Source organism: Grimontia kaedaensis (genome assembly GCF_023746615.1).
GTDB classification, from domain to species: domain Bacteria; phylum Pseudomonadota; class Gammaproteobacteria; order Enterobacterales; family Vibrionaceae; genus Enterovibrio; species Enterovibrio kaedaensis.
On sequence record NZ_CP082275.1, the window covers coordinates 2014159 to 2129501 of the forward strand.

At 49.7% G+C, this 115343-nt stretch carries 66 protein-coding genes and 1 pseudogene (2 of these 67 only partly in view); 32 read left to right on the forward strand and 35 right to left on the reverse strand.

Annotated features, from left to right (window positions below; genetic code table 11):
* A protein-coding gene (locus K6Q96_RS09325) for a DCC1-like thiol-disulfide oxidoreductase family protein (RefSeq protein WP_251875206.1) crosses the window boundary here: on the forward strand, positions 1–331 show its final stretch. Its footprint begins 1475 nt before the window's first position; 331 of the gene's 1806 nt are visible here — the last part of the coding sequence; its start codon lies off the left edge, out of view; its stop codon occupies positions 329–331.
* 128 nt (positions 332–459) lie between these two features.
* Here K6Q96_RS09325 and K6Q96_RS09330 read toward each other — a convergent pair whose 3' ends face one another.
* Positions 460–1050: an outer membrane beta-barrel protein gene (locus K6Q96_RS09330; protein WP_251875208.1), complete on the reverse strand. Its 591-nt coding sequence runs from the start codon at positions 1048–1050 to the stop codon at positions 460–462.
* A gap of 157 nt (positions 1051–1207) precedes the next feature.
* Positions 1208–11437 (reverse strand): hypothetical protein, encoded by a 10230-nt coding sequence (locus K6Q96_RS09335; protein WP_251875210.1) that lies wholly within the window; start codon positions 11435–11437, stop codon positions 1208–1210.
* A 909-nt stretch (positions 11438–12346) separates the two neighbouring features.
* Between K6Q96_RS09335 and K6Q96_RS09340 the strand changes: the two genes are divergently transcribed.
* A complete protein-coding gene (locus tag K6Q96_RS09340; RefSeq protein ID WP_251875212.1) occupies positions 12347–13225 on the forward strand; it encodes an urea carboxylase-associated family protein in 879 nt (292 codons plus the stop codon).
* Here the strand turns inward: K6Q96_RS09340 and K6Q96_RS09345 are convergent, their stop codons facing one another.
* Positions 13226–13561, reverse strand: a complete 336-nt coding sequence (locus K6Q96_RS09345; protein ID WP_251875214.1) for a TraR/DksA family transcriptional regulator — start codon at positions 13559–13561, stop codon at positions 13226–13228.
* A gap of 360 nt (positions 13562–13921) precedes the next feature.
* Between K6Q96_RS09345 and K6Q96_RS09350 the strand changes: the two genes are divergently transcribed.
* The 11 genes from K6Q96_RS09350 (at position 13922) to K6Q96_RS09400 (ending at position 63649) form a co-directional block, all read left to right on the forward strand.
* Positions 13922–16111 (forward strand): lipoxygenase family protein, encoded by a 2190-nt coding sequence (locus K6Q96_RS09350; RefSeq protein WP_251875216.1) that lies wholly within the window; start codon positions 13922–13924, stop codon positions 16109–16111.
* 12 nt (positions 16112–16123) lie between these two features.
* A complete protein-coding gene (locus tag K6Q96_RS09355) occupies positions 16124–16495 on the forward strand; it encodes a DUF1002 domain-containing protein (protein ID WP_251875218.1) in 372 nt (123 codons plus the stop codon).
* Positions 16496–16734: 239 nt separating this feature from the next.
* Positions 16735–17136 carry a hypothetical protein gene (locus K6Q96_RS09360; RefSeq protein ID WP_251875220.1) on the forward strand — a complete coding sequence of 134 codons (402 nt, stop codon included), beginning with the start codon at positions 16735–16737 and terminating at the stop codon, positions 17134–17136.
* A 259-nt stretch (positions 17137–17395) separates the two neighbouring features.
* A complete protein-coding gene (locus tag K6Q96_RS09365) occupies positions 17396–37216 on the forward strand; it encodes an Ig-like domain-containing protein (protein WP_251875222.1) in 19821 nt (6606 codons plus the stop codon).
* Positions 37217–37569: 353 nt separating this feature from the next.
* Positions 37570–54570, forward strand: coding sequence for an SPM autocatalytic domain-containing protein (locus K6Q96_RS09370; protein WP_251875224.1), 17001 nt, complete (start codon positions 37570–37572; stop codon positions 54568–54570).
* 17 nt (positions 54571–54587) lie between these two features.
* Positions 54588–56780: a type I secretion system permease/ATPase gene (locus tag K6Q96_RS09375; RefSeq protein ID WP_251875226.1), complete on the forward strand. Its 2193-nt coding sequence runs from the start codon at positions 54588–54590 to the stop codon at positions 56778–56780.
* On the forward strand, positions 56773–58155 hold the full coding sequence (locus K6Q96_RS09380) for an HlyD family type I secretion periplasmic adaptor subunit (protein ID WP_251875228.1): 1383 nt from the start codon (positions 56773–56775) through the stop codon (positions 58153–58155). Before K6Q96_RS09375 ends, K6Q96_RS09380 begins: the two co-directional genes overlap by 8 nt.
* Positions 58156–58174: 19 nt before the next feature.
* Entirely contained in the window at positions 58175–59521 is a 1347-nt protein-coding gene (locus K6Q96_RS09385) for a TolC family outer membrane protein (protein ID WP_251875230.1), read from the forward strand.
* A 9-nt stretch (positions 59522–59530) separates the two neighbouring features.
* Positions 59531–60130 (forward strand): OmpA family protein, encoded by a 600-nt coding sequence (locus K6Q96_RS09390; protein WP_251875231.1) that lies wholly within the window; start codon positions 59531–59533, stop codon positions 60128–60130.
* A 61-nt stretch (positions 60131–60191) separates the two neighbouring features.
* Positions 60192–62141 (forward strand): bifunctional diguanylate cyclase/phosphodiesterase, encoded by a 1950-nt coding sequence (locus K6Q96_RS09395; RefSeq protein ID WP_251875233.1) that lies wholly within the window; start codon positions 60192–60194, stop codon positions 62139–62141.
* A 242-nt stretch (positions 62142–62383) separates the two neighbouring features.
* Entirely contained in the window at positions 62384–63649 is a 1266-nt protein-coding gene (locus K6Q96_RS09400) for an outer membrane protein transport protein (protein WP_251875235.1), read from the forward strand.
* Between the two features lie 194 nt (positions 63650–63843).
* Here K6Q96_RS09400 and K6Q96_RS09405 read toward each other — a convergent pair whose 3' ends face one another.
* The 4 genes from K6Q96_RS09405 to K6Q96_RS09420 all read right to left on the reverse strand — a co-directional run bounded on the left by K6Q96_RS09405 (position 63844) and on the right by K6Q96_RS09420 (position 68768).
* A complete protein-coding gene (locus K6Q96_RS09405; RefSeq protein ID WP_251875237.1) occupies positions 63844–65415 on the reverse strand; it encodes an AMP-binding protein in 1572 nt (523 codons plus the stop codon).
* A 70-nt stretch (positions 65416–65485) separates the two neighbouring features.
* A complete protein-coding gene (locus tag K6Q96_RS09410) occupies positions 65486–66946 on the reverse strand; it encodes a coniferyl aldehyde dehydrogenase (protein ID WP_251875239.1) in 1461 nt (486 codons plus the stop codon).
* A gap of 217 nt (positions 66947–67163) precedes the next feature.
* Complete coding sequence (locus K6Q96_RS09415) at positions 67164–68222, reverse strand: AraC family transcriptional regulator (protein ID WP_251875241.1); 1059 nt, start codon at positions 68220–68222, stop codon at positions 67164–67166.
* Between the two features lie 330 nt (positions 68223–68552).
* On the reverse strand, positions 68553–68768 hold the full coding sequence (locus K6Q96_RS09420) for a hypothetical protein (protein ID WP_251875243.1): 216 nt from the start codon (positions 68766–68768) through the stop codon (positions 68553–68555).
* A 318-nt stretch (positions 68769–69086) separates the two neighbouring features.
* Here K6Q96_RS09420 and K6Q96_RS09425 point away from each other — a divergent pair, with 318 nt between their 5' ends.
* A complete protein-coding gene (locus K6Q96_RS09425; protein WP_251875245.1) occupies positions 69087–70352 on the forward strand; it encodes an acyl-homoserine-lactone synthase in 1266 nt (421 codons plus the stop codon).
* Positions 70345–73272, forward strand: coding sequence for an ATP-binding response regulator (locus K6Q96_RS09430; protein WP_251875247.1), 2928 nt, complete (start codon positions 70345–70347; stop codon positions 73270–73272). The genes K6Q96_RS09425 and K6Q96_RS09430 overlap by 8 nt, the downstream gene beginning before the upstream one ends.
* A gap of 72 nt (positions 73273–73344) precedes the next feature.
* Here K6Q96_RS09430 and K6Q96_RS09435 read toward each other — a convergent pair whose 3' ends face one another.
* From K6Q96_RS09435 to K6Q96_RS24865, 3 genes are read right to left on the reverse strand one after another with little or no spacing between them, the layout of a single operon-like run.
* On the reverse strand, positions 73345–74637 hold the full coding sequence (locus K6Q96_RS09435) for a TRAP transporter large permease (protein WP_251875249.1): 1293 nt from the start codon (positions 74635–74637) through the stop codon (positions 73345–73347).
* On the reverse strand, positions 74634–75137 hold the full coding sequence (locus K6Q96_RS09440; RefSeq protein ID WP_002541909.1) for a TRAP transporter small permease: 504 nt from the start codon (positions 75135–75137) through the stop codon (positions 74634–74636). The genes K6Q96_RS09435 and K6Q96_RS09440 overlap by 4 nt, the downstream gene beginning before the upstream one ends.
* An 11-nt stretch (positions 75138–75148) precedes the next feature.
* Positions 75149–75277, reverse strand: coding sequence for a hypothetical protein (locus tag K6Q96_RS24865; protein WP_002541910.1), 129 nt, complete (start codon positions 75275–75277; stop codon positions 75149–75151).
* 301 nt (positions 75278–75578) lie between these two features.
* Here K6Q96_RS24865 and K6Q96_RS09445 point away from each other — a divergent pair, with 301 nt between their 5' ends.
* The 4 genes from K6Q96_RS09445 to K6Q96_RS09460 are packed head-to-tail and all read left to right on the forward strand — an operon-like array spanning position 75579 to position 79659.
* A complete protein-coding gene (locus tag K6Q96_RS09445) occupies positions 75579–76229 on the forward strand; it encodes a GntR family transcriptional regulator (RefSeq protein ID WP_251875251.1) in 651 nt (216 codons plus the stop codon).
* Positions 76230–76270: 41 nt separating this feature from the next.
* A complete protein-coding gene (locus tag K6Q96_RS09450; RefSeq protein WP_251875253.1) occupies positions 76271–77335 on the forward strand; it encodes a Gfo/Idh/MocA family protein in 1065 nt (354 codons plus the stop codon).
* An 11-nt stretch (positions 77336–77346) separates the two neighbouring features.
* Entirely contained in the window at positions 77347–77802 is a 456-nt protein-coding gene (gene aroQ, locus K6Q96_RS09455; protein WP_002541915.1) for a type II 3-dehydroquinate dehydratase, read from the forward strand.
* A 3-nt stretch (positions 77803–77805) separates the two neighbouring features.
* The gene (locus K6Q96_RS09460) at positions 77806–79659 is read left to right on the forward strand and encodes a bifunctional sugar phosphate isomerase/epimerase/4-hydroxyphenylpyruvate dioxygenase family protein (protein ID WP_251875255.1); all 1854 of its coding nucleotides are present in this window, start codon (positions 77806–77808) and stop codon (positions 79657–79659) included.
* A gap of 63 nt (positions 79660–79722) precedes the next feature.
* Here the strand turns inward: K6Q96_RS09460 and K6Q96_RS09465 are convergent, their stop codons facing one another.
* From K6Q96_RS09465 to K6Q96_RS09490, 6 genes and pseudogenes are all read right to left on the reverse strand, one after another.
* Entirely contained in the window at positions 79723–80730 is a 1008-nt protein-coding gene (locus K6Q96_RS09465; RefSeq protein WP_251875257.1) for a CobW family GTP-binding protein, read from the reverse strand.
* Positions 80720–81280 (reverse strand): LbetaH domain-containing protein, encoded by a 561-nt coding sequence (locus tag K6Q96_RS09470; RefSeq protein WP_046303277.1) that lies wholly within the window; start codon positions 81278–81280, stop codon positions 80720–80722. The genes K6Q96_RS09465 and K6Q96_RS09470 overlap by 11 nt, the downstream gene beginning before the upstream one ends.
* Positions 81281–81324: 44 nt before the next feature.
* The gene (locus tag K6Q96_RS09475) at positions 81325–82659 is read right to left on the reverse strand and encodes a dihydroorotase (RefSeq protein WP_251875259.1); all 1335 of its coding nucleotides are present in this window, start codon (positions 82657–82659) and stop codon (positions 81325–81327) included.
* A 105-nt stretch (positions 82660–82764) separates the two neighbouring features.
* Positions 82765–83217 (reverse strand): Fur family transcriptional regulator, encoded by a 453-nt coding sequence (locus K6Q96_RS09480; protein ID WP_251875261.1) that lies wholly within the window; start codon positions 83215–83217, stop codon positions 82765–82767.
* A gap of 247 nt (positions 83218–83464) precedes the next feature.
* Positions 83465–83786, reverse strand: a pseudogene (locus K6Q96_RS09485) (tRNA-binding protein).
* 142 nt (positions 83787–83928) lie between these two features.
* Positions 83929–84306, reverse strand: coding sequence for a VOC family protein (locus K6Q96_RS09490; RefSeq protein ID WP_251875263.1), 378 nt, complete (start codon positions 84304–84306; stop codon positions 83929–83931).
* Between the two features lie 452 nt (positions 84307–84758).
* On the opposite strand from K6Q96_RS09490, the gene K6Q96_RS25040 reads away from it, so the two are divergent.
* The gene (locus K6Q96_RS25040; protein WP_491899749.1) at positions 84759–84848 is read left to right on the forward strand and encodes a hypothetical protein; all 90 of its coding nucleotides are present in this window, start codon (positions 84759–84761) and stop codon (positions 84846–84848) included.
* Between the two features lie 626 nt (positions 84849–85474).
* Here the strand turns inward: K6Q96_RS25040 and K6Q96_RS09495 are convergent.
* The 9 genes from K6Q96_RS09495 to K6Q96_RS09540 form a co-directional block, all read right to left on the reverse strand.
* A complete protein-coding gene (locus K6Q96_RS09495) occupies positions 85475–86029 on the reverse strand; it encodes a nucleoside/nucleotide kinase family protein (protein ID WP_251875265.1) in 555 nt (184 codons plus the stop codon).
* Between the two features lie 297 nt (positions 86030–86326).
* Complete coding sequence (locus K6Q96_RS09500) at positions 86327–86932, reverse strand: tetratricopeptide repeat protein (protein ID WP_251875267.1); 606 nt, start codon at positions 86930–86932, stop codon at positions 86327–86329.
* A 113-nt stretch (positions 86933–87045) separates the two neighbouring features.
* Positions 87046–87606: a histidine phosphatase family protein gene (locus tag K6Q96_RS09505; protein WP_251875269.1), complete on the reverse strand. Its 561-nt coding sequence runs from the start codon at positions 87604–87606 to the stop codon at positions 87046–87048.
* A gap of 207 nt (positions 87607–87813) precedes the next feature.
* Complete coding sequence (locus K6Q96_RS09515) at positions 87814–88029, reverse strand: DUF6434 domain-containing protein (RefSeq protein ID WP_038891727.1); 216 nt, start codon at positions 88027–88029, stop codon at positions 87814–87816.
* Positions 88030–88141: 112 nt separating this feature from the next.
* Entirely contained in the window at positions 88142–88588 is a 447-nt protein-coding gene (locus tag K6Q96_RS09520) for a hypothetical protein (RefSeq protein ID WP_251875271.1), read from the reverse strand.
* A 147-nt stretch (positions 88589–88735) separates the two neighbouring features.
* Positions 88736–89910, reverse strand: a protein-coding gene (locus tag K6Q96_RS09525) for an IS3 family transposase (RefSeq protein WP_251875273.1) whose coding sequence is annotated in 2 segments (ribosomal slippage) — positions 88736–89622 and positions 89622–89910 — 1176 coding nt in all. Because the reading frame shifts where the segments join, the coding sequence is not laid out codon by codon here.
* 74 nt (positions 89911–89984) lie between these two features.
* Positions 89985–90470 (reverse strand): GNAT family N-acetyltransferase, encoded by a 486-nt coding sequence (locus K6Q96_RS09530; RefSeq protein ID WP_181136667.1) that lies wholly within the window; start codon positions 90468–90470, stop codon positions 89985–89987.
* Positions 90471–90622: 152 nt separating this feature from the next.
* On the reverse strand, positions 90623–90892 hold the full coding sequence (locus K6Q96_RS09535) for a hypothetical protein (RefSeq protein WP_251875275.1): 270 nt from the start codon (positions 90890–90892) through the stop codon (positions 90623–90625).
* Positions 90893–91025: 133 nt separating this feature from the next.
* Positions 91026–91364: a hypothetical protein gene (locus tag K6Q96_RS09540; protein ID WP_251875277.1), complete on the reverse strand. Its 339-nt coding sequence runs from the start codon at positions 91362–91364 to the stop codon at positions 91026–91028.
* A 944-nt stretch (positions 91365–92308) separates the two neighbouring features.
* Here K6Q96_RS09540 and K6Q96_RS09545 point away from each other — a divergent pair.
* Together K6Q96_RS09545 and modF are read left to right on the forward strand one after the other, a co-directional pair.
* Positions 92309–92494, forward strand: a complete 186-nt coding sequence (locus K6Q96_RS09545; protein ID WP_251875279.1) for a hypothetical protein — start codon at positions 92309–92311, stop codon at positions 92492–92494.
* Between the two features lie 178 nt (positions 92495–92672).
* Positions 92673–94124, forward strand: a complete 1452-nt coding sequence (gene modF / locus K6Q96_RS09550; protein WP_251875281.1) for a molybdate ABC transporter ATP-binding protein ModF — start codon at positions 92673–92675, stop codon at positions 94122–94124.
* Positions 94125–94187: 63 nt separating this feature from the next.
* Here modF and K6Q96_RS09555 read toward each other — a convergent pair whose 3' ends face one another.
* The 9 genes from K6Q96_RS09555 to K6Q96_RS09595 all read right to left on the reverse strand — a co-directional run bounded on the left by K6Q96_RS09555 (position 94188) and on the right by K6Q96_RS09595 (position 101731).
* Positions 94188–94526 carry a hypothetical protein gene (locus K6Q96_RS09555; protein WP_251875283.1) on the reverse strand — a complete coding sequence of 113 codons (339 nt, stop codon included), beginning with the start codon at positions 94524–94526 and terminating at the stop codon, positions 94188–94190.
* Positions 94527–94645: 119 nt separating this feature from the next.
* Positions 94646–95656 carry an aldo/keto reductase gene (locus K6Q96_RS09560; RefSeq protein WP_251875285.1) on the reverse strand — a complete coding sequence of 337 codons (1011 nt, stop codon included), beginning with the start codon at positions 95654–95656 and terminating at the stop codon, positions 94646–94648.
* 45 nt (positions 95657–95701) lie between these two features.
* Complete coding sequence (locus K6Q96_RS09565; RefSeq protein ID WP_251875287.1) at positions 95702–96646, reverse strand: Gfo/Idh/MocA family oxidoreductase; 945 nt, start codon at positions 96644–96646, stop codon at positions 95702–95704.
* A 3-nt stretch (positions 96647–96649) separates the two neighbouring features.
* Complete coding sequence (locus tag K6Q96_RS09570) at positions 96650–97528, reverse strand: class III extradiol dioxygenase subunit beta (protein ID WP_251875289.1); 879 nt, start codon at positions 97526–97528, stop codon at positions 96650–96652.
* On the reverse strand, positions 97521–97958 hold the full coding sequence (ligA, locus tag K6Q96_RS09575; protein WP_251875291.1) for a protocatechuate 4,5-dioxygenase subunit alpha: 438 nt from the start codon (positions 97956–97958) through the stop codon (positions 97521–97523). Before ligA ends, K6Q96_RS09570 begins: the two co-directional genes overlap by 8 nt.
* A gap of 13 nt (positions 97959–97971) precedes the next feature.
* Complete coding sequence (locus K6Q96_RS09580) at positions 97972–99021, reverse strand: amidohydrolase family protein (protein WP_251875293.1); 1050 nt, start codon at positions 99019–99021, stop codon at positions 97972–97974.
* Positions 99018–99728 carry a 4-carboxy-4-hydroxy-2-oxoadipate aldolase/oxaloacetate decarboxylase gene (locus K6Q96_RS09585; protein ID WP_289623560.1) on the reverse strand — a complete coding sequence of 237 codons (711 nt, stop codon included), beginning with the start codon at positions 99726–99728 and terminating at the stop codon, positions 99018–99020. The genes K6Q96_RS09580 and K6Q96_RS09585 overlap by 4 nt, the downstream gene beginning before the upstream one ends.
* 39 nt (positions 99729–99767) lie before the next feature.
* Positions 99768–100640, reverse strand: a complete 873-nt coding sequence (locus K6Q96_RS09590; protein ID WP_251875295.1) for an amidohydrolase family protein — start codon at positions 100638–100640, stop codon at positions 99768–99770.
* 29 nt (positions 100641–100669) lie between these two features.
* Entirely contained in the window at positions 100670–101731 is a 1062-nt protein-coding gene (locus K6Q96_RS09595) for a 4-oxalomesaconate tautomerase (RefSeq protein ID WP_251875296.1), read from the reverse strand.
* 119 nt (positions 101732–101850) lie between these two features.
* Here K6Q96_RS09595 and K6Q96_RS09600 point away from each other — a divergent pair, with 119 nt between their 5' ends.
* The 6 genes from K6Q96_RS09600 (at position 101851) to K6Q96_RS09625 (ending at position 108354) form a co-directional block, all read left to right on the forward strand.
* Positions 101851–102738: a helix-turn-helix domain-containing protein gene (locus K6Q96_RS09600; RefSeq protein WP_251875297.1), complete on the forward strand. Its 888-nt coding sequence runs from the start codon at positions 101851–101853 to the stop codon at positions 102736–102738.
* A gap of 380 nt (positions 102739–103118) precedes the next feature.
* Positions 103119–104063, forward strand: a complete 945-nt coding sequence (locus K6Q96_RS09605; RefSeq protein WP_434802166.1) for a sialic acid TRAP transporter substrate-binding protein SiaP — start codon at positions 103119–103121, stop codon at positions 104061–104063.
* 176 nt (positions 104064–104239) lie between these two features.
* Positions 104240–105397 carry a Gfo/Idh/MocA family protein gene (locus K6Q96_RS09610; RefSeq protein WP_251875299.1) on the forward strand — a complete coding sequence of 386 codons (1158 nt, stop codon included), beginning with the start codon at positions 104240–104242 and terminating at the stop codon, positions 105395–105397.
* A gap of 5 nt (positions 105398–105402) precedes the next feature.
* Positions 105403–106059 carry a hypothetical protein gene (locus tag K6Q96_RS09615; protein ID WP_251875300.1) on the forward strand — a complete coding sequence of 219 codons (657 nt, stop codon included), beginning with the start codon at positions 105403–105405 and terminating at the stop codon, positions 106057–106059.
* 33 nt (positions 106060–106092) lie between these two features.
* A complete protein-coding gene (locus K6Q96_RS09620) occupies positions 106093–107286 on the forward strand; it encodes a Gfo/Idh/MocA family protein (protein WP_251875301.1) in 1194 nt (397 codons plus the stop codon).
* 45 nt (positions 107287–107331) lie between these two features.
* Positions 107332–108354 carry a LacI family DNA-binding transcriptional regulator gene (locus K6Q96_RS09625; RefSeq protein WP_251875302.1) on the forward strand — a complete coding sequence of 341 codons (1023 nt, stop codon included), beginning with the start codon at positions 107332–107334 and terminating at the stop codon, positions 108352–108354.
* Positions 108355–108370: 16 nt separating this feature from the next.
* Here K6Q96_RS09625 and K6Q96_RS09630 read toward each other — a convergent pair whose 3' ends face one another.
* Entirely contained in the window at positions 108371–109423 is a 1053-nt protein-coding gene (locus K6Q96_RS09630) for a helix-turn-helix transcriptional regulator (protein ID WP_251875303.1), read from the reverse strand.
* A gap of 541 nt (positions 109424–109964) precedes the next feature.
* Here K6Q96_RS09630 and K6Q96_RS09635 point away from each other — a divergent pair.
* The 4 genes from K6Q96_RS09635 to K6Q96_RS09650 all read left to right on the forward strand — a co-directional run.
* Complete coding sequence (locus tag K6Q96_RS09635) at positions 109965–110618, forward strand: winged helix-turn-helix domain-containing protein (protein WP_251875305.1); 654 nt, start codon at positions 109965–109967, stop codon at positions 110616–110618.
* Positions 110584–110889: a hypothetical protein gene (locus K6Q96_RS09640; protein ID WP_251875307.1), complete on the forward strand. Its 306-nt coding sequence runs from the start codon at positions 110584–110586 to the stop codon at positions 110887–110889. The genes K6Q96_RS09635 and K6Q96_RS09640 overlap by 35 nt, the downstream gene beginning before the upstream one ends.
* 237 nt (positions 110890–111126) lie before the next feature.
* Positions 111127–111456 carry a hypothetical protein gene (locus K6Q96_RS09645; protein WP_251875309.1) on the forward strand — a complete coding sequence of 110 codons (330 nt, stop codon included), beginning with the start codon at positions 111127–111129 and terminating at the stop codon, positions 111454–111456.
* 644 nt (positions 111457–112100) lie between these two features.
* Positions 112101–115343, forward strand: the beginning of a protein-coding gene (locus K6Q96_RS09650) for a S8 family serine peptidase (protein ID WP_251875311.1). Its footprint extends 6933 nt past the window's final position; only the first 3243 of its 10176 coding nucleotides appear in the window; the start codon lies at positions 112101–112103; its stop codon lies beyond the right edge, outside the window.

Genomic DNA, 115343 nt, shown 5'->3' on the forward strand with positions numbered 1-115343 from the left:
CGGTGGTGAGATTGTAGATGTGTACCGTATGACTTTTGATGAACCGATACGCACATACCCGAAACTCTTATCTGCGGATTTCAAAAATTATCGGTGGCGGAAATACTTAGGAAGAATCTCCTCAACCAAAAACACCAAGGTTCTATCAGGATATGGTAACTACCTATGTCGACAATGGAATAAAGGCCCTCATGTCCCCAAAGACAAACAGCTCGCCATTTTTACCATAGAATTCGAGCGTCTGAAAAACATGCCAAACTACCAAAAACGTGTTCCATCAACGATTTCAGTATGGACTCACTGGTGTTTTAAAGAGTTTGCTGTTAAATGAGCAATAAAAATTATGATAGAGGGAGCTACATAACACGGCTCCCTCTTTTTCAATGGTATAAACATATGCTTTTCCAAAACAATCCACGGTGATGTTCAACCACCGTTCAGAAAAGCATAAGCCTCTGTTTAATCGACATAAAAATAGTCCATACCAACCATGAGAGCATGGCTGTCGTACTTGTCTGTTTTATTGTCGCCAATATCGTCGATAAACTGGTAGCCCACGCTAAGGTTTATGTTAGGTTCAAGCTTGTACTGAAGACCAACTTCAGTGAGAAATGAAAACCCATTAGCGTTGAGGTCGGGTCGACCAACCTGCTTTTTTTCCATGTCCCAGTAAGCCACTCCCATCTGACCATAAACAGTAAAGTCGTTTTCTAGATCCCACCCATAGCGCAAAGCCGCTTTTGCAATATTTGTATTCACTTTTACGCCAGTTGCTTTAGCATCCAACTCCCCATGAAATTGATACCCTAGCTGCACGCTCCACTGAGGCCTAAACTGAATCCCCCCACTCATTTCAAAAATACCACTCTTTGGGTCACTACTATTATATGCACCATCATCAGCCACTTGATAACCACCATTAATACCAAAAAAATAGTTAGGGTATTGTAATGTGAGCTTGCTCATTTCTTCTGCCAAAGACCCATGGGATAGCAAATATAAACTTAGGGCAGAAAATACCTTAATAGAACTCTTTGTTTTAATGTTCATTATTTATCTCCTTAAAGAGATTTCAAACCAAGAATGAAATACATTAATTTAGCGCTATAAATATGAAAGGAGCCCTCATACCTCATCAATCAAGCATGGACGAATTGAAAGATAAAGTAGAGGGCTCGCTTGTTCTATAATTTGACCAATTTAATTTCTAATAGAGATAGACTTCTCCAGATCTAAATCCTGTACTAGAAGAGCCTTCATCAGGAGCGCCAACAATGACATTGTTATTATCTGACACATCAACAGAGTAACCGAAGTGTTCACCCGCAACAGACCTTGGTGCTTTCAAGTAAGCGCCTTGCGACCATTCAATACCATCAAAATTGAAGAGGTACGCTGCGCCCGACTCGCGTGCAGACACATTTGGCGTACTATTAATACCTGCGCTACTGGAATTCTCTAGCCATGCACCAACAATGAGCGATGTTCCATTCGGTGACATTGAAACACTATTACCAAACCACATGGTGCTGTGAATAGTCGATGCTTTAACGTAAGCCTGTTGAGACCAAGAGTCACCGTTGCGTTGGAACACATAGGCTGCGCCTGAATCGGTGAGTGAGTTGTTTGGTGTACTGTTAATCCCTGTTGTGCTGGAATCTTCGTACATAGCACCAACAGCCAACGTGTTTCCATCAGCAGAAAGGCTCACTGAAGTACCAAATTGATCACCGCCACCGGTATTGGAAGCCTTCACATAAGCCTGTTGCGCCCAACTTCCATCACTGTTTTCAAATACATAGGCTGCACCAGAGTTTGTCGAGGCATTGTTTGGCGTAGTATTGATACCGGTTGTACTGGAACTTTCTCCAACCGCACCGACCGCAAGGGTATTGCCATCTCCGGACATCGTAACCGATTCCCCGAATTTATCTAAGCTTCCTGGGTTAGAGGCTTTGATATATAGCTCCTGAGCCCAGGCACTACCGTTAAAACTGAACAGATATGCGGCGCCAGCCCAGCGACCTAAGGAGTTGTTTGAGATACTGTTGATTCCGGTAGTGCTTGAGTCTTCTCCCGGCGCGCCGATGAGAACCTTATTGCCATCCGATGACACCGCAACACTTCGGCCAAATCTATCATCAAAACCAGCATTGTCGGCTTTCAAGTAACGCTGAAATACCCATGCATCATTCTCGAAACGGTACACATAGGCGGCTCCCGAACTACCCAAATCGTTGTTATAACAGCAAGAGGAAGCAGTCGTATTACTTCCGTCTTCCTGTGGAGCGCCGACGACCAATGTATTGCCGTCTTCAGATAATGCCACTGCCCAGCCATAAAAATCATTTGCGTCGATATTGGGCGATGTAAGCAGTTCCTCTTGTTGCCATAAGCCATCTGTAAAGCGGAAGATATAAGCAGCACCTCGTGCGGTATTTTTATAAGGCGCGCCTGCAGCAAACACTGTACCATCGCGTGACATTGATACCGAGTAGCCAAACTCTGCAGATTGACTTGGATCTGAAGCTTTAATGCTGGCGATCAAATCATTTGCATCGGTTGAAGACAAAGAGAGCAAGTTAGACGACGCAGACCCTACGCTGTTTGTTGAGATAATAAAGAACTCTGAAGATAGCGCGGAAAGAGCCCCCGTCATACCAACCGTTAGCTCCAGCGCCCCATCCGTTGTACCTAATGGTTCGCAGTCGTTATCAAAGTCTTCATTTTGACGGCAAACAGTGTATCCCGTGGCCAGCTCAGACTTTTCCCATGCAAGCGAAACAGGGAAAGTAAGCGTCTCGGACGAACCTGATTCCACAGTCAGAAGGTTAAAAGACTCAGGGGGTTGTGGGTTGAGGTATTGGTCAATAGCTGCCTGAGACCCACCGATAGTAATAACAATATCTGTCGTCGTTACACCATCAGACGCCGTCACTTCAATGACATCCTGTACAACAGTCTCTTCAGTGAAATCAGCCACCGCTGTATCATTCACCGTATATGTCCAAGTACCGTTGACAATCACCAAAGAACCGAAGTTGCCCTCATAAGGCCCTGTGCCATCGAACGTTACCGTGGAGTTGTCTGAGTCAACGTCTGTCACGCCAATATTGCCTGAGGCATCAAAGGAGGTCATCGTAGCGCCCAGCTCGGTATAAGTGAGTGTCGGGGTTTCTGACGAACCAGATAATGCACTTGCGGAAGTACCTTTAACAAATGAACCCGACACTGGCACTATAAATGCCGCGTATTCATTATTTTCACTCCAACGATAAGGTGTTCTTCCGTTACCGTCCAAGTCTACAGAAACTTTTGCAACAGTCACAACTCGACCAGAGAAGCTGTACTTCCCTGTGCTCCAGACCATATAGGAATAGGTTTTGCCATCAATGATAACTCGCTGAGTATCATCACCCTCATATGTGTAAGAGTCTTGGGAAGATACGAAGCCACCTCGGTCGACCGTTGAATCATTATCGATAAACTGCAGGGTTGTTCCATCGGTGAGGATATTAATGCCATTAAAGCCACTACCGATAATCGAATAGTCATCACCTCGCCTCCATCCTCTCACCTCATAGAGGTCGCCCTCAAAGCCTTGATCGAGGAACAAGTTTATCTGAGCTGATGTATCTCCTGTCGCTACCGGCGCGTCATCAGAACCAACAATCGTGATAACAATCCGTTGGGATTTTCCGTCCGTCGCTTTAACAGTGAATGTATCTTCTACCTTCTGGCCTTCAGCCAGAGCCTGAACCAGAGTGCTGTTATTGTTCAGGGTATATGTCCATCGATCCTCATTAAGGTTATACCAAGCACCGTCTTCGAGTAAGAATGTGCCATAAGTACCATCCACACTCTCGTATACCAACGAAGGAGAATCTGTAGAGTCAGGATCTGACACTGAGATCTTCCCTGTCACGGTCGATGATTCGCCGGGATCACGCTCAGTGACTTGACCTGAAAAATCTCCTGATATGACCGAGTTGCTTGCCAGGAATGCATCAATCGCATCTTGAGACCCACCGATAGTAATAACAATATCTGTCGTCGTTACACCATCAGACGCCGTCACTTCAATGACATCCTGCACAACAGTGTCTTCAGTGAAATCAGCCACCGCTGTATCATTCACGGTATATGTCCAAGTACCGTTGACAATCACCAAAGAACCGAAGTTACCCTCATAAGGCCCTGTGCCATCGAACGTTACCGAGGAGTTGTCTGAGTCAACGTCTGTCACGCCAATACTGCCTGAGGCATCAAAGGAGGTCATCGTAGCGCCCAGCTCGGTATAAGTGAGTGTCGGGGTTTCTGACGAACCAGATAATGCACTTGCGGAAGTACCTTTAACAAATGAACCCGACACTGGCACTATAAATGCCGCGTATTCATTATTTTCACTCCAACGATAAGGTGTTCTTCCGTTACCGTCCAAGTCGACAGAAACTTTTGCAACAGTCACAACTCGACCAGAGAAGCTGTACTTCCCTGTGCTCCAGACCATATAGGAATAGGTTTTGCCATCAATGATAACTCGCTGAGTATCATCACCCTCATATGTGTAAGAGTCTGGAGAATATTCGAAGCCACCGCGGTTGACCGTTGAATCATTATCGATAAACTGCAGGGTTGTTCCATCGGTGAGGATATTAATGCCATTAAAGCCACTACCAATAATCGAATAGTCATCACCTCTCCTCCATCCTCTCACCTCATAGAGATCACCCTCAAACCCTGAGTCTCTCCACAAGTTTATGGTGCCGTTATCATCTCCAGAGATAACGGGCTCATCGTCGGTACCTGTAATCTCTATCACAACAGTTAATTTGCTGTTATCGCTCGCGATGATATCTATCTCGTCCTTGACGATTTCATCTTTGTAGAGTGCCTGGACCTTCGATTGGTCTAGTGTGTATGTCCATACACCATCGACAAGTGCCAATGAGCCATAGGTACCTGACCTATCTTGGTTAGCGAATAGTTGAGAATCCTCTTCATTCAACTCTCCACTGGTTTTCACTTGATCACCAGGATCTCCCTCGTTTACTGAGCCAGTCAGGACACTTGGTGTTGTGCCACCACCGTCTGTGGTGCCGCCGTCTGTCGTACCTGTCGTTGAACCGTCGGTCGTACCTGTAGTGCTGCCATCCGTACCGCCGGTAGTCGAACCGTCCGTCGTACCTGTGGTTGAGCCGTCAGTACCGCCCGTAGTCGAGCCATCGGTGCCACCCGTGGTCGAACCGTCTGTCGAACCTGTGGTGGTGCCGTCGGTGCCGCCAGTCGTTGAACCGTCTGTCGTACCTGTGGTCGAGCCATCAGTACCGCCAGTTGTTGAACCGTCTGTCGTACCTGTGGTGCTGCCGTCAGTGCCGCCCGTGGTCGAACCATCGGTGGTACCTGTGGTGCTGCCGTCGGTGCCGCCGGTGGTTGAACCATCGGTGGTGCCCGTGGTGGTGCCATCCGTACCGCCGGTGGTTGAACCGTCTGTCGTACCTGTTGTTGAACCGTCGGTCGTACCTGTAGTGGTGCCATCAGTACCGCCAGTTGTTGAACCGTCCGTCGTACCTGTGGTTGAGCCGTCGGTGCCGCCCGTGGTTGAACCGTCCGTCGTACCCGTCGTTGAGCCGTCAGTGCCGCCCGTGGTCGAGCCATCGGTGGTACCTGTGGTGGTGCCATCCGTACCGCCGGTGGTTGAACCGTCTGTCGTACCCGTCGTTGAACCGTCAGTGGTACCTGTGGTGCTGCCATCAGTACCGCCGGTGGTCGAACCGTCAGTGGTACCTGTGGTCGAGCCATCAGTACCGCCAGTTGTTGAACCGTCCGTCGTACCTGTGGTTGAGCCGTCGGTACCGCCCGTAGTCGAGCCGTCTGTGCCGCCGGTGGTTGAACCGTCGGTCGTACCTGTAGTCGAGCCGTCAGTGCCGCCCGTGGTCGAACCGTCTGTCGTACCTGTGGTGCTGCCGTCAGTGCCGCCCGTGGTCGAGCCGTCGGTCGTACCTGTAGTGGTGCCATCCGTACCGCCGGTGGTCGAACCGTCCGTCGTACCTGTAGTGGTGCCGTCAGTACCGCCCGTAGTCGAACCATCGGTGGTACCTGTGGTGCTGCCGTCAGTGGTACCTGTCGTTGAGCCGTCTGTGCCGCCGGTGGTCGAACCGTCCGTCGTACCTGTCGTCGAGCCGTCGGTACCGCCCGTAGTCGAACCGTCCGTCGTACCCGTCGTTGAGCCGTCAGTGCCGCCGGTGGTTGAACCGTCAGTGGTACCTGTAGTCGAGCCGTCGGTACCGCCCGTAGTTGAACCGTCGGTGGTACCAGTAGTCGAGCCGTCGGTACCACCAGTTGTTGAACCATCGGTGGTGCCCGTGGTGGTGCCATCCGTACCGCCGGTGGTAGAACCGTCGGTCGTACCCGTGGTGGTGCCATCCGTACCGCCGGTGGTCGAACCGTCCGTGGTACCTGTAGTCGAGCCGTCGGTACCACCAGTTGTTGAGCCGTCTGTGCCGCCGGTTGTTGAACCGTCAGTGCCGCCCGTAGTCGAACCGTCTGTAGTACCTGAGGTGGTGCCGTCAGTACCGCCGGTGGTCGAACCGTCCGTGGTACCTGTAGTCGAGCCGTCGGTGCCGCCCGTAGTCGAACCGTCCGTCGTACCTGTAGTGGTGCCGTCAGTACCGCCCGTAGTCGAACCATCGGTGGTACCTGTGGTGCTGCCATCAGTACCGCCAGTCGTTGAACCGTCTGTCGTACCAGTGGTTGAGCCGTCAGTACCGCCCGTAGTCGAGCCATCGGTGGTACCTGTGGTGCTGCCATCAGTACCGCCGGTGGTCGAACCGTCTGTCGTGCCCGTGGTAGTGCCGTCAGTACCGCCGGTGGTCGAACCGTCCGTGGTACCCGTAGTCGAGCCGTCCGTCGTACCTGTAGTGGTGCCGTCAGTGCCGCCCGTAGTCGAACCATCGGTGGTACCTGTGGTGCTGCCGTCAGTGGTACCTGTCGTTGAGCCGTCAGTGCCGCCGGTGGTTGAACCGTCGGTCGTACCCGTCGTTGAACCGTCGGTACTGCCCGTAGTCGAACCGTCGGTCGTACCCGTGGTGGCGCCATCCGTGCCACCGGTGGTCGAACCGTCTGTCGTACCTGTGGTGCTGCCGTCAGTAGTACCTGTAGTTGAGCCGTCGGTACCGCCCGTAGTTGATCCGTCGGTAGTACCCGTAGTCGAGCCATCGGTGGTACCTGTGGTGCTGCCATCAGTGCCGCCAGTGGTCGAACCGTCCGTCGTACCTGTCGTCGAGCCGTCAGTACCGCCTGTAGTCGATCCGTCGGTGCCGCCCGTAGTCGAACCGTCCGTCGTACCAGTAGTCGAGCCGTCGGTACCACCAGTTGTTGAACCATCGGTGGTGCCCGTGGTTGAACCGTCTGTAGTACCTGTTGTTGAACCGTCAGTGGTACCTGTGGTCGATCCGTCGGTGCCGCCGGTAGTCGAGCCATCGGTGGTACCTGTGGTGGTGCCGTCAGTACCGCCGGTGGTCGAACCGTCCGTCGTACCTGTAGTCGAGCCATCGGTGGTACCTGTGGTTGAACCATCGGTGGTGCCCGTAGTGCTGCCATCCGTACCGCCGGTAGTCGAACCGTCCGTCGTACCTGTGGTTGAGCCGTCGGTGCCGCCGGTGGTTGAGCCGTCGGTGCCGCCGGTGGTTGAACCGTCAGTGGTACCTGTAGTCGAGCCGTCGGTGCCGCCGGTGGTTGAACCATCAGTGGTGCCCGTAGTTGAACCGTCCGTCGTACCCGTCGTTGAGCCGTCAGTGCCGCCCGTAGTCGAACCGTCTGTAGTACCCGTGGTGGTTCCGTCAGTACCGCCCGTGGTCGAACCATCGGTGGTACCTGTGGTGCTGCCGTCAGTACCGCCCGTAGTCGAACCGTCCGTGGTACCTGTGGTGCTGCCGTCCGTCGTACCTGTCGTTGACCCGTCGGTACCGCCCGTAGTCGAGCCGTCGGTGCCACCGGTTGTTGAACCGTCAGTGCCGCCCGTAGTCGAACCGTCTGTAGTACCTGTGGTGGTGCCGTCAGTACCGCCGGTGGTCGAACCATCGGTGGTACCTGTGGTGCTGCCGTCGGTGCCGCCGGTGGTTGAACCATCGGTGGTGCCCGTGGTGCTGCCGTCAGTACCGCCGGTGGTCGAACCGTCCGTGGTACCTGTCGTTGAACCGTCAGTACCGCCGGTGGTTGAACCGTCGGTCGTACCCGTGGTAGTGCCGTCAGTACCGCCGGTGGTCGAACCATCGGTGGTACCCGTCGTAGAGCCGTCAGTACCGCCCGTAGTCGAACCGTCCGTCGTACCCGTTGTTGAGCCGTCAGTGCCGCCCGTAGTCGAACCGTCTGTAGTACCCGTGGTGGTTCCGTCAGTACCGCCAGTCGTTGAACCATCGGTGGTACCTGTGGTTGAGCCGTCAGTACCGCCCGTAGTTGAACCGTCGGTCGTACCCGTCGTTGAGCCGTCTGTGCCGCCGGTGGTTGAACCGTCGGTCGTACCTGTAGTGCTGCCGTCAGTACCGCCGGTGGTCGAACCGTCCGTCGTACCTGTGGTGCTGCCATCAGTACCGCCGGTAGTCGAACCGTCCGTCGTACCTGTAGTCGATCCGTCGGTCGTACCCGTCGTTGAACCGTCAGTACCGCCGGTGGTTGAACCGTCCGTCGTACCAGTGGTCGAGCCGTCAGTACCGCCAGTTGTTGAACCGTCTGTCGTGCCTGTCGTTGAGCCGTCTGTACCGCCCGTAGTCGAACCGTCCGTCGTACCTGTGGTGCTGCCATCAGTACCGCCAGTCGTTGAACCGTCAGTGGTACCTGTCGTTGAGCCGTCAGTGCCGCCCGTAGTCGAACCGTCCGTCGTACCTGTCGTTGAGCCGTCCGTACCGCCGGTGGTTGAACCATCGGTGGTGCCCGTGGTGGTGCCATCCGTACCGCCCGTGGTTGAACCATCGGTGGTGCCCGTGGTGGTGCCATCCGTACCGCCCGTAGTCGAACCATCGGTGGTACCTGTAGTACTGCCGTCAGTGCCGCCCGTAGTCGAACCGTCCGTCGTACCTGTCGTTGAGCCGTCAGTACCGCCCGTGGTCGAACCGTCGGTCGTACCCGTGGTGCTGCCATCCGTACCGCCGGTGGTTGAACCATCGGTGGTGCCCGTGGTAGTGCCGTCAGTACCGCCGGTGGTCGAACCGTCCGTGGTACCTGTAGTGCTGCCGTCAGTACCGCCCGTAGTCGAACCGTCGGTCGTACCCGTCGTTGAGCCGTCAGTGCCGCCCGTAGTAGTACCGTCCGTCGTACCCGTCGTTGAGCCGTCAGTACCGCCGGTGGTTGAACCGTCGGTCGTACCTGTAGTGCTGCCGTCAGTACCGCCGGTGGTCGAACCGTCAGTGGTACCTGTGGTGCTGCCATCCGTACCGCCGGTAGTCGAACCGTCTGTCGTACCCGTCGTTGAGCCGTCAGTGCCGCCGGTGGTCGAACCGTCGGTGGTACCCGTCGTTGAGCCGTCAGTACCGCCCGTGGTTGAACCATCGGTGGTGCCCGTGGTGGTGCCATCCGTACCGCCCGTGGTCGAACCGTCGGTGGTACCCGTCGTTGAGCCGTCAGTGCCGCCGGTGGTCGAACCGTCTGTCGTACCTGTCGTTGACCCGTCGGTACCGCCCGTAGTCGAACCATCGGTCGTACCTGTGGTGCTACCGTCAGTACCGCCGGTAGTCGAACCGTCAGTCGTACCTGTGGTGCTACCGTCAGTACCACCGGTGGTCGAACCATCAGTGGTACCTGTGGTTGAGCCGTCAGTACCGCCCGTAGTCGAGCCATCAGTGGTACCCGTGGTGGTGCCATCCGTACCGCCGGTGGTCGAACCGTCAGTGGTACCTGTTGTTGAGCCGTCGGTACCGCCCGTGGTTGAACCGTCGGTGGTACCTGTGGTTGAGCCGTCAGTACCGCCCGTAGTCGAGCCATCAGTGGTACCCGTGGTGGTGCCATCCGTACCGCCGGTGGTCGAACCGTCAGTGGTACCTGTGGTTGAGCCGTCGGTACCGCCCGTGGTTGAACCGTCGGTGGTACCTGTCGTTGAGCCGTCGGTACCGCCCGTAGTTGAACCGTCGGTGGTACCTGTCGTTGAGCCGTCAGTACCGCCCGTAGTCGAGCCATCGGTAGTACCTGTGGTGCTGCCATCAGTACCGCCAGTGGTCGATCCGTCGGTCGTACCTGTGGTGCTACCGTCAGTACCGCCAGTTGTTGAACCGTCTGTCGTACCTGTGGTGCTGCCGTCAGTGCCGCCCGTAGTCGAACCGTCCGTCGTACCTGTAGTCGAGCCGTCGGTGCTGCCGTCGGTCGTACCCGTGGTGGTGCCATCCGTGCCGCCGGTGGTTGAACCGTCGGTCGTACCTGTAGTGCTGCCGTCAGTACCGCCCGTAGTCGAGCCATCGGTAGTACCTGTGGTGCTGCCATCCGTACCGCCGGTGGTCGAACCGTCGGTCGTACCTGTAGTGCTGCCGTCAGTACCGCCGGTGGTCGAACCGTCCGTGGTACCTGTAGTGCTGCCGTCAGTACCGCCTGTAGTCGAACCATCGGTGGTACCTGTAGTCGATCCGTCGGTGCCACCGGTTGTTGAACCGTCTGTAGTACCCGTCGTTGAGCCGTCAGTACCGCCCGTAGTCGAACCATCGGTGGTACCTGTGGTGCTGCCGTCAGTACCGCCCGTAGTTGAACCGTCGGTCGTACCCGTGGTGGTGCCATCCGTACCACCGGTAGTCGAACCGTCCGTCGTACCCGTCGTTGAGCCGTCGGTACCGCCCGTGGTCGAACCGTCAGTGGTACCTGTGGTGCTGCCATCAGTTCCGCCCGTAGTCGAACCATCCGTGGTACCTGTGGTTGAGCCGTCAGTGCCGCCCGTAGTCGAACCGTCGGTCGTACCTGTGGTGCTGCCGTCAGTACCGCCCGTGGTCGAGCCATCCGTCGTACCTGTGGTAGTGCCGTCAGTGGTACCTGTGGTGCTGCCATCAGTACCGCCAGTGGTCGGACCGTCAGTGGTACCTGTCGTTGAGCCGTCGGTACCGCCGGTGGTTGAACCATCGGTGGTGCCCGTGGTGCTGCCATCCGTACCGCCGGTAGTCGAACCGTCCGTGATACCTGTGGTTGAGCCGTCTGTAGTAACGCCAGGGCCGCCATTCGGTGGGTTTACGCCATCGGTTGAACCATCATCCCCTGAGCCATCTGTTTTTCCATCTGTCGAGCCGCTATCGGTTATGCCGCTGTCTGTCGAACCACCATCAGTTGAGCCAGTCTCTGTGCCGGGATCAGTAATTTCGCTATCAGGGGTGTTTGCGCCAAAGGCGTTATCGCCTGAGTCACAGCCAACTACCAGCAGAACCGAGATTAATATTGCTAATTTGGTTCTGAGCTTGAATCCACGCATGTCATTTGCTCCCAGCAAATTATTGTAAGCACCGAATCGGAGAACTAAGTGTGTGAAAATTTGGTATAAATTAATGCACTTCGACAAACAGATTCATATGACCTCTGTGTTCGAAAACCTTTTAACCCTTAAAAATCATCTCTTTTGCCATCAGGCGATTCTGAGTAAAGAAATAGCGGCCAGAAGGAGATAAAAAAACACACCAGACACATTGAATATATAAGTAACAGCGAATATGCAAACTTGAATAGGGATGATATTTTTCTATCAAATTGTTTGATTTTTCATTTTTTAATAATGTTATCAATTAGATTTTTACTAACTCTAAACTCATGCTTAACTAGTTCTTTTATGGTACTTAAAACATTAGATTCCGTGTTGTTATACGGATCAATATCACATTAATGCATTTTATATACATCTAATTACTTGCTGTTTTTAGCATATATTTTCATCACCTTATGATTTTATTGATCTTTCAAAGGGCTCATGTACAAATTTAAATAGGTATCTATCTAAATTACATTAGGACTAGTTTTTAAATTAGTAATCTCTATATAAGTGAAAAAATAAAAAAAATAAATACAAGATTCGACGAACAGAAAATTCATCAAAATATAATCATGGCCAGCATTTAAAACTAGCCATTGCTGACAGATAAACTAGTCAATTAATCGGGGCTGATTAAACAGGCGTTATATAAAAAGTGCAGGAAACCTTGAGATAAAGACTAAGAATAAAAGCTATCAAAATTAAGGCGATCGCATGTATTATATGAAACTCTTATTCCCCCAATCAAAATAATGGGATTAAATTAACTTACGCATTTATTAACTTTCTCTGCTGTTACCTTATGGTTCTATACTGCTCCCTACGGATTGATGTTGACTGTTTGTCAGGAGTAACAAAATGGATGATCCCAAGTCACCTCTATGCAGCGCTAACACTAATCCAATCAAAATTCCTGATAATGCTGCACAGTTGAGAGCCTCATCTCCCGTTATATGTTACCAAACTGATTCTCTTCCTTTTTTCGACAAAACTTTCTATAAATCAGTCAGATCAGTATCTGTCAGGATGCTGCTGTTTGACATACCGCCTCGACAGGCACGATGCTTTACTGTGCCCGCAGGCAGCTTCTCTCGCATATCCTGTTTACGCGGATCTCAGGTTGGGGATTTGAATATATGGCAGCGAGACAATTTGAGTGAGCGCTTTTTCAGTGGAAAAACACGACAGCTACATGCTACTCACTTAACCACAGGTGACAGACTTTGGAGCAATATGCCTTACCTGCGCCCAATAGCTACAATCACCGATGATTCACTGCAATGGTATGGCTGGGATGATGACGGTGCTGGTGTGCACAACGTGATTGGCACACGATGCGATCCCTACACTCATCACATTCTTCATAGCGAAAGTTACCATCAATGCTGCCATTCTAATCTTACCAAAGCACTTGCAGACAAACTCGGTGTTAGCCAGAGAGAAGCAGAACAGCATGTTCATGATGTGCTGAATGTGTTCATGTGCACAGGTTTTACGAAAGATACACATCAGTATTTTATGAAGACGAGCCCTGCCATAAAGGGGGATTATATTGAGTTCTTTGCAGAAACGGATTTGCTTGGGGCATTGTCGGCCTGTCCAGGTGGAGATTGCGGCACGACTCACTCTAGTGACGAAGCAGAATGCCACCCGCTGACCTTACAGGTGTTTACAGCACCTGCTGGAAGTTTGAAGGATTGGGCACCGTTCCAGCCCAGCGAGTATCGCCCTAGTTAGCTAGCGCGCTTCTTGCCCTTCCTGACAGCCAACACAGTATCTGACTTCCGGTTTAATTGCTAAACGGGCATCGGGGATATCCACACCACACTCTTCGCAAAAGCCGTACTCTTCGTCTTCCAAACGCTGCAGTGCGGCATTGACCTCCAGTAACTGGCTTTGAAAATACCTAAAGTTTGATTTGGCCATTTCGTTTTGCTGAATCGCATCAATTCGCGCTACCCGACCGATGCAAGACTGGTCTAGAGCGACAGGATCCGCTTGATCTTTCAACAAATCCAGCTCCTCCAGAATATAGGTTCTCAGGTTTTCTAGTCTTGCTTGATGTTCTGTCATACCACTTCCTTGAAGCAGAATTCAAACGTTTAAATTTTAACCACACTAACAGAAAACAAAGGCTCCAAACAAACTGCTGGGTCATGTCGACCGTCGTAAACAATCTCATATGGACTGACCGGAGAATTGTCCAATCGCTCTCCCTTTGTGTTTTTAAAGACAACTCTTCTACGTGTTGGGATAACAGATTTTCCCTTTGTCACTGATAGAGTCTCATTGTTCCTTTAACAAATGCGCAACATCAAGCCTTGATTCATACAGACGACATGTTGCCCTGAACTATCGCACTTTTCTCTAAATCAGTATGGGTTTGGACGTGTTCAAAAAAGAGCACATCTGCAAGAAATAAAGGAGTAAACAATGAGCGATAAAAAAATCGAAGAACTACAGTCATTACTGAACGTTCCTGATCCCAATGCCACGGCTGCTGCGAGTGATGTTAGAGCACGTTCGCTTTTCTCAGGCGGACACTGTCATAAAGGTACTGGCCTTCTGGCAGATATTCTCAATGCCGTCCCACCCGGTGGCTTGGGTGGCAATGAACTAGAATCTGCGCCTTATCCTCCTGTATCCCTGCCACAGTATGACTTCAACACCTCCGCTCAACGCGCTTACGCATTAGTGAAAGCAAAGAAAGAAAACACGTTTGAATACCTGAAATTACCTGGTGCCGTTGTTCACGGAAATGTTCGCTGCGAAGACGTCGCTAATGCCAACGAGTGGAGACACAGAGGCGGTTTGGAAGAGCCGGAATATAACTTTGGTGTTGATGACGCCGACCCTGACTTCACTGGTGTGCGTCTCTTTGAAGGGACTGTCGCTTATCTGGAAAAACATTTTTGGACCATCGTACTTTCACCAGACATCGCCGCGAAATTCATTAACCTGCTAACCGTGATTTACAGCGAGCTTGCAGATGGCAGACCTGACCGGATTACCTTTGAGATCATGGATCCCATCCTGCTCACCTTCCCGCACAGAAAATGTAACACGATCGAAGAGTTGGATTTCTACCCTACCTTCTGTACCGATCACCCTAAATACAATGAACGCATTAAGCAGTGGCCAAAAGCGCCTTACGAAAATGACTTCCGTTCTGATGATCTTATCGGTTGGCTGGTGACTGCCGCCCCAACACCAGTGTTCAATTACTTCAAGCCTTACACCCAGCACATGAGCAAATTCCCTGTCACCAATGATCACTTCAGACGTGTTCAGGGATTCGAGAGTGATAATCTCGACCAAGCCATGGCAGAAGGTCGCCTCTTCATTCTCGATTTCGCCGACTTTCATGATGAAACTGTTGCCAAGCGCAATCTCGATAACTTCGGTGCGCGCCTGCATGCAGGTATTTGCCTATTCGCCATTCCTGTCAATGGTACCGTACTCAAAACCATCGCCATTCAGCCAACCCAAACCCCACAACCTGGCGGTTATTGGAATGACATCGGTTGGTTCTTCCTAGGCATGTTCGGCTATGGCGACCAGAAGCACCCACCTTCAAAAATCATCACAGCTGGTGACAACTACTGGGCGTGGCAGATGGCCAAGAACTGTATCACTACCATGACTTCAATGGCGGGCGTTATCGACCACCTTTCCACCCACGTTTACCTTGGCCCTATTCCGGTAGCGTATTTCCGTAACATCAGCGAGTATCACCCACTGCGCCCATTGCTGGATACCCACCTGATGGCACTGGTCACCAACAACCACATCGGCATCTTCGAAGAAGTGGGTACCAGTGGATTACCAAACGGTGAAGGTTACGAATACACCTATGGCAACCCTTACAATGGCTTGCTCACAGGTGCTATTCAGCGACTGTCTGGCTTCAGCAGCACAACCTTTGTTAACTCGACACTAAGAAGAAAGAATCATTACCACTTCTTCGAACACAGCACGCCGATAGACCGAATGGCTGACCCTATTCTTGCCCAGCTTGATGAATACCCGCAGCATGATGACAACGGACTGGCTCCGATCATCAATGAGTGGGTTGATGGTTACCTGCGCCTGTACTACCACTCAGATCAGGATGTCATCGACGATACAGAGCTTCAGGGCTTCCTCTACGAGACAACGCATTATGGCAACGTCAGAGGCTTCCCAGATCATGCTGATACGCTGGAAGAACTGATTGATATCGTGTCACGGATTATTTACTGGATGTCTGTGAATCACGCATTCGGCAGTTTGGTTTCCTTCATGAAACTCGGCGCGCTGGGTGTATACCGTGATCACCCTATCGACCCTCACTTCGGCTACACCGAGCGCGATTGGTTGAATATCTGTCCGCCGATGAATGTAGGTGCTGGCTTGTTTATGTTTTCCCGCATCTTTACCGATTTACCGGAAGACTGGCACCGCTCACTCGGTAAATACCCTAAAGGACAGTTCAAGCACGACCCAAATGTCTACCCATTGCTTGATATGTTCCAGCAACAACTGCAGTCGCTGGATGACGAGATCCGCGAGAAGAATTCTCGCCGTCGCTGGGCATATGATTTGAGAATGCCTTCCACTATCACTGTCAGCCCTTGGAACTAAAGGAGCATACCCATGGATAAGTTTGATCCTTCACGCCGCGATTCAATGCGCAAAATGATCATTGCTGGTGGCGCATGTGTGGCGTTGTCTCAAGTAAAACTTTGGAATCAGCCACAAAAAGCACTCACAGGGCCAAAAGTCGACGATAAAGAGATAAAAGCCGCAGGTGAAGAACTCGCGCTCACCACACAGGAGCAAGATGTGTTCGCCGTGATCAAGAAAAATCTGATGCGCTCTAAGAACGTAACGGACGAGCAAATCGGCGACTTCTCAAGGCGCATTGTGGCTGCCAGCCCAGAGGGTACAGACTTCAAGCAAGTCTTTTCTGGCTTGCAGAATGAATTCCACCTGATGGAACATTTCATTCGCTATATACATGCTTAACTGAAGCCAGTTACGTTTTGTCGGGTTGTTGCAGCGACAGCCCGGCCTTTTTAACCAGCACCTCATTCAGTCGAATTCCCTTCCTGATTCACACAAATCTCAGCACTGGTTCGCTCGGATAGTGGTATGGCACGTTATGACAAGCTTAACGACTTCCCCTTTTATAAGATCCCCAAATATTCACCGAAGCGCTATCTGTGCGACAACATCGAATGGTTACTCCAAAAGGGGAGATGTCAGTGGAACAACACGTCGATATCAACTTAAGCCGCGTTGACGAAATGCGAAAAAACATGATCATCAACCGAACCTGTGCCGTCATTACACAGGCCAATGATAGAGGAAATCCAAGAGAAACATATGGATTACAATCCTCTGTCCGCCAAGGTGTGCCTGTTGATGAAACTGAAATCCGTACTATAGCGAAAAAGTTGTCGCTAAATCTGCAGGAACAAGATCTGTTTGTCGTGATTAAGCGCAATCTTGTTCACTCAAAAAAAGTTAAAGACGGACAAATCTCCGCCTTTGCCAGACACGTTGTCTTTTACTGTGATGGACAAACAGATATCTATCACTCGTTAAAAGGCATTGAGCAGCAGATGCAAGTCATGGATCTATTCATTCAGTACATCCACGTTTAGGTTCTCTCCTGAAAACGCGGTATTTCCTACACCACCCCCTGCAGCCGAACAAACGAATACCTTAAGCTTTAAGGCAAAATTCCCAACTTTCCCACGTCCACATCCGCTTGTTTCAGCACCTCTATATTTTTTATGGTATTTCACACCCTTAATTAAGCATTTTCGAGCCACAACTACTATTTTTAATAAATCTATCATTTGTGAACTATGTGTATCACAAGCGATTATTTAATATCTAAATCGTTTTGGGTGTGGATCAATGGGGCAAGTTAAAGTACCGAACAATGCGGAAGTTCTTTTTATCAGTGGATCTGCTTCATTAGATCGAGAGGGAGGAAAGCAAGCACTAAAGCTTGGTACACAGCTCCACTCTGGAGACACAATCGATGTTGCGGAAGATACGCTCATTGAGTTTCAGGGTGACGACGGGAGTTTATTTGCATTTGTAGGTAGCGAAATTGACAGTTTTACAGATTTGGCCAGTAATCAGAACCTTACTGATGAGCTTAAAGACCAGATCAAATCAATTGTTGATGCAATTTCGCTTGGCCAAGACCCAACTTTAAATGAAGAGAACGCTACTGCTGCGGGCACAACGCTCTTAAGCTCTGGCTCTAGTGGTTTTTTTGTCCTTTCCCGATCGGCCAGCGAAACGATCGCGACCGCAGGTTTTGATACAGATTCATATATTGACTCCACCTTCAGCGGTAATTTGCAAGAGAAAGAAACTGAATCTTTTTTCAGTTCGCCAACAATTAGTCTCGACGTCGATACCCTAACCAACGACAACACACCCACTATTTCCGGCCAAACAAACTTACCGCCAGGTACTGTCGTTCAGTTAACTATCACTGACTCTCTTGGAAGTACTCAAACGTTAACTCCAACCGTCACAGAGGATGGTACCTTTAGCATAGAAGTCCCCACCCCATTACCTGACGGTTCTTTTTCCGTCACCGCAACCTTTACCGACAACCAAGGTAATAGTATATCCGCTACCGCCAACGGTATTCTGGATACCCTCGCGCCTGGTCAAGGGACAGGTCCAAATGGATCCGATGAATCACCTTTGGTTGAGATACCTCAAGCCTCGGGCGGTATCGGTGAAGAAGAAGTCACCGACGGTGTAGAAGTATTGGTTACCCCACCAACGGGAACAGAACCGGGCGACACCATTACCGTGACTGTCACCCAACCGGACGGTTCAACGACGGACGTGACCACCACGGTCCCTGACGGCTGGACCGGCGGCAGTTCAGTCTCTGTCGTGGTTTCTCCTGAAGATTTGGGCGGCAGCGATGGCTCTCTGCCGGATGAAGGTGATTACACCATCACCACCACAGTCACAGACAATGCCGGTAACACCTCTTCACCGAGTGAAACCATTACCGTCAATGTGGACACCACTGCACCAGGTGAAGGAACAGGTGCAGGCGGCGCTAACGAACTGCCGCTGGTTGAAGTTCCTGAAGCCTCCGGCGGTATCGGTGAAAGTGAACTCACCGACGGCGTAGAAGTATTAGTGACCCCACCAACGGGCACTGAACCCGGCGATACAGTGACTGTCACTGTCACCCAACCTGATGGCTCTACCTCGGAGGTCACCACCACCGTACCTGATAGCTGGACAGACGGCAGTGCCGTCTCTGTCGTGGTGTCTCCGGAAGATTTAGGCGGCGCTGGCGGTACCCTGCCGGATGAAGGCGATTACACCCTCACCACCACAATCACAGACAGTGCCGGTAATACCTCTTCACCGAGTGAATCCATTACCGTCAATGTGGACACCACGGCACCGGGTGAAGGAACCGGTGCAGGTGGCGCCAACAAACTGCCGCTGGTTGAGGTGCCTGAAGCCTCCGGCGGTATTGGTGAAAATGAACTTACCGACGGTGTAGAAGTATTGGTCACCCCACCGACGGGAACAGAACCGGGCGACACCATTACCGTGACTGTCACCCAACCGGACGGTTCAACGACTGACGTGACCACCACGGTCCCTGATGGCTGGACCGGCGGCAGTTCAGTCTCTGTCGTGGTTTCTCCTGAAGACTTGGGCGGAAGCAATGGCTCTCTGCCGAATGAAGGTGATTACACCATTACCTCCACCGTCACAGACAGCGCAGGTAATACCTCTTCACCGAGTGAGTCCATCGATATCATCATTGATACCACCGCACCGGGTGAAGGCACCGGTCCCAACGGCACCGATGAACTGCCGCTGGTTGAAGTGCCTGAAGCCTCAGGCGGCATCGGTGAAGAAGAAATCACCGACGGTGTAGAAGTGCTGGTTACGCCACCAACGGGCACAGAGCCGGGCGACACCATTACCGTCACGGTTACCCAACCGGACGGTTCAAGCACAGACGTAACCACCACGGTCCCTGACGGCTGGACCGGCGGCACCAGTGTGCCTGTCACTGTCTCACCGGAAGAGTTGGGTGGCGAGAACGGCGAGCTGCCGGACGAAGGTGATTACACCATCACCACCACCGTCACTGACAGCGCAGGTAATACCTCTTCACCGAGTGAGTCCATCGAGATCACCATTGATACTTCGGCACCGGGTGAAGGCACCGGCCCCAATGGCAACGATGAGCTGCCGCTGGTTGAAGTGCCAGAAGCCTCCGGTGGCGTCGGGGAAAGTGAACTCACCGATGGCGTGGAAGTACTGGTCACCCCACCGACCGGCACTGAGCCCGGCGATACCATCACTGTCACGGTTACCCAACCGGACGGTTCAAGTACAGACGTGACCACCACGGTCCCTGACGGCTGGACTGGCGGCACCAGTGTGCCTGTCACCGTCTCACCTGAAGATTTAGGTGGCGACAACGGCCAACTGCCGGATGAAGGTGATTACACCATCACCACCACAGTCACAGACAGTGCCGGTAATACCTCCTCACCCAGTGAGTCCGTCGAGATCACTATTGATACCACCGCACCGGGTGAAGGCACCGGTCCAAACGGTACCGATGAACTGCCGCTGGTTGAAGTACCTGAAGCCTCTGGTGGCGTCGGGGAAGATGAACTCACCGATGGCGTGGAAGTGCTGGTCACGCCACCCACGGGCACAGAGCCCGGCGACACCATTACCGTGACCGTTACCCAACCAGACGGCTCAAGTACTGACGTGACCACCACGGTCCCTGCTGGCTGGACCGGCGGCACCAGTGTGCCTGTCACTGTCTCACCGGAAGAGTTGGGTGGCGAGAACGGCGAGCTGCCGGACGAAGGCGATTACACCCTCACCGCTACCGTCACTGACGGTGCCGGTAACACCTCAACGCCGAGTGACGCATCCAACTTTACCGTCGATACCACCGCTCCGGGCGAAGGCACCGGCGCTGGCGGGGCTGACGAAGTCCCTCTCGTGGCGATCCCGGAAGCCGCTGACGGCGTCAATAAAGACGAAGCCAGTGACGGCATTGATGTGCTCGTGACTCCACCGACCGGCATTGAACCCGGCGATACCGTCACCGTCACCCTCACCAAGCCGGACGGCACGACGGCAGACATTTCCGCTACGGTACCGGCTGACTGGACCGATGGCACCGCCGTAACCGTCACTATCCCGACCAGTGATATCGGTGATGGCAGCAGCTTTAATGATGGCGACTACACCCTGACGGCGACGGCCTCCGACACCGCCGGCAACAGCAGTCAGCCAAGTGCGTCCACCGGCTTTACCCTGGACACCACCGCACCGGGTGAAGGCACCGGTCCCAACGGCACCGATGAACTGCCGCTGGTTGAAGTGCCTGAAGCCTCTGGTGGTGTCGGGGAAGAAGAACTCACCGATGGCGTGGAAGTGCTGGTCACTCCACCGACGGGCACTGAGCCCGGCGATACTATTACTGTGACCGTTACCCAACCGGACGGTTCAACAACAGACGTGACCACCACGGTCCCTGCTGGCTGGACCGGCGGCACCAGTGTGCCGGTTACCGTCTCACCGGAAGACTTGGGTGGCGAGAACGGCGAGCTGCCGGACGAAGGCGATTACACCCTCACCGCTACCGTCACTGACGGTGCCGGTAACACCTCTTCACCGAGTGACGCATCCAACTTTACCGTGGATACCACGGCTCCGGGCGAAGGCACCGGCGCGGGCGGGGCTGACGAAGTCCCTCTCGTGGCGATCCCGGAAGCCGCGGACGGCGTCAATAAAGACGAAGCCAGTGACGGCATTGATGTGCTCGTCACTCCACCGACCGGTATTGAACCGGGCGATACCGTCACGGTCACCCTCACCAAGCCGGACGGCTCGACGGCAGACATTTCCGCTACGGTACCAGCAGGCTGGACCGATGGCACCGCCGTAACCGTCACTATCCCGACCAGTGATATCGGTGATGGCAGCAGCTTTAATGATGGCGACTACACCCTGACAGCGACGGCCTCCGACACCGCGGGCAACAGCAGTCAGCCAAGTGCGTCCACCGGCTTTACCCTGGACACCACCGCACCGGGTGAAGGCACCGGTCCCAACGGCACCGATGAGCTGCCAATCGTTGAAGTACCTGAAGCCTCTGGTGGCGTCGGTGAAGATGAACTCACCGATGGCGTGGAAGTGCTGGTTACGCCACCCACGGGCACAGAGCCCGGCGATACCATTACCGTCACCGTCACCCAGCCGGACGGTTCAACAACAGACGTGACCACCACGGTCCCTGCTGGCTGGACCGGCGGCACCAGTGTGCCTGTCACTGTCTCACCGGAAGACTTGGGTGGCGAGAACGGCGAGCTGCCGGACGAAGGCGATTACACCCTCACCGCTACCGTCACTGACGGTGCCGGTAACACCTCTTCACCGAGTGACGCATCCAACTTTACCGTCGATACCACGGCACCGGGCGAAGGCACCGGCGCTGGCGGGGCTGACGAAGTCCCTCTCGTGGCGATCCCGGAAGCCGCGGACGGCGTCAATAAAGACGAAGCCAGTGATGGCATTGATGTGCTCGTCACTCCACCGACCGGTATTGAACCGGGCGATACCGTCACGGTCACCCTCACCAAGCCGGACGGCTCGACGGCAGACATTTCCACCACGGTACCGGCTGACTGGACCGATGGCACCGCCGTGACCGTCACTATCCCAACCAGTGATATCGGTGATGGCAGCAGCTTTAATGATGGCGACTACACCCTGACGGCGACGGCCTCCGATACGGCGGGTAACAGCAGTGCGCCGAGTTCAGAAGCCAGTTTCAACCTGGACACCACCGCACCGGGTGAAGGCACCGGTCCCAACGGTACCGATGAACTGCCAATCGTTGAAGTACCTGAAGCCTCTGGTGGCGTCGGTGAAGATGAACTCACCGATGGTGTGGAAGTGCTGGTCACCCCACCCACGGGCACAGAGCCCGGCGATACTATTACTGTGACCGTTACCCAACCAGACGGTTCAACAACAGACGTGACCACCACGGTCCCTGCTGGCTGGACCGTCGGCACCAGTGTGCCGGTTACTGTCTCACCGGCAGACTTGGGTGGCGAGAACGGCGAGCTGCCGGACGAAGGCGATTACACCCTCACCGCTACCGTCACTGACGGTGCCGGTAACACCTCTTCACCGAGTGACGCATCCAACTTTACCGTGGATACCACCGCTCCGGGCGAAGGCACCGGCGCTGGCGGGGCTGACGAAGTCCCTCTCGTGGCGATCCCGGAAGCCGCGGACGGCGTCAATAAAGACGAAGCCAGTGACGGCATTGATGTGCTCGTCACTCCACCGACCGGTATTGAACCGGGCGATACCGTCACGGTCACCCTCACCAAGCCGGACGGCTCGACGGCAGACATTTCCGCTACGGTACCAGCAGGCTGGACCGATGGCACCGCCGTAACCGTCACTATCCCGACCAGTGATATCGGTGATGGCAGCAGCTTTAATGATGGCGACTACACCCTGACAGCGACGGCCTCCGACACCGCGGGCAACAGCAGTCAGCCAAGTGCGTCCACCGGCTTTACCCTGGACACCACCGCACCGGGTGAAGGCACCGGTCCCAACGGTACCGATGAGCTGCCAATCGTTGAAGTACCTGAAGCCTCTGGTGGCGTCGGTGAAGATGAACTCACCGATGGCGTGGAAGTGCTGGTTACGCCACCCACGGGCACAGAGCCCGGCGATACCATTACCGTCACCGTCACCCAGCCGGACGGTTCAACAACAGACGTGACCACCACGGTCCCTGCTGGCTGGACCGGCGGCACCAGTGTGCCTGTCACTGTCTCACCGGAAGACTTGGGTGGCGAGAACGGCGAGCTGCCGGACGAAGGCGATTACACCCTCACCGCTACCGTCACTGACGGTGCCGGTAACACCTCTTCACCGAGTGACGCATCCAACTTTACCGTCGATACCACGGCACCGGGCGAAGGCACCGGCGCGGGCGGGGCTGACGAAGTCCCTCTCGTGGCGATCCCGGAAGCCGCGGACGGCGTCAATAAAGACGAAGCCAGTGACGGCATTGATGTGCTCGTCACTCCACCGACCGGTATTGAACCGGGCGATACCGTCACGGTCACCCTCACCAAGCCGGACGGCACGACGGCAGACATTTCCACCACGGTACCGGCTGACTGGACCGATGGCACCGCCGTGACCGTCACTATCCCAACCAGTGATATCGGTGATGGCAGCAGCTTTAATGATGGCGACTACACCCTGACGGCGACGGCCTCCGATACGGCGGGTAACAGCAGTGCGCCGAGTTCAGAAGCCAGTTTCAACCTGGACACCACCGCACCGGGTGAAGGCACCGGTCCCAACGGTACCGATGAACTGCCAATCGTTGAAGTACCTGAAGCCTCTGGTGGCGTCGGTGAAGATGAACTCACCGATGGTGTGGAAGTGCTGGTTACGCCACCCACGGGCACAGAGCCCGGCGATACTATTACTGTGACCGTTACCCAACCAGACGGTTCAACAACAGACGTGACCACCACGGTCCCTGCTGGCTGGACCGGCGGCACCAGTGTGCCTGTCACTGTCTCACCGGAAGACTTGGGTGGCGAGAACGGCGAGCTGCCGGACGAAGGCGATTACACCCTCACCGCTACCGTCACTGACGGTGCCGGTAACACCTCTTCACCGAGTGACGCATCCAACTTTACCGTGGATACCACCGCTCCGGGTGAAGGCACCGGCGCTGGCGGGGCTGACGAAGTCCCTCTCGTGGCGATCCCGGAAGCCGCGGACGGCGTCAATAAAGACGAAGCCAGTGATGGCATTGATGTGCTCGTCACTCCACCGACCGGTATTGAACCCGGCGATACCGTCACGGTCACCCTCACCAAGCCGGACGGCTCGACGGCAGACATTTCCGCTACGGTACCGGCTGACTGGACCGATGGCACCGCCGTGACCGTCACGATCCCAACCAGTGATATCGGTGATGGCAGCAGCTTTAATGATGGCGACTACACCCTGACGGCGACGGCCTCCGACACCGCGGGTAACAGCAGTCAGCCAAGTGCATCCACCGGCTTCACCCTGGATACCACCGCACCGGGTGAAGGCACCGGTCCAAACGGCACTGTTGAATTACCCCTTGTAGAGATCCCTGAAGCGAGTGGCGGCGTTGGAGAAAACGAACTCACCGATGGCGTGGAAGTGCTGGTTACGCCACCCACGGGCACAGAGCCCGGCGACACCATTACCGTCACCGTCACCCAGCCGGACGGTTCAACAACAGACGTGACCACCACGGTCCCTGCTGGCTGGACCGGCGGCACCAGTGTGCCTGTCACTGTCTCACCGGAAGACTTGGGTGGCGAGAACGGCGAGCTGCCGGACGAAGGCGATTACACCCTCACCGCTACCGTCACTGACGGTGCCGGTAACACCTCAACGCCGAGTGACGCATCCAACTTTACCGTCGATACCACCGCTCCGGGCGAAGGCACCGGCGCTGGCGGGGCTGACGAAGTCCCTCTCGTGGCGATCCCGGAAGCCGCTGACGGCGTCAATAAAGACGAAGCCAGTGACGGCATTGATGTGCTCGTGACTCCACCGACCGGCATTGAACCCGGCGATACCGTCACCGTCACCCTCACCAAGCCGGACGGCACGACGGCAGACATTTCCGCTACGGTACCGGCTGACTGGACCGATGGCACCGCCGTAACCGTCACTATCCCGACCAGTGATATCGGTGATGGCAGCAGCTTTAATGATGGCGACTACACCCTGACGGCGACGGCCTCCGACACCGCCGGCAACAGCAGTCAGCCAAGTGCGTCCACCGGCTTTACCCTGGACACCACCGCACCGGGTGAAGGCACCGGTCCCAACGGCACCGATGAACTGCCGCTGGTTGAAGTGCCTGAAGCCTCTGGTGGTGTCGGGGAAGAAGAACTCACCGATGGCGTGGAAGTGCTGGTCACTCCACCGACGGGCACTGAGCCCGGCGATACTATTACTGTGACCGTTACCCAACCGGACGGTTCAACAACAGACGTGACCACCACGGTCCCTGCTGGCTGGACCGGCGGCACCAGTGTGCCGGTTACCGTCTCACCGGAAGACTTGGGTGGCGAGAACGGCGAGCTGCCGGACGAAGGCGATTACACCCTCACCGCTACCGTCACTGACGGTGCCGGTAACACCTCTTCACCGAGTGACGCATCCAACTTTACCGTGGATACCACGGCTCCGGGCGAAGGCACCGGCGCGGGCGGGGCTGACGAAGTCCCTCTCGTGGCGATCCCGGAAGCCGCGGACGGCGTCAATAAAGACGAAGCCAGTGACGGCATTGATGTGCTCGTCACTCCACCGACCGGTATTGAACCGGGCGATACCGTCACGGTCACCCTCACCAAGCCGGACGGCTCGACGGCAGACATTTCCGCTACGGTACCAGCAGGCTGGACCGATGGCACCGCCGTAACCGTCACTATCCCGACCAGTGATATCGGTGATGGCAGCAGCTTTAATGATGGCGACTACACCCTGACAGCGACGGCCTCCGACACCGCGGGCAACAGCAGTCAGCCAAGTGCGTCCACCGGCTTTACCCTGGACACCACCGCACCGGGTGAAGGCACCGGTCCCAACGGCACCGATGAGCTGCCAATCGTTGAAGTACCTGAAGCCTCTGGTGGCGTCGGTGAAGATGAACTCACCGATGGCGTGGAAGTGCTGGTTACGCCACCCACGGGCACAGAGCCCGGCGATACCATTACCGTCACCGTCACCCAGCCGGACGGTTCAACAACAGACGTGACCACCACGGTCCCTGCTGGCTGGACCGGCGGCACCAGTGTGCCTGTCACTGTCTCACCGGAAGACTTGGGTGGCGAGAACGGCGAGCTGCCGGACGAAGGCGATTACACCCTCACCGCTACCGTCACTGACGGTGCCGGTAACACCTCTTCACCGAGTGACGCATCCAACTTTACCGTCGATACCACGGCACCGGGCGAAGGCACCGGCGCTGGCGGGGCTGACGAAGTCCCTCTCGTGGCGATCCCGGAAGCCGCGGACGGCGTCAATAAAGACGAAGCCAGTGATGGCATTGATGTGCTCGTCACTCCACCGACCGGTATTGAACCGGGCGATACCGTCACGGTCACCCTCACCAAGCCGGACGGCTCGACGGCAGACATTTCCACCACGGTACCGGCTGACTGGACCGATGGCACCGCCGTGACCGTCACTATCCCAACCAGTGATATCGGTGATGGCAGCAGCTTTAATGACGGCGACTACACCCTGACGGCGACGGCCTCCGACACCGCGGGCAACAGCAGTCAGCCAAGTGCGTCCACCGGCTTTACTCTGGACACCACTGCACCGGGTGAAAGCACCGGCGCTGGCGGGGCTGACGAAGTCCCTCTCGTGGCGATCCCGGAAGCCGCTGACGGAGTCAATAAAGACGAAGCCAGTGACGGCATTGATGTGCTCGTCACTCCACCGACCGGCATTGAACCAGGCGATACCGTCACCGTCACCCTCACCAAACCCGATGGTTCGACGGCAGACATTTCTGCCACGGTACCGGCTGACTGGACGGACGGCACTGCCGTGACCGTCACCATCCCTACCTCCCACATCGGTGAAGGCAGCAGCTTTACCGATGGGGATTACACCCTGACTGCTGTTGCCTCCGACACGGCAGGCAACAGCAGTGAGCCAAGTGCGTCTACTGGCTTTACCCTGGACACCACGGCCCCGGATAAAACAACGACATCAATCATTATTGATGACATATCTAACGACAATATCATCAATATTGCTGAGCAAAACCAATCTATTGAGGTTACAGGACAAGTCTCCGGTGAATTCACCGAGGGAGACACGGTGGTTTTGACTGTCGATGGAACTCAATATACTGGCGCTGCTGAGGAGGACGGCTCCTTCACAATTACAGTGCCCGGCACAGCATTAACCTCTGACAGCGACACAGTAATTGAAGCCAGCGTGTTGGCCACAGATAGTGCGGGTAACGTTGGCGAAATCAGCACCACTAAGGACTACGATACTGACCTTCAGGGACCAACAGCAAGCACAACGGCGCTCACCATTGATAGTGTGACATCTGACAACGTTCTTAACGCCGCCGAGGCGAGTATGCCTGTTAACGTCACAGGGACAGTAACGGGTGAATTCACAGAGGGTGACGTTGTCACATTGAATGTTGGTGGTAAAGATTTTATTGGAAAGGTCGATGCTGAGGGTAACTACTCTATTCCAGTTCCTGGCATTGATTTGATGACTGATGGAAACTCCTCAGTTACAGCAACGATTCTTGCCAGTGACCCTGCCGGAAATACCGGAACCATTTCTGCAGATAAAGACTATAACGTCGATATTGTGGGGCCTAGCACTCTCACAACAACACTCATCATAGATACCATCACATCTGATAACGTGATTAATATCGACGAGTCAGAGAGCGCCATCAATATTACTGGCACCGTGAGTGGAGAATACACCGCTGGCAACATTATTACTCTCACCATAAATGGTAAGGACTTTAACGGTCCAGTCGCAGCAAACGGAACGTTTAGCATTAGTGTTCCAGGCGGAGAGCTGGTTAGCGACAACGATACCACGGTAGACGCTAGGCTAATTGCCACCGACGCCGCGGGTAATTTGGGCGTTATCACCACAGCCAAAGAATATCTCCTTGACCTTGTGGCTCCGGGCCAAGGAACTGGCTCAAATGGCGCTGATGAAGCGCCTATAGTCGCCATCGCCGAAGCAGCCGATGGGGTAAATAAAAATGAAGCAAATGATGGCATTCAGGCGCAAGTCACTCCACCTGCTGGTACATTACCAGGGGATACGATCACTCTAACGCTCTCAGATCCAGACGGTCATCAAACAACGTTAGAACATACGGTTCCAAACGGTTGGGTGGCTGGTCAGGTCGTCGAGGTAACTATACCTGTTAGCGATATCTCAAATGGGAACATATTTGACGATGGAGTATACAACCTATCAGCAACGGTTACTGATGCCGCAGGCAATACGAGCCTAAACAGCAATACCACTACCTTTGAGTTAGATACTATCGCGCCGGGTGAAGGTATGGGTGATGATGGCTCAGATGCCTCACCTACTCTGGTTATCCATGAATCAAGTAATGGTGTCAATGCACAGGAAGCATCAGACGGTATTCAAACTTCAGTCACGCCGCCAGTCGGCGCAGAACCTGGGGATTCGATAAGCCTGGAGGTCACCGACCCGTCTGGTAATACCTCAACCATTACTGTCGCTGTGCCAAACGACTGGCAAGACGGCATTCCCGTTCCTATTACTATTCCTGTCAACCAGCTGCAAAACGGTGGCATTTACGAGGATGGCACCTACGGCATCAGCGCAACTGTCACAGACGCTGCTGGAAACACGAGTACTGCTGCTGAACAGACAATCATCTTGGATACCACTGAACCCAGCGATGAAACCACTCAACTTACGATTGATGTGATTACTGCAGACAATGTCGTTAATGCAAAAGAGAGTGGCACTTCAATTTCTGTTACTGGCACAGCCATAGGCGAATACACAGCCGGCGATAAAGTGACGCTTTCAGTAAATGGAAATAACTATACAGGTACGGTGAATACGAATGGGGAGTTTTCAATCGCCGTTCCAGGAAGCGAGCTTGTCGAAGACTCTGATCTGAAAGTGAATGCTCAGCTCGTTGCCACTGATCCTGCTGGTAACACCGGGGTAATTAGCACGACTCAGATCTATAGTGTTGATTTAGTAGCGAACGCTTCAATTACCCTCGACAGTACGATAGCTGGTGACGATGCAATCAACTACGCAGAGTCACAGCAAGACATTAATATCACGGGTGTTGTTGGTGGCGATGCAAAGCCGGGTGATGTAGTCACCATTACAGTCAACAACACTGAGTTTACTGGCACTGTAAATGCCGATAACAGTTTCAAAATCCCAGTATCTGGAAGTGTATTGGCATCCGCTCCTGACAAAACTATCAAAGCGGAGGTTACGGCGACCGACAATGCAGGAAATACTGTTACTGTCACTGACTCCGAAACATACACTGCTTACGAGCCCAAAGTTGAATCTGTCACTCACTTGTCTGATGCAGCAGAAGGAGAATCAACGATTGGGTGGAATTTAAACCTTGATCATGCCACCACCATTGATACAACTGTGAAGCTTGGGTTCGCGAAAGTCGCTCATGACGTCGTATTTGGCGAAGACTATACGGGTAAAGTTTATGTCTACAACGATGAAGGAGACTTACTTCAAGAAGTTGAATTGAATAGCTCAAATCAGTGGGTAGCCCATATCACGGTTCCTGCTGGTGAAAGCGGCGTGAAACTCTACGCAGAAACAGTAAACGACGATATCTACGAAGGCGATGAAACGTTCGCCATATATGCAGCAGCCAATACTACCGAAGGTTGGCAAAATTGGGTTAAATCCGAATCTTCGATCATCTCTGACGAAGCTGATAAACCAAAAGTCACCAGTGTGTCTAACGCCTCGGTGGATGAGGGCGAAGCCGCTTCTGTCACTATCACGCTCAGCAATGAGTCCACCACCCCTACCCGTGTGTTTATCGATGCCTATGGCGGCTCGGCCACCGAAGGTACTGACTTCAACACCAAAGACCTCTGGGTCAATTACGGCAGTGGTTGGGTGAAAGCCGCCGGCGATTTCTCGGGCGGTAACTGGATTGATGTCCCGGCTAACACTAAAACCTTCCAGGTGCGCTCTCAAAGCATACAAGATGATGTATTCGAAGGCAATGAAAGCTACACCATCAAAGCCAAAGCCGATGGGCAAAGCAGCTTGGTGTCCGGTACGGTCACCATTAATGACGACACTGACACACCGAAAGTAAACAGCATCACACACCTTAATGATGGTGTTGAAGGCGGGGCTTGGCCGGGATGGACGGTCAACATGACCAACACCTCGACCACGTCCACCACGGTCAGGCTACACTTTGATGATGGCCTCCATCAGGCAAACTTTGGTGAGGATTACAGCGGTAAAGTGCATGTGTACACCACATCCGGCACTTTCCTCAAAGAAGTTGTTCTTAACAGCTCAAATGGCTGGGCTGCCGATATCGACGTGCCTGCCGGGCACGCCGGGGTGCGCGTTTATGCTGAGACCCTCAATGACAATGTCTATGAGGGCAACGAAACCATTAAGGTTCAAGGTGCCGTCATCGGACAACAAGGTTGGGTCACCTCTGCGGACGCTGTCATCACCGATGAAGCGGATAGACCTTCATGGGAAATCAGTAACGCCAGTACCACTGAAGGTGACTACTTGGTGTGGGATATTTCTGTGCATACCGCCACTAAAGACAACTCATGGACGAAGATTGAGTTTGCCAATGGCACCGGTATCATCGGTACCGACACAGCTGGCGCGACAAGCTTCCAGGCCTCCTATGACGGCGGCAATACGTGGAATGCTGCCAAGTACTACGGCAATATGCTTCAGGTACCTAAGGGCACTGAGAGTTTCAAAGTTCGCCTCGCAACCACAGACGACTCTGTGTTTGAAGGCAATGAGACCATCACCATTAAAGTGACCGAAAGTGGCGGCGGCCGTGACCCGGGTGTCGTCTTTGGCACCACCACCAACACGGCAACTATTGTCGAAAATGACGACGCTACCGTCGTCACCTCGGTGACCAAACTGCGTGATGGCGTGGAAGGCAGCACGACGCCAGGTTGGACGGTGAACTTCAACAACCCGTCAGATGAAGCCACCACCGTCCGTCTGAACTTCAATGACGGCTATCATGAGGCCGACGTCGGTGCGGACTATTCCGGCAGAGTATATATCTACAACCTCTCGGGTCAGAAAGTCGGTGAAGAAGTGATCTCTGCCGCCAACAACTGGCGAGTCGATATCTCCGTTCCTGCGGGCCAAAACGGTGTGCGTGTTTACGCACAGACCCTCAATGACAATGTCTATGAGGGCAACGAGACTATTCAAATCCAAGCTGCCGTGCCCGGCAGACAGGGCTTTGTGCAGTCTGCTGAGGCCGTCATCACCGATGAAGCCGACAAGCCACGCGTCACCAGTGTGTCTAACACGTCGGTGAATGAAGGCGAAGCCGCTTCTGTCACCATCACGCTCAGCAATGAGTCCACTACCCCTACCCGTGTGTTTGTCGATGCTTATGGCGGCTCGGCCACCGAAGGCACTGACTTCAACACCAAAGACCTCTGGGTCAATTACGGCAGTGGTTGGGTGAAAGCCGCCGGCGATTTCTCCGGCGGTAACTGGATTGATGTCCCGGCTAACACTCAAACCTTCCAGGTGCGCTCTCAAACCACACAAGATGATGTGTTCGAAGGCAATGAAAGCTACACCATCAAAGCCAAAGCCGATGGGCAAAGCAGCCTGGTGTCCGGTACGGTCACCATTAATGACAACACTGATACACCGAAAGTAGACAGCATCACTCTCCTCCAGAACGGTGTGGAAAACAGCACCTGGCCGGGATGGACGGTCAACATGACCAACACCTCGACCACGTCCACCACGGTCAGGCTGCACTTTGATGATGGCCTCCATCAGGCAAACTTTGGTGAGGATTACAGCGGTAAAGTGCATGTGTACACCACATCCGGCGCTTTCCTCAAAGAGGTTGTTCTTAACAGCTCAAATGGCTGGGCTGCTGATATCGACGTGCCTGCCGGGCAGGCCGGGGTCCGTGTTTATGCTGAGACACTCAACGATAATGTCTATGAGGGCAACGAAACCATTAAGGTTCAAGGTGCCGTCATCGGCCAACAAGGTTGGGTCACCTCTGCGGACGCTGTCATCACCGATGAAGCCGACAAGCCACGCGTCACCAGTGTGTCTAACACGTCGGTGAATGAAGGCGAAGCCGCATCACTAACCATCACACTCAGCAATGAGTCCAACACCCCTACCCGTGTGTTTGTCGATGCCTATGGTGGCTCGGCCACCGAAGGCACTGACTTCAACACCAAAGACCTCTGGGTCAATTACGGCAGTGGTTGGGTGAAAGCCGCCGGCGATTTCTCGGGCGGTAACTGGATTGATGTCCCGGCTAACACTAAAACCTTCCAGGTGCGCTCTCAAACCACACAAGATGATGTGTTCGAAGGCAGTGAAAGCTACACCATCAAAGCCAAAGCCGATGGGCAAAGCAGCCTGGTGTCCGGTACGGTCACCATTAATGACAACGCTGACACACCGAAAGTGGCCAGCATCACACACCTTAATGATGGTGTTGAAGGCGGGGCTTGGCCGGGATGGACGGTCAACATGACCAACACCTCGACCACTTCCACCACGGTCAGGCTGCACTTTGATGATGGCCTCCATCAGGCAAACTTTGGTGAGGATTACAGCGGTAAAGTGCATGTGCGCACCACATCCGGCGCTTTCCTCAAAGAGGTCGTTCTTAACAGCTCAAATGGGTGGGCTGCCGATATCGACGTGCCTGCCGGGCACGCCGGGGTCCGCGTTTATGCTGAGACACTCAATGACAATGTCTATGAGGGCAACGAAACCATTAAGGTTCAAGGTGCCGTCATCGGACAACAAGGTTGGGTCACCTCTGCGGACGCTGTCATCAACGATGAAGCGGATAGACCTTCATGGGAAATCAGTAACGCCAGTACCACTGAAGGTGACTACTTGGTGTGGGATATTTCTGTGCATACCGCCACTAAAGACAACTCATGGACGAAGATTGAGTTTGCCAATGGCACCGGTATCATCGGTACCGACACAACTGGTGCGACCAACTTCCAGGCTTCTTACGATGGCGGCGTGACTTGGGGAGCCACCAAGTACTACGGCAACCAACTGATCGTGCCTAAGGGCACAACCAGCTTCAAAGTGCGTTTAGCGACAACAGATGACTCGCTTTATGAGGGCAATGAAACCATCACCATTAAAGTGACCGAAAGTGGCGGTGGACGTGATCCGGGTGTTGTCTTTGGCACCACCACCAACACGGCAACTATTGTCGAAAATGACGACGCTACCGTCGTCACCTCGGTGACCAAACTGCGTGATGGCGTGGAAGGCAGCACGACGCCAGGTTGGACGGTGAACTTCAACAACCCGTCAGATGAAGCCACCACCGTCCGTCTGAACTTCAATGACAGCTATCATGAGGCCGACATCGGTGCGGACTATTCCGGCAGAGTATATATCTACAACCTGGCGGGTCAGAAAGTCGGTGAAGAGGTACTTTCAGCCGCCAACAACTGGCGAGTCGATATCTCTGTCCCTGCCGGTCAAAACGGTGTTCGTGTCTACGCACAAACCCTGAATGACAATGTCTATGAAGGCAATGAGACCATTCAAATACAAGCTGCCGTACCTGGCAGACAGGGCTTTGTGCAGTCTGACGAGGCCGTCATCACCGATGAAGCCGACAAGCCACGCGTCACCAGTGTGTCTAACACGTCGGTGGATGAAGGCGAAGCCGCTTCTGTCACCATCACACTCAGCAATGAGTCCAACACCCCTACCCGTGTGTTTGTCGATGCCTATGGCGGCTCAGCCACCGAAGGCACTGACTTCAACACCAAAGACCTCTGGGTCAATTACGGCAGTGGTTGGGTGAAAGCCGCCGGCGATTTCTCCGGCGGTAACTGGATTGATGTCCCGGCCAACACTAAAACCTTCCAGGTGCGCTCTCAAACCACACAAGATGATGTGTTCGAAGGCAATGAAAGCTACACCATCAAAGCCAAAGCCGATGGGCAAAGCAGCCTGGTGTCCGGTACGGTCACCATTAATGACAACGCTGACACACCGAAAGTGGCCAGCATCACACACCTTAATGATGGTGTTGAAGGCGGGGCTTGGCCGGGATGGACGGTCAACATGACCAACACCTCGACCACGTCCACCACGGTCAGGCTGCACTTTGATGATGGCCTCCATCAGGCGAATTTTGGTGAGGATTACAGCGGTAAAGTGCATGTGTACACCACATCCGGCACTTTCCTCAAAGAAGTTGTTCTTAACAGCTCAAATGGCTGGGCTGCCGATATCGACGTGCCTGCCGGGCACGCCGGGGTGCGCGTTTATGCTGAGACCCTCAATGACAATGTCTATGAGGGCAACGAAACCATTAAGGTTCAAGGTGCCGTCATCGGACAACAAGGTTGGGTCACCTCTGCGGACGCTGTCATCACCGATGAAGCGGATAGACCTTCATGGGAAATCAGTAACGCCAGTACCACTGAAGGTGACTACTTGGTGTGGGATATTTCTGTGCATACCGCCACTAAAGACAACTCATGGACGAAGATTGAGTTTGCCAATGGCACCGGTACCATCGGTACCGACACAACTGGTGCGACCAACTTCCAGGCTTCTTACGATGGCGGCGTGACTTGGGGAGCCACCAAGTACTACGGCAACCAACTGATCGTGCCTAAGGGCACAACCAGCTTCAAAGTGCGTTTAGCGACAACAGATGACTCGCTTTATGAAGGCAATGAAACCATCACCATTAAAGTGACCGAAAGTGGCGGTGGCCGTGACCCGGGTGTCGTCTTTGGCACCACCACCAACACGGCAACTATTGTCGAAAATGACGACGCTACCGTCGTCACCTCGGTGACCAAACTGCGTGATGGCGTGGAAGGCAGCACGACGCCAGGTTGGACGGTGAACTTCAACAACCCGTCAGATGAAGCCACCACCGTCCGTCTGAACTTCAATGACGGCTATCATGAGGCCGACGTCGGTGCGGACTATTCCGGCAGAGTATATATCTACAACTTAGCGGGTCAGAAAGTGGGTGAAGAAGTGATCTCTGCCGCCAACAACTGGCGAGTCGATATCTCCGTTCCTGCCGGTCAAAACGGTGTGCGTGTTTACGCACAGACCCTGAATGACAATGTCTATGAAGGCAACGAGACCATTCAAATTCAGGCAGCTGTCCCAGGTAGACAAGGCTTTGTGCAGTCTGCTGAGGCCGTCATCACCGATGAAGCCGACAAGCCTTCGCTTTCTGTCATAAATACCAACAGTAGTAACAAGGTTAACGAGTCCAACTGGGCCACATTTAATATCAAGCTCAGCAACCCCGTAGATCAATCAACCAAAGTAAAAGTGAACGTTTATACGGGTGCTGAGCCCGGCATTACCAACAAGGATTTAGGTGGGTACGAGTATTGGACTGGTTCAGCCTGGGCAAACTTCAAAAGTGGCAGCAAATTAACCTTTGCCGCCTACCAAACTGAAATACAAATACGTGTAAAACCAATCGATGACAATAAAGCTGATGGTAACGAAACACTCATTATTAAAGCTAAACCTGTTGGTGAAGAGACTCATATTCAAAGCGGCGAGGTACAAGGGTCAGTCCTTGTCGTCGACAAAGGATACCAGGACACCAGCAACTCCAATTCTGGCCATGTTCACTGGCACATTGATGGCGGTGGTGCTCAACACTTAGTGGGTAATGGTTGGCGTCCAAACGAAAAAGTGACTCTGTTTGGCCCCGATGGCTCCAAAACGGTCGTTTATGCCGATAATTTCGGTAACTTCCACCGTAGTGGGGATAACTTATATACCGCAACAGGTACGCTGACAGCTCGAGGTAAAGAGAGTGGTGATACCACTGATTACATTACTCCAAATATCACTCCTATCGTCCTGGACTTGGACGGTGACGGTATTGAAACCAGCGATGTTACAGAAGCGCCTGTCGGTTTTGACTATGACGGAGATGGCGAAAAGGTAAATACAGGCTGGGTTTCAGGTGGAGACGGCTTATTAGTTCATGATGTTAACAAAGACGGCCAGATCAACGACGGCTCAGAGCTCTTTGGCTCAAACACTCTTCTCCAAGACGGCACCACTGCTGCCGACGGCTATGAAGCCCTGGCTCAGCATGATTCGAATGCTGACGGTGTCATAGATAAAAATGATGCTATCTATGCTGACCTCAATGTCTGGGTAGACAAAGACCAAGATGGGGAAACGGATGAAGGTGAACTTCTGAGTATGGGAGATGCTGGCGTCGCATCAATCAACTTAGATGCACAAACAACAGATGATGAGCAGAACAATAATGTCATCGGGAAAACATCCACCTATACGACAACAGGTGGCGAGGAACGAGCTGCTGCTGATGTTTGGTTTGCCACTCAACAAGCGCCTGAAGAGGAAACAAGCCTTGTTGGTTTAATTGAAGAGCACAGTATCAGTGGGCTGGATAGTGAAGACCTCGTATGGCATAGCGAAAATGTCACGGATCAGCCGTGGTCGGACACAGTCACTGACTTCACGGTCGGGCAATCTACCCTCGATCTTTCTGACCTTGTAACGGACAGGGAGGATCATCTGCTTAGCGAAGATAATGTAGACATGTTTGAGCAGGACGGTTCCTTAATACTCAGAGTCGATACAGATGGAGACCACACTTGGAATCAGGAAATCATTCTTCAGGATGTTTCACTGGATGACATTATCGATCAGAACGGAATGATTAAGAGCAGTGTGTTTGGAGACGATAATGTAAAAGAATTGTTCCAGAAAGCGGCAGCTACAGACGTCGTCGAAAACACTTCTACACATTTGGAGAATCCAACGTTAGATGATCATCTCTAATACACAGTTATACATCTTGAAATTTAGACATGGATGTAACGCCTTCTTTTGACTGAAGCTTTTCATTATGTCTCTTTTTTGAGAATTAGTAAAAATATCAACCATACTCACCCGTAAGTGGTACTTTTTTTGGGCTCATTTCTGATTGTGAGGCAACAAATTGCAAGCATAAACTATGTACACATCATGTAATACATTACTGTCAAATGTTTATGAAATGAGATGCATGGATGTTTTATATCACTATTTCAAGTTCGCGACTTTTGAATAGCGAGAATTGAATAGCCAGAAAAGAGGGTTTTTGTGTCTGCCCCTCGATAAAACGTCAAACAAACATAACTAAAGGAAGAGATATGAACGCGAATACCCTTACTACAATAACGCTCAACAGTTTAATCGCTGAAGATGCTGCCTTAACATATGCAGAGGCACAAACAAATATCGACATAACGGGTACTGTTAGCGGGAATGTAAGTGAGGGAGACACAGTTACCGTTTCCATTGATAACAACCAATTTATCGGTGTTGTCAGTTCTAACAACACATTTACTGTTTCCGTACCTGGTAGCACACTGGTTAGTAGCGAGACGAAAACAGTCACAGCATCTGTCCAAACGACAGATTCAAGCGGTAACGCATCTTTCTTTAGTGATTCAAAGAGTTACAGCGCCTACGAGTCCACTATTTCTTCTGTTACTATGCTCAATAACGGCGTTGAAGGCAGCACATCTCCAGGCTGGACTGTCAATCTTGATCAAGCAACCATCGAAGACACCACCGTTACATTGAGTATCAATGATACTGTTCATAGCGCGAGCTATGGCAGTGACTACTCAGGTGTCATGCAAGTTTTCTCTCTTTCTGGCGAGTTCCTCGCCGAAGTAACACTAGGTAAAGAGAACAAATTCAAAGCCGACATCACGGTGCCTGCCGGTGAAGAAGGTGTTGTTGTTTATGCAATCACTTCGGACGATAACACCTATGAAGGTGATGAAACTATCGTTATTCGTGCCAGCACTGGAAATAACTGGGTTAACTCCGAAGCGGCAATCATCTCGGACGAAAATGACAAGCCGACGGTCACATCCGTCTCTGATGCCACAGTCAAAGAAGGTGGCCAAGCAGAGTTCGCATTTACACTCAGTAATCCTTCAAACTTCGACACCAGAGTTCTCGTGTCACCGGAGGCTGATAATACAGATATCGACTTTGACAACTTATGGATTGACCTAGGCAATGGCTGGGTTCAAGCCACTGGCGAAGTCACCACAGAAGGAACATGGATCACCGTCCCCTCCTCAGTGAAACAAGTGAAACTCCGTGTAGACGTGCTTGAAGACAATGAAGTTGAAGGTAATGAGACGATTACTGTCAATGTATTAGCAGAAGGTCAAAACGAAGCAGCAACAGGCACAATCACCATTGTTGATGTGGTTGAGACTCCTCCTGTTGTCGAAAGCATCTCTGTTTTGGAAGAAGGCGTAGAAAGCGGCCAAGCTCCCACCTTTCAACTAAACCTGACCAACGCCTACTTTCAAGACACCGAAGTCACGCTGAACGTTAATGACAATTTGCATGATTTCGATTTCGGCAAAGACTACGATGGCGCAATTCAAGTCTTTTCTTTGTCAGGAGAGCTTCTTGATGAAATCAATCTTGGCACCCACAATGCTTTTAAAGCCGTCACCAACATCCCTGCTGGTGAGGAAAGCGTCATTATCCGTGTCAATGTCATTGACGACAACCTATACGAAGGCGACGAGTCGCTTGTTATACGAGCAGCAGTGAGTGGTAAACAAGGATGGGTGGTTTCTGGCGCCGCTACCATTACTGATGAGACCGACACTGTCACTGTGGCTGCGGTTTCTGATACCACAGTGTTTGAAGGTAATCACGCTGAGCTCACCGTCACGATGAGTAACCCTTCGACTACCAACAACACTGTATTGCTAACACCAAGCAACAGTAACGATATTGACTTAGAAAGTGTATCAGTCAATTTCGGCAAAGGCTGGGTCAACGCGAGCGTTGACAGTAACACCAATCAAATAAGCATTGATGTACCAGGCCCAGTAACCCTGTTTAAAGTGCGTTTCGACACAATCAGTGACAACATTTACGAAGGTGATGAAACATTCACTATCAGTGCAAATGTCGACGGTCAAACTGAAAGTGTCTCAGGTAACGTGACAATTAAAGACATCGCAGGCGTACCGACAGTAGATAATATTGTTGCTGCTCGAGACGGTATTGAAGGTGGCGACGCGCCCGGCTTCAAAGTCAACATGACGAGCGTTTCAGCCTCCGACACCACAGTGACACTGAACATGGTCGACTCCCTCCATGACGTCAAATACGGTGTAGATTACTCCGGTGTCTTGCAGATTTATTCTGTCGCCGGCGAATTCCTCACGGAAGTTACTTTAGGTAGAAACAACAAATTCAAAGCCGATATTACCGTCCCGGCTGGTGATGACGGTGTTGTTGTTTATGTAATGACAACCGACGATGCCATCTATGAAGGCCCGGAGTCTGTGGTTATTCGTGCAGCCGTCAGTGGAGAGCAAGGCTGGGTCAACTCAGAAGCCGCTATCATCACTGACGAAAATGACATTACTTTAGTCACCTCTATGACTGACGTGAGTGTCAATGAAGGTCAGCAAGCCCAAACGACGGTCACTCTGAGCGGCGCTTCTATCAAACCTGTAGAAGTCACGCTCACCGCACAAATTGACGATGCAAACATCGCCTTAAACAATCTGTCGGTAAACTTCGGTAACGGCTGGGTTTCTGTTAGCGGTACGACCTTTACAGTCCCAGCTTCTGTTGACACCTTCGAGGTGCGTTTTGATAACACTGACAACGATGTTTACAACGGCGATCAAATCATCACGCTCACTGCTTCCACTTCAGAGCAAACTGACGCAGTAACGAGTACCGTCACCATTAATGATGATGCAGACAGACCACTTGTTAACAACATCACCGTCGTGCAAGAAGACGAGGAAGGTGGAAAATTGCCTGGCTATCAGGTGAATATGACCAACACTTCTACCACCGATACTACGTTTAAACTAACTCTGAGTGACGGACTGCACACCTCTAATTTCTTTGTGGACTATACAGGTGTGATTCAAGTCTACTCGCTTGATGGTGAGTTTCTGGAAGAAGTTGCGCTAAGCTCAGCCAACCGCTTCAGAGCTGACGTCACCGTACCAGCGGGTGAGAGTGGCGTAGTTGTATATGTTGAAAGCGTCAACGACGACATTTACGAAGGTGACGAAACTCTGGTAGTCCGTGCGGGCGTTTTGGGCCAGCAAGGTTGGGTTAAGTCTGACGCAGCAAACATTACTGATGAAGAGGACCGCCCTTCCGTATCAAGCATTACCTATCTCAATGATGGTTCGGAAGATGGTCAGGCCGCTGGCTTCACCCTTAATATGTCAAACGCCTCCACCACTCCAACAACAGTTCAATTACGTGTTGATGACGCACTTCATCAAGCGACTATTGGTGAAGACTACTCAGGTGTGATGCAGATTTACTCGCTGGATGGACAATACCTCCTTCAGGAAGTCACCTTAACCAGCGAAAACGGTTACATCGCAGATATCGTCATCCCCGCTTGGGCTGAAGGCGTCTCGATTTATGCCGAGATCTTGAGTGACAAGCTAGAGGAAATAGATGAATCTTTAGTTATTCAAGCTGCGATCATTGACGAGCAAGATTGGGTAACATCAGAAGCTTCAACCATCATCGATATCGACAATATTGCACCAGGTGAAGGCAAAGGACCGAATGGTACGGATGAAGCGCCAGTCGTCGTAATCCCAGAAGCCTCCGGCGGTGTCGGTGAAGAAGAGTTGACCGATGGCGTGGAAGTATTGGTCACTCCGCCAACCGGCACCTTGCCAGGTGATACCATTACTGTCACCGTGACTCAACCAGATGGCACCACCAATGAAGTGACAACCACTGTCCCTGGCGACTGGACCGAGGGCACCGCTGTGCCTGTGACTCTGTCGCCGGAAGATCTGGGCGGCACGGGCGGTGAATTGCCTGACGAAGGCGATTACACCATCACAGCAACCGTAACCGACACCGCTGGCAATACCTCTGTGCCAAGCGAAGAAACCGGTTTCAACATAGATACCGCTGCACCTGGCGAAGGCACCGGTACCGGCGGCACCGATGAAGCACCCACAGTGGTGATCCCAGAAGCCACCGGCGGCGTGGGTGAAGAAGAGCTGACTGATGGCGTAGAAGTACTGGTCACCCCACCGACAGGCACGAAGCCTGGTGACACCATCACTGTCACCGTGACTCAACCAGATGGCACCACCAATGAAGTGACGAGCACTGTCCCTGGCGGTTGGACTGACGGCACCGCTGTGCCTGTGACTCTGTCGCCGGAAGATCTGGGCGGCTCGGGCGGTGAATTGCCTGTCGAAGGCGATTACACCATCACAGCAACCGTAACCGACACCGCTGGCAATACCTCTGTGCCAAGCGAAGAAACCGGTTTCAACATAGATACCGCTGCACCTGGCGAAGGCACCGGTACCGGCGGCACCGATGAAGCACCCACAGTGGTGATCCCTGAAGCCACCGGCGGCGTGGGTGAAGAAGAGCTGACTGATGGCGTAGAAGTACTGGTCACCCCACCGACAGGCACGCAGCCTGGTGACACCATCACTGTCACCGTGACTCAACCAGATGGCACCACCAATGAAGTGACGACCACTGTTCCTGGTGGCTGGACTGATGGCACCGCTGTGCCTGTGACTCTTTCGCCGGAAGATCTGGGCGGCACGGGCGGTGAATTGCCTGACGAAGGCGATTACACCATCACAGCAACCGTAACCGACACCGCTGGCAATACCTCTGTGCCAAGCGAAGAAACGGGTTTCAACATAGATACCGCTGCACCGGGCGAAGGCACCGGCACCGGCGGCACCAATGAAGCCCCAACCGTGGTGATCCCTGAAGCCACCGGCGGCGTGGGTGAAGAAGAGCTGACTGATGGCGTGGAAGCGCTGGTCACCCCACCGACAGGCACGCAGCCTGGCGACACCATCACTGTTACAGTGACCCAGCCGGATGGCACCACCAATGAAGTGACGACCACTGTTCCTGGTGGCTGGACTGACGGCACCGCAGTGCCTGTCACTCTGTCACCGGAAGATCTGGGTGGCACGGGTGGTGAATTGCCTGACGAAGGCGATTACACCATCACAACCACTGTGACTGACAGCGCTGGCAACACCTCTGTGCCAAGCACGGAAACAAGCTTTACCGTTGACACCACGGCACCGGGCGAAGGCACCGGCACCGGCGGCACCAATGAAGCCCCAACCGTGGTGATCCCTGAAGCCACCGGCGGCGTGGGTGAAGAAGAGCTGACTGACGGCGTGGAAGTGCTGGTCACCCCACCGACAGGCACGCAGCCTGGTGACACCATCACTGTCACCGTGACCCAGCCGGATGGCACCACCAATGAAGTGACGACCACTGTTCCTGGTGGCTGGACTGACGGCACCGCAGTGCCTGTCACTCTGTCACCGGAAGATCTGGGTGGCACGGGCGGTGAATTGCCTGACGAAGGCGATTACACCACCACAGCAACCGTAACCGACACCGCTGGCAATACCTCTGTGCCAAGCGAAGAAACCGGTTTCAACATAGATACCGCTGCACCTGGCGAAGGTACCGGTACCGGCGGCACCGATGAAGCACCCACAGTGGTGATCCCAGAAGCCACCGGCGGCGTGGGTGAAGAAGAGCTGACTGACGGCGTGGAAGTGCTGGTCACCCCACCGACAGGCACGCAGCCTGGTGACACCATCACTGTCACCGTGACCCAACCGGATGGCACCACCAATGAAGTGACGAGCACTGTCCCTGGCGACTGGACCGAGGGCACCGCTGTACCTGTGACTCTGTCGCCGGAAGATCTGGGCGGCTCGGGCGGTGAATTGCCTGACGAAGGCGATTACACCATCACAACCACTGTGACTGACAGCGCTGGCAACACCTCAACGCCAAGCACGGAAACAAGCTTTACCGTTGACACCACGGCACCGGGCGAAGGCACCGGCACCGGCGGCACCAATGAAGCCCCAACCGTGGTGATCCCTGAAGCCACCGGCGGCGTGGGTGAAGAAGAGCTGACTGATGGCGTGGAAGCGCTGGTCACCCCACCGACAGGCACGCAGCCTGGCGACACCATCACTGTTACAGTGACCCAACCAGATGGCACCACCAATGAAGTGACGACCACTGTTCCTGGCGGCTGGACTGACGGCACCGCTGTGCCTGTCACTCTGTCACCGGAAGATCTGGGTGGCACCGGCGGCGAATTGCCTGACGAAGGCGATTACACCATCACAACCACTGTGATTGACAGCGCTGGCAACACCTCAACGCCAAGCACGGAAACAAGCTTTACCGTTGACACCACGGCACCGGGCGAAGGCACCGGCACCGGCGGCACCAATGAAGCCCCAACCGTGGTGATCCCTGAAGCCACCGGCGGCGTGGGTGAAGAAGAGCTGACTGATGGCGTGGAAGCGCTGGTCACCCCACCGACAGGCACGCAGCCTGGCGACACCATCACTGTTACAGTGACCCAACCGGATGGTACCACCAATGAAGTAACAACCACTGTCCCTGGCGGCTGGACCGAGGGCACCGCTGTGCCTGTGACCCTGTCACCGGAAGATCTGGGTGGCACCGGCGGCGAATTGCCTGACGAAGGCGATTACACCATCACGACCACCGTCACTGACAGCGCTGGCAACACCTCAACGCCAAGCACGGAAACAAGCTTTACCGTTGATACCACGGCACCGGGCGAAGGCACCGGCACCGGCGGCACCAATGAAGCCCCCACTGTGGTGATCCCTGAAGCCAACGGCGGCGTGGGTGAAGAAGAGCTGACTGATGGCGTGGAAGTGCTGGTCACCCCACCGACAGGCACGCAGCCTGGCGACACCATTACTGTCACTGTGACCCAACCGGATGGGACCACCAATGAAGTGACGACCACTGTTCCTGGCGGCTGGACTGACGGCACCGCTGTGCCTGTCACTCTGTCACCGGAAGAACTGGGTGGCACGGGCGGTGAATTGCCTGACGAAGGCGATTACACCATCACGACCACCGTCACTGACAGCGCTGGCAACACCTCAACGCCAAGCACAGAAACTAGCTTTACCGTTGACACCACGGCACCGGGCGAAGGCACCGGCACCGGCGGCACCAATGAAGCACCGACCGTGGTGATCCCTGAAGCCACTGGCGGCGTGGGTGAAGAAGAGCTGACTGACGGCGTGGAAGTGCTGGTCACCCCACCGACAGGCACGCAGCCTGGCGACACCATTACTGTCACTGTGACCCAACCGGATGGGACCACCAATGAAGTGACGACCACTGTTCCTGGCGGCTGGACTGACGGCACCGCTGTGCCTGTCACTCTGTCACCGGAAGAACTGGCTGGCACGGGCGGTGAATTGCCTGACGAAGGCGATTACACCATCACGACCACCGTCACTGACAGCGCTGGCAACACCTCGGCGCCAAGCACGCCTGTTTCGATCAATATCGATACAACAGCACCAAGCGCAATAACTACTGAGCTCACTATTGATCCAATTTCAGCAGACAATATTGTGAACGCAGTAGAGAGCAATGGTTCCATATCAGTAACAGGATCTGTCTCAGGTGAATTCACTGCTGGAGATTTGGTCACTGTTTCTGTTAACGGAAATGAATTAACGGGGACTGTATCCTCTTCAGGTCAGTTCTCAATCGCGGTTCCGGGCAACCAGTTTGCCGCTGATCCTGACTCAACCATCAATATTCAACTGGAGGCAACTGATTCCGCAGGTAATACTGGCGCTATCAGCTCCACTCATAGCTACGGTGTTGATCTATCAGCACAAGCTGTCATCACTTTGGATGCCAATATCGGTGGTGATGGTGCAATAACCTATGAAGAATCTAAGCAAAACATCGATATAACCGGTGTCGTTAGTGGGGATGTAAAACCAGGTGACGTCATCACTGTCACCGTAAACAACGTTGAGTACACAGGCTCCGTTAAAGCCAACAATACCTTCTCAGTCTCTGTTTTAGGTGCTGACCTTGCTGCAGCGGCAGATAAAACCGTGACCGCTACGGTGACCGCTACAGATAATGCAGGAAACACGGTCACTGTTTCCGATGCCGAATCCTACACCGCTTTCGAGGCAAAAGTTGAGTCCGTTACTCAGCTTCGTGATGGCATCGAAGGCGGCACAGCTCCTGGTTGGACAGTCAACTTCGACCACGCGGCAATTGAAGACACCACGGTCCGCCTGAACTTTAATGACAGCTATCATGAGGCCGACATCGGTGCGGACTATTCCGGCAGAGTATATATCTACAACCTGGCGGGTCAGAAAGTCGGTGAAGAGGTACTTTCAGCCGCCAACAACTGGCGAGTCGATATCTCTGTCCCTGCCGGTCAAAACGGTGTTCGTGTCTACGCACAAACCCTGAATGACAATGTCTATGAAGGCAATGAGACCATTCAAATACAAGCTGCCGTACCTGGCAGACAGGGCTTTGTGCAGTCTGACGAGGCCGTCATCACCGATGAAGCCGACAAGCCACGCGTCACCAGTGTGTCTAACACGTCGGTGGATGAAGGCGAAGCCGCTTCTGTCACCATCACACTCAGCAATGAGTCCAACACCCCTACCCGTGTGTTTGTCGATGCCTATGGCGGCTCAGCCACCGAAGGCACTGACTTCAACACCAAAGACCTCTGGGTCAATTACGGCAGTGGTTGGGTGAAAGCCGCCGGCGATTTCTCCGGCGGTAACTGGATTGATGTCCCGGCCAACACTAAAACCTTCCAGGTGCGCTCTCAAACCACACAAGATGATGTGTTCGAAGGCAATGAAAGCTACACCATCAAAGCCAAAGCCGATGGGCAAAGCAGCCTGGTGTCCGGTACGGTCACCATTAATGACAACGCTGACACACCGAAAGTGGCCAGCATCACACACCTTAATGATGGTGTTGAAGGCGGGGCTTGGCCGGGATGGACGGTCAACATGACCAACACCTCGACCACGTCCACCACGGTCAGGCTGCACTTTGATGATGGCCTCCATCAGGCGAATTTTGGTGAGGATTACAGCGGTAAAGTGCATGTGTACACCACATCCGGCACTTTCCTCAAAGAAGTTGTTCTTAACAGCTCAAATGGCTGGGCTGCCGATATCGACGTGCCTGCCGGGCACGCCGGGGTGCGCGTTTATGCTGAGACCCTCAATGACAATGTCTATGAGGGCAACGAAACCATTAAGGTTCAAGGTGCCGTCATCGGACAACAAGGTTGGGTCACCTCTGCGGACGCTGTCATCACCGATGAAGCGGATAGACCTTCATGGGAAATCAGTAACGCCAGTACCACTGAAGGTGACTACTTGGTGTGGGATATTTCTGTGCATACCTCCACTAAAGACAACTCATGGACGAAGATTGAGTTTGCCAATGGCACCGGTACCATCGGTACCGACACAGCTGGCGCGACAAGCTTCCAGGCCTCCTATGACGGCGGCAATACATGGAATGCTGCCAAGTACTACGGCAATATGCTTCAGGTACCTAAGGGCACAACCAGCTTCAAAGTGCGTTTAGCGACAACAGATGACTCGCTTTATGAAGGCAATGAAACCATCACCATTAAAGTGACCGAAAGTGGCGGTGGCCGTGACCCGGGTGTCGTCTTTGGCACCACCACCAACACGGCAACTATTGTCGAAAATGACGACGCTACCGTCGTCACCTCGGTGACCAAACTGCGTGATGGCGTGGAAGGCAGCACGACGCCAGGTTGGACGGTGAACTTCAACAACCCGTCAGATGAAGCCACCACCGTCCGTCTTAACTTCAATGACGGTTATCATGAGGCCGACGTCGGTGCGGACTATTCCGGCAGAGTGTACATCTACAACCTGGCGGGTCAGAAAGTCGGTGAGGAAGTCATCACGGCCGCCAATAACTGGCGAGTCGATATCTCCGTTCCTGCCGGTCAAAACGGTGTGCGTGTTTACGCCCAGACCCTCAATGACAATGTCTATGAAGGCAATGAGACTATTCAAATCCAGGCGGGTGTGCCAGGCAGACAACAACTGGTTGAGTCTGCTGAAGCCACGATCACGGATGAAGCCGACAAGCCACGCGTCACCAGTGTGTCTAACACGTCGGTGAATGAAGGCGAAGCCGCATCACTAACCATCACACTCAGCAATGAGTCCAACACCCCTACCCGTGTGTTTATCGATGCCTATGGCGGCTCGGCCACCGAAGGCACTGACTTCAACACCAAAGACCTCTGGGTCAATTACGGCAGTGGTTGGGTGAAAGCCGCCGGCGATTTCTCCGGCGGTAACTGGATTGATGTCCCGGCCAACACTAAAACCTTCCAGGTGCGCTCTCAAACCACACAAGATGATGTGTTCGAAGGCAATGAAAGCTACACCATCAAAGCCAAAGCCGATGGGCAAAGCAGCCTGGTGTCCGGTACGGTCACCATTAATGACGACACTGATACACCGAAAGTCGCCAGCATCACACACCTTAACGACGGTGTGGAAAACAGCACCTGGCCGGGATGGACGGTCAACATGACCAACACCTCGACCACTTCCACCACGGTCAGGCTGCACTTTGATGATGGCCTCCATCAGGCGAACTTTGGTGAGGATTACAACGGTAAAGTGCAGGTGTACTCCACATCCGGCGATTTCCTCAAACAGGTTGCTCTTAACAGCTCAAATGGCTGGGCTGCCGATATCGACGTGCCTGCCGGGCACGCCGGGGTCCGCGTTTATGCTGAGACACTCAACGATAATGTCTATGAGGGCAACGAAACCATTAAGGTTCAAGGTGCCGTCATCGGCCAACAAGGTTGGGTCACCTCTGCGGACGCTGTCATCACCGATGAAGCCGACAAGCCACGCGTCACCAGTGTGTCTAACACGTCGGTGGATGAAGGCGAAGCCGCTTCTGTCACCATCACACTCAGCAATGAGTCCAACACCCCTACCCGTGTGTTTGTCGATGCCTATGGCGGCTCGGCCACCGAAGGCACTGACTTCAACACCAAAGACCTCTGGGTCAATTACGGCAGTGGTTGGGTGAAAGCCGCCGGCGATTTCTCGGGCGGTAACTGGATTGATGTCCCGGCTAACACTCAAACCTTCCAGGTGCGCTCTCAAACCACACAAGATGATGTGTTCGAAGGCAATGAAAGCTACACCATCAAAGCCAAAGCCGATGGGCAAAGCAGCCTGGTGTCCGGTACGGTCACCATTAATGACAACGCTGACACACCGAAAGTGGCCAGCATCACTCTCCTCCAGAACGGTGTGGAAAACAGCACCTGGCCGGGATGGACGGTCAACATGACCAACACCTCGACCACGTCCACCACGGTCAGGCTGCACTTTGATGATGGCCTCCATCAGGCAAACTTTGGTGAGGATTACAGCGGTAAAGTGCATGTTTACACCACATCCGGCGCTTTCCTCAAACAGGTCGTCCTTAACAGCTCAAATGGCTGGGCTGCCGATATCGACGTGCCTGCCGGGCACGCCGGGGTGCGCGTTTATGCTGAGACCCTCAATGACAATGTCTATGAGGGCAACGAAACCATTAAGGTTCAAGGTGCCGTCATCGGCCAACAAGGTTGGGTCACCTCTGCGGACGCTGTCATCACCGATGAAGCGGATAGACCTTCATGGGAAATCAGTAACGCCAGTACCACTGAAGGTGACTACTTGGTGTGGGATATTTCTGTGCATACCGCCACTAAAGACAACTCATGGACGAAGATTGAGTTTGCCAATGGCACCGGTACCATCGGTACCGACACAGCTGGCGCGACAAGCTTCCAGGCCTCCTATGACGGCGGCAATACGTGGAATGCTGCCAAGTACTACGGCAATATGCTTCAGGTACCTAAGGGCACTGAGAGTTTCAAAGTTCGCCTCGCAACCACAGACGACTCTGTGTTTGAAGGCAATGAAACCATCACCATTAAAGTGACCGAAAGTGGCGGTGGCCGTGACCCGGGTGTCGTCTTTGGCACCACCACCAACACGGCAACTATTGTTGAAAATGACGACGCTACCATCGTCACCTCGGTGACCAAACTGCGTGATGGCGTGGAAGGCAGCACGACGCCAGGTTGGACGGTGAACTTCAACAACCCGTCAGATGAAGCCACCACCGTCCGTCTTAACTTTAATGACGGCTATCACGAGGCCGACGTCGGTGCGGACTATTCCGGCAGAGTATATATCTACAACCTCTCGGGTCAGAAAGTCGGTGAAGAAGTGATCTCTGCCGCCAACAACTGGCGAGTCGATATCTCCGTTCCTGCGGGCCAAAACGGTGTGCGTGTTTACGCACAGACCCTCAATGACAATGTCTATGAGGGCAACGAGACTATTCAAATCCAAGCTGCCGTGCCCGGCAGACAGGGCTTTGTGCAGTCTGCTGAGGCCGTCATCACCGATGAAGCCGACAAGCCACGCGTCACCAGTGTGTCTAACACGTCGGTGAATGAAGGCGAAGCCGCTTCTGTCACCATCACGCTCAGCAATGAGTCCACCACCCCTACCCGTGTGTTTGTCGATGCCTATGGTGGCTCGGCCACCGAAGGCACTGACTTCAACACCAAAGACCTCTGGGTCAATTACGGCAGTGGTTGGGTGAAAGCCGCCGGCGATTTCTCGGGCGGTAACTGGATTGATGTCCCGGCTAACACTCAAACCTTCCAGGTGCGCTCTCAAACCACACAAGATGATGTGTTCGAAGGCAGTGAAAGCTACACCATCAAAGCCAAAGCCGATGGGCAAAGCAGCCTGGTGTCCGGTACGGTCACCATTAATGACAACGCTGACACACCGAAAGTAGACAGCATCACTCTCCTCCAGAACGGTGTGGAAAACAGCACCTGGCCGGGATGGACGGTCAACATGACCAACACCTCGACCACTTCCACCACGGTCAGGCTGCACTTTGATGATGGCCTCCATCAGGCGAACTTTGGTGAGGATTACAACGGTAAAGTGCATGTGTACACCACATCCGGCGCTTTCCTCAAAGAGGTTGTTCTTAACAGCTCAAATGGCTGGGCTGCCGATATCGACGTGCCTGCCGGGCACGCCGGGGTCCGCGTTTACGCCCAGACCCTCAATGACAATGTCTATGAGGGCAACGAAACCATTAAGGTTCAAGGTGCCGTCATCGGCCAACAAGGTTGGGTCACCTCTGCGGACGCTGTCATCACCGATGAAGCGGATAGACCTTCATGGGAAATCAGTAACGCCAGTACCACTGAAGGTGACTACTTGGTGTGGGATATTTCTGTGCATACCGCCACTAAAGACAACTCATGGACGAAGATTGAGTTTGCCAATGGCACCGGTACCATCGGTACCGACACTGCTGGCGCGACAAGCTTCCAGGCCTCCTATGACGGCGGCAATACATGGAATGCTGCCAAGTACTACGGCAATATGCTTCAGGTACCTAAGGGCACAACCAGCTTCAAAGTGCGTTTAGCGACGACAGATGACTCGGTTTATGAAGGCAATGAAACCATCACCATTAAAGTGACCGAAAGTGGCGGTGGCCGTGACCCGGGTGTCGTCTTTGGCACCACCACCAACACGGCAACTATTGTTGAAAATGACGACGCTACCATCGTCACCTCGGTGACCAAACTGCGTGATGGCGTGGAAGGCAGCACGACGCCAGGTTGGACGGTGAACTTCAACAACCCGTCAGATGAAGCCACCACCGTCCGTCTTAACTTTAATGACGGCTATCACGAGGCCGACGTCGGTGCGGACTATTCCGGCAGAGTATATATCTACAACCTCTCGGGTCAGAAAGTGGGTGAAGAAGTGATCTCTGCCGCCAACAACTGGCGAGTCGATATCTCCGTTCCTGCCGGTCAAAACGGTGTGCGTGTTTACGCACAGACCCTGAACGACAATGTCTATGAGGGCAACGAGACCATTCAAATCCAAGCTGCCGTGCCCGGCAGACAGGGCTTTGTGCAGTCTGCTGAGGCCGTCATCACCGATGAAGCCGACAAGCCACGCGTCACCAGTGTGTCTAACACGTCGGTGAATGAAGGCGAAGCCGCATCACTAACCATCACACTCAGCAATGAGTCCAACACCCCTACCCGTGTGTTTGTCGATGCCTATGGTGGCTCGGCCACCGAAGGCACTGACTTCAACACCAAAGACCTCTGGGTCAATTACGGCAGTGGTTGGGTGAAAGCCGCCGGCGATTTCTCGGGCGGTAACTGGATTGATGTCCCGGCTAACACTAAAACCTTCCAGGTGCGCTCTCAAACCACACAAGATGATGTGTTCGAAGGCAGTGAAAGCTACACCATCAAAGCCAAAGCCGATGGGCAAAGCAGCCTGGTGTCCGGTACGGTCACCATTAATGACAACGCTGACACACCGAAAGTGGCCAGCATCACACACCTTAATGATGGTGTTGAAGGCGGGGCTTGGCCGGGATGGACGGTCAACATGACCAACACCTCGACCACTTCCACCACGGTCAGGCTGCACTTTGATGATGGCCTCCATCAGGCAAACTTTGGTGAGGATTACAGCGGTAAAGTGCATGTGCGCACCACATCCGGCGCTTTCCTCAAAGAGGTCGTTCTTAACAGCTCAAATGGGTGGGCTGCCGATATCGACGTGCCTGCCGGGCACGCCGGGGTCCGCGTTTATGCTGAGACACTCAATGACAATGTCTATGAGGGCAACGAAACCATTAAGGTTCAAGGTGCCGTCATCGGACAACAAGGTTGGGTCACCTCTGCGGACGCTGTCATCAACGATGAAGCGGATAGACCTTCATGGGAAATCAGTAACGCCAGTACCACTGAAGGTGACTACTTGGTGTGGGATATTTCTGTGCATACCGCCACTAAAGACAACTCATGGACGAAGATTGAGTTTGCCAATGGCACCGGTATCATCGGTACCGACACAACTGGTGCGACCAACTTCCAGGCTTCTTACGATGGCGGCGTGACTTGGGGAGCCACCAAGTACTACGGCAACCAACTGATCGTGCCTAAGGGCACAACCAGCTTCAAAGTGCGTTTAGCGACAACAGATGACTCGCTTTATGAAGGCAATGAAACCATCACCATTAAAGTGACCGAAAGTGGCGGTGGACGTGATCCGGGTGTTGTCTTTGGCACCACCACTAGCACAGCCACCATTACCGATGAAGCGGATAAACCTTCATGGGAAATCAGTAACGCCAGTACCACTGAAGGTGACTACTTGGTGTGGGATATTTCTGTGCATACCGCCACTAAAGACAACTCATGGACGAAGATTGAGTTTGCCAATGGCACCGGTACCATCGGTACCGACACTGCTGGCGCGACAAGCTTCCAAGCTTCTTACGATGGCGGCGTGACTTGGGGAGCCACAAAGTACTACGGCAACCAACTGGTCGTGCCTAAGGGCACAACCAGCTTCAAAGTGCGTTTAGCGACAACAGATGACTCGCTTTATGAAGGCAATGAAACCATCACCATTAAAGTGACCGAAAGTGGCGGCGGACGTGATCCAGGTGTTGTCTTTGGCACAACCACTAGCACAGCCACCATCACTGATGAAGCTGACAAACCAACACTCTCCGTCGTCAATACGAACGGAAACAACAGTGTAACGGAATCCAACTGGGCAACATTTACTATCAAGCTCAGCAACCCCGTTGATCAGGCAACCAAGGTCAAGGTCAACGTATTTACAAGCTCTTCACCAAACGTCAATAACCAAGACATGGGTGGCTATGAGTACTGGACAGGTTCAAGTTGGGCAAACTTCAAAAGTGGAAGCCAATTAACGTTTGCAGCGTACCAGACTGAAATATTAGTCCGTGCGAAACCAATCAACGACAACAAGGTTGAAGATAACGAAACGCTCATTGTTAAAGCCAAACCAATCGTCGGTGAAACCCATATCGGCGGTGGCGAAGTGCAAAGTGCGATAACCGTTATCGATAAAGGCTATCGCGATACTAGCAATGATACATCTGGTCACGTTCACTGGCACCTTGATGGTGGTGGTACTCAACACGTCAACGGTAATGGCTGGAGACCTAACGAGAAAGTCACCGTTTATAACCCAAATGGGTCCAAGACTGTCATCTACGCAGACAACCACGGCTTCTTTAACATTCAAGCCGAAAACTTATATACCGTGGCTGGTACGCTGAATGCCAAAGGCGCACAAAGTGGTTGGGCGGTAAGCAGTAAGTATGTGAACCCGAGCATTACACCGCTTGTGCTTGATTTGGATGGTGACGGTATCGAAACGTCAGACGTCACAGAGAATCCTGTTCATTTTGATTATGACGGTGATGGTAAAAACGTTAAAACGGGCTGGATAGCCGGTGGTGATGGCCTATTGGTACGTGACATCAACAAAGATGGTCAAATCAATGATGGTTCAGAACTGTTCGGTTCAAATACCCGACTTGCAGATGGTTCAACCGCTGCTGACGGATATGAAGCGCTCGCTCAACACGACTCCAATGCAGATGGTGTGATTGATAAAAATGACGCGATCTACGCCGAGCTTGGTGTTTGGGTGGATAAAGACCAAGATGGTGAAACCGATGAGGGTGAACTTCTTAGCATTGATGAAGCAAATGTCGCATCTATTGAATTGACTGCTAACATTACTAGTGACGAGTCAAACAATAACACTATCGGCAAATCATCTACTTACACCACGACGGATGGTGAAGAGCGGACCGTAGCAGATGTTTGGTTTGCAACTCAGCAAGGCGATGCACAAGAAGTTGATACATCTAAAGCCATTGATGAACATAGCATCAGCGGATTGGATCAAGACGAATTGGTATGGCACAGCGAAGATGTTGCTAACCAGCCTTGGTCTGACACCGTCACTGATTTCACATTGGGTGAACCACCACTTGACCTGTCTGACTTAGTCGTCGACGACAATGACAATTTGTTAAGCGAGGACAGCGTCGACATGTTTGAGCAAGATGGTTCACTTATACTCCGTATAGATACCACTGGAGACCATGTATGGAATCAGGAAATCATTCTGCAGGACATCACTTTGGATGACATTGTTGATGACGATGGAATGATTAAAAACGGTGTGTTTAGCGATGACAATGTCAAAGAGTTGTTCCAAAAAGCTGCAAGTTTAGATGCAGTAGATAGCTCGACGACTCACTTGGACGATCCAAGCATCGACGACCAGTAAAATAAGGGTGTTAAATTTTGCAATTAGCAGACAATGTAAAACCCCAGTGGAACATTCCTGGTTCAGTGCAAACTGCAGAAGACCCTTTATTAGAGTGCTTGGTCATTTTGACCGAGCACTATGGGGCTCCCTGTTCAGGAGAAGCATTAGTCGCTAGCTTGCCAATGAGAGAAGCTCGTTTGACACCCGAGCTTTTCCCTCAAGCCTCGTCTCGTGCGGGCTTAGTGTCCAGAGTGGCTAGAAAGCCACTCAACACTATTGGTGAAATGCTGACACCTTGTGTCCTGCTTCTCGTCGATCAAAGAGCGTGTATATTACGCTCCTTGGACCAAGAGACAGGCACTGCGATTATCCAACTACCCGATACGGGTGGAGAAACTGAACTCTCGCAAGAAGAGCTTGAATCGCAGTACATCGGCTATGCCATCTTGGTTAAAAAGCAATATCGAGGCGACCAAAGCGTTGATGTGCATTTACACACCAAGAAAGGACATTGGCTGTTTTCGATGGTAAAGGAAGCATCCCCAATCTATCGTGAAGCGCTTTTAGCCTCAGTGGTCATCAACATCTTTGCGTTGGTATCGCCACTGTTCATGATGAATGTTTATGACAAAATTCTTCCTAACCAAGCCTTTGAGTCGTTGTGGGTTCTTGCCAGTGGTGCTGCAATCGCCTTTACATTCGACTACATACTCCGCTATGTGCGGAGTATGCTCATCGACAATGCGGGAAAGAAAATCGACATTGTCGTCTCTTCACGCATTTTTGCTAAATCAATAGGAATTCCGCTGGAAAGACGCGGTCCCAGTGTCGGAGGAATGGCAAAACAAATCTCAGAATTTGACAGTGTGAGGGAAATGCTAACTTCCACCACAATCACTACCCTAGTCGATCTCCCCTTCGCCATTCTTTTCCTATTTATTATCTACATCTTTGCTGGTGATTTAGCCTTTGTTCCGTTGGTTTCAGGGCTGATAATCGTTGGTTATGCCTGTGCCATCCAACCGAAGTTGAGAGCTGCGATTGAGGAAAGCAACAAATTTGCAGGCTTAAAAAACGGCCATTTGATAGAAAGCCTCAGTGCTATGGAGTCCATCAAAGCGAATTTGGCTGAGGGTATCGTGCAGAAGACTTGGCAGCAAATGATCGCTCACTCTGCAACTTGGGGACTCAAGGTTAAGAAAACCTCCCAGTCAGTCTCTTATCTCGCTACCTTTGTGACACAAATGACGGCCGTCGCTGTTGTCATTCTTGGGGTTTTTCGTGTTTCACAAGGCGATATTTCTATGGGCGGTATCATTGCAGCTGTAATGTTATCGAGCAGAGTCGTTTCCCCGATGGCGTCATTAGCTAACCTCCTTACCCGTTCAAACCAGACCATGAGTTCACTCCGTCAACTTGATGCTTTAATGGATCAAGAGGATGAATACGAGGACAAAGGCCATTTAATAAGCCGTAGGCAGTTGAAAGGTCAAATTGAATGCGCAGGTGTTTCTTTTGCTTTCAATGAAGAAGAAGAGCCCGTTATTTACCCAAGTTCAGTAAAAATCAATGAAGGTGAAAGTGTCGCCATTATTGGTAAAAACGGCTCAGGTAAAACGACGCTTCTTAAAATGTTCGCTGGGTTATACCAACCTACCCAAGGAAGTCTCAGGTTCGATGGCATCGACTCAAAGCAAATTCACCCGGCGGATCTGCGCAGAAACGTCGGCTACATGCCTCAAGACATCACGCTGTTCCACGGTACCATTCGAGATAATATCCTATTCGGGACACGTCAGGTCACCGAGCACCAGTTGATCCGAGCAGTACAGCTCTCTGGCGTTTCTCATTTCACATCTTTGGATTCGCAAGGCTTGGATAAACAAGTGGGCGAAGGTGGTAACTCACTCTCCCGTGGCCAACGCCAAGCAGTCGCACTGGCGAGAGCCATACTGAATGACCCTTCCATGCTATTGATGGATGAACCAACAGCTTCTATGGATGCATTTGCAGAGAAGCAGTTTATCCGCGCAATGCAGCAGGTCAGTAAAGAAAGAACACTCATACTGGTCACCCACAAAATGTCGCTTCTTGATATTGTCGATCGTGTCGTTGTTCTTGATAAGGGGCGAGTCATCCTAGACGGTCCAAGGGAAGTCGTCCTTAAAAAGCTGTCTCAGAACTCAACCAATAATGGTCAGAGCAGGAGAAAAGCCAATAATGAGTAAAAAACAAGACAATGAACACATCGACATGGCTGACGATATATATGGCGCCATGATGATGGATGTTCCCGGTAAATATCGCATCGTTGTCTGGCTTCTCATCATTATGGTCGCTTCTTTCATTGTGTGGGCCTCGTTGTCATCACTTGATCAAGTCACCCGTGGAGAAGGAAAAGTAATCCCTTCCTCACAAGTGCAGCTGATTCAAAGTCTTGACGGCGGTATTTTGCAAGAAATGTACGTCAAAGAAGGGATGATCGTCGAAAAAGGTCAACCACTGGCTCGTATCGATGATACCCGATTCCGTTCTGATGTGGCCCAACAGGAGGAAGAGGACGCTAGCCTAAATGCCAACATTATTCGGCTACAACAAGAACTGGCGAGTATTCAATTACAGAGCCTAGATGTTGCTTGGGAAGAGCAAATCTTGATTGAGCCTTTACAGCTGATCTTCCCCGAAAGTCTCATTAAGGAAGAACCGGAGCTGATTAAACGTCAACAACTTGAATACCAAGCGCATTTGGATGATTTGAAGAACAAGATTGAAATCGAGTCGCGTCATGTTCTTCAAAAGCAACAAGAGATAAAAGAGCTAAAGACAAAAATCAAAACACTCGAGGGCAGTGCCAGACTCATCGCAAGAGAGTATGAACTAACAAAACCTTTGGCGAAGAAAAAGATTGTCCCTGAGATAGAGCTTTTAAAGCTGCAAAGACAGGTTAATGACATGCGGGGGGAAATAGCAGCATTACACCAACTCAGCCCCAAGCTCAAAGCAGGACAAGATGAAGCAATACTAAAACGACGTGAAGCTGTTTTAGCTTTCACGAATGAAAACCTCACTCAAATCAGCGAGCTTGAAGCGAAACTGTCCCGGTTGGAGCAAGCTAAAGTCGGCTCCCAGGACAAAGTGGATAAAGCCATTATCACCTCTCCAGTGAACGGCACAATTAAAACGATACATATCAATACTCTAGGAGGTGTCGTCAGCCCAGGTAAAGATATTCTCGAAATCGTCCCAAATGAAGATCAATTGCTTATTGAAGCGAAAATACAACCTAAGGATATCGCCTTCCTACACTCGGGATTACCCGCTGTTGTCAAAGTCACCGCTTATGACTACACACGCTATGGCGGGCTAAATGGAAAACTCGAACACATCAGTGCCGACACCACACAAGACGAAAAAGGAAACAGTTTTTATTTGGTTAGAGTGCGAACTGATGTTTCTAACCTCGAAGATAAAGAAGGTACTTCAATGCCGATCATACCTGGCATGCTAACCAGTGTAGATATCGTCACCGGTAAGCGAACAGTCTTGGATTACATTCTGAATCCTATTTTACGTGCCCGAGAGTCTGCTCTTCGCGAACGATAAGCTCAGGAGTTTGTTTATAATGATCAAAAATATAAGTAACAAGCGATCCACCTGTTTTGTGAAATACGCTCTACCTTTCGTGCTTTTGGCGCCGAACACAAGCTATTCGGATACGTTGGAGCAGGCCGTTGCAAAAGCGCTAACGTCCAGTCCAGAGGTGCGTCGGGCATATCACTCATACAATGCTCAGCAAGAGCAAATTGACCAAGCTTTTGCCGGTTTTCTACCCACTGTCGATCTGACTGCAGGCTATGGTTGGGAACAATCAAATAGCCCATCCACCCGCGCGGCAGGTCGCGAAGACGATGAACTTACTCCCGGTGAAGCAGGAGTCAGTATCCGACAGGCCCTGTTTAGTGGTTTTCAAACGCTAAATGAAGTTGATCGAACGGAAGCAGAAGCAAATTCAGGATATTGGAACCTTATTGCGACATCTGAAGACCAGGCGCTGGAAACCGTTAGAGTTTATATACGATACATCCAGGCAAAAGAAGTCGTAGAGCTATCTGAAGACAATTTGGAAAGCCATGCAATTATTTATGATCAGATTAAAGAGAAAACAGATTCTGGCCTTGGTTCTTCAGCAGATCTTTCGCAGATAACCGGACGCGTAGCTCGAGCAAAGTCAAACCTAGTTGCAGCAAAAAACAATCTGATGGATGCGCGAAGCAACTACATTAGGGTGGTCAATGCTCCACCAGAAAATTTGACTGCTCCTCTACCTGATGCTGACCTTATCCCCATTGATCTTGCCGACGCCATTGCAATTGCAGAAAAAGAGCACCCCACCATTAAAGTGTCTTACTCAGATATCAAAGCCGCTACATTCCAACGAGAAGCTGCCAAATCCTCTTATTATCCCGAGGTCAGTCTCGAGCTTAACGGCAACTGGAATAACGACATTGGTGGCACGCTAGGCCACGATAATGACCTTCAGGCAATGGTTCGCGTGCGTTACAACCTGTACAACGGTGGAAGAGATACTGCGTTCGAGCGGGAAATGGCTTACCGGATTGGCGAATCCAAAGAGGTGAGTCAGAGAGCCATTAGGGATGTTGTTGAAGGCACGAGATTGGCTTGGCATGCGCGAATCACCTTGATAGAGCAAATGGGTTATCTCAAAGAACACGTTACGGCCTCATTTGAAACGCAAAGCGCCTATGAGCTCCAGTTTGGTTTAGGTCAACGTACTCTGATCGATCTTTTGGACTCAGAAAACGAGCTGTTTGAATCGAGAAAAGACTATCTGACAGCAGAATATGACTATCTTATCGCGGAGTACCGCATTCTTAATTCAACAGGTCGATTGCTTTCTTCTTTGCGAGTTCAACCACCTGTTGATTCCGAGACCGGTAATAACCAGTAAGGAGAAGTCATGATGAGATTTGTAGTGACCGCAATGCTATTGGCTATCCTTACGGGATGCAGCGGAGCAATAAAGCAATTTCCAGAAAACGCTAAACAACCCAGTGACTTGAGAGACTTGGACTTGGATGGAGTAATAGAAGCAAGAGAAAAGTGCGATGGCACCATAAGAGGAGCTAGCGTTGATAACTATGGTTGTTCCGGTGTTAAAGCGGTGAGCGAACGTATCACTTTGAATGTTCTCTTTAACAACGGTTCCGCCTATGTGAACCCCAAGTACTATCCTGAAATCGAAAAAGTGGCTGATTTTCTGATAGAGCACCCGCATACAGAAGTGATAATCGAAGGTCATGCGAGTTCACAAGGGCCAGCATACGTTAATAAAACTTTGTCTTTGAAAAGAGCTCAATCAATTTCGTACCTACTGTCGTCTCTGCATGGCATTGAACGGAACCGCATCCAGGCAGTGGGTTATGGAGAAGAGCGTTTATTGGACGTCGCTAACACCGAGGAAGCACATCAGAAAAATCGTAGGGTGATTGCTGACATTAGAACTAGCGATAAAAAGACACCAATGAAATGGACTATATATACCGGTGTGGAGGAGTGAATCTAAAGGATTCATCCCCCAGAGATTTAATCGTCAAAGATACCCGAAAATGGGACTACGCATGACAATAACTAACAAAATTACGCTTGTGGTAGGCGCGACGCTATTGGTTCTTTGTTCAATCTTGGCGGTAACAGAGTTTGTAATGAACCTGACGTTCCTGCGACAGGAGCTGGAAATACATGCCAATAATACCCTGCACAATCTAGGCTTAGCCTTGATACCTATATTGGAGACAGGCGATGTAGAGAAAAGCGAACTCTTCTTTTCGTCGGTGCTAACTCAAGACAACCTAGTAGATAAAGTGACCTTGCAATGGGCTATTGATGGCAAACTGCAGAGCTGGGACTATGCGATGAATGAGGCGGACATAGTGCCTGAATGGTTCGCTTCACTCGTTTTCCTTGAGCCAATATGGCACACAACAACGATCAAAAATGGATGGACTGAGTTAGCAGTACTATCTATCACTGTCAGTCCTACTCATGCCAATGCAGCACTTTGGGAATTAACCAGCACCTTCGCCATATACTCAGCATTTATCATTGGTATTGCGACCTTGGTTGTAAGGTTAACATTGAAGCGAATGCTCTCCCCTATTTCTCTCATGACCAAAGAAGCAAAACGTATCGCTAAACTTGATTTTTCAGGTGGTTTACCGACGTCCAAGTATCGCGACTTATCAGCACTGACTTATGCATTTAATGACATGTCATCACAACTTCAGAGCCTCTTTGAAACGTTAAGTGAAGAAATCAATACACTGCGCACCAAGTATTTATTCGATGAGGGTTCTGGCTTACCAAACCGAAGTTTCCTGACCCGCCAAATCGAAAGTTGGTTGTCGGATGGTGACTGTGGTGTTCTGATGATGATTAACTTGAAATGGCTTGAAGGCATCAATCCAAGTCAAGGTACCAAGAGTCTCAACGACTGCCTCAGGTCGCTTGGAAGGTCTTTTGAAAATATATTGCCTGCTTCTAATGACGCTGTCGCCGCTAGACTGGGCAAAGCAGAAATCGCCATTCTCATCCCCAGTGTTCACGAACGACAAGCAAGGTCAATATTAGGTGAACTTATTCGCGCAATAAATGCAGAGATAATAGGTAATGGGATGCCAATTGCTAACGGGTTTACAATTGGCGTGGCAGAAAAAAATCAAGATGACACCTTGTCGTCACTTCTTGAACGAGCAAATTCCGCACTTATTGAGGCCGAAAAGGAGCAAAAAGTATTCTCTTTTTCTCTCTCAGAAAAAGAGCTCTCTCAAGACGAAATTGATACGAAATTGAAAGAAGCCATCAAAGCAAATTCGTTTCAATTCTCGGTACAACCTATCTTTGCCACAACATCAAAAGAAATAGAGCATTACGAAGTATTCACTAAGATAGAAGTTAACGGAGACTATATCCCTGCCAGCAAACTTATATCCGATCTATCCCGTTTGTCATTAGCGACCAGTTTCGATCGGGCTGTGGTTAATCATTCCATCTCAGTGTTGGATAATAACGGGCACTTCGCGCCATTTTCTGTCAATTTAACGGCAGACAGTATCAAAGATCCCGAATTTATAAGCTGGCTGACAAGTACGCTAACCGTTAGCAAACTGAAACACCGCCTTTCATTTGAGTTTGCTGAAGCTATCGCTTGCCACAACCCCAAAAACTGTGAAGCCGCATGTCGTGCTTTGAGAGAAGCGGGCGTGAGGTACGGCATCGATCGGTTTGGGCAACATTTGGCCTCGGTGTCTTACCTAAGATCTTTGAATCCAGATTTTGTTAAACTCGACCATTCGTTCATGCTGCACAGTAATGATGATAGCAACCACCTGTTGCTCAAACCTATGATAAAAATGGCATCCAGCCTAGGTATTGATGTCATTGCCTCGGCAGTAGAATACAAGCAGCAACTTAAGCGATTTTCCGATACTCGTATCACCGCCTATTACGGCTTCATCTCGCCTCCGGAACCGCTTGATGCTTTACAACAAGGAAGCAATAAAATCGCATGAAACGTATAGAGGCCAGTTGGCCTCTTTTTCGTTCCGTTGAAAGAAAGTGACTCCATTAAAGACAGCCCACTGCCCTCCATAGTCAGTCCACAGTCTTTCCGGCCGCCAGTCTTATCCACTCTGGAGATAAACCTCTGGCACAGCAGGACTAACTTGACCAAGCCTTCACTGCTTAATATTAAATCTTATGTCCTTGTAAGCGCTTAAAAATCAAAGGATTCACTTCAGCTATGGAGGTCGTTATGGCAGTAAAGAAAGCAAGAGTATTCCCCCTTTCCACGACAGCGACGCTTGTGTTGTCTGCGCTCACTGTCAGTCAAGCAAACGCTGCGGGCTACCAAATCGCATTTGATTCAGTTAGCGGGCTTGGGCGCGCCTATGCTGGTGAAGCGGCTGTCAGTGACAGCGCTGCATCGATGGGGCGAAACCCCGCCATGATGACGCTCTTTGATCGTCCAGAGTTCTCCGGTTCAATGATTTACTTTGACGCAGAAATCGACGTAACGGGTAACTCTGCAGCGCAGTCCTCGTCAGACATTATTCCTTCCCAATTTGTGCCTGCAAGCTACTACGTTCATCCTCTGAATGACCAGATGGCCGTGGGCTTGGGTCTATATGCCAACTACGGGCTTGGCACCGACCTGAATAATGAATTCCTCGCTGGCGATATAGGCGGTGATACCGAGCTATTCACTGTGAACATCAACCCTGCCGTCGCTTATCAGGTGAACCCTATGCTGAGTCTTGGCGCAGGTATTAGCCTGGTTTACGCAAGTGGCGAAGTGAATAGGCATTACGGTGGAGGCGCGGACAACTTTGGCGCACAGCCTTCAGACAAGATTCTCAGCTGGGACGGTGATGACTGGGCCTTTGGGTGGAATGTAGGCGCACTGTTGGAACTGGATGAAAGCAACCGGTTCGGCCTCTCCTATCGTGCTGGTATCGACCTGAAACTTGAAGGTACTTTCACAGATTTCAGTCCCGGCGTAGCCATTCCAGGTGGAGGTTCAACCACGGCTGTTTCGAATGTACCACTCCCCACAATTGCAGAGTTCTCTGGCTTCCACCAGCTTAATGATAAGCTTGCCATTCACTACAGCGCCCTTTGGACCCAATGGAGTGAGTACAAGGAATTCAGTGCATCAAGCAGCGATTGTAGTATCAATGGTGGCATTTGTTTTCTGAAGCCTGAGAAGTATAACGACAGCTGGCGGTGGGCAATTGGTGCGATGTATCAACTTAATCCTGCCATCAAACTTCGCGCTGGCTTTGCGCTCGATGAAAAAGCGGGTGAAACAACACTTAGCATCCCAGACCAAGACGCCTATTGGTATTCGACAGGTATGAATTACCAACTTGATGACAACTGGTCGTTTGATTTTGGATTGGCTTACATGGACCGCTCAGATGAGTCTTTTGCTGAAACCAGCTTATTCACGGCAAACCATGACTACACGGCAAAAGGCTATCTGCTGATTGTTGGTGCACAAGCAAACTACCGCTTCTGAAAACAGAACATAACCGTCCTTGATAAAGCCCGCCTCGCGGGCTTTTTTGTGTCTTCAGACCAACAAACAACAATGAAAAAACAGGAAAAAAAGCCGGCGCATTTGCACCGGAAAAGACGAGTAAAAGTAAAGGACAGAAAGACAGTTAGGGTCTGATGACCCTAGCAGCAACAACCCCTAGGGGCTTGTTGCTGCTAGGCATTAGCGCGAAGATCTTTTCGAAGGATCTTACCAACAGCCGTCTTCGGCAACTCAGAGACCACAACCACCTGTTTAGGTACTTTGTAGGCAGTGAGATTCTGACGACAGAAGGTTTCAAGGTCGGCCAGCTCTAACGTCTCTTTTGCTGTAATGAAGGCTTTTACTGCCTCTCCTGTCGTGTCATCAGACACGCCGACTACAGCGGCTTCCAACACATCGGGGTAAGCGCAAAGCACTTGCTCTACCTCGCTTGGATAAACGTTAAAGCCCGAAACGAGCACCATGTCTTTGAGGCGGTCGACAATCTGAATGCATCCGTCTTCAAGAACGACACCCATGTCACCGGTTTTAAAAAAACCACCAGACGTCAAAACCTGAGTGGTTTCTTCTGGATTATTCCAATAGCCCTTCATCACCTGTTTGCCCTTCAACACGATTTGGCCCACTTCGCCATCAGGTAATGGCTGGTCATTCAAATCCCAGATTTCTACATTGGTGTTGATCAGTGGTGCACCCACAGTGCCATAGTGCTCGCTACCAGGATGATTCAGGCTTATAACCGGTGAGGTCTCAGACATGCCATACCCTTCGGTGATAGTGCAACCTGTCACCTCTTCCCAACCAAGACGTGCCGCATCAATCAAAGCAGTCCCGCCTGAAATCGTGATTTTGAGGTGAGAGAAATCCAGTTCACGGAATTCTGGGTGCTGGCAAAGTCCAACAAATAAGGTGTTAATACCCGCAAAGCCGGTAAATCTATGCGGCTTCAATTGAGAAACAAAGGCATCTAAATCTCTCGGGTTCGGGATCAGAATATTGGTATTTCCCTGAGAGAAAAACAGAATGAGGTTCACTGCAAATGCATAGATATGGTAGAGCGGCAATGGGCAAACAAAAAGTTCTTCACCCGGCACAACAACGTTGCTCAAGCGTTCTTCAAGCTGCTCCATGTTCGCCAATACGGATGCATGAGTAAGGCATGCCCCCTTTGCCCTGCCCGTCGTGCCACCTGTGTACTGAAGCATGCTAATCGCTTCGGCATCAATGTTCGGTGGGAAAAATATCGCGGCATCAGAGACGAGAATGCTGTCCAAATCTACCTGCTGGATATCACGCTCGCTGGGTACTGAAGCCGAACCGCCACCTTTGGCATAAATCACTAGCTCAATATCGGTATGGTCGATGACTGATGCCAAAGGGGCGGAAAGCGGCGCGAAGATAACCAAAGCTTTTGCACCAGAATCCGTAAACTGATGCTGCATTTCTCTGGGGGTATACAGAGGATTGGTATTCACAACAATCAATCCAGCGCGCAAGGCTGCAAACGCAGCAATTGGAAAATCCAGAATATTCGGAAGCTGGATAGCAATCCGATCACCGGGTTGTAAGTTTGTATTGTTTTGAATCCAGCCTGCCAGTTGTCGGGATTTTTCCTCCACTTCACGATAAGTCAGGCTTTGTGGTCCGCAATAGAATGCAATTCTGTCTGCGTATTTATCGCAGGCACTTTCAATAAACGTCGCCATTGTGGCGCGGTTGTTTAACTCACCTTGTGTCACGTTCATTATCCTTCTGTTTGATGCTTGTTCTTCCCACTGAGGGCTTGGGTCTTAACATTAGTGCTATGTGACACTGTCACTCGCTAACAAAGAACTTATTGAACAAGTGATGCATTTTCTTTCCGTAAGGCGGGAACAGCATGTCGCTAAAAAAGAGTTTCCCTCGCACCAACACTGACTTGCAGTGTGAAAATGTTCTGAATCCCTCTACCCCGTGATAACTACCTATTCCGGAGTCGCCCACACCACCGAATGGCAAATCGTCGACGACGACATGGAATGCCGCATCGTTAATGCAAACGCCACCAGCATGTGTTTCCTTTAGAAAACGGCGTTGGAAATTTTTGTCGAAGCTTTGTATATACAAACCCAAAGGTCTTGGATTGTTATTAATAGAATCAATGACATCCTGCACACTCTGATAACCCACAATGGGAAGGATGGGTCCAAAGATTTCTTCCTGCATGACTTTCATTGAAGGTTTGGTACCCAATATCAACGTCAGGGGTATAAAGCCGTCTTCAGGCTTTACATCCAAACTTCCAAGATGAATAACCTGCGCCCCTTGCGCTTTGGCTTCTTCCAAATACCCCATCAAACGGTCGAACTGTTTCGCATTGATCACCCGGGTGCGTTTATCGTCACCAAGCTCAGAGGGATACATAGATTCATAGCGATGACTGATTTCCTTCACCAAACTGTCTACGCGATCATGCGGACAGTAAATGTAATCTGGCGCTACGCAGGTTTGGCCAGCATTCATGGTTTTACCGTAGATAAAGCGTTTTACGGCTTCACCCAACGGTATGTCGCTATCGATGATCACTGGCGATTTGCCGCCAAGTTCCAGTGTCACTGGAACAAGGTTATCTGCCGCCGCAAGCATCACATGACGGCCAACTTGTGTGGAGCCAGTAAAGAGCAGATGGTCAAACGGCAATTCTGAAAATGACTTCGCGATGTTCGCATCACCTTGCACAACACAAACTTTGTCGTTTGCAAAAACACTGCTGAGCATCTCCTCCAACACTGCATTCGTGGCAGGCGTGAATTCAGACACTTTAATCATGGCCCGATTTCCCGCAGCGACCGCTGCCACCAGTGGACCAACGGTCAGAAAGACGGGGTAATTCCAAGGAGCAATAATCCCAACGACACCCAATGGCTGATAGTGAATTTCGGCTTTAGCAGGCTGAAAGACAATCCCGACGTTTCGCTTTTGTGGCTTCATCCATCCCCGTAAGTGTTTGATTGTGTAATCAATAGAGGAAAGAGAGGAGAATATGTCGCCGAGTATACTTTCCTCGTGGCTCCTGTAGCCAAAATCCTTGGCGAGCGCATTGAGCAGATTTTCTTTTTCACGGTGAATTGCCGACTTGAGCGCTTTTAGATCCTCTACCCGGCTTTCATAGGTAGGAAACCTCTCTTCGTTAAACGCATGCTTTTGAATGCCATACATGGTGGTCATCAGACTGTCGTTATTCATCGATTGGTGTTCAGCAACCATAAGGTCAGAGAGTTGTTCAGCGTTGCTCATTTGGTTCTCCCTAATGCCTCCTCCTTGATTCAGCCAAGTCCAACAAGAACAGCAGAATGGAGAGGGCTCATTTCTATTGCGATACTGAATCTTCAATATGCGCTACCTCTGTCAGAACAACTTGTTAATTTGTGCCAAAGGATTATCTTCTCGACTTATTGAGAGTGAAATGAAAGAAAGGGCGCCATTCGGCGCCCTTTCTCGGTATCAGTTTGAGTTAATGTCGACACGTTTCTGCGAGAGTATTGGAAGAAAGGTAGCGGTGACGATATTCTCCCGGCGCACAACCTTCCCAACGCTTAAATGCCCGGTTGAAATTCGCCACATTGGAAAAACCGACCAAATAACCAATTTCACTGATGCTCATATGAGGCTGACGTATGTAATTCATCGTCAAGCGTTTGCGCGTATTATCAAGAAGCTCTTTGTAACAGGTTCCCTGATCATTCAATTTTCGCTGCAAATTCCTCAAGCTCAGTCCCAATTGTTTGGCCACATCTGCCTGTGAGGGCGCTCCTAGAGGAAGCTCTTCAACAATCCGGCTCTCTATTTGAAATGAAATATTAGATTTGTCTACCCTGCACATGAACTTGTTTAACATATCGAGGTGCATTTGGTTCATAACTGGGTTGCTGCCATAGGCTTGGCTTTTGGCCACTTCAACATCCATGACCACTGCGTTACGGTCGCAGCCATATTCAATAGGGCAATCAAAGAACTCCGAAACCACCTCGCAATCAGTGCCTATAGGTTCAAAGTTATATTGGATTTTGATGGGTTTGAAATCATGTCCAACAATGTCGCGGGAGACCTGAACCAAGGTTGCAAGGAAAGCTTCTATCATGTGGGGCGTCAGTACTTGCCTGCCGCTATCAGCATATCGGTAGACCTCAAGGTCGGCGACAAAATCATCCTCCCCCTCTTCAAAGGCATACATGTTGCAGCAGTTAGAAACCACTCGTTTATATTGCGCGCACCGTTCTAATGCTTCCTGAAGGCTGTATGCCGACTGCACAGCGTAACCCAGTGCATGTAGTACGGAAGGATGGAAGCTTTTAGCGACTTCAATATTGTACGCCCGGCTCCCCACCTTATTGTTGCAGTAGGCGAAGAGATTACCCAGACTCTGCACACATACCCTTCCCTCGGGATCGTTGACCTCTGAAGGAGAAATGCAGAATCTCTCCAGTGTATCTACTGGATCAATATCAAAGCTTTTCATCGCTCTGGTAACGGGGATGAGCCAACCACTTAATGTTGAATAATATGCGTTCATACAAGTCACTTCCTTGAAATACCCTCCACTCAATAGAGTGGAAAGATATACATCCCATCAATGTTACAACCATGTTGCACAAGTTAAAAATAGTGTAGCTGAACGGGAGAGAAATGGTGGGGTTCAAAATTCAGTGATAATTCGACTTTAAACGCCCGTTTATCGCATTAATGAAGCGATTTTCTCAGTAAAAAATCATTCGCGTGAAGCGAACAAGATAAGCAAATATGTACTTGTCAAAAAGAGAAGAGATTAGTGAGCGGATACTTCTATCCATATAATTTTAAAAAGAAAGCCAGCAATCATAAGCTGGCTTTCATCTGATCAATATCAGATATCTATTGGCGGCTGTTTTCGCATTTCCTCCAAAGAACTTCCCATTCTGATGGGATCTGAGAGCGATTCATTCTCATACACACTCTCTGTAAATTCTAAGGCATCATAGAAGCCCCACCCTTTCTGCGACAGCTCATTCGCAATTTCCAACTTATTCATACCTCCGTGGTGCATGTCGACCACTTCAGTAAATGCATTCTTCTCACTCATGGCGGCTCCTCTCGGGCACAGGAAACACCCCATTAAAATAGTGATAGATTCCCACAAAAGTTGTATCAAAAAACTGACTAACTGCAGCAATTCTTATGTCTGTAAAATTTGGCAGTATGATTGTCATAAAAAATGGTAAGACCCGAACCCGCTGATCTATCAACCCCGTCAAAGACTTATGAACAAGCAATCGCTCTCTTTTATGTAAGCCTTCGTAACTGTTTCAATAAGTAGACAATTGCCAGTCTCATCTAATAGCTGTAGCAAAGTGATCGTACACTTAACTGGACTTTATTGAACCACGTCGAGGAATTAAGTATGTACGACATCAATATTACACCTCCTTACACTCAAATCACTCTGCAACAGAAAATCGTCTCTCTCAGTGCAGCGCAGCCAACAGAAAAAAACAAGCGTGCCTTCATGCAGTATATAAACCAATATATGTATGAAAATCATTACTTTGACTTGTTCGAAAAAATTGTTTCTTACCGTGTTAACGAGATTCATCAAGCACAGGATCCTAAAGCGCCACGAGGTAACCTCTACACCACGCTTAAATCTTCACTTGCTGAGTCGATAAACGGGATCCGCCCGATTAAAAACCTTCCATCTCTTTTCCTTTACATCGAACGCATTGCAATGGCGTTCTATGGCGACATTCTGATGTGTTGGGCTGAATTTAAAGCGTTTCAAATTAACGAGCAAGCAAGACAAAACCTTCAGGTACACTACGAAGAGCAACCTGTTTCAGCAGAAATGGAAAACGAGAGTGAGATGTACCGCTACGAAGTAGTAGAGGACATTAGAAATGACGAGCGACTTTTCCTGACCAGTCACTCGCATTATCCAATGGTACTGTCTCTTGCCAATGTGCTAATCAATCTTGAAACCTTCGTTAAGCAGCAACATTGGTACGAAATGCTTTACTACCTTGATATCTCTGCGTCAGGTGAACACTTCATTCTGTATCAGGATGTAGGTGGTAGCGCCCCATTACTGCTTTCTTCAGCACTTATCCAACGCTATGCACAGCATGACAACTGGCTAACTTTTGACCCATTTTTCCAAACAGATAGTTGGACTCTGACCTTATCAAATGAGAAAATCCGTACGTTAGAAAGATCCGGAATTTTTTCCAACCAGTTGAAAAATAAAGTAAACACTGAATCTGTTGAGAAATTTGATTATTCTCTTTTGCGCGCTGTTGCACAAAAGCAAGCTGTCTGTGAAATCATCAGAATGGCAATCAGCGGTCCACGTGAAAAGTTGAACCATGTCCTTTACCTGACACTCAAATATCTGACATTGAAACTCGCCGATATTGGCCTTGAAGTGGCTTATACCATCGTCGAACAACCTTCTATCCTCGGGTTCTATCAATCTGTGAATAACGACAGTAACAACATCCTTCCCTACGTTGCAGTCTGCAAACAGCATGTAGCGGGAACCGCCTTGACCACCTATCAGGGAATTGTCTTCACAGGGCCGATGAGTCAGGCATTCGAAGAAAACAGCTTCAGAGATTACAACAAGAGAATCATTTCGATGCGAAAACTCGCGAGAGCTTCGGCCGATGCATGAATTAATACAGGTAATTTCCAATAACTATATAGCGATTTTCTTGGTCGCGATTGCCGGTATTGTTGCAATTTGGGCGACCAACTTTGCACGTGCCTTGGCTAAAAACAGGTCAGGGATCACCCGGCCTTTATATCGCCCATATAGGCTTTACACCATGTTTATTTCGGCGTGGATATTATCTAACGCCTATTTCCAATCCGGCTTGCTCGTGTATTTTGGCGATCCCGCTGCCACCATCATGGCACTGGCCGCCAACATGTTCTCTGGTCTCGCATTTGCGTTTGCTTATCTCTTCTCATGCCGCTTGGTTTCGGAGCGGGAAGGTTTTCAGATTAAACGCTGGCATTGGTTGTTCTTCCAGGCTACCTGCCTCATTACATTGCTGACCAACCTGACACCCGGGCTGAATGTGGTATCCGTTGATGTCTATGACATTGGCAACTTTGTTATCCGATTCGGCCCCACCAGTGGAGTGTTCTTTGGCATTCTAATTTTGCTGATTATCATGACTTTGACCAACTTCGTTCTCTCCAGCCGAAGTAAGATCAAACTGCAGCAGATTAAAGCCAAATACATGGTATTAGGCATGGTGGCTTTTATTTTCTCCACCTTTATGGCGCACTTCCTTATCCCAGTGTTATTCAATGATTTTTCCGTTGTCTGGGTTCCGCCTGCACTGTCAATTATTGAGGCGTTGTTGGTCGGTTATGCCCTGCTGCATAACCGCTTCTACAGCAGTCGCTATATCGCGATGATTTCCGTCAGCTTCATGTTGAATGCTGCCTTATATATCGTACCGATATCCTTACTAACGACACGACACTTCCAAATGGAGAGCTTGCTGTTTGTGGTTTGGACGGTCCTTACAGGTATGTACTGGAATCGTTCCCATAAGTTCATCCGCGCTCAGGTCAACCGACTTTTCTACAAAGAGAAAGGTAACCCGGTTGAAAACATCTGTAACTTGATTGGTGATTTCCGCTATTCAACAGATGATGCAGTGGTCCAACTTAACAAGGTGCTAAAAGCCAAGTTTGGCCGAATTCAGAAAGTAGGGAGTAATTCGAAAGAGAATAACCTTTTCCTCTCCTGCTTCCATGGTGACCGTTCAGTGCTGGTCAAAGAGGAGCTGGAGTACGAGATCAAGCACGAAAACCCGGAAGCTCAGGAAGAGCTCCGTGACGTCACCCGCGCTATGGTAAACGCTGGCACCTCTTTGGTCCTTCCCATTACGAACGAGAAGAACGAAGTTACGCACCTGTATATGGTTTCAAAAGAGAAAGAGAACGATCTCTTTTCCAGTGAAGAAATCATGGGTCTACAGCGACTGTTTGATGAGGCAAACCGATTCATTGTCACAGAAGACAAAGTGCGTAAATCTCAGGTGCTTGCTGGCTCCATCGCCCATGAGATCCGCAATCCACTGACGAAAATTAAATATCACTTTGAACGTATCGATGCCGATATGTTCGGCGTTGAAAATGGGTCACTCGCACCTTTTGCATCTCAGGATATGAAGAAGCTTTATCAGGAACTGTCTGAAGGTAAAAAAGCGGTGCAACTCGGCACCCGCTTTATTGACGCCATTCTTGACGAGCTTCGTGGAGATGACATAAGCACTAGTCTTTTCTCATATCACTCTGTGGGTGAGCTGACATCTCAGGCACTCAAGGATTTCAGCTTTTATAGCGAAGACCACAGAGACAGGATCGACCTGAGTCTCGAGGAGGACTTCTTCTTCCACGGCAGCGACACGCTATACAGCTTCGTGTTGTTAAACCTACTCAAGAATGCGGTCTACTACTTCGATGCTTACCCTGAAAGCCGTGTCGGGATTCACTTCACGCAAACGGCAGATGGGAATACGGTTCACTTGATAGATACTGGTCCGGGAATCTCAGCGACTCAGGTCACCCACGTCTTCGATGAATTCTATACCAGTGGTAAGAAGCAAGGTAATGGCCTTGGCCTGTCTTACTGCAAACGTGTCATGGAGTCTTTTGGCGGTAGTATCAGATGCCAATCTGTTGAAGGAGAATTTACCGAGTTTATCCTCACTTTCCCTTCAGTCGATCAAAACGAGCAAGATGAAGAAACGCAGGGTCGTATCAAACAATATGTTGTAGGTAAATCTTGCCTTATTGTTGCTCAGCCTGAGCCAGGAAGATGGCTTTCCAAGGAACTGGGCGCACTGAACATTAAGGTTTGTTTTACCAACGATGTCGAGACCGGTTTTACTCATGAGCTCAATCAACCTGTCGATTTCATCGTGTTGGAACAATCAGAGCTGGCGAAAGACATCGGGCTGGTGAAAGCACTGCGGACGGGTGATTTAGGCCACCATGCGCAAGTCACGCCAGTTCTGGTATTTGGCGCAAAAGACAGTGACCCAACCGAGTTCTCAGAGCATTTGGTTCAGGGCGAAATTGAAGGCGTGTTCGACAAACTCACTTTCCTGCATTCATTCGAAAACCTCATTGATGAGGGCAAACTCGCCAAACTTGGCAGTTTGATTGGCAAGCGTGTATTGGTGGTTGACGATATGCAGGTCAACCGCATGTTGGTTAAAGCGTATCTCACCAGCGAGGGCATTACAGTTGATGAAGCCGCGTCAGGTGATGAAGCGATTCAAAAAGTGGAGAATGAGAACTTCGACCTCATCCTGATGGATATCCATATGCCAGGTAGAAATGGTATCGACACCACCCATGAAATCCGTCGTTTAGTTGGCCCAATTCCTGTGATTGCTCTCTCGGGGGAATACAGTGAAGAAGTGACTATGGCGATTCGTGAAATCATGCAGGATCACTTGGTTAAACCGATTACCAAACAGCAGCTTCTTAAAACGCTCACTAAATGGTTAGTTGATAGCTTTGTATCATCCAAATCAATGCAGAATGAACCGGATACCAAACATTAAAAACGAACCTTGAAATACAGACAAAAGAAAAGGCCATAAAGGCCTTTTCTTTCTATTTACCAGGTGGAATCGCTATCCCTGATAGCCCATCAACCTTGGCATACTTAGGATCAAGTCTGGGAACAAGATCATGATGAACAGCGCTGCCAGCAGAACAAAGATGAACGGAATCACTTGCTTGATAATGCCCGCCAGCGGGATTTTGGTTGTGCCGTTTATCACGAACAACAAGACCCCGTAAGGTGGCGTAATCAAGCCAATCATCAAGTTAACAATGGTCACTACACCGAAGTGAACAAGGTCGATACCCAATTCACGACAGGCTGGCACGAACAGTGGCACGATAACCAGAATCACAGTCGTCGCATCCAGCAGGAAGCCTAATCCGAGATAAATCAGGTTAACAATCAGCAAGAACTGCAGCGGTGACAAGTCTGCTGCCGTAATCATTTCTGCAATCGCGGTCGGCACGTTCTCCGTCGCTACGATGTAGTTAAAGATCAGTGCAGAACCGATAACCAAACCCACAGATGCCGAAGAGTACGCACTTTCTTTCAGCGCCAAGTAAAGTTGCTTGAAGCTGATTGAACGGTACGCTACTGCCAGAATCAACGCGTAAGCCGCTGCCACTGCCGCCGCTTCTGTCGGGGTGGTAATACCGCCGTAGATACCGAACAGCAGAATCGCTGGCATCATCAGAGTTGGCAATGCGCGGAACGTAATACGCGGGATATCCTTCATCGGAGTACGAGGCTCTTTTGGGATATCCATCTTGGTGGCCATATAGGCGTTCAGACCCATCAGAACCACACCCATTAGAAGACCCGGCACCAAACCCGCGATAAAGAGGTAACCGACTGAGGTATCGGACACCAACGCATAAATAACCATCGGAATCGAAGGCGGGATGATAGGCCCAATTGTCGCTGATGCGGCAGTGATTGCCGCTGCGTAAGATGGCGGATAACGGCCATCTTTGGTCATCATGTTAATGATAACGCGGCCTACACCCGCGGCGTCTGCCACTGCAGAACCCGACATACCCGAGAAGATCAGACTAGAAACGATGTTAACGTGCCCTAAGCCGCCACGGAAATGGCCGACCATTGCGACACAAAACTGGAGTAGTCTGTCCGTAATACTGCCTGCGTTCATAATGTTCGCTGCAGCAATGAAAAGAGGCACAGCCAGCAGAATAAAGCTGTTGTAGAACCCCTGAATAATTTGTTCGCCTGCCAGCGCCAAGTCCTGACCACTGACTGCCAAGTAAACAATGGCGCCAATAATCATGGAGAAAGATACCGGCGTACCGAAAGCCGCCAGCAACAGCACTGTCACCAGACATAGTGTTAAAGCTAAACTCATTCTTCCACCTGCTCATCCTTGTCTTCTTGCACTTTGTAGTTCGGATTCAAGAATTGAATCAGTGCAAGACCGTAGCGGAGGATAATCGCGCCAAGGAATATCCCGTAAATGCTGAATACATAATCAAGGCGCCATTTCAGAATCGCGCTTTTCTTGATTTTGTAGAACGTGATGTAGTCCCACGTCGGCAAAAAGCTCATCCCGAAACCGATGATGATGCCCAATGCAGACAGGATCAGAAAAGTACGTTGTACCTTCCCAGGCACATTTAAAAAGAGAAGATCAAAGCGAATGTGATCTTTATGACGCAGACAAAACGCGCCAGCCCAGAAAATAACCCAAAGCCATAAAGTCAGAAGCACTTCTGACGACCAGCCAATCGGATCATTCAAGACATAGCGGGAAAATATTTGCGCGCAAAAGAGAAGGAACATTACCGCCAACATGGTGACTGCAACGCCATCTGCTATTCGCTGTAACCAGTGCAGAATCGTTTTCACAACATGGCTCCCTAGTTGTTGTGCATGTCGGCAATCAAACTAAAGCGTTGGATGCTTAGTTCAGGAAACACCAAGTCGACCTTGGTATTTCCCCGCCCTAATCCGTGGCGACAGCCTTCCCTGTCCCAGAGTCCTTCCATACTTCACTCCTTGTTGTCAGAGACTTACTGCCTCTTTGTTTTTAGACGAAGCCTGACAGGATTCGCCCTTATTGACCTGTAACTAGCCTAGACGATGTGATTGTGGATTTGTTACCCAATTGTGTCTCATTTGTTAAAACGTCACCTATTTTTTAAATTAGGGGATATTTTTAGATTTTTAGCCTATTCACATTAATGAGACAGATGCGGAGAAATTTAGGGAGTAAAACTGAAAAAGCATCGTGATTGACACGACGTAATTTTCTCTCTCTAGAACTCAGTTTCATTGAGGCATGGACAAATGACGCTGTACGAAACACTCCGCACGGATTTACTGAAAGGTGAATTTGAGCCGGGAAGCCGACTCAGAATGGAATCGCTGAAAGAACGCTACGGCAGTGGTGTGAATCTGTTGCGCGAAAGCCTGACAAGACTTTCCTCTGAAGGATTGGTGATTGCAGAAGGCCAGAAAGGCTTTCATGTCGCGAGCTTTTCAATCCAAAAGATGGAAGAACTCACCCGACTGCGCATTCTTCTTGAAACGGACGGTGCCCGCGCGTCTTTTGCTAACGGCGATATGGAATGGGAAAGCAATCTGGTTGCTGCCCACCACAAACTCGAACACGTCGAGAGCAAAATGCGAGAAAACATCGATGAGTATTTCATGATGTGGCACCGATGTGATTACGAATTTCATGCGGCTTTGATTGGCGCATGCCAGTCAGAATTGCACATGCACTACCACAGACAGGTCTACGATCAATTCAGGCAGTTTGTCGTCATGGAACTTCGTACAGAAGGATTTCGTGGCAAATACGTGGTTGATGAACACCAAAGCGTGTTGGAAGCGGCGTTGAAACGCGACCTCGATGGCTGTGTGAAAGCATTGGAAACCCACCTAGGCGGTTTCCTTACCCGAATGAAAGAAACAAGTACCCAAAATCGACAGTAAAGCCTGTCGCATCATAATCATAACAAGGAAGTAAACAGTAAATGGAGAAGCCAAGAATCGCCGTCGTCGGAGCAGGATTGATCGGCAAAAATCATATTCGACTCGTCTCGGAGAGCAATGCGTGTGACTTAGCCGCCATTGTCGATCCGTTTGAAGCGAGCATTGAACTCGCCAAAGACTATGACGTGCCCCACTTTGAAACCCTTGTGGAATTGCTTGATTCAGGTTTGGCGGATGGCGTTATCCTCGCAACCCCAAATAATCTGCATGTCCCGCAAGCAAAGCTCTGTATTGAATATCGCATGCCGGCACTGATTGAGAAGCCAGTTTCTCACACTGTTGAAGAAGCCAACTCATTACTCGACATCGCCACCAAAGAACCCGGCATCTGGGACACTTTGCTGGTTGGTCATCACCGCATGCACAGCCCGATCATCAAACGTACCCGTGAAATCATTGAAACGGGCGCTATTGGCCAAGTGGTGGCCGCTCATGGCAGCGCCATGTTCTACAAACCTGATGATTACTTTGTGGCCGCGCCATGGCGAACCAAGGAAGGTGGCGGTCCCATTCTGATTAACCTTATTCATGACATCGGCAACTTACGTTACCTCTGTGGCGAAATCATTGCTGTACAGTCCATGGCGTCCAACCGCCGTCGTCAGTTCGAAGTCGAAGATACTGTTTCGATCAATCTCAGCTTCGCCAACGGTGCACTCGGTACTTTCCTGCTCTCAGACACCGCAGGCTCTGGTCAAAGCTGGGAACAAACCTCGCAGGAAAATAAAGCCTACGCGAGCTATCCCGATGAAGATTGTTATCACATCGCCGGCACCAGCGGTTCGATTTCAGTGCCAACCATGCGTCTCAAATACTACAAAAACGAAGAAGATCGCTCATGGTGGAAACCATTCGAATGTGAAGACGTGTCGCTTCACCGCAAAGACCCATTGGTTGAGCAGCTTAATCACTTCTGCCGCGTGATACGTAAAGAAGAAAAACCCTTGGTAACGGTGCGAGACGGCCTGCAAAACCTCCGCGTGACTGAAGCCGTGGTTGAGGCGGTGAAAACCGGTCGCACAGTATACATTGACGACATCGCATAGGAGGGCGTGACATGAAATCTATTCTAGTGATGAACGGCCCTAACCTTAACATGCTGGGTCAACGCGAGCCTGGACTCTACGGACACAGTACCTTGGCAGATGTCGAACAGCTATGCAGAGATACCGGTGCAAAACACGGTATTGTCGTTGAGTGCTTCCAAAGTAACCATGAAGGTGAACTGATTGAAGCACTGCACAATGCAGGCCGCGCAGTGAAAACAGGAAACATGATCGGCGTTGTGTTCAATGCTGGTGCTTACACACATACCTCTATCGCCCTTTATGACGCCATTAAAGCGGCTGAAGTCCCTGTGATTGAGCTTCATATTTCCAATGTGCATGCTCGTGAATCGTTTCGCCATCACTCCTACCTTTCACCTGTCGCAGTCGGTGTGATTGTTGGGTTTGGAATTGAAGGCTACGCCCTAGCTATCGACGGGCTGGTCGCAAAGCTGGGGAGCCAATAACGCATGATTTACTCCATCGCAACGGTTTGCCTTTCAGGCACCCTAAGACAAAAAATCGAAGCCATCGCCAAAGCGGGTTTCCGTGGCATTGAAATCTTCGAGAATGATCTGATTACTCACAACGGTTCGGTTCACGAAATTCGAAGCATGTTAGACGATCACGGTCTTGAGGTTGTTACCTATCAACCCTTCCGCGACTTCGAAGGCCTCCCTTCTCCTTACCGGGAAAAAGCGTTTGATCGCGCGGAAAGAAAGTTTGACCTGATGGAAGAACTGGGTACCGATTTGTTGATGGTCTGCAGCAGTGTGTCGCCCCAAGCTTTGGGCGGTATTCAACGCGCAGCAGATGATTTCCATGAGCTTGGCGAGCGCGCAGCCAAACGCAATATGCGGGTTGCCTACGAAGCCTTGGGATGGGGTAAATACGTTTATGACTACCGCGACTCATGGGAAATTGTGCGTCGCGCCAACCACAAAAATGTCGGGCTATGCCTCGACACTTTCCACATCTTTTCTCGCCAGACTGAGCTGGATACCATGCTCAACATTCCCGGCGACAGAATTTTCCTCGTGCAAGTGGCGGATGCCCCCAGCCTTTCGATGGATCATCTCAGTTGGAGTAGACACTACCGCTGCTTCCCTGGACAGGGCGATCTTCCCATTGGACAGTTTGTGTCTAATCTTCACGCGACGGGTTACGACGGGCCTTTCTCTCTGGAGATTTTCAACGATCAATTCCGTGCAGGTTCGACGGAAAAAACCGCCCGAGACGGCTACCGTTCACTGGTTTATGCCAACCGTGCGGCAGAAAAATCTGCTGATACAGAAGCGCTTGAAATTCCGAGTGTCAACCCGCCCAGCGAAGTACAGTTTATTGAATTCGCCGTCAGCGACAATGAAAAGCTCGCATTGACCAAGTTGCTGTCTCAACTTGGCTTTTGTCATGCCGCCACTCACAAACGTAAAGATGTGGAGTTGTGGAAACAGGGGAACATCCATCTGGTGATGAATATGGAACCAGATAGCTTCGCCCAAAACTTCCACCAGCAGCATGGCGTCTCCGTATGTGCTGTTGGTTTAACCTGTACCCATGTCAACGATATGGTGGAGAGAGCCAAGAAGCTCGAGTTCTCGCCAGTTTACGGCAACCCTGAAAATGACACGCATGGCATTCCTGCCATCTATGGTCCAGGTCAAAGCCTCCTTTATATGGTGGATGACGCCGACCAGCCTCCTCACTGGGAGCGCGAATTCAAATGGCATGAAGACGCCACTCAGCACGCTTTCCTCAACAAAGTTGACCATGTGGCAACCACGATGAGTTACGAAGAAATGCTTCACTCAGTGCTGCTCTATCGTGCAATGTTTAGCATGAAAACCATGCCAACTGTCAGCGTTTCAGACCCTGGTGGGCTTGTGAAAAGTCAGGCCCTGCAAACGCCTGATAAAGGGGTAAGTTTCACGCTTAACAGTACCCAAGCTTCGCGAACCGTATCCAGCCGAATTCTCGATCAATACGCGGGTACTGGCGTCAATCATATCGCTCTTTCAACCAAGGATATTTTTGCCACCGCCGAATTCATGTCTAAACAGCAGACTGAGACGATGCCCGTCACCGCCAATTATTATGATGACTTGGCCGCCCGGTTTACCCTTTCTGATGAAGTGATTGAAAAACTCAAGCGCTATAACATTCTTTACGATGAAGACGAGAATGGCAGCTTCTACCAGCTTTACACTTCCATGTTTGCCGGTAGATTCTGTTTCGAAATCGTTCAAAGAAACGGGTATCAGGGATTTGGTGCTGCAAACAGTCAGATGAGGTTAACGATGCAGGCTAGAGAGTTAATGAGCTAATCACCGACAGTCCATCAAATCTGATTTTAAGCAAGCCGTCTATGACGGCTTGTTTTCTGATGGTCAATCCAAACAAGCCATTAGCTTGTCTTCGAAATTGATGTCAACCGCTTCCGCTATCAGTTCAATCCGGCTTTCCAAACAATCATCCAACTCCATTTCCAACATGTTCGATTCGGAAAGGTTGTAACCAAACACTCCATCATCAGTGATGAAAACGGCTTTCATTCGCTCGACATCAAGGTCATGCAGAAGCAAAGAAAGTTTCTTTCTGTCAAAGACCTTGTCTGGTGAAAATCTCCATCCAACGCTTTCAAAACCTTCACCCTCGTTCTTTGCCATCAACACCCCGCTTTCTGGCATAGGCGCTTCTGAGGCAAGAGGTTTACTGCCGTGGTGATGATGATGGTGGTGATCATGCGCTTGTGGCTGCGTCATGTAGGTCTCTCCTTCAAATTCCTTGAAGTCGATTTGTCCGTGACGTGTAAACAGCACTTTCACATCTGGATGAGCATGCTTTTTTACATACGCTTCCAGTAAGGCTTTGTCCCCTTCTGCATAGAGATCAAGCTTGTTACCCACCACAGTGTCGGCAATCGCAATCTGCTGATTAAAAGTATCGTGATGGGTGTACCGCGTCTCTGACAGTTTCCTCGCATCAACCAAAGTCAGTGTTTTTTGAAGTGATAGAACATCGCGATAGTGCTCAGAGGATAAGACTTCCAAGACTTCTTTGGGGTGCCCAAGGCCGGTCGGCTCAATCAGCAGTCGATCAGGTTTGGCTTCGATCAGTAATTGATTTAGCGCGATTTGCATTGGAAGACCAGCAGCGCAGCACATGCAGCCACCAGGCACTTCCTGAATAAATACTTTTTCTCCTTCGCTGTGTCGCCCTTGAAAAAGGCTACCATCAACACCTATCTCTCCGAACTCATTAACCAATACGGCCCAACGCTCGTTCTCCGGTTTGTTCTTCATCAGATGTAAGATGGCGGAGGTTTTACCGACGCCAAGGAAGCCGGTAATAATATTGGTTGGCACACTCAGAATTGCTGCATTATCAGAGCTCATTAGCAATCCTCCTGTAACCCTGTACCAAGGTATGATTGGCGGAAACCACAGACTCAGAAAACGCTGAATACTCCGGTGGCACTTTAGAAATACTGTTTAGATCGAAGCCCACACCGATATTGGTCATTGGCGGTACATGGAAACTCTCAGGGAGATCCATACCATCCACAACACAGTTATGACGGATCACACAGTGCTTACCGACAACAGCATTAAACACCACAGAATTAAAACCAATGAAAACATCGTCACACACTTCACATGGACCGTGAATGATTGAGCGATGCGCTATCGATGTGCGTTCACCAATGGTTACTGCAGCGCCTGCTTTAGAGTGAATTACCACACCATCCTGAATGTTGGTGTCACATTTGATGAGGATGGGTTCCATTTCACCCGCATCGTTCACCTCATCCGCACGAATCACAGCATACGGGCCAATAAATACGTTGTCTTCAATAATCACTTTGCCGCAGATGATCGCCGTGGGATCAACAAAAGCATTTTCCGATACGATTGGCATGTCGCCATTTGGATTTTTTCTTAACATAGGGGGTCTCACTTGCTTCAGTATTTGTTTGAATCCGAAGAGCATTAACGAGCGAACACCAGTCTCATCGCGGGTGACTCGTCTTCCAGTACCTTGTTATTGTGATAAACCAATCCACCATTCACCCAGGTACAGACTATCTGCGACGAAAAGCGATGACCTGCAAAAGGCGTCCACCCACAGTGATACAACGCATTATCATGGCTAACCTCAGTGGTTTGTTTATCATCCACCAGCACCAAATCAGCAAAGTAACCTTCACGAACAAAACCACGATCTTTAATTCCGTAACGAATAGCGGGATTGTGTGCAGTTTTCTCAACCACTTGAGTAATATCGATGCGACCGTGACTGACGTGGTCAAGTAGCGTTAGCAGCGCATGTTGCACCAAAGGTAGACCTGCCGGAGCCTGCTCAAAGCCCACCTGCTTTTCTTCAAAAGTATGAGGTGCATGGTCAGTGGCAATGATGTCAATTTGGTTGGTGTGAAGTGCCCGAATCAGCGCTTCACGATCGCTGGCTTTCTTGATAGCAGGGTTACACTTAATCAAGTTTCCCAGCACCGCATAGTCTTCTTCACTGAACCAGAGGTGATGCACGCAGGCTTCAGCGGTAATGCGTTTCAGCTCAATGGGCCCTGTTTGGAAAAGAGAAAGTTCTTTTTCGGTTGTGATGTGCAGAACATGAAGATGGCTACCATGACGTTTTGCTAAATCCACGGCATAAGAAGAAGAGGCATAGCAGGCTTCATCATCCCTCAGCACAGGATGATCATGGATCGTGAACACGGACTTTTTACGAAGAAGCGCTTCTCGGTTTTTTGCGATAACCGGCCCGCTTTCACAATGCGTGACAATGAGCACGGGCGACTCACGGAAGATGCCTTCCAATGCCGTCGGGTTTTCCACCAACAAATCGCCAGTGGACGCGCCCATAAACACCTTAACACCACAGTGTGTTTCTGGATTCAGTCGCTTAATTTGCTCCAGGTTGTCTTCCGTTGCACCAAGGTAAAACGAATAATTCGCCAAGGAATTGTTGGCCGCAATATCAAACTTGCGTTCTAACGCTTCAATCGTGGTCGTGGCCGGGCTGACATTGGGCATTTCCATATAGCTGGTGATGCCACCAGCCACTGCTGCACGGGATTCAGAGGCAATAGAACCTTTGTGCGTTAAACCCGGCTCCCTGAAGTGCACCTGATCATCAATCATTCCCGGCAAAATGAAGCGGCCATTGGCCTCGACAATCTGGTCAGTCGGAGCGGCGATAATATGGGATTCGATCTTCTCAATCCGCTGGCCGACAATTCTCAAATCTCTCTCTTGAACCCGCCCTTCGTTAACGATACGGGCGTTTTTAATCAGTGTTGCAGACATGGCGTTTAGATTTCTCCTTAAAACTAACGCATGGAAAAGATGGTGCTACGTTGGGAACGGGTGGAAGACACGATTTCTCGTCAATAAAGGTTCAGTGGTTCAGATTCACTTAGCGCAGTCATCACATACACAGGTAATTTCAAGCTGGGGGCTAACGACTGTGAACCCTTCTTTTCGAGCACCTGATTGCAGGCTGGAAGCGAGTTTGGGGTCGATGGCCTGTTCTATGATCTTGTCGCACTTCGCGCAGATGAGGAACTGAGGGACGCCATGCTCGTGATCGCAGGAGATATGAGAGCAGGCAATGAACTTGTTCGATACTTTTAATTTGTGGGCGAGATGTTCGCCTTCCAGAAAGTCTAGGCTGCGATATACCGACATCGGTTGAACGCTCTGCCCGAATTCCGATTTGCAATAATCAACCAACTCGTAAGCAGAGAGAGATTTTTCAGAATGAACGAGCGCTTTTAGAACCAACTTACGCTTGGCGGTAAGTTGCTTTCCCTTTGCTTTGCATTTCTGTGCGACTGTTTCTATCAGCGCGTCTAAGTCAGTCATGGTGAACCTTCCGCGAATTTTCCGCTCGAAATATAAACACAACTGTTATGTTATAACATATCACTCGTGAGACAACCAAGTTATCTATAGGCTTGTGATTATCATGGAGAGGCCGTTTCAGAAGAGAGTAATGATGTGTTGAATCAGAGGGCATATACAAAAAAGCCATCTCAATGATGGCTTCCTGTTCTAGATAGTGTTCCTGGCTATTGGTTTAACCCGCTCTTGCACCATTGTGCGTTTCGGTTTATGAGCCGGCCAGGCAAGGTTGTGGCTTGTCTTTATAACCAATATCGAAAAGCATGCCCTGAGACACCTCACCAGCCATTTTTCTCTCAGGCAGGTTTACGACAAACAAGGCTTGTTTACCTTCAATCTCTTTGGAGTTTTCACGCTCTTGCTTAATCCCCACCAAGATTGAACGTGTCTGGTCACCAAAATCAACCGTCAGCTTCATCAGTTTGTCGGATTTAGCGACATCACTGACTTTGATGATTTGTCCAACTCGAATGTCTACTTTTCGCAAAGTCATCAAATGTGATTTCGTCTTTAATCGGCGCAGGTTTCATAGAGATATCCTTAACGGTGTTTTGCGCTGGAGGAGGTCTTCAAAGCGCTCACAATACTGATGTACCCGAACAACCTACACCATTGAAATGACTTTTAAACCTTATGACCTGGAAATCTCAAAAGTGGTGCCTGAGCATTTCTTTAATCAATTTTCCAAGGTGGATTCAGGCGATTCTCTCCCGCCCAATACAGTTTAATTTCGTTGCCTGATGGGTCTCTTAGGGCCGCTTCTTTCCAGAGATACGGCTTCATCGTTGGCTCTTGGTCGAACTCAATGCCCTCGCCTTTTAGCCGCTCGACGAGCTCATCAAGCTTTTCATGTTCAAAGTAAACCACGCCACGACTTATCACCCCTTCCTTTCCAGGATCGAGGAAGATAGAGAAGCTTGCATCACCTTCTGGAAAGCAAAAACGTGCGTAGTGATCATCACTAACAATCTGAATGAGCCCGAGCTTTTTATAGAATGTGACCGCAGACTCCATGTCATGCACCGCTAATGTCACTTGATTTAAGTTCATGTTTTCTCGCTTTTTATTAAACTTTCTTTAGTAGACATCTCAGACTAAATCCTTTCTTGGCGTCATTGACCAAAAAGCCGACTTTCATGACGAAAACTGCGAACGACATCCGCCCTTGATGAATAAGACAAGCATTCCTTAAATCGGCGCCCGATGACTTCATTGAAAACAGACGGCCAGAAATCACAGATACCCAACGACTACGCCGCCGAGCACCTGTATTTCTTCAAGCTAATCAGCGATTGGCAAGATGTGGCACTTAAGCTGAAGGATGACTTTACGGCACTGGTGAAAGCACGCATCGCGGAGCACAAGAAAAGGCTGAGAGTATTGCGGCGAAAGTACAGGAGAGGATGCCAGCAGGCCAAGTCCAAACCATCACAAAGAAGCAACTCGATAACGGCATGATAAGCATCGCCAAGGGCGACTATGACTGCCTGTAAGCGCGGGATGTGACATTGTCTGCATTGGAAGCGGCAGGCGTTGAGAACTGGGCGGGATATGACGATGCGATGACGGCGCTGACGAAAGACGCTGCTTAATTTTGAAGGAGCGCCTCAAGGGAGGCTCTGTAAATTGGAAATGGACAATTCTGAGTTAGGAATTGTACCCGTAGTAACTCACTTCGGATAAGTTGAGTTTGGGCAAAGAATGGATTTTGAGTGTCTTACAAAGATTTATATAACTGATTTACAGCGCTTGTCTATTAATCAGTGACCAGTGCATATCCACAATGTGCTAATCCGAGCAATTTACTTGATAAAGTAGCAACGGGCTTGTTCAAGACCCAAATAAAGTGTCGGCTGCGCGACACTTATTCTTATTTGTTATACAAAACTAACTCATTTCAGCGAGATAATTCATGACTATACCAATTATGATTAGCAAGACACTTGCTACATAGACCGCGATTTCAGCCTTGTTAGGCTCTTCGGAGGCAACCACTTTATAAACAGCGCCGCTAGATTCTGAACTAAAAAGATCAATTGGCAGGAAGTCGGCAATTTGAGGCAATCCTATTACGATTGCAAGGATTGAGTAAATTAGAAGCCCCCCCCGGTAGCGATGAAAAATTTATCCATATCAGCCCTTGTGTATAACGCTACCATAAATGGAGAGCAATTGTTGCGAGTCCAGCGCCCGCAGGACGCGATGTTTGATGGCCTTGTCAGTTTGCATTAACTTTTAACCAGTTACCAATGTAACTTGCCGTATCATTAATTGAAGCCACTTGGTCAAATACCAAATCAGAGTTATTCCTTACTTGCCTTACTGTTGATATATAACTTTCTCTGACGTGATCCTCATACTTATCCAAGTAGTTAGAAATAGAGAGTGCTGAATCAATATTAGGTTGGTCTATATGTCTTTTGATAACACGAGCCAAGCATAACTCCATAGGTTGATCTAACAAAATAACGTAATCGACTAAAGATGACATAGAGTCTCGCTCTTTACCAAATGGCTCTTCAATAAAAATATAACGACTACTATTGTTTGAAATTAAGTTTTCCAATGAAGTGACAAATCTTGGAGTTTTAATTAGAGAAACGTTGGCTCCATTTTTTAGCCAGCTTTTCATATTTGTGGGGTATGAACTTTTATCAGTATGATCATCAAAAAGTAAAAATGGGCAATCAAACTCATGAGCTAGTTTTTTAACAATGGTGGTTTTACCTGAGCCAGATGCTCCACTGATCGCAACTACTTTTGTGTTATTCATAGTATCCTAGTGTTATAGAAACTGATTACAAACTAACATCGTGTAGAGTGCCTCCACCAGAGACTTCACCGATAGAGTTTTCCGAGAGAATCTCATCGAGAGGATATTCATATATCTCACTTCTGTGCATTGGCTGGATACGAGCATTTATCGTAACCACAATATATTGAGGTTCAATTCCGATTTTGTCTTCATTTCTCTTGAATAATCCGAACAATGCTCGATCTCCTTGTGTGGCTAACACCTGGCTATGGGGCTGCATTGAGCGCAGCGTAATGCAGTCCTAGCAGCCACTTGTTACGTGCTGATTTTGCACAGATGTTTGATTGTTTTTTCATGTTCTTTACCCACCAAGCCGACATCTTGATGAAAAAGAAATCCAGACCTCTTAACTTTGGCCGCTTCAAGTGCCTTTTGTGCTTCTGAGCCATCGTTATTGATTAAAGCTTTAGACGCATGCCACTTATAATGGTCAAGTGGAAACGTAAGCCTATCAAGATGCTCATGCAATACACTTAGTGCGTTAGCGTACTCATTTTCTATTTTTTGAGTTGCCACCAAATATGGATAATCAAGGTACACCCCTGTTCGATAGTTTGGAGAATCCTTTTCTCTTTCAAGTATCTCTTTAAAGGTGGCTATACATCCTTCGAGATCATTTAGCGCGATAAATGCATTTGCTTTTGCTAAGAGCGCTCGAACGTCTTCAAATTTGTCTTTTCTGGATTCGAAGTATTCATTAACCAAACGAATGGATATCTCTGGATGCTTATCAGCCAAAGTCAGAGCCTGGATTACCAAATACTGATCTCGTTGCGTTCTTGCTCGTTTCAACCTCGAGTAGAAGTGCTCTTCGATAGATTTGTTCCAATCTTTATTTCTATACCAATCGTCAGATGACACGATGCTCCCTTAGCACGTAACGTTAGAATAACGGGCGTTTACTAGCCCAAACTGATTGAAACTACTGAATCACAGAGTTTCTAAGAAAAAATGTATGAGTAAACATCCTTCGTTCATTCGTTTGTTATGTTTATCAGCTCAGTGCGTCCCCAAAAACCTTTGCTCGCATATTCTACAGTCCAACCTCGGCGCTTTAACTCTTTAGTAATAATCCTATTCGAAATGCCATGCCCAAAAACAGAAACGTTTTCATGCTCACAGGCTTTGGCAATAATTAGGTCTAACGCTGAAATAGCACGCTTACGGCCGGTTTTATAAGACTCACTTTTACCCGATATACCTAAAAACCAACACAAACGAGCAATAACCAACCAATTATTAACTGACATCGAAAACGGTAGCTTTAGTCTAGGAATATCCATTTCTCTCAAGTCACCTAAAACTAGATCCGCTCTCTTCCCCAAACATATTTCTGCTGAGTGTAGGGAGCGATTCAGGTCACTAGAAAATGTATAGCTGTTATGGAGTTTTTCGTTTAGTTCTTGGGGTGGAAGGCTGTCTGGGCAAACAAACGATCGATTGTAGGCTCGAACCCACTTAGCGAAACCAACAGCCTTAACTCTAGGGTTTGAGCTTGCGACAGGCCTCCCATGTCTAACCAATGTAATTCTCACCAAGCCTCCTTTACCGTGGATAAACATAACGCCTTGTTAAGGGGTGAGCAACGCAATACCGATGCTGCCACATACCACCCTAATCACTAAAACCAACGCATAGTAAAAATGCCACGCGTTGCGAATCCCTCTTGAACAATTTGTTATACAAAAACCTACAGCGCGTAGGCTACCCACTAAATCCTAGTGAATGTACTTTAATATCAATTACTTTGATTTCTGTCGTTTAGCCCATTCTTCTGAGGCATCCCCCATTGTCAAACCTATGGCATTGTTAATCCAATTCATGAAATCACGATCAAACTTAAAATTTTCGCCAAACTTTGATTTGAAATATCTGCGAACATTCTGAGTCGTTTTATAGCTATCTGTAATTATGGTGCTGTCATCAATATGATTTTTATGCCAATCAACCTTATCCATGGTTTTGAAATCTCCTTTTGTATAACGTCGTTAGCAGTTGCAGACAAAGTTGGCGGGCTTTTGGAACAAAAGCATGACAACTTTGGCTGTCGACTGCCTGACCTTGTTAGGGCTAATCCCACATTTCATCATCTTCTAGATACTCTAAAGTCGCCAGATCAAAATAAGCGCACACATTATTTATGGCCATAACCTTGTGTAATTCTACATCTCTAAACGATGACGATTGAAGACCTTTTCGTAACCAAGCTGCAACCTCAAGATCGGTGAGCTTTGAAATCTCATCGAGATGTTCTGAATCTGTGTAATCGCTAAGAATATCATCCAATAACGGATTCAATTCCTTAGTCTGGGGAAACTCATGATCAGTTTCATTGGCATCATTAGTCATATAACTGAAATTCAGACTGTATCTATGGCCCAACGGAATCCATATTACGATCTTGTCTGCAGTTTCAGGGATACCATGTTCAAAAATCGAATTCAGCACAGACACGAGATTATCTAATTCAGAGTCTAGCTTTCTTCTGACAGAGTTTATGGCAGTGGAATATTCCATGTCGTATCGCGCCCTAACGCCAAATTAAGGTGTGAACAACGCTAACACCTTAGCTAAACCATTGTGCCATAAACACTAAACTGGCTTGAAGTGAAAGCACCAAGCGTTGTGAGTGATGTTCCCCCGATTAAGCGGACACCTAATTACCTAAATCTGTTGTTTCTCAAACGCTATTGGAGATACATAACCGATACTCCCATGGAGTCGTGTTCGGTTGTAAAAGTAATCAATGTATCGCCGGAGTTTCTCTTCAAGCTGCACCAAACTTCCAATAAACGCATCCTTAATTAATTCGCCTTTCAGCGTTTTGAAGAAGGACTCCACTTCCGCGTTATCTGTGCAATGACCAGGACGATTCATACTTTGCATTGCACCGATACTGCTCAGGTAATGACGTACTCGATCCGCGCAATATTCACGACCTCTATCTGTATGGAATAATAACCCTTGCTTAGGCTTCCTAGCTCTCACCGCCTTCGTGATTGCGAGCATGGTCAAGTCCGTGTCTAGTCGATGACTTAAAGCCCAACCCACAATTTTCCGCGAACATAAATCGATGACAACGGCTAAGTATCCCCACTTGTTGCCGACTCGAATGTAGGTCACGTCCGACGACCATTGCTGGTTAATTTTTAAGGGCTTAGACAACTCTCTACGACGATTTTTGAGCCCTTTGAAGAACGCTCTACTTTTGTTTCGACGGCGATAGACTCTGTCAACGCGTGTCTTTAATCCGGCCTCTTTCATCAGGCGAGCTACGCGTTTCTTACCCACTCTGACGCCTTCCTGCTTCAACGCTTCGTGTATTTTCGGGCTACCATATCTGCCTTCACTACGTTTGTGCAAAAGCGCTATTCTTTCGCCCAGCACCTTGTCTATCTGTGCATGCTTAGATACACCACGTTGCAACCACGCGTAGTAGCCACTACGTGACACCCTAAGGTGCAGGCACATTAACTTCACAGAATACACACCAGTGAACGCTTTTATGAATCGGAAGGCTTGCGCCTTTGTTCTGCTTGAAATCGTTGCCACTTCTTTAGGATGTCATTTTCCTCTTCAAGCTCTGCAATACGCTGTTTTAATGCAGATATTTCGTCTTGTGATTTTGGCTTATTCTGCGATTTTGGAGGGACTTTAGGCATACCAAACACTCCATCTAGGTAAGCCCGTCGCCACTTCGAAAGCATAAACGGATGGATATCTAATGCTTCTGCAACTGACTTGACTGTGCGGTGACTTTGAAAGCTCCACTCCACCGCTTTACGTTTAAAGTCTAGTGAATATTCCGCTGTCTTTTTTCCTGATTTGTAGGCTGGCATAAGGCCCCCCTCTATGGACTGAAATGTGTGTCCACTAAATCGGGGGAGGTTCAGAATCACTCTTAAATTTATTGTTAGCCGTACATTGCCCAACGGAAATACGGACGCTGACCATCCATCCGTTCAACTTCTGCGCCTAACTTTTTGTAAAACTCGTGTGCTTTGGTGTTATGTGGACTAGCTGTCCAAGAAATATGAGAAGTTAATGACTTTTGAGCTTCCGTTTTCAAAGCATGCATAAGTTCTGCACCGTATCCCTTTGACCGATGATTACTAACAACTAGAAGATCATCAAGCCAAATAGACGGTTCACCGCGAAAGGATGAATAACGATAATGAAACAAGGCGAAACCCTGAACTTCACCATCGACTTCCAATAGCAAAGCGTGGGCAAACGGATAGTCACCAAATAAGGTTCGTTCTATCTTTTCTTTCGTCGTGGAGATTTCACCGTCGAATCCTTTCATACTTCGGTCAAACTCAGCTTTGTGTCCAATAAGTTCTAGCAACTTACTGGAGTCTTCCTTGATCGCTTTCCTTACGTTCACTTTGTTCTCCATAACTCAAGTTTCCGGTTGTCGGCTAACGTTGCAGTAACGGGCGCTTACCAAACCGCCCAAAACTGCTTTAATCCTTGGTATTCACAACACTTTCAAAAGCTGCTGCATTGAGAAAGCGTCCACGTTAATTGCCTTTGTTATGTTACGTATCATTAAACATCTTCAATTGTTACTGCACCGAAAACGCCGGAGAGTTGCTCTAGAAAATAACCAAGAAAACTAAAGTAATCCCCAGAGCGATGGCAATACAACCCTTTACTAACAATTCTGATTTCAAACATCATTTTGCAGCCTTCAAACTCTGAAACTGTCCAAAGATCCTTTTCAAATTGAAGCCTTACTGTTTTATTAAGATTATTAATAAATGATTGAATTTCTTCTGTGCTTTGATATTCAAATTCGAATGTTTGAGCTAAGCCCACAATCTCTCCTCAGTAACATAACGTCAGCATAACGGGCGTTTACTAGCCCAAACTGATTGAAACACCTAAATCACAGTATTTCTATGAAAAATGCGCCACGAGTAAACGTCCCTCGTTCATGCTCTTGTTATGTTCAATGCCTACTATGCCACCTAGTCATTTCTGTAACGGTACTTGCATATACTTTGCTGCTCGTCACTATTCTCGATGACAAATCAAAATGGAACATTACCACTTTGTTTTTATGACTTTTTACTTTGTCAGTGTCGATTTTTACAGTGAGGTAGGCTTCGGTCAAATGTGACAAATCGATGTTGTCTCTGGCTGCGCTTTCTTTTAGCCACTGAGAAATCTCTACAGCAATCCATAGCTCAATGTTCCCAACTAATGAGTGAGTCGCAGAACCTTTTAGGATGTCAATGTCGATAACACCATTTGGTAGCTCAGAAAGTGCTTCAAGATCATCGCCCATTCTCCATCCAGCGAATATCTTGGGAATTACATCAACGTAATGATTGAGCCGTTTTCTCCTCATTTTTCACCTTGAACATAACAGCTTATTAGCGGGCAACTTGCCCGTTTAGTGCAAACCCGGGACGCCCGATTAGTCCGCTTACACTTGTGCCAGCTTACCATATAGCCGCGTAAAATTAGTGAGTTGAGTTTTATGGTTGCAACTTGAATGGGAGAAAACGGGCGTCCCGTACTAAAAACCAGCTCATTTTTACTATATCCATCTCACTGTGTATTTATACAGATGAAATGCAAAAGAAAAATTTAGACTTTGTGAGATGATTTGAGCGGTCGGATGGTCGAAGCGCTAACTTACTTTGGGGCAAAAACGACTAACGCTACCGCCCTTAGCTTCTCAGCACGCAACACGCAACACGCAACACGCCATTACTGTCTAAAACTTTTGGCGACAATGCACTACAAGGTGCATAAATCGAAACTTAATTTTGATCGCATGGAGAGTTGAGTGGGGAGATTTTGTTCAAATATATGAGGTGCCTGCAAAATGAGAGGGTCGGCTTCTCTTAGTTATCGATCGCTGTTCAAACTTTTGGTATCCCAGCGTTACTAGTAGGTTATATCACTTCCAAGTGAAGTAGCTCTGCGTTGTTATCGATAACAAGTTTCACAGCTATGATGACGAAGATTAGGAATAGGTTTCTAATTTTGAATTGAAGTTTAGTCAGGCCGTACAAGAATTTGACCGAATTAATGGCCGCAAAGACGAAAAATGCCATTACTATAAATACAAGAAAAAAACCCAAAGAATTCCATTGCTTTGATTTCTCATCCGGCTTAAGTGATTAGGGCTCGTCATTTTAATTCTGTTTCTAAATTTAACATCTCAACCTTTCAGCACCAACAACTGCTAGAATAAAAGCACTTTCCTTTTCAGAGATAACCATGACAACCACAACACCTAAGAGCCGCACTGACTGGCTCATCTTCTTCCGCCGTGCAAAGAACATAGATACATTGGATTTGATGCTGCATGGCGCATTGAAGAAGCTCAATACACTTGCCGAACAGGCTGATGCCATACTTGGTCATGAAGCCAGGTTGAATGAGCTGGAGGGCCCAGGTAGATAAGTTGATAGCCCACCCACTAAACAGGTTGAAAAGTTGAATAAGAAATTCAGCCAGTGCCCCATTTAGAGGAAACGCGAAGAACAAATTTTTTAAGTTCAACACATTAAATACTTACAGTGATTTATAAACTTGCTATAACTCCCCTACTTGCTGACAAAACAACCAATAACACAACGATATGGATATCAACTTCAAGCAGCTCATCTCACAAAGCTCAACGTCTACGCTTCAAATCGAGAACTGGACGATTGCCAACCACGAGTCTTGGGCGGTATTCAGCACGGAAGGTGATATTGGCTCTCTTCTGGGTGGCGTGTTGTGCGGAACCATCGAATTCGGTGGCGAGCTGGAAATCAGCGATGGAAAAATTGCGCAGGTTTCGCTAGTCGAACAGCAAAAACTATTAGAGGAAGAACGGGCCAAAGATGACACTGACTTTCTTGACCGTATAGATACCGGCACCAGCGTCTATGACCTGATTTTCGACCAATGCGAAGACGCGGCACTGACCCATCAATTGATTGAAGATCTCGATCTCGTTCATCTCAAAGAGAGTGGCTTTCGCGTGCTTTCTACTGGTGAAACCAGGCGTGTGATGTTGGCCCGCGCATTGGCAGAAAAGCCTGACTTTGTGGTGCTGGACAACCCTTTTACCGGCCTGGATGTTGCCCACCGTCAATCACTTGCTGACTATTTAGACAAGCTCTCTGACTCTGTTCAGATGATGGTGGTCTTTGCGCGGGAAGAAGACCTTCCCGATTGGGTTGACCATGTCGCCATGTTTGAGCGTGGGAAGATGGTTGAACTGATAGATAAAACAGGATGGGACAACCACCCCATTATCCAGCAAATCGCCGCGCAGTCTGAACAACAAAGTGAAGAGATGATGACGCTTATCCGTCGTTATCAGCACGCCACACAATTTGAAAACCCGATTTTCGAATTAATAGATGGCAAAGTTGAATACACAGAGAAAACCATTTTCACCGGCGTGAACTGGCGCATTGATAAAGGCGAGCATTGGCAAGTTAAAGGCCCAAATGGATGCGGAAAAAGCACTATCCTTGGAATGATCTTTGGCGATCATCCACAATGCTATAGTAACGACATTCACATCTTCGGCAAAAAGCGTGGCTCAGGCGAAACGGTGTGGGAGATTAAAAAGCATATTGGCATGGTTTCTTCTGCCCTTCACCTGCAATATCGCGTTAGCTGCTCGGCGTTGGACGTCATTCTTTCCGGTTTTTATGACTCCATTGGCTTGTATTCCCAACCTAGCATTCAGGAGCGTACTATCGCCCATGAATGGCTCGACATTCTTCATATGAGTCAATATGCCAAAACGCCTTTCCGAAAATTAGAATACGGACAACAACGGCTGTTGCTGATTGCTCGCGCAATTGTAAAGCAACCTACTTTGCTTATTCTGGATGAACCCTATCAGGGCTTGGACTATTTAGGACGACGCCTGATGAAGAATACCTTGGAGTTGATAGCACGGGAAAATCTGAGCCAACTTCTGTACGTTTCGCACTATCAGGATGATGAGCTGGAAAGCATCAAAAACACACTGACGTTTGTTTACGACGACAACGCTCAGTGCTACCAAGCCAAATTAGAACAAAGATAAAAAAGGCCGCATCAGCGGCTTATTTTTCAAATCGGGTTGTTTGGGTATATCCGTTTATCTACTTCAATAGCCCATAAACTTATCAATCAGCACTTCCAGTTTCCCTTCCAGTTCGCCTTCAAAGTCGTCCAGGCTCTTTTCGAACTTTTGCAGGTATTTACCAGCCTGATCTCGGGTCAGCTTTCTTCCTGACATATTGAACTGCATTTCCGGCAAGGATTTGTCGTTTCTTGGTACCACGGCAAGGGAGATAAAACCTGTATTTAAGGCATTCATCTCATCCAGAATATATTGGCAGAAATCGTCGATTTTGCTCGCACCTTGTGGTCCTAAGCAGCCAGGTTCTAAACGACAAATCACATTCAATTTCATCTCTTCTGGCACTGCTGCTGCGCTTCCCATAGATATGGTCCTTATTGTTATATTTATCATTTATCCTAGACCAGCAGACACAAAAAAGCCCAGAGAAGTATGACGATTATCTCTGAGCAAACGGATAGTTTGGGATTGATAGTTAGGTGTTAATCCCGATCTCGTTCCGAATCCATCACTTTCATCTGACCTTCGCTATAACGCTCTCCCATTACGAGGTCATCATGGATTAGCGTAGAAAGGTGCGAGACAACATCCGGTGTCATATTGACGTTGAGGGCGCCAATATTTTCCCGCATGTACTCGATGTGTTTGGTACCAGGGATCGGGACTAACGATTTTTTGCCCTGACGATTGGGCTGATGAATCACCCATGCCAGCGCGAGTTGTGCCAGTGAACAGTTCAGCTCCTTGGCGACATCTTCCAGTGGTTTTAGCAATTCGCTATTTTTTGCAAAAGCATCGGCGTCAAACCTTGGCCTTGCGTTATTGGTGCGAATATCGCCGTCGGTCAACAACGAGGCTTCTTGGGCTTTCCCCGTCAGGAATTGACGACCGAGCGGCGAGAATGGCACAAAAGTGGTGCCGAGTTTTTCGCAAACATCGAGCATTTTAAGTTCAGGCAATCTTGTCCAAAGCGAATATTCCGACTGCACGGCCGCAATGGGGTGGATCGAATGTGCGCGTCGTAATGTATCGCTGGATACTTCAGACAGCCCGATTTCGCGGATCTTCCCTTCCCTGACCAGTTCTGCCAAGGCACCGACACTCTCTTCTATGGGCACTTTCGGATCGAGTCGATGCAAGTAGTACAGGTCAATAACATCGGTTTCCAATCGCTTTAGGCTGGACTCACACTGAGAACGAATGGTCTCCGGTCTGCCATCAATGGTGGGTTTTCCGTCTTTCTTAAAAAGCGCGCATTTGCTAGCAAGAACATATTCGCTACGACGATGTTTCACTGCCTTGGCGATCAGTTCTTCGTTTTTACCGCCGCCATACATGGTGGCGGTATCGAGGAAATCATAACCTGCGTCGAGCGCTTCATTGAGTAACTGGATGGAGGTCGGCTCGTCGCTTGGGCCATAGCCGTGAGACATGCTCATACAGCCAAGTCCAATCGGCGATACCGCCAGTGAGCCAATGTTGCGCTTTTCCATAGGTGTCATTCCTTCTACTTCTTATTCTTTGTGTAATCGCTTGAGTTACTCACCCAAAGCTTTTTCGATGCGATCCAGCACCTTCATGGCAATCAATGCTTGATTCACACTGGCATTCGGCTCGCGGCCTTCGCGGATAGCAGCGATGAACTCGCGATCCTGCAATTCGATACCGTTCATTGATACATCGACTTTGCTGACATCAATCGGGTTCTCTTTACCGTCTACCAGGTCGTCATAACGGGCAATATAAGTGCCGTTATCGCAGATATAGCGGAAGAAAGTACCCAATGGGCCATCGTTATTAAACGACAGCGACAGAGTACAAAGCGCGCCAGACGTGGTTTTCATGCCGATACTCATGTCCATGGCGATACCAAGCTCTGTGTGTTTTGGTCCTTGCATGGCCATCACGTCCACAATCTCTTCGCCGGTTTGATATGCGAACAAGTCAACCGTGTGGCAGGCGTGGTGCCAGAGCAGATGATCGGTCCAGCTACGTGGCTGACCCAAAGCATTGAGGTTTTTACGGCGGAAGAAGTAGGTCTGCACATCCATTTGTTGGATGCTCAGTTCACCCGCACGGAACTTTTTGTTCAGGTATTGGTGGCTTGGGTTGAAACGGCGCGTATGACCTGCCATAGCAACCAATCCAGTTTCTTTCTGAACATCACACACAGCTTGAGCATCAGCCAGAGAATCCGCCATCGGGATTTCTACCATGACGTGTTTGCCCGCTTTCATCACTTCGATGGCTTGTCTGGCGTGAATAGGTGTCGGCGACGTAATAATTGCCGCTTCAACGTCCGGTTGAGCCAACGCTTCCTGTAAGTCCAATGTCCAGTGCGCGATCCCATATTTTTCAGCCGTTGCCTTGGTGCTTTCTTCTACACCACCAGCAATCGACACTACCTCCACATCTTCAATGTTCTTTAGCGCATCCAAGTGCTTGTGACCGAAAGCACCTTCACCCACCATAATGATTTTCATTGTCTATTCCTTAAAAGTTCTTTTACCTTCCGTGACCCTGTCACTCGCATTCTCTAAAATCGTCAAACCATAATGCGAGTTTGAGACCGGAGCATGGGTGAATCGGTAAACTTCATCTACCTTGTCATCGAGCGCGCCGCGCATCACCAGCCACATAATCGCCTCAATACCTTCAGATCCCGTTTCGCGCAGGTATTCGGTATGGGAAACCTTCTTCGCTGCTTCCGGCTCATTCACCATCAGATCAAGCCAGTTACAGTCGTATTCGACGTTGATCAAACCAGCACGCTCGCCCTGCAATTGGTGAGATAAACCACCAGTGCCGAAGATGGCGACTCTGGTCTCCGCTGGGAAACTTTCAACCGCTTTGCGGATCGCTTTACCGAGGTTGTAACAACGGTTTCCGGTTGGCTGGGGATACTGAACCACGTTGACCGCCAGCGGAATCACCTGACAAGGCCATGCTTTTGGTCGCCCGTAAACCACAGAAAGTGGAACAGTGAGGCCGTGATCGACATCCATTTCATTCACAATGGTCATATCGAACTCATCCAAAATTAGTGATTCAGCGATATGCCAGGCCAGCTCGCTGTTACCTTCGCAAACAGGCACCTGACGCGGGCCATAGCCTTCATCCGCAGGGTTAAACTGTGGTGCAACACCGATAGAAAAGGTAGCAATAGATTCCAGCGAAAATGCCGACGCATGATCGTTGTAAACAATCAGGCAAACGTCTGGCTTTACCTCTTCCATCCAATCACGCACTGGCTGAATCCCGTTCACGAAACGCTGCCAGTATTCACCCACCATGGTGCCGTTATCCATGGCTGCGCCTATTGATGGGATATGCGAAGTCCCTATGCCGCCAACAATCTTACCCATCGTACTGCTCCTTGTTCTCCGGCTTGGCGTAATACTCCGCCCATTCCGCTTTGCTGCGGTTGCCTTCAATCGGACGACCGCCATTCAGCATCATCTGCTTAAAGTCTTCGAAGGTCATGCCATTGCCAGACATCGCCGCGCCGGCATGTTGCATGGTCATGCCATCAAAAATCGCAATTTTGAAGGTGTAGTAAATGTTGCCGCCAAGACGCAGCATGCCCAGCCAATCGCGCTTTAATATCGCTTCACGCTGCTCAGCTGTCATTGGAAACTTGTCGATATACGCTTCTTCGCTCTCGCGGAACTGGTCGCGGTTCTCACCCTTGTTCAGCGACATGCAAAACATGTTTAGGTGATACCCTGCTCTCGACTTCTCACCATCGAAAACGTAGGTGCCTGGAATGTCGTCGTAGTCTCTGTGTTCACGCATTACTGCTTCCCTCTCAGATCAATCCCACTTCTTTTAATCTGGCGTCCATGCGGGCAAACACATCACGAGTGTTGCCATTGAAGACTTTCGCTTTATCTTCATCGTTAAGCTTAGAACCATCGATGTAACGTTTAGTATCGTCGAAGTAATGCCCAGTCATCGGATCAATGCCACGCACCGCACCAATCATTTCTGATGCAAACAGAATGTTTTCGATTGGCACGACTTCCAAAAGCAAATCGATACCTTCTTGATGGTAGACACAGGTATCAAAGTAGATGTTGTTTTCGATGATTTCTGTCAGTGAAGGCAGATTCATCATGTCACACAGACCACGGAATCGACCCCAGTGATAAGGCACTGCACCGCCACCATGAGGAATAATGAACTTCAGATCCGGGAAATCTTTAAACAGGGTTTTCGACATCATCAGCTGTTGGAACGCCGTAGTATCTGCACCCAGATAATGTGAGCCAGTGGTGTGGAAACAACGGTGACAACAGCCACTCACATGGATCATTGCAGGCACTTCCAACTCACACATTTTTTCGTAAATTGGATAGTAGAACTTGTCGTCCAGCGGCGGTGCTGTCCAGTAGCCACCGGAAGGGTCAGGGCTTAAGTTACAGCCGACAAAGCCAAACTCTTTTACGGTTCGCTCTAACTCAGCAGCACTGGCTGTCATATCTGCGTTCGGTGACTGAGGTAATTGCGCCGCTCCGATGAAGTTTTGCGGATAAAGCTCGGTAATACGGTAGATAAGCTCGTTACAGTGTTCCGTCCAATACTTACTGGTGGTTTGGTTACCAATGTGGTGACCCATCCAGCTTGCACGTGGTGAGAAGACGGTGACATCCGTGCCGCGTTCGTTTTGCAGTTTCAGCTGCGCACCTTCAAGGCTGTCGCGGATTTGGTCATCCGAAATGTTTACGATGCCTTTTACGTGATCAAACAGAGGATCAATCGCCAACTCTTTCTTTTGCTGCTCACGGTACTCGCCCAATTCATCCGGTGCGGTGGTGTAGTGACCGTGACAGTCAATGATTAAAGGTGCCTTGCTCATTCCAAATCCTCCAGCTTATCCACGTAGCGAAATCCCGCTTGTTCTAATTTTGGGCGCATGTTGTACATGTCCAGACCAAGAATGCCTTGTGCCAGCATGCCTCTTTTTGTTTCTTCGTTTTCCATCCGCGCCTGCGCGGATTCCAATACTGCTGCTGCTGTTGCGCGTGGCACAACACAAACGCCATCGTCATCAGCAACGATGACATCTCCGGCGTAAATAGGTTGGTCACCGCAAATCACCGGAACATTGACCGAGCCTAATGTGGCTTTCACTGTGCCTTTGATGGAAACCGCTTTTGACCATACTGGGAAGTTCATTTCCGTCAGGTCTTTGGTATCACGCACGCCTGCATCAATGATCAGCCCTTGCACGCCTCTCGCTTGCGCTGAGGTCGCCAGCAAATCACCGAAATAACCGTCAGTACATGGCGATGTGGTCGCAATCACCAGTACATCTCCTGGCTGACAAAGCTCGATAGCGACATGCACCATCCAGTTATCACCCGGTTGCGCCAACACGGTGACGGCACTACCCGCAATTTGCGCGCCTTTGTAAATCGGACGCAGTTCATGGTTTAAGTTGCCTGTGCGTTGCTGCGCTTCATGCACGGTCGCACTGCCACAAGCCGCCAAGCCTTCAATCACTTTGGCATCGGCGCGCTCTATGTGTTTAACCGCTACGCCTTGAATGGTTCTCATAGACATACTTCTGTCCTTCCTTGCATTCTTGACTGGCAAAGCCAATCAGTCGTCGAATCCGTAAAGTCTTGCTGGGTTATCCACCAGAATCTTTTTCTGGGTCGCTTCATCGCGCGCAATCAAAGGCACGAGATCCAGCAAATCCGCATCGTTGGGCATGTGTTTTTTGATATTAGGATGCGGATAGTCGGTCCCCCAAAGCACACGGTCTGGCGCCACTTCCACTAAGCCCTGTGCATATGGCACGGCGTCATAGAACGGCGGTGCTATTGCAATTCGTTCAGAACCACACACTTTGACCCACCAGCTTTCTCGGCGCATAAACTCAAGCAGGATTTGATACGCCTGCTGGCCTACACCTTCGGAAGTCGGCACGCGTCCCATATGGTCAACCACAATGGTCATGTCGATACGGTTAAAGAAGTCTTCATACTTGATGATGTCTTCCGCATTGACGTGAATGACCAAGTGCCAGCCGTATTGCTTCACACGCTCGAGCACTCTGGCCATCATTTCCAGATTTGGCGCACCGCCCAAATGGGTCACAAAGTTAAAGCGAATGCCGCGAACACCGCCTTCATGCAGATCCTGAAAATCGTTGTCTGTAAAGGTGTCATCCGCCATACAAACACCGCGGTAAGCCCCGTTGCTTGATGCAATCGCATCCATCATGGCTCGGTTGTCGCGACCATGGCAGCTCGCCTGAACCAGCACTGCACGCTCGATACCTAATTTGTCGTGAACACGTTTCAGCGCATCTTTACCTGCATCAGGCGGCCAGTAGGTAGCCGTTTCCGCATACGGAAACTGTGCGTGAGGACCGAACACATGGCAGTGAGCGTCACAGGATTTAGGTGGTGCCACGAATCGCGGTGTTCGCGTATTGTTATCTGGTGGCATACAGCTTGGCTTAGTCATTCCATGACTCCTCATTCTTTTCGTTGTTGTTATTTGTTGATAGGGACAAAGAGCTCACCTCTGGCGAGCAACCTTGCGGTTCTCAGCAGCCCGGCTTTTGTGACGTTATTTTGATCATCAAACGTTAACGTCATTGAAAACTCACCGGAGGGATGCTCAACAGAAATCGTCTTCACATTTCCTTCCGGGATTTCAGCAATGCCTTCGGCCACGTTTCCAGGCATGGCAGCAGCCGTTGCTACTGAGACCGCGCCGAGAACACCTATTGCGGTGTGGCAGACTCTTGGGATAAAGGTACGTGAGCAGATATGCCCACCGTCTACAGGTGGCGCAATTAGGCTCATCTTGGGAACAACTTTGTCAGTCACATCACCCAGATTCATTGCCGCACCCGCCTGTAAGCGAATTGATTCAATTTTGGCTTTCAGTGTTTCGTTGGCGTTAAGTTCGTCAGCCGATTCATAGCCTGACACGTCGAGGTCGGAAGCGCGCATCAACACAACGGGCATACCGTTGTCGATACAAGTGACCTCTACGCCATCGAAGGTATCTTTGATATTTCCAGTAGGAAGTAGGCTCCCAGTAATCGAGCCTGCGATGTCTTTGTAGTTGCAGATCACAGGCGCTGCAGTGCCGGGCACGCCATCTATCGCAGCATCACCTTCGTATTGCACTTTTTGATTGGGGGTCTGGACATCGAGGTCACAACGGTTTCCGCTGTTGACCATATTCACGCGGACAGTAGTGATTCCGTCTTGCGCATCTACCAGTCCGTTTTCGATAGCAAAAGCACCAACACCAGCGAGGATATTTCCGCAATTTGGAGAGGTATCCACCCGGTTCTCTCCTACAACCACCTGAACAAACAGATAGTCGACATCGCAATCGGGTAATGATGATGGAGAGACAACAGCGACCTTGCTTGTCAGCGGATGACCGCCACCCAGGCCGTCTATCTGACGAGGGTCACGACCAACGGCATCGAGAATAACCTGATCACGTAGTGCTTCATTTCTCGGCAGATTAGAGGCTAAAAAATAAAGTCCTTTAGAACTGCCACCGCGCATTTGCATGTAGGGAACTGCCAGCATCTCTCACCTTCCTTGTGTGCTTTACAAACAGCATAGGCATGATTTCGCTCGCAATAAATTCAACTTCTTTACATTTTGTTGTACATTTTTAACATTCCGTTTTCCTGAGGTTGTACTGAATGGCTGATATCCCCCACTACTTTCTCTACGGCGAAGAGCTTCCCGAGACCGCACCGGACTACATGCACATTGCGCGATTGGAGCAATCTTTGCCCAAGCACAACTGGGAAATTCATCCACACCGCCATGACAATCTTCATCAGTTAATGATTCTCGAGTCAGGCTCGATGCACGCTCAAATCAGGGAAAAAAGCGACGAATACTCTGGCCGTTGCGTTCTCTCCATTCCCGCCAAAGAAGTGCATGGCTTTGCCCATCAGCCTGGAGTGACAGGATTTATAGTGTCGGTTAGCCACCCCTTTATGTTGAGTCTATTTAATGATGCGGAAAGACAGGGACTCGCGCAGTTGTTCAGAGAGCCGATGGTCATTCCTCTGGGCGTCGACACGGATGAAGGGGAAGTCACAAGAATGGGTGAGCGGTTACTTGAAGAATTCCACACACCAAAGATTGGCCAGGCCTCAATCATCGGTGCTTACCTGAAAATCGTCTTCGTCATGCTGGCAAGACACCGCCAGCGCAGTGAACTTCAAGAAAATGCAGATGGAAAAACGGTTCTGTTCGAGCGGTTTGTCCGCTTAGTCGACAATCATGCGACTGATCATTGGCAGGTCAGTCAATACGCTGAGGAGTTAGGACTGAGTCAAGGACAACTCAACCGCTTGTGCCAACGCGCAGCAGGTCAACAGGCATTGGCCATCGTTCATGAGTATCTGTTGGATGAGGCGAAACGGCTGCTAGTTTTCACTCAATTGTCAGCCAAAGAGATTGGTTACCAGCTTGGATTTAAGGACCCCGGCTATTTTTCTCGATTTTTTCAAAGACATACCGGCCAAGCGCCTAAGCAATTCAAAACGCGGGTAGCAGAAAGTCAACGCCAAATTTAACGTTCATTGTGCGCTTTAAACGCAATTAAAATTATTTTAATAAGAGTCCGCATCAAAAATCTCAGAAGATCTAAGCAATGATTACATCATTTACATTCGCCTAGATTTCTATTCAAACCATTATTAATCAGTTTATTAATGACATAGATGACTGTCCGCCTTTCTGAACACTCAAGAAGAAATGATGTTTTTATTTCATTTTCGATGATTGATTTGTCTCATTTAAAATACTGTTAACATCTTGCTAACTAAAAATAACAAGACCAATAATGAAATGGAATGGAATGCAAACCAACAACACAAATGCAGGGGTATTAAGCATGAAATCGACAGCACTATTGGCACGACCAAAACTGAAGCAAGTATTTACAGCAGCAGCGATGGTCGTTGCAATGGGCGCAACATCGTTCGCTCACGCAGCAGACACCAAACTGAGAATGTCTGCTTCAGCGTCAGCGACTGACCAACGCGCAGTTGCGATGACCGAAGTTTTCGGTCCAGCCGTTTCCGACTTTGCTGAGTTCGAAGGACACTGGAACAGTTCACTATTCAAACAAGGTACTGACCTCGAAGCCATTGCACGTGGCAACCTGGACATGACCATCACTTCCGCACAGGAGCTTGCCGAGTTTATTCCTGCTTTCTCCATTTTCTCGGCTGGTTACGTACACCGTGATGCAGAACACCAGAAGCGCGTGTTCGCTGCAGACTTTATGGATGACCTGAAAGAAGAAGCAGAAGAACTCCTTAACGTGAAACTGTTGAGTGTGATGTACCTCGGCCGTCGCCACGTTAACCTTCGTGAAGACTTTGAAGTAGCGACCCCAGCGGATCTGAAAGGCGTGAAACTGCGTATGCCAGGCAGTGACGCATGGCAGTTCTTAGGTAAAGCACTGGGCGCAAACCCAACACCAATGGCGTTTGCAGAAGTCTACACTGCGCTGCAAACTGGCGCGGTTGACGGTCAAGACAACCCACTGCCAACCGACAAAGACGCGAAGTTCTATGAAGTCACAAAGCAAATCGTTCTGACCGGTCACCTGGTTGACCTGAACTACATCGCTATCTCGAAGAAAGTGTGGGACAAGTTCACCCCAGAGCAACAAGCAACGCTGCAAAAAGCGTCTGACGATGCAGCAGAATCTGCTCGCCAGAAACAGCTTGCGCTTGAAGCGGAACTGGTTCAGTTCTTCAAAGACCAAGGCCTGAAAGTTTACGAACCAAACCTGAAAGCGTTCCAGGAGACGGTTCAAGGCGCATACCTGAACTCTGATTACTCAGAGCAGTGGCCAGAAGGTCTGCTTGAGAAGATCAACGCGCTGTAATTCTAACAGCCTGAAACTGTAAACCGGGCACCGTGGCAGCAGTATCGCTGCGGTGCCAATCTCACCCCCCCCTCTTAGAGAAATGAAACAAGTGCCGTTTGTGCGCTTGAGGTTCGTGCACCCAGAGGGTGGTAAAAAACACCAAACGTAAACCCCAAGACAGCACTGAGAACAACATGAAAAAGTTTCGAATTGGCTTAATCGGATGTGGTGTCATCAGCGATAAGTATCTGACAACCTGTCAGAAGTTCGACTTCATCGACATTGTCGCTTGTGCCAGCCTGAACATCGAAGAATCAAAACAAAAAGCCGAAGCCTACAATATCCCGCGTGTCTGCACGCCTGATGAAATCATTAATGACCCTTCTATTGACTGTGTATTGAATCTTACGATTCCCGCCGCTCATGCGCAGATCTCCATCGCCGCATTGAACGCTGGAAAGCACGTTTACTCTGAAAAACCCTTCGTGACTGATTTAGCGGATGGAGAAGAAATTCTCGCCCTTGCTAAGGCAAAAGGCCTTTACGTGGGCAATGCACCAGATACCTTCCTTGGTGGAAGGCTCCAGACTTGTAAAAAGCTGATGGACCAGGGTGTGATTGGCACGCCAACCGGAGTGATGGCATTTGTGCCAACACGAGGTGTCGAGCGTCACCACCCTAACCCGGACTTTTACTATCAAAATGGCGGTGGCCCTCTACTGGATCTGGGACCTTATTACCTGACAGCCATGGTTGCTCTTCTTGGCCCAATCACCCGCGTTTGTGGTTTGGCTAAAAAGACGCTGGATGAGCGTTTGATTGAATCAAAGCCCCGAGCTGGCGAAAGAATTCCCGTCAATGTGGATACCCATATCAACGCCCTTCTGGAATTTGAATCCGGCGTTCAGGGCTCATTGATGGCAAGTTTCGATGTGTGGGATTCACAGACGCCGCGCATGGAAATTTACGGCGAAAACGGGACGCTTTGCATCAATGACCCTGATCCCACCGACGGCTTCAATATCTTTGGCGGTCAGGTGCTTTATAAAACACGCGAAACAGCACGATGGGTTTACCGCCCACGCACGCCAAACCTTGAGTTTTGGTCAGTCGCCGAGAACACGCATGGTTTCAATCAAGAAGCGCGTGGACTCGGGTTGCTTGATCTTGCTTATGCCGTGAAGAACCAACGCCCAGCACGTGCGAATGGCGAACTTGCGCAACATGTTTGTGAAGTGATGTTTGGCATTCTTGAGTCCGCCAAAACCGGACAGTTTGTCGAGATAAAAAGCCGCTGTGAATCACCAAGCGCGTTACCTGAAGATTTCCCCAACAGTGAAAACGGAGCCTGAACACCATGAGTCTTGAAACATTGGATTTTGCGGAACCGTTTTTCACCGTGAAATACATCATTGATGAACCAGAAATCATCATTAAAGAAAGAACCATCGTCCTGAATCTCGCTGAATCTCAACTATATGCGGCCGGCATGTGGCTGGCACCTTTTCAGTCCATCATCGCCACTGACGTTACGCTGTTCAACGTAGAAAAGTGCGTATTGGTGGAACGTTTTGATGATTTTGAAGATGAAAATGCGCTATTGGAAAAGGTAAGAGGCACTTGGCCATTGGCTTATGAAATTCGTCGTGAAGAAAGATTAAAAGGCGTTGGACACTATATGTCACCCAAAAACGCTGTCGGCAATATCCAGTTCAGCATGTATCACGCGTCTACTGTGCCTTTGAATGTGGGGCTTCATAAAAACCATGTGCACTTGGGTGGCGAAGAGCCTCAGGAAGTGCATACCCAAATCGTTGGGTTCGGGAAAATGCAGCAGTGCCGCGAGAAAGACATATCAACCCTGTTTCTTGAAGAAACCATGGCACCGGGTTGCACGCACAAGCCCATGTTTGATGCTGAACTGAACTACCCATGGCACCAGTACGAAACCATTACGCCAGGCATATTTATGGCGATTGAAATTCTAACGTCCGGCAATCCCATCCCAAGATAATTCCGACGTTAAGCCCAGAATAAAGGATTCAAAATGGCAACACGATTACTACCAGAAAACATAGATTTTGACGGTGCTTTCCCCGCCCTTTCCCGTCGATTGAGAATTGGCGTTGTCGGTGGCGGACGTATCGCAGTAACGCAAGCGATGGCAGCTAGACTGAGCGATCGATGGGAGATAACAGCAGGTGCGCTTTCTTCCGATCCAGAGCAAGCCAAGGCAAGAGGTGCGCAGTGGTTTTTACCGGAAGACAGATGCTATTCCTCTTATCAGGAGATGGCAGAGAAAGAGTCCAAGCGCGAGGATGGCATTGATGCGGTGATGATCACCACGCCGAACCATGTTCACTTTGAAGCAGCAGAAGCGTTTCTGAATGTGGGTATTGACGTGCTCTGTGATAAACCGCTCACCAATATTTACTCAGAAGCTGAAGATCTGGTCAAACTTACTGAATCTACCGGACAGGTATTTGGTGTGTGTTATGCCATGTCCTGCTTCCCCATGATTCGTCAGGCACGAGAAATGGTGAAAGACGGTGCGATCGGCAAGGTGGTACAGATCCACGTTGAGTTTATGCAGGATTGGATGATCCCTGATGATGTTGGTGAAGCCGCACATGTGAAGTGGCGACTAGACCCTAAAAAGTCAGGCTCCACCAGCTGTACTGGCGATATCGGCACCCACGCAGCTCAACTTGCCACTTTCGTGTCCGGGCTTGATATGACCGACCTTCGCGCTGAAATGCATGTCTGCGGCGCGCCAAAGCCCCTTGAAGACACTGTTTTTATGATGACACGCTACGAAGGCAATGTACCGGGAACGTTAATGGCAACGCGTATCGCTTCGGGTAACCGTGGTGGATTACGTCTTCGCGTCTTTGGTAGTGAAGGTGGCATCGAGTGGGATATGGAGAATGCCGAGCAACTCAAATACAACAAATATGGTGAACCCGATCGGGTGTTAAGCCGTGGCCAAGGCCATGGTATCTACCCTGCTGTTGAACGTTTTGTCCGTACCGGCCGTGGTTTCCCAGAAGGCTTGATAGAAGCCTGGGCAAACCTCTACACCGAATTTGCAATGGCAGTTGCAGCAAGAAAAGATGGCGTATCCGCACCTGAAAATTGGCTGAGTTATCCGACAGTGGAAGACGGTGCTAAAGGTGTAAGATTCATTGAAGCGTCTGTTGAATCAAATACTTCAGGCGGTGCTTGGGTAAATTGCCAATAATGAAAACTGTGGCGGGGTAATCCCGCCCATCACAAGGGGGCGCGATTGGCAAAGCGAGTCACGATAAAGCAAATCGCCGAGTACGCGAAAGTCAGCGTTGCCACGGTTGATCGTGTCATCAACCAACGCGCGCCTGTAAAAAGTGCGACGGCAAACCGTATTATTACCGCCGCCAAGGAACTGGGCTGGCGTCCTCCCGCGGTATTCAATGATGTCAACAGTCCGGCTCATCCCCCATCTATTCGCTGCGGTATTCTGTTGCAAAGCAATATCTCTCATCTTCTCCGAGAAGCCTTTGAAGTGCAGGCAGCGAAACTTGAAAACGCCAATTCGACGCTGACTATCGAAACTTTCGACAATCTGGAGCCAGAGAAAATCGCCGAGAGAATGATGAAGCTCGGCAAGAAAGTCGACGTTTTGGCCATCACCGCGATCGATCATCCTTTTGTCACAGAAGCGATCGATAAGCTCGCAGAAAGAGATGTTCCCGTGGTGGCTATTCTTTCTGATCTCTCAGCCACTAATCTGGCAGGATTTGTGGGTACCAATAACCGCATGCGTGGGAGAACCGCAGCCTGGGCGATGGACAGGTTTTGTCGCGATCGGGGAACCGTTGGTGTCATCATTGGTAGCCACCGATATCTCAGTCAGCAAGACCGCGAAATCAGCTTCCGCAGCTATTTCCGCGAAAAGGCCCCCGCATTCAGAATACTGGAATCCGTTGTCAGCTCTGACGACGACAGCCAAGCTTATGAGGCAGCTAAAAAGTTGGTTTGTGAAACACCTGACTTAGTGGGAATTTTCAGTGCAGGTGGTGGCGCAAGTGGTATTCGACGCGCCATCATTGAATACGGCGGTGACAGACGCCCGTTTTTCGTTTCAACCGAGCTCACCGCCCAAGCGAAAACAGAGCTGCTCCAAGGGGGTGTAGATATGGTGCTGTCAGCCGATTTTGACCTCTTGGCAGAAAAAGCTGTGGAGATGTTCGTTGGCCTTAAACAACAGGAAGCACAGCAAAAGAAAATGACTGTGCTCCCGTTTTTCATCTACACCAGCGAAAACATCTAACGCTAACTATATAAGGTCAGGCAGTTAAACGTCCCGTCGACAGATAACGCTCGCGGTATTCACTCGGCGAGCAATTTTCCCATCTTCGGAAAGCGCGGTTGAAGTTGGCAACATCAGAAAAGCCCACCATATGTCCGACTTCACTGATCGTGTACTGAGGCTGTCTAACATACGCTTTCGCGAGGTTTTTCCTCGTTTCCTCAAGAATATCCTTGAAACTAGTTCCCTGCTCTCTTAAACGCCGCTGCAATTTACGAAGGCTGTAGCCCAGTTCTTCGGCAATTTTAGATTGTGAAGGATTACCGTACTTTAACTCTTCAGCAATTTTGTTTTCGACAAGATAAGTGATGTTTGAACGATCAAAGCGCTCCATAAAGGTGTTCAGCAGTTTGGTGTGTACCATGTTCATCAATGGGTTACTGCCTGGTGATTGTAAGCTGGCAAGTTGGAGATCAAACACAATCGCATTTTTCTCACATTGATAATTAACAGTACAATCCTCGGAGACAAAGAACTCGTCAACAGCAGGGCAAGACTCTGGAAATGGTTCAAACGAAAACTCGATATCCACTGGCCCAATATACCCGCTCATCATCTCTCTGGATTGGCAAATAACACCTATAAAGAGTGCCTCGATTAGCTGGGGTGTCAGTGCAAGGCGACTACTGTCCTTGTAACGCTCTACATCAAACTCGATAAAAAGTTTTGCACCATCGATGCGAGTATGGATTTGAGTACTGTTCGAGAGTACGCGACGATATTTAGCAAAATGCTCTAGTCCATCTTTTAGGCTATACGATGATTGAATAGCATATCCAAAGATGTGAAGTGTTGAGAGATGAAAATTCTGAGCGACATCTAAACCAAACGCTCTACCACCCGCTTTCTCATTACAGTAGAGAAAGAGATTCCCCAAGCGTTCAACTGACAAGCGACCTTCTGGGTTGTTTGCCTCGCTTTCCGAAAGTCCAAACCGAGACAAAGTGGGTTCGACGTCAATTTCAAACTTTTTCATCGACATAATGACCGGGATGAGAAACCCACTCAATGCTGAATATTCTACACTCATTCCTTACCACTTTTCTTTGTTGTCCAGCTAGTTACTAAGCTTTTTATTTATTTGTAAAATTAGTTTGGCTGTGTTTCGACTGATAATCCATATTAAAAAATCATGATTTTTCCCATCATCTTCATTTAAAATCTCACTTACGGTCCAGTCAGTTATTGTCATTTTTACAGTTCAACCCAAGTACTACACATTAAATTCATCTACGTTTCATACTTTTAACCAGCTTTGAGCAGTATTAATACCCATCCGAGTGCTCTCATCCTTCTCTCATTCCATCGCAGTAATACTTTAAGCACCAAGGTTTAAGTACACTCATTTGTTATCTAAAGCTTTACCGTCTCAAACGATCAGTACCGACCAAGATAAAAATGTATGTAAAGTAAAACATCGGTATGTTTTACCACCGAATGTTAACAGCCAAAACCCGCCAATAACCATTGAGACCCAATTGGTTAACAAATCATATTTTCGTTAGTTCTGAAGCTTGCTTGCCTAAAAATACAGCACTATAATCCGCACCCTTTTTCCTTTGGCGCGTGTCATGAACGAACCAGAACGCATCAATCTTGGTCGATTCCGCTGGGATCAAAAAACACAATATCTCTATCCGCAGGATCAGAATGGTAATGACATCATTGATGAGGCTAAACGACTGACTAACAAGCAACAGGCTCTCATAGAATGTCTGTATAAAGCTGCGCCCGAAAAAGTGACCAGTGACGAGATCATGCTATACGTCTGGGGCTCTGAACACATTTCTAACGAAAACCTCCCGGAGTTAATCAACTGCACTAGAGAGGTATTGGAAGACTCGGACAATACCTTGATTGGCAATGTACCCGGAGTGGGTTACTCACTCGACTGCGAAACACTTACTGGTCAGGAAGAAAAAATACATCAAGAAATGCGTGAATTAGCTGAAGTCCTTGATGAAACTACCACTGCTGAAGGCCAAGCATTCAATGGCATCGCTTGGGCTAGATTGGGCATAGTGGCGGTATTAGCCGTTATCAGTGTCATCAATATCAAGCATTTTGTAGAAGCCTATCAATTAAAAAAGCGATTTATCGAAACACGCCTTGCTGTTCCGTACCCTCATATTGAGAAGACAGAGGACGAAAATAAGCTGATAGTGACGGTTGAAGGTAAGGAGTGCATTTATGAAAAAGACGTTGAAATCATTACCTGCCCATAAGTTTGTATTGTTCATCGCCGGAACTGTTGTTGCTGATACGCCCATCTTTATCGGCACGGAAATACAGGTTTCTCGATGGGTTGAAACAATTGTGATGGAAGACAAATCGCCCTTGACGCGCTTTTTGCAGTCGGAGAATACAGAACAAGTTAGAACGACCGGCTATCTTCAAGATTTCAAGATAGAAGCCTGTAATGGCCGTTGTTTTGATTACAAATTTGAGCTTCAGCCACCTAATGCAAACCTACTTTTTGTGAAGCTTGGTCAGTGAAAGCTCGTCTTCATCTATTTTATGCACTTGATGAGCGCTGTAAGCGGGTTTCCTTCAATCCTAACAAACTGACGCTGTCTAGTATGTCGCTTTCCTCTCTGTATTAATGGGGAAGCAATCATAAATGTCAGTTTTTCAACAACCTTAATCGCACTAGCCATGACGAATCCTAATTTTAAAGTGTCCAAATTCTCAATCACTATCGTCTTGATAGTACTTCTTAATGCAACCATTATCGTGGCTACACAAAAGCAAACCTCAAAGTGGACCGGCACAGTATCACTCGGTGAGTATCTGAAGCTTTCGCGTACAGTACAATTTAAAGATACGCTAGACATTCGCGTTAACGAATATAAGAAAGACTTTGACCCCAAAAAGGAAAAAACCTTCCACGTTGGCTATACCTATGAACTCCAACCACCTAATCGCAATTTATTGCTTAACAACTTGGTACCACTGCGCTCCACAATACATGCATATTATTCCCTTGATGAAAAGTGCGCGCTGGTTTTTCTTTCCCCAAAAATTAAAAACCCTCATCAGATGGCTCTTGCATGTCTTTACTAGACAATAAGAGGCGACATCCTCAGGAAAAGCGCATCGAGTCAATACTACACTGCATACTATTTCACGAGCACTACACGACTAATATTTATCTAATAAAAAAGTACCGGAAAAGCAACAACCCATACAATTTAATTTCGATTCAATACTGAATAACGCCACTTAAAGCGACACTTTTCAAATACTCATTAACATAGCCTTTTCTTCAGCATTCGTAACGATAGTGGGCTTATCCTTACCTTATATCTCATCATCATGAAAATCAAAGAGTTAGTATAAATTACTGAAATTGATAAATAAATATTAAAAAACTCAAGCAGATATAAATGCAGTCTAAATTTGAAGAACTGAAAGGTTTCGCTTTCACAACCACACTTGGAAAGAATAAAATCTAATCTAAACAATCTACTTCAAGGCTAAAAAAACCATCAATCACCATAAAAAGTAAACAAGTAAACCCTAATTTAAACGTGAAATATATTTCGTCGTAAATTTGCTACACAATAAGTTTCCTTCCCCACACTACGCTATTTTAAACGCCTACTTCTCTAATGCTATCCAAGCAATTTAAAAGCAGAAAAACAGGCGATAAAAAATAAATGTGACCCGCATCTCTCTATTAGCTTGCATTCACAAAGGTATTTATCGTGACAGAAAATAAAAATCATACAGATGCTGACCAGAAAACTTACTCACCCGCCAGCACTATTCTAAGAAAAACCATTGTATCCCTATCGGCTTTAGCATTTTGTACGCTCACTGCTATTGCCGTTAATGAACTTCGAACACCGACTTATAGTGGCAAGGTGTATCTGGAAGGCGTAAAGCATACAATCATGCCGCCTTCAACTTTGCCCATTTCAGTTGCCAATGCCGAGCCTAATGCCCCTCGAATTCCGTTTGAGCAGAGCCTGGCTGGGAAAGGTGTTGAGTATCCGATTGATGCTGAAAGACCTTGGTTTCAGGAAGCACTGCGAAACTACCCAGACAGCGAATATTGGCGAAATCAGGTTGCCATTCACCTGGCCCAACCCAGAACGCCAGGCTGGGTAAAATTTGAAAGCTATCATGTCAGCCAGGGACGTAACCCCATTCTGTTGCCGACTTTTGCCCGAATGGTTGAATCAAAGCATGTACCCGACGTGCTGACCGTTCGAATCGTTGAGAGTGCGGAGCCTTTAACCGCGCTGGAAGACATAGGTTTTTCCCATCTACGCAGTGTTGACTCAGCTAATCCATCCACGGCGGTTCATGTATACGAGATCCCTAAAGAGCTGACGTTTGCCCAAGCACTCGAAGCATCAAATGCTCATGCTAACGTGGCTTTTGCCGAGCCTGATTACCTGATTGAGTGGGCTCTGGCACCCAACGAATCGAATGCAGGGATCAGCAATGGTAATGCGTGGTGGCTCAATCAACTGCGCGCTTATGATGCATGGGAAACCACGACCGACGCTTCTGCTATTGGCCCTGTCGCCGTCTACGATCAGGGGATCTTACGCAGTCACGAAGATCTTCGTAATAACTTCTGGGTTAACCCGGACGAAATTGCCGGTAATGGCGTCGATGATGACGGTAACGGTATTGTCGATGATATTAACGGTCGTACCAATCAAGTCTTTGGCGGTCATGGCACCCCAGTAGCCGGCACCATTTGTGGTGAGGGCAACAACGGCATTGGTTATGTCGGTAGTGCCTGGAAGTGTCAATTGATGGATACAGGTGGTCCATTGAGTTTTTCTGCCGCAGTATCTGACGCGATGGCATCTCTTCGCTATGCCACGGACAAAGGCTCTCGGATTTCAAACCACAGTTGGGGCATAAGCGGCGACTACAGTCAGGCTTTCAAAGATTTGATCACCGAAATTGAAAGCGATGACCACCTGATGGTGATTGCATCTCACAACTTCAACCGCAATATTGATAATAGCCCCGTCTACCCTGCCTCCTACGATAACGACAACATTCTGAGTATTGCAGCCTCCAACCAAGGCGAAGGTCGTATCAGCTATTCCAACTATGGCGCAGTCAGCGTGGACATAGCCGCACCGACAGAATTCACTACAGCAAATTCCTCTGGTGGTTATTCAGGCTTCAGCGGTACCTCTCAAGCGACGCCTGTCGTCACTGGTGCCGTTGCATTAGCTTGGGCAATGGACCCAAGCATGAACTTCCGCGAAATAAAGGCGCTGGTGATGAACACTGCACGTCCAGTGGGCGCTTGGCGCGGCCTTACGGTCTCTGAAGGTATTCTGGATATGAAAACCCTCGTAGAGTCTGTCATTGTTGATACCGACGGCGATGGCATTCTTGACGATGAGGATCCCGATGACGACAACGACGGCGTTCCAGACGAAGAAGATGCTTTCCCGAAAGATGCCACAGAAACCGTCGATACTGACGGTGACGGTATCGGCAATAACGCTGATAACGATGACGATGGTGACGGTGTCAATGACGACGAAGATTGGCGTCCACTTGACCCCAATGAGCAATACGATACCGATGGCGATGGAATAGGTAACAGTCAGGACGACGATGACGACAATGACGGCGTTCTAGATGTAAATGATGCCTTCCCACTCGACGCCAATGAAACCACAGATACAGACGGCGATGGCGTTGGCGACAACAGTGACGTATTCCCGAATGACCAGAATGAGTGGTCAGATTCCGATGGTGATGGCGTTGGCGACAATGGCGACATAGACCGAGATAATGATGGTTTATCTGACGACTTAGAGTCACGCACCTCTGCTGACATCAACAACTGGCCTGTGCTCACCGGAAACGCAAGGTTTAACGACGGTGTGCTCTCTGGAAACGGCGGCTACTGGAATAGTCAGGCGAACTCTAACCGTTTCTCTAGCTATGGTTTCAACGACCGCTACGCATTGAACTTCACCGTCGACTCACTGGGCACATACAACATGTTTGGCTTGGGCAATGTCGAAAGTTCAGCAAGCTACACCGACATTGATTACGCCTTCTACGTTGTTGGCAGTACGCTATACATTTACGAAAGCGGCAGTTCGCGTGGTACCTTTGGCTCCGTTGCGGTTGGAGATACTCTCTCAATTCAGGTAAGCGAAGGCGCCATCGCCTACTACCGAAATGACACTCTCGTCCGCTCAACAAGCTATAACGGCGATACACCGGATTTCTATGTCGATTCAAGTTTCTACAGCGGTGCGATTCAGCTTTCAAACATCTCGCTGTCGCCGCTTTCAGGTTCTGGATTCTCTGTCGATGCTGACAACGATGGCATTAACAATGATGTCGATTTGGACTCTGACAACGACACGATTCCAGATGTGATTGAAGCTGGACTTGCCGATGCGGACGGCAACCTTACGGTTGATGCTATCAATCTACAAGGCTCAGTCGACCCTGCCCCGGACACTGATAATGATGGCATTCCAGACTTCCTCGATTTGGAAAGCCAAAACCCAGAAAACGATGGCACGGCCTTCGATATGCATGGCTACGACTTTGCTGCCTTCGATTCCAACGGCGACGGTAAACTCGATGGCAATGATGAGCTTGGTGGAAATGATGTGAACGGCAACGGTGTCGATGATCGTGCGGAAGATGCGGACGGAGATGGTATTTCCAACCCGAATGACGATGACGACGATAACGACGGCACCTTAGACGTTAACGACGCCTTCCCATTCGACCCGAATGAAGATACCGACTCAGATGGTGACGGCGTCGGCGATAACGGTGACGCCTTCCCAACAGATGCCACCGAAACCAAAGATACTGATGGTGACGGTGTGGGTGACAATACAGATGCCTTCCCTGACGATGCGTCAGAGACCACGGACACTGACGGTGATGGTGTGGGCGACAATACTGATGCCTTCCCCAACGATGCGTCTGAAACC

Coding starts and splice junctions, on each gene's coding strand:
- K6Q96_RS09330 (WP_251875208.1), bottom strand. CDS start 1,050: ATGAACATTAAAACAAAGAGTTCTATTAAGGTATTTTCTGCCCTAAGT.
- K6Q96_RS09335 (WP_251875210.1), bottom strand. CDS start 11,437: ATGCGTGGATTCAAGCTCAGAACCAAATTAGCAATATTAATCTCGGTT.
- K6Q96_RS09340 (WP_251875212.1), top strand. CDS start 12,347: ATGGATGATCCCAAGTCACCTCTATGCAGCGCTAACACTAATCCAATC.
- K6Q96_RS09345 (WP_251875214.1), bottom strand. CDS start 13,561: ATGACAGAACATCAAGCAAGACTAGAAAACCTGAGAACCTATATTCTG.
- K6Q96_RS09350 (WP_251875216.1), top strand. CDS start 13,922: ATGAGCGATAAAAAAATCGAAGAACTACAGTCATTACTGAACGTTCCT.
- K6Q96_RS09355 (WP_251875218.1), top strand. CDS start 16,124: ATGGATAAGTTTGATCCTTCACGCCGCGATTCAATGCGCAAAATGATC.
- K6Q96_RS09365 (WP_251875222.1), top strand. CDS start 17,396: ATGGGGCAAGTTAAAGTACCGAACAATGCGGAAGTTCTTTTTATCAGT.
- K6Q96_RS09370 (WP_251875224.1), top strand. CDS start 37,570: ATGAACGCGAATACCCTTACTACAATAACGCTCAACAGTTTAATCGCT.
- K6Q96_RS09380 (WP_251875228.1), top strand. CDS start 56,773: ATGAGTAAAAAACAAGACAATGAACACATCGACATGGCTGACGATATA.
- K6Q96_RS09385 (WP_251875230.1), top strand. CDS start 58,175: ATGATCAAAAATATAAGTAACAAGCGATCCACCTGTTTTGTGAAATAC.
- K6Q96_RS09390 (WP_251875231.1), top strand. CDS start 59,531: ATGATGAGATTTGTAGTGACCGCAATGCTATTGGCTATCCTTACGGGA.
- K6Q96_RS09395 (WP_251875233.1), top strand. CDS start 60,192: ATGACAATAACTAACAAAATTACGCTTGTGGTAGGCGCGACGCTATTG.
- K6Q96_RS09400 (WP_251875235.1), top strand. CDS start 62,384: ATGGCAGTAAAGAAAGCAAGAGTATTCCCCCTTTCCACGACAGCGACG.
- K6Q96_RS09405 (WP_251875237.1), bottom strand. CDS start 65,415: ATGAACGTGACACAAGGTGAGTTAAACAACCGCGCCACAATGGCGACG.
- K6Q96_RS09410 (WP_251875239.1), bottom strand. CDS start 66,946: ATGAGCAACGCTGAACAACTCTCTGACCTTATGGTTGCTGAACACCAA.
- K6Q96_RS09415 (WP_251875241.1), bottom strand. CDS start 68,222: ATGAACGCATATTATTCAACATTAAGTGGTTGGCTCATCCCCGTTACC.
- K6Q96_RS09420 (WP_251875243.1), bottom strand. CDS start 68,768: ATGAGTGAGAAGAATGCATTTACTGAAGTGGTCGACATGCACCACGGA.
- K6Q96_RS09425 (WP_251875245.1), top strand. CDS start 69,087: ATGTACGACATCAATATTACACCTCCTTACACTCAAATCACTCTGCAA.
- K6Q96_RS09430 (WP_251875247.1), top strand. CDS start 70,345: ATGCATGAATTAATACAGGTAATTTCCAATAACTATATAGCGATTTTC.
- K6Q96_RS09435 (WP_251875249.1), bottom strand. CDS start 74,637: ATGAGTTTAGCTTTAACACTATGTCTGGTGACAGTGCTGTTGCTGGCG.
- K6Q96_RS24865 (WP_002541910.1), bottom strand. CDS start 75,277: ATGGAAGGACTCTGGGACAGGGAAGGCTGTCGCCACGGATTAGGGCGG.
- K6Q96_RS09445 (WP_251875251.1), top strand. CDS start 75,579: ATGACGCTGTACGAAACACTCCGCACGGATTTACTGAAAGGTGAATTT.
- K6Q96_RS09450 (WP_251875253.1), top strand. CDS start 76,271: ATGGAGAAGCCAAGAATCGCCGTCGTCGGAGCAGGATTGATCGGCAAA.
- aroQ (WP_002541915.1), top strand. CDS start 77,347: ATGAAATCTATTCTAGTGATGAACGGCCCTAACCTTAACATGCTGGGT.
- K6Q96_RS09460 (WP_251875255.1), top strand. CDS start 77,806: ATGATTTACTCCATCGCAACGGTTTGCCTTTCAGGCACCCTAAGACAA.
- K6Q96_RS09465 (WP_251875257.1), bottom strand. CDS start 80,730: ATGAGCTCTGATAATGCAGCAATTCTGAGTGTGCCAACCAATATTATT.
- K6Q96_RS09470 (WP_046303277.1), bottom strand. CDS start 81,280: ATGTTAAGAAAAAATCCAAATGGCGACATGCCAATCGTATCGGAAAAT.
- K6Q96_RS09475 (WP_251875259.1), bottom strand. CDS start 82,659: ATGTCTGCAACACTGATTAAAAACGCCCGTATCGTTAACGAAGGGCGG.
- K6Q96_RS09480 (WP_251875261.1), bottom strand. CDS start 83,217: ATGACTGACTTAGACGCGCTGATAGAAACAGTCGCACAGAAATGCAAA.
- K6Q96_RS09490 (WP_251875263.1), bottom strand. CDS start 84,306: ATGAACTTAAATCAAGTGACATTAGCGGTGCATGACATGGAGTCTGCG.
- K6Q96_RS09495 (WP_251875265.1), bottom strand. CDS start 86,029: ATGAATAACACAAAAGTAGTTGCGATCAGTGGAGCATCTGGCTCAGGT.
- K6Q96_RS09515 (WP_038891727.1), bottom strand. CDS start 88,029: ATGGATAAGGTTGATTGGCATAAAAATCATATTGATGACAGCACCATA.
- K6Q96_RS09520 (WP_251875271.1), bottom strand. CDS start 88,588: ATGGAATATTCCACTGCCATAAACTCTGTCAGAAGAAAGCTAGACTCT.
- K6Q96_RS09530 (WP_181136667.1), bottom strand. CDS start 90,470: ATGGAGAACAAAGTGAACGTAAGGAAAGCGATCAAGGAAGACTCCAGT.
- K6Q96_RS09540 (WP_251875277.1), bottom strand. CDS start 91,364: ATGGGCGATGATCTTGAAGCACTTTCTGAGCTACCAAATGGTGTTATC.
- K6Q96_RS09545 (WP_251875279.1), top strand. CDS start 92,309: ATGACAACCACAACACCTAAGAGCCGCACTGACTGGCTCATCTTCTTC.
- modF (WP_251875281.1), top strand. CDS start 92,673: ATGGATATCAACTTCAAGCAGCTCATCTCACAAAGCTCAACGTCTACG.
- K6Q96_RS09555 (WP_251875283.1), bottom strand. CDS start 94,526: ATGGGAAGCGCAGCAGCAGTGCCAGAAGAGATGAAATTGAATGTGATT.
- K6Q96_RS09560 (WP_251875285.1), bottom strand. CDS start 95,656: ATGGAAAAGCGCAACATTGGCTCACTGGCGGTATCGCCGATTGGACTT.
- K6Q96_RS09565 (WP_251875287.1), bottom strand. CDS start 96,646: ATGAAAATCATTATGGTGGGTGAAGGTGCTTTCGGTCACAAGCACTTG.
- K6Q96_RS09570 (WP_251875289.1), bottom strand. CDS start 97,528: ATGGGTAAGATTGTTGGCGGCATAGGGACTTCGCATATCCCATCAATA.
- ligA (WP_251875291.1), bottom strand. CDS start 97,958: ATGCGTGAACACAGAGACTACGACGACATTCCAGGCACCTACGTTTTC.
- K6Q96_RS09580 (WP_251875293.1), bottom strand. CDS start 99,021: ATGAGCAAGGCACCTTTAATCATTGACTGTCACGGTCACTACACCACC.
- K6Q96_RS09585 (WP_289623560.1), bottom strand. CDS start 99,728: ATGTCTATGAGAACCATTCAAGGCGTAGCGGTTAAACACATAGAGCGC.
- K6Q96_RS09590 (WP_251875295.1), bottom strand. CDS start 100,640: ATGACTAAGCCAAGCTGTATGCCACCAGATAACAATACGCGAACACCG.
- K6Q96_RS09595 (WP_251875296.1), bottom strand. CDS start 101,731: ATGCTGGCAGTTCCCTACATGCAAATGCGCGGTGGCAGTTCTAAAGGA.
- K6Q96_RS09600 (WP_251875297.1), top strand. CDS start 101,851: ATGGCTGATATCCCCCACTACTTTCTCTACGGCGAAGAGCTTCCCGAG.
- K6Q96_RS09605 (WP_434802166.1), top strand. CDS start 103,119: ATGGTCGTTGCAATGGGCGCAACATCGTTCGCTCACGCAGCAGACACC.
- K6Q96_RS09610 (WP_251875299.1), top strand. CDS start 104,240: ATGAAAAAGTTTCGAATTGGCTTAATCGGATGTGGTGTCATCAGCGAT.
- K6Q96_RS09615 (WP_251875300.1), top strand. CDS start 105,403: ATGAGTCTTGAAACATTGGATTTTGCGGAACCGTTTTTCACCGTGAAA.
- K6Q96_RS09620 (WP_251875301.1), top strand. CDS start 106,093: ATGGCAACACGATTACTACCAGAAAACATAGATTTTGACGGTGCTTTC.
- K6Q96_RS09630 (WP_251875303.1), bottom strand. CDS start 109,423: ATGAGTGTAGAATATTCAGCATTGAGTGGGTTTCTCATCCCGGTCATT.
- K6Q96_RS09635 (WP_251875305.1), top strand. CDS start 109,965: ATGAACGAACCAGAACGCATCAATCTTGGTCGATTCCGCTGGGATCAA.
- K6Q96_RS09640 (WP_251875307.1), top strand. CDS start 110,584: ATGAAAAAGACGTTGAAATCATTACCTGCCCATAAGTTTGTATTGTTC.